The organism is Thauera sp. 63 (genome assembly GCF_000310165.2).
Taxonomy (GTDB): Bacteria; Pseudomonadota; Gammaproteobacteria; order Burkholderiales; family Rhodocyclaceae; genus Thauera; species Thauera humireducens.
In genome coordinates, this window is sequence record NZ_AMXC01000001.1 from 337,092 (window position 1) to 431,762 (window position 94,671).

Sequence of the window (94,671 nt, forward strand, 5' to 3'; positions counted from 1 at the left end):
CTTCCGCTGGCAGGAGGACGACGGCAGCCGCGACACCGCCCGCGACCAATGGCGCACCCAGGGCGGCGCCTGCCTTGCGCCGCTGCTGCCGGGTTGCGCCATCGATCTCGTGCTGCCCGAGAGTTACTTCGCCGCCAGCCGCGCGGCGGACAAGGACAGCCGCCCCTACTCGATCCGCGCCTCGGTGGCCTTCCTCGGCACCGCGCTCGAAACGCCGGCCGCCAACCTTCGCGCAGTCATTGCCCCCTTCTGGGACCGCCAGCTCGAGGAGTACCGCGTCGGCATCACGGTGCGCGGCAGCGACCAGGTCGTGCATGGCGTGGTCTGGCCACTGCTTGGCGCAGAGGACGACAGCACCGACTGCGCCGCACAGATCGAAGCCGTGCTGCGCGAGTGTGGCGTGAATGACGTCGTGCACCTCGATCACCAGTTCCCGCTCGAGTATTGCGACGACTGCGGCGCCCCGATGTACCCGTCGCCCGAGGGCGAGGTCGTGCACGCAGAGATGCCCGAGGATCGCGCGGAACAAATGCCGCGCCATCTGCACTAAGCGCTTACTCAGGCAGGCATACGACGATGACTCGCAAGATCGAAAAACCGGACACCGAATGGCGTGCCCAACTCAGCGACATGCAGTACCACGTCACGCGCGAGAAGGGCACCGAGCGCGCCTTCACCGGCGAATACTGGAACGTCTGGGACAAGGGGGCCTACAACTGTGTCTGCTGCGGCGCCCCGCTATTCCGCTCAGAGCACAAGTTCGACGCCGGTTGCGGCTGGCCCAGCTTCTGGACGGCCGCTGAACCCGACAACGTCGAGTCCGCCATCGACCGCAGCCATTTCATGGTACGCACCGAAGTGCTTTGCCAGCAGTGCGGCGCCCACCTCGGCCACGTCTTCGAAGACGGGCCGCAGCCCACCGGTCTGCGCTATTGCATCAACTCGGCATCGATCAAGCTGGAAAAGGATCCAGACTGACGCCCCTTGGCTGACCGGCGCACGCTGGCGCGAGCTCGCAAGCCAGGAACAAAAAAACCGCGCAAGCCCAAATGGGCTGCGCGGTTTTTTCGTGGTGTCGACCGAGCGCGCTTAGACGCGTTCCCACACCGTCGTGATGCCCTGGCCACCACCGATACACATCGTTGCCAGGCCGTAGCGGCCATTCACGCGGATCAGCTCATGCAGCAGCTTGGTGATGATCACCGAGCCGGTCGCACCCACCGGATGACCCAAGGCGATGGCGCCACCGTTCGGGTTGACCTTGCTCGTATCCAGTTCCAGCCCGCGATTGACCGCGATCGACTGGGCCGCAAAGGCTTCGTTCGACTCGATCACGTCCATCTGGTCGAGCTTCAGGCCAGCGCGCTGCAGCGCGAGCTTGGTCGACGGAATCGGGCCTTCGCCCATCACATCGTTCGGCACGCCGGCAATGGCATAGGACACCAGGCGGGCGATCGGCTTCTGGCCGGCAGCGGCAGCCTTGGCGGCGTCGGCCAGCACCAGGAAGGCGGCGGCGTCATTGATGCCCGAGGCGTTGCCGGCGGTTACCGAACCATCCTTCTTGAACGCCGGCTTCATCTTGCCCAGCGCTTCCATCGTGGTCATGCGCGGATGCTCATCGGTGTCGAACACCACGGTGCCTTTGCGCGTCTCGAAGGTGATCGGGACGATCTGGTCCTTGAAGCGCCCTTCGGCGATTGCGGCCGCAGCACGCTTTTGCGACTCCAGCGCAAAGGCATCCTGCTCTTCACGCGAGATGCCCCACTTGGAGCACAGGTTCTCCGCAGTGATGCCCATGTGACCCACGCCGAACGGGTCGGTCAGCACGGCCACCATGGCATCGATCGCCTTGGTGTCACCCATGCGCGCACCGCTACGCAGCGCCGGCAGCAGATACGCGCCGCGCGACATCACTTCGACGCCACCGCCGATCGCATAGTCCGCATCGCCCAGCATGATCGCCTGCGAGGCGCTGACGATGGCCTGCTGCGCCGAACCGCACAGCCGATTGACCGCAAACGCCACCGAGTCCATCGACATGCCAGCGTTCACCGTCGCCACGCGGGCCACATAGGCGTAGCGCGAGTCGGTCGGAATGCAGTTACCCACCGCAGCGAACGAAACCGCCTTCGGGTCCACACCCGCACGGGCAAACGCTTCCTTGGCGACGACGGCGCCAAGCTCCGACGGCTCCATGTCCTTCAGCGAACCACCAAAACCGCCGACAGCGGAACGAACAGCACTCAGAACAACGACTTCACGGTTTGCCATGCGAACTCCCTCCTAGGAAATCGAAATCTTACCCGCCCACCCAGCCGGCTAGGCCAAGCAGGGCAAGCATGAACAAACACACCAGCAGCGCCCGCCACACCAGGCCTACCGTGCTTTGCATGTGGTCAGCGTCGGCTTCGTCGCCCTGCCCCAGTTCAGGTCGGTCGACGATCTCACCGGACTCATGGATGGGCATGCCAAGTCTGACGCCCAGCGCTCCCCCGCCACTTGAAAGCAGTATAGCCGACGATCTGTCGGGCCACAGCACGGCCTGCGTGCGCCAACAGTAGATTGCATCCTCGAAGTTACCAACGATCGAGAACGAGGCCGCGGTGAGTCGCACCGGCAACCAGTCGATCACCTCGAACGCCCTGCGCGCGAAGCGGCCAAACTCGCCGAACTCGGGGTCGGTACGCCGCCCCCAGTCCTCGGCGAAGAAACGCGCCAGTCGATACATCACAGCGCCGCTCGGGCCCGGCAGAATCACGAACCAGAAAGCCACGCCGAACACGTTGCGGTGCGCTGCCACCAGCGCCTGTTCGATTGTCAGGCGCGCCACCTCGCTCGAACTCGCATCCCGATAGCTGCCTCCCCGCCACTCTCCGAGCAGGGTCCGCGCCCGGTCGAGTTCCCCCATCCGCAAGGCCAGGTGGATGTCGGTGAAGAAATGACTCTCCTGACGAAAGCCCATCGTCAGATAAAGCGCCGCCACGTTGAACGCAAACGCGAGCGCCGGATGTACTTCCCAAAGAAGGTAATGAAGCAGCGCCGTACCGCCCGTCCCGATTATGACGACCAGAGCCCATGCCATTCGTCCATGTTGCGCCTGTCCGTCATTAAAGCGACGCACCAAGGCGCCCGACAAGGTCGCGAGCGGGTCGAGCACAACGTGTTTGACCGGTAACGGGCGCACCTGCTCGAGCAGCAGGGCAATGATCAGCGAGAAGAGCGTCATGCAGCAACCGGGGAACGAGGAAGGGACTCGGAATCTGTTTCATCCAAGATACCACAACTGCCAATGACAGCTCGTGCGCACGACGGGCGCCAACACCCGTGAACAAGGCGTTTCAGATCGCCCCTTGAGGTCTCTGTATCAACGCTCCGGCTCCCTCAGCAGACGGTACAAGGACATGAGGATCCCAGCAGTCGCACCCCAGATGAAGTAGTCCTTGTAAGGCATGGCGTGGAACTGTCTTTCTCGCCCCTCGTGCACCAGACTATGGCGTTGATGGTTGGCCGGGTCGAGAAAATGTCCCAACGGCACCTCGAAGGCCTCCGCCACCTCGAACGCATCCAGTTGGAGTTCGAACGGCGGATGCACAAGCCCGACCACAGGCGTCACGCGAAATCCCGTGCCGGTGTAATAGTCAGGCAAGGCGCCAAGCAACTCGACGTGGCGACGGTCGAGACCGATTTCTTCCTCGGTCTCACGAAGTGCGGTGTCAACAGGCGTCGAATCCTGCGCCTCGACACGGCCACCCGGGAAGCTGATCTGGCCCGGATGGTGGTGGAGATGGTCGGTACGGCGGGTGAGGAGAATCGCGGGATCAGCGCGGCCCATCACAAGGGGCACAAGCACCGCTGCCGGTTTATGGTGGCTGCCATCAAGCATCTCGGGCCAATCGCCGTTCCGGGGGCGATCTCCAGGCAGTGCAAGGAGTGAACGCAACTGCTCAAGTTGCTTAGCCATTGTTACGGCCATGTTCCTTGATCCTCGTCTCTCAAGCTCGCACCTTCAGTCAATAGCGTCGCTCCAGTACGAGACGGCTGCCGTCCCGGGTCATCTGCATGCGGTTCAAGAAACTCATGCCCAGAAGAACGAAAGGCATCTCGCTTTCGTGGACCGCAGCATCGACGCCCGAGAGTTCGATGCCTCCGACACGAATCGAGTTCAGTTTGACGATCCAGATGGGTGCAATGCCATTCGCGGTATTGCTCTGGCCGCGTAGCCCCTTCTTGTAGTCGATTCCGGCGCGCTGCGCATCGGCGGCACTCAACGACACAGAGGTTGCGCCCGTATCGACCAGGAAGCGCATCGACGCGCCATTGACCGTGCCCGGCACGACGAAGTGACCGCGGCTGTCACCTTCGATGACGATGCGCACGCGTTCATCCGGTGAACTCTTGCTGACTACCCGCTGCCCCAGCGCAAGGGTCTGCCGCTTTCCGTCAATCTCAACAACAGCGGAGTCTCCCCTGACCGAGATCAATCGCACGCCATCCGGCGTCAACTGCCCCACCCTCAAGGTATGTAAGCGGTCATCACCGGTCACGATCACCGCGCGATCACCGAACACACCCGACAGACCGACATCGCTCGCCAAGACACTTCCGCTGCAGAGGACTGCGCCGGCAGCCAGCGGGCCGCCGATCCGTTGCATCAAGTGGGGCAACTCAAGCCTCACTGAATCACCTCCCGCCAGACGGCCCGCTTGCTCTGAAACGCTGCCCCACCACCAGGGAACTCCTCGGTGGGCACGATTTCTGGCGTGGGATTGTCGGCCTTCACCACCGAAACCTTCGGCTTGCCATCGATATAGACGATGTTGATACCGACGATCGGTGCACTGAAGCGCGTCGACACCCGCGTCCAGGTCGGCACGGGGCCTCCGGTTCTGTAATCGAGGAAGTTGAGCCAACTGTATCCGCCAGGCTCGCAAGCGGTCGTCGTCGGCACTGTAGTCGGCACGATCAACACTCCACTGACGAGTTCGGAGGCGACGTTCTGACGCTCCCCATCGTCTGGGAGGTCCACATACCACCCGCGCGCACTGGACGGTACCGGGTTGCTCGTACCGATACGCGTTGCCGCCTCCGTTTCGGTAAAGCTCTGCTGTACCAGCGAAGTTCGCGGATTGACCAAGGTCGTCGTCTCGTCGTCATCCTTGATCCCATACAGCGACTGGACCTGCGTATCACTCAGGTCCGTCACCTCGAGGTACTTGCCGGTACCGATGAAGATCATCCGCTTGCCATTCAGCCTGCCCAACTCCGGCCGCGTGGTGATCGGCTGAGGCTCGGTTGCCGCTGAATCGGAAAACAGCGTCGCAAACTTGAGGGGGTTCACACCCGTTTCCTCACCGCTATTGAGATCAAAGCGCCAAACGTTACCAAGCAGGTCTCCGCCGTAGGTATAGCCTGCCGTGTTGTTTCGACTCAGGTCGTCGACCCAGACCGCAATACGCGACAGCCCGCTCGGATTGGTCGAACTCCCGACACCGGTGCCAATCTTGCGCACGACAGCGCCCGTCCAGGCATCGAGCACGTACAGGAAGCCCTCTCCCGCGTTCGTGCCACCGGCATTGTTGTAGCCCGAAGTCAGGGCCACGACCCATTGCCCGCCTTCCAGTTTGGTCACGACGGGATTGCCGAAGCTGTAGCCCAGGTCGTCATCGTCCTCAACGGTGAACTCCCAAAGGAGCGCCGGAGAGTCCGGGTTGGTCACGTCGAGTGCGAAATAGCCCCGACCTCCGCCGTTAAGACCACCGATCAGCACCGTCTTCCACACGGCCGATGCGGCATCGGTGCAATTCGCCGTGCAGATATCGGATACGACCGGCGCACCGTTCACATAGTAGCGATGCAGGGTGCCGTAATTCTGGTCCGCAAGCAGCGACAGGTACGGAATCACCATGCTCGGGACATACGCCCAGCGCTCGGTGAGATCCGCAGAGTTGAACGCGTGCAACATGCCGTCGTTCGATCCGACATAAATCGTGCCGCCACGTGACGCATTCGCGGTCTTGAACGCCTCATAGCCCGGGTCGGTGTAGCTGAACTTCGGCCTGCCAACGTAATTCGGCGTTGATTCGACAAGATCACCCAGCACCGCGTCGCGCCTACGGAAGACCTGGTTGTCGACTGCGTTATCCGGCCGCATTTCGAAGCCATATTGGCCTCGCAGGTAATTGACGAGGTTAGCCCCGGTGGCCTGCGCCTGCTGGGCCTCAGTCAGGTCTCCCCACTGACTCAGGGTCGACGCGTCGAAGTAGCTCTGCTGGGTCGCGGTGAGGTTGTCGTAGGTGAAACTCACCAGACCACCACTGCCACTCGTGTAGATGGTTCGCGTGTCCGTAGAGGCAGCCACCTTCCCCGCCATCGTTCCCGTGCATGGAGCGATGCCTTCAGATCCAGAAACGTTCTCGACGCAATGGAGCGGAGCAAGACCAACCGCACCGGTGTCCAGATCGATTTCCCGTGCCTCGAGGTTCCCGGTCCACTTGACGGTCGTGTAACTCGCGACGTAAGCGAAGTTGTCACCCGCCACCGGTGACAGCGTACTGGTCGCGGCTGCGGCGCCCGCACCGACCCGAACACGCATTTCGGACAGCGCACTACGCAGGCCATTGGAAAGCTCTGTCGGGTTCCCGGCGCTGAAGTAAGTCCCCCGACCACTGACCGCGGCATGCCACAGATCATCCACAGCGCGCGGGCTATCAGCCGCGGGCACCGGCCAGTTCGCTTGCGGCGTGCCGAGACCGTTCAGGATGTTCCAGTAGTCGCCGGTCGTCGCGGTCTTGTAGTCGCTTCGGTAGCGCAACTCTCCGTCCACCCCCAGGCCGAGGGTGAAGGTGGTCATGTGCTGCTTCGGATTATTGTCGTCGCCACTGGTGAACACATTGTTTTTGCACAGATCCTCACCCGCAATCGAACCCGTACAATTGCCTAGATCCTCGGTGCGAAGGTCAGTCTCGTAGTAGTACTTCGAAATGTCCGCAAGACTGTTCGAACTCGCAGTGGGCCCCTCGTAGTATGGACGCTCGGTCGTGCCACCATCCTGATTGCCGACGGACGATCCTGCAACATTGCGAATGTCCGTGCTACCAGTGTCTCCGTTCCAATAACCGTCCGTCGTCACCAGCGAAAAGTTCTGCTGGCACGAATACTGGACCGGATCATCGGAACCCAAGCCCGCATAGATCCTACCGACGTTGGCCAGAGCCGAACGTAACGGCGTACCGCCGTCGGGATAGGCATCGAACAGGCGGTCATACCAGGTGTCCTTATGTGCGTCCGTACCCGCGGAGAAGTTATCGATCTGGAGGTAGTTGGAAGTTCGGTTGTTCAACGTGTAGAAACCGACACGATACGTGCTGTCGATCGTTACGAAGGCCCGGCTGACGGAAGTTTTCATGGACTGCATCCGCGTGCGGTACCAAGCGAACCAATTCGCAAAATTGCGAAGTTCCTCCTCGTAGGTGCAATTCGGCGCAGCGGCGCAATCGGTCCGTCGGCTGCGGTCGACTACAGTCGTGCCGTCGACGACGATATTGCCGTAAGTGGCACCTGAGACAATGTCGATCCGGGTGAACGCGCCAGGCACGAATACAGGCGGACTCGCAGGCGCTCCACCGGCGAACGTAGCCGAAGAGAGCGACGCCCCCGAGATGGTGTAGAGCAAAGACTGACCGTTGTATGAGCCGTCCGGGGCGGTAACCGTGACGTCATTGCTGGACCGAGTTCCGCTGAAGCCGCTCGAAATCCGATCTGCAATTGCTTGTGCCAAGCCTCTATTTCGGGTCCCGGAATTACTGTTCGAGTTGCAATACGTGAAGGAATCCGACAGGAGCTCAGCACCACTGCTCACACGAATACTCGTAACCGCGACAACGTTCGACCGACCGTCGCACGTTGCGTTGACGCCCGTTGCGCTACTACGCCCAACCCCGCTTACGGAGAATGTAGCCGTGCTCGCCGAAGCCCCGGTTGCGCCCGCTGTGACGATCGTCGGGTAGCGCGGATAGTTGTAAGTCGAACTCTGTGTCGCCCGGCAATCAGTACGATCTGAATTGCGACACCAGCGAAGCTTCGCCGGGACAGGATGTGTGGCCGACGGGCCGGTCGCCGCAACGCAATTGGTCAGGTCGTTGTCCGTGCAGTACTCGCCGGGAACCATCACGTAGTAGAAGGGGCCCGCTGTGCGCGTTTCCGTCGTAGGCGCATCCACTGTCCCGACCGCAAACGTGCGTGTGCCGCTCGCCGTCGTCGCGCGCATCGTCGTGTAGGACTTGCCGTCTACAACGCCCGGCAGCAGGTAATCACCGTTGCGAAGGCAATCCGTGTAAGTCGAATCGGTGCACCATTCGACGTCGGGATAATTGCTCACGAGGTTGAGGGTCGAACTCGTCTGCACGCCATAGCCGTCGAGGGGCACATTGCTCGTACCGCTGTAGCTCGTTCGCTCGGTTGCATCATGATTGAAGGGCGGCGAGTATGTGACAGTCGGGTCGTAGTAGATCTTGTTGAAGTCTGCCGAGTAAAAAGGTGGCATTCCCCGCAGGTCAGTCGCCGACGAGGATGGCAGGCACGTGCTGGTCCGTGTCGAGGAACTGAGGTTGGTCCCGCCGGCCGTCCGACAACAACGCAAGGATGTGCCGGTGCCACTGCCCTTGCAGTAGTTCGAGTCAACCACAAGGTCGGGCATGTAATCCCAGTTCATACTGCCGGAGTTGTCGAGCACGAACATCAGATTGGGACGCACGTTGGTCGTGGTCGCATTCGCCAACGGCGAGGTCGCCAGATCGACGATCTCCGCACGTACCGCGTGCGGCACCAGCAATGTCGCCGCCAGAACGAGGCCTGATGCGGCCGAGCGCATGAACTTGTGCAGAGCGGTGGCTTTCATGATGTGCTCTCAATAAACGAATGCTTGAACGTAGCTGACGGTATTGCGCGGCCCGTCGACACGGGCGGTGATGCGGTAGATCGGACTCAGCGGCGGTTCGCTCGGAGGCGGGTCGTCCATGACGCGCATCGAACTCGTGTCGGATTCGCCTTCGACGATCAGGCAGTTGTTGACGTCGGGTTCGCCCGCTTCGGAGCACAGGCGCTGAATGACATAACGGATGCGGTTGCCGGACAGATCACGCCCGCCATCGATCCCCGTTCCTGTTGCCACGGCGACCGTAACGCCGCCGTTCCAGGTGGCATCGTTCAGGGGATCGAAATCGTCCGAAGTCGCGTAATAGGCATCGTCGGCGTCATCGTTGTTGAAGTGCTCGATCCCTGGTGCCACCTCGATCTGGTTCAGCCATGCGATTGCCGACTCGACCCCATTGTCAGCCGTCAGCGTCGCCGCCTGTTTCAGGGAGACGTTGCCCGCGACAATGATGTTCGTATCCACCGAGCGCACTAGCGCGAGCGCGGCTAATGCCAGCGTAACCAGGGCGATCAGGGTGATCAGCAGCACAACCCCACGCTGTCTGGCTCGACGCCCAAACCGCGTGTGCACTGGAAACTCTGCCAGGCGCATTCTCATCACATTGCCTCCCGCGCCCACACTACATTGCGAAGCGGAATGATGGTCTCGAAGACCCGATACCGGTAACGATCCCAATCTGCAGTGCCCGACAGATCGATCACGGGCGCCGGGGACCCGGCTTCGTTCTTCCAGGCGCATACGCCAATTGCCGGATCCGTCAGATCTGCGGGCTGGACGCACGCCTGAGACACGACTTCCGCATCACGCAACGGATTGCGGGCCACGATTGCCACACGTACAGCCTTGATCCGTTTCCGCCGGTCGATATCCGTTGCACCCTCGTTGCTCAGGTTCGCCCATTCATCGTTCGAGTCAACCCATTGCGTGATCTGTGTATCAACAGGCGTAGCCGTGATGCCGTACTGCACTTGCATATTCACGATTCCCGAAGCAACCTCCTCGCCGTCCCGTTCGAGGCGATCGCCGTCCACCTCAAATGTCACTTCGCGGTATTGCCCCATGCACGACACAAAGGCGTTCGCCGTCGGCAAACTGCCCAGCGACACCCCCGGCGTCACGGGATTTTCGAGATTGATCTTCGGAGGCACGGCCGGGGGCGCGCCCGCATCCAGGCTATCGACGCTCACGACGAAGCAGGTGTCGCCACCATTCGAAACCACCGCGGTGTCACCGACCCGGCATCCCAGATTGCTGTCGACCGAGAGCTGATTCCCGGAGATCGACGTAATGCGCGTGGCAACACCGCCCGACATTGAGCCGCCATACCGGACGGTGAGTCTGTCACCGCCAGCGGAGACCTCGTTCGCTACCTCCACAGGCGCCATGCTGAAGACGCCTAAGGCAATGCTGGCATTCTCCGCAGTCGTGCACTCTAGCGGCCCGACCCGCCTGTCAAACGCGGAAATGCCGAACCCCGCGAGTTGCGTCTCCCGCAATACCGACTGCAAGGCGAGCGCCCCGTTGGTCTGCGCATCGGCCGTCCCGGTCGTCATCCGCTTCTGGCCTTCGAAGCTGCCGAACACCTGCATGATCACAAGCAAGGCGAGCAAGGCCACGACCATGCCGACCATGATCTCGACCAGCGTGAAACCCGAGGATCGATTCAGCGCAGCAGAACTCCGGTCGCTCACGATTCATCCCCTTCCATCACGCGTGCATCGATGGTCACGTTGTTCTCACGGCTTCCCGAGCAAACGTTGTTCCCGTCGTCATCCAAGCATTCAGCCTCACATCCATCTGGAACATCGTCCGAATCCTGAATCTGTGCCCGGTGTCGACATTCAGACACTCCCCAAGTGACAGTAACCCTCAACATTCCACCCTCTGGGGCAGAAACGGTGGAGAAACCGGAAGGCAGAAGACTTTGATCGATGGCCTGAACGGTTTCTTCAGCGATCAGACCCGCTCGCTCGGTTTCCGATGGGTTCGCCCAGATCCGACCAATCTTCTGCTGCGCGATATAGGTCGCAATGCTGCGGAACTGAGCCTCGGTGGTATTCGTCACCATATTGGCTTGGATACCAACCAGGCCAAGCACTGCGATCGAAAAGATCAGCAGGGCAATCAGCGCCTCGAGCAGGGCCATGCCCCACTGTTCCGCCTTGGCAATGTGCCTGCCCTGCGGCAGCGCACGCATCATCTTTACTGTGCTCATGGTGGGCAAGACCTCAGATCGTCCGCGGGAAGCGTGTCTTCGCACATGCGGATGCTGCCGCTCGTACTGACGATCACGCGCAACTGCCGACTTTCGTCTTCAGCGAGTGCCGTCGTGTCGATCAGGAACTCCGCGGCATTTCCGGGCGCCCTGCCCGAAGGATCGAACACGATGGGCACTGCACCAACCTCGACATCAACCGTCACTGCATCCGACGAACCCTCGTCCGCCGAACGGCTCTGAATCGTGGTTGCACCATCGGGATCCGGGCACGAGCCGGCGGGGGTGGGCTGAAGACAAACGGTCCAGGACGAGCCATCACGAAGGTCGAACTGAACCCGCCGGTTACGCTGGATGGCCTCCACCCGGGCGACCTGCAGACCGTTCTGGATGGACTCTGCCGCAGTGCGGACCTTTCCGTTCTGGATCCAGACGCGGAAGTTGGGCACTGCGATGCCGAACAGAATTGTCAGGATCGCGATGCCGACCATCAACTCGATCAGGGTGACGCCTTTGGCGCCTTGGCGTTGGCTTAGCATCCTCCCCCCGGCCCGGTCACCCAGCAGCCTGCGTTGATCGTCCAGTCCGCAGGTACGCTGGTCGTGACCTTGTCATTGTCCTGATTGATGGTGAATGCGAAGTTCGCAGTACCTTGGGCTGCGATACCAGTCGCCGTGACCGTGTAACCCTCCGCCCAGTCGTCACCATCAGCATCGACCACGGCGCATACATAACCGAAATACCGCTTCTCACCGAAGGCGTTGATATCCACACCACACTCGTCGGCTGCGTTGTTATAGCGCCGATTGTCCTGAAAATAGCGCTCCATCCGCACCCGTGCATCGGAAAGCTCCGCACGCGCCTCGGCAAGCTTGCTCTTGAGGATGTACTGGTTGTATTGAGGCACCGCCACCGCCGCGAGAATACCGATGACGGCAACCACGATCATCAGTTCGATCAGGCTGAAACCTTGAGCTCTCTTCATGTCCCGGTCCTTTAATGGTGACTGGACTGTATTCTTTTTCGACTCGCTTCCGTACGCCTCGGAGACGAACGGAATGACGACCGGGACCAGCGGCGTAAGAAGACTCACAGCAAAGACAGTCGCCCCCTCAAGCCCACGTATCCACCACCCCACCCGCCGTACTTCCGACCGCCGGTGCAGGTGCAGCCACCGCAGGAATAGTCTGAAGCAACTGCAGCGCACTCTCGGCCTGCAGGTCCATCGCCATCTTCAGCACCCTGACCGACGCTTCGGCCTGGACCTTAGTTGCGGCATTGGCGCTGGCCGCCGCAGCAATAGCGCTTACATCCATGATCGACTCCTGTAATCCTTCATTTCCACTTTCATCTTACGCCCGCCAGAACAGTACGCCGGAGGGCATTGCTGTGGATGACCGCAGGTCGTGACCCACATCACGCCCCAGTATGGGTAGGGTTATACAAAAGAATAAAATCAACGTAAAAAGAGATCGTCACCTGAAGTTCTCTTTTTATGAAAAATGAATTTTTCGCCTTCATGGGCACGAGTTACCCCTCGAGCCTTGAACGCGATTTCGAGCGGATCCTGATCAAGATCGAGGCATTGTGGGACACCCCCCAGATCCACGACTACTTCAGCGACCTGCTCATCGACAAGCGCGGGGGCCGCAAAGGCTTTCCGCCTGACGTGCTGGCGGACATCATCCGCCTGCGGGACGCGCGCGAGCTGGAGACCTTCAAGGCGGCGGAGAGCAAGGAGCACGCAATGCATGATCTGACCGCGCGCGGTATCGCCTTCCTGCCCAAGAACTTCTTTCACTTCCTGGAAGAAGGCGACCAGCAGGTCATCGATCTGTTCGTTCGTTCCAACTTCAACGTGAACCTTACCGCCGAGGACGGCACGCCTCCGCTGATTACGGCGCTGAAACGCGGCCTGACCATCATCTCGCAGATTCTGTTGAGCGCAGGGGCCGACCCGAACGCGAGGGATCGACTCGGACTCACCCCGTTGCTTGTAGCGTGCGGAAAACCGACGAGCGGCTACCGCAATACGGTCGACCTGCTGCTGAAGAAAGGGGCTCACATCAACGTGCGTGACCCGCTGGGTAACACGCCGCTACTCCTCTCGATCACCGGCGGCACGCCCGACATCGCTTTCGCACTGATCGAACAGGGCGCGGACGTGTTTGCCAGCCGACGCGACGGCGCGACCGCGCTGTCGCTGGCGCAGAAACTCGGCGACGAGCGCCTGCTGCGACTGATCGAGTTCAAAATGAAACAGGCCTCGTCGGCCGGACGAAGCCTGTCTGGAGAATGCGCTGCAGCCTGACGGTTACGAGGCAGTCAATCCCGGAAGTTGCCGTACTGCAGTGGAAAGTCGGTGATCTGCTTCTTCACCAGCGCAATCGCCTCCTGCAGGACATCACGCTTGGCGCCGGACACGCGCACGGCGTCGCCCTGGATGGCAGCCTGCACCTTCATCTTGCTGTCCTTCAACAGCTTGACGATCTTCTTCGCCAGATCCTGATCGACGCCGACGCGCACCTTCACTTCCTGCTTGACCTTGTTGCCGGAGATCTTCTGCACGTCGCCGTAGTCGAGGCAGCGGACGTCGACGTTCTTCTTGGTCATCTCCGGCAGCAGGATGGTCTTGATCTGGTCGAGCTGGAAATCGCTGTCACCGTAGAGGGTGAGCAGTTTCTCGGCGTGTTCGATCTTGGCGCTGGTACCCTTGAAGTCGTGGCGGCCATCGATCTTGCGGTTCGCCTGCTCCACCGCGTTGCGCAGCGAAGGCTGGTCGACCTCGGACATGATGTCGAATGACGGCATCGCTCCCCTCCTCCCGCGTGCTCAGCCGAAGTGGCAGATGTAGTGATACGGCTCGCCCGACACCTCGATGTCGAAGCTCGAGTTGCCCGGCACGTCGAAGGATTCGCCGGCCCCGTAGGTCTTCCATTCCGCCTCACCCTTGAGGCGGACGCGGCAGCTGCCTGCCACGCCTTCCATGACTTCGGGCGCGCCGGTATTGAAGGTCAGCGCAGCCGGCAGGATCACCCCGACCGACTTGCCCGTGCCGTCGGCGAAACGGACGCTGTGGCTGACGCACTTGCCGTCGAAATAGACGTTGGCCTTGGTGGTGACGGCCACGCCGTCGAGCTTTTCGGTGATGCTCATCAAACGATCCTTTTCTATTCGATTCCAAGCAGCCTCTGGATGAAGCCCTTGGCGACGAAGCCGATGAAGCCCAGGCCGAGGCCGATGAACATCCACATCGCGCCGTACTTGCCCGCCTTGGACTCCTTGGCGAGGTTGCCGATGATGAACAACATGTAGAGGATCAGGGCCGTGAAGCAGACCTTGAGTGAAATGTCCTCGAACTCGGCCATCGTCAGGCCGAAGATCAGTATCTCGTTGTCCATCACCGTTTCCAAAGAGCTTTGCGACTTGAGCCGCTTACTTAGTCGCGCTTCGCCTTGGCGTTGGCCGCGATGCGCATGCGCAGGGCGTTGAGGCGGATGAAGCCGTGCGCGTCCTTCTGGTTGTAGGCGCCCTGGTCGTCCTCGAAGGTGGCGATCGTCGGATCGAACAGCGAATCGGTCTTCGAGTCGCGCCCGGTGACGATGACGTTGCCCTTGTAGAGCTTGAGGCGCACCCAGCCATTGACGCTCTGCTGGGTGTTGTCGATCAGCGCCTGGATGGCCTGGCGCTCGGGGCTCCACCAGTAGCCGTTGTAGATCATGCTGGCGTAGCGCGGCATGAGGTCGTCCTTGAGGTGGGCGACTTCGCGGTCAAGCGTGATCGATTCAATGGCACGGTGGGCACGCAGCAGGATGGTGCCGCCCGGGGTCTCGTAGCAACCGCGGCTCTTCATGCCGACGTAGCGGTTCTCGACCAGATCAAGGCGACCGATGCCGTGCTTGCCACCCAGCTCGTTGAGCTTGGCGAGCAGTTCGTGCGCCTTCATGCGAGTGCCGTTGATGGCGACCAGATCGCCCTTCTCGAACTCCAGATCGACGTACTCGGCGGCGTCCGGCGCCGCTTCGGGCGACACCGTCCAGCGCCACATCGACTCCTCGGCCTCGGCGGCGGGGTTCTCGAGGTGGCGACCCTCGAAGGAGATGTGCAGCAGATTGGCGTCCATCGAATAGGGCGAGCCGCCCTGCTTGTGCTTCATCTCGATGGGGATGCCGTGCTTCTCGGCGTAGGCCAGCAGCTTCTCGCGCGACAGCAGGTCCCACTCGCGCCACGGAGCGATGACCTTCACGCCGGGCATCAGCGCGTAGTAGCCGAGCTCGAAGCGGACCTGGTCGTTGCCCTTGCCGGTAGCGCCGTGCGACACGGCGTCAGCGCCAGTGGCGCGCGCGATGTCGATCTGGCGCTTGGCGATCAGCGGACGCGCAATCGAGGTGCCGAGCAGGTACTCGCCCTCGTAGATGGTGTTGGCGCGGAACATCGGGAAGACGAAGTCGCGCACGAACTCCTCGCGCAGGTCGTCGATGAAGATGTTCTCGGGCTTGATACCGAACTTGAGCGCCTTGGTGCGCGCGGGCTCGAGCTCTTCGCCCTGCCCGAGGTCGGCGGTGAAGGTGACCACTTCGCACTGGTAAGTGTCCTGCAGCCACTTCAGGATGACCGAAGTGTCCAGCCCGCCGGAGTAGGCGAGCACTACTTTCTTGACGTCGCTCATGCTGTTTTCCTGTTTTCTGCTGTGTTGCCGGCGCGCACGCCCGTGCGCACCGTAATTGTCGCCGGACCGGATCAGACCTTGATCTGCCCGAGCATCAGGTATTCCATCAGGGCCTTCTGCGCGTGGAGACGATTCTCGGCCTCGTCCCACACCACCGACTGCGGTCCATCCATGACTTCGGCGGTCACTTCCTCGCCGCGGTGCGCAGGCAGGCAGTGCATGAAGACAGCGTCCTTGTTGGCCACCGACATCATCTCGGCATCCACGCACCAGTCGGCGAAAGCCTTCATGCGCGCCTCGTTCTCGGCCTCGAAACCCATCGAGGTCCACACGTCCGTGGTCACCAGGTCGGCGCCGCGGCAGGCATCCATCGGGTCGGCGAACTGCTCGAAGTGGCCGGTGCCGTAGAGCCCTGCGCGCTCGGGTTCGACCTCGTAGCCCGGCGGGGTCGATACGTGGACGTTGAAGTCCAGCACTTCGGCCGCCTGCAGCCAGGTGTTGCACATGTTGTTGCTGTCGCCGACCCAGGCCACCGTCTTGCCCTGGATCGAGCCACGATGCTCGATGAAGGTGAAGATGTCGGCCAGGATCTGGCACGGATGGTATTCGTTGGTCAGGCCGTTGATGACCGGCACACGCGAATTGGCGGCAAAGCGCTCGACGATGTCCTGCTCGAAGGTGCGGATCATCACCAGGTCGCTCATGCGCGAGATCACCTGCCCCGCATCCTCCACCGGCTCGCCGCGCCCGAGCTGCGAGTCGCGGGTGTTGAGGTAGATGGCCGAGCCGCCCAACTGGTGCATGCCTGCCTCGAACGACAGGCGGGTTCGGGTGCTCGCCTTTTCGAAGATCATCACCAGCGTGCGGTCGAACAGCGGGTGGTAGGGCTCGTAGCGCTTGAACTTGTCCTTGATCCACTTCGCGCGCTCGAACACATAGTCGTACTCCTCGCGCGTGAAGTCCTTGAACTGCAGGTAATGCTTGATGGAAGTCATAGGCAGATCCTTAGCCGTTCGCGAGGAAGTCGCGCACCATGGGCGCCAGCATGCCCACCAGGGTCCGTGCCTCCTCCGCGGTGAAGGTCAGTGCCGGCAGCAGGCGGATGACGCGGTCGGCCGTGACGCTGAGCAGCAGCCCCTGCTCGGCGGCACGTGCCATCAGCCCGCCGCAGGGACGATCGAGCTCGATGCCGATCATCAGGCCGCGCCCACGGATATCGACCACACCGGCAACGCCGGCGAGCGCCTCGGCCATGCCCTTGCGGATCTGGTCGCCGATTGCCAGCGCGTTGTCCATCAGCTTTTCGTCGACGATGGCGTCGAAGGTCGCAAGACCGGCGGCGCAAGCCAGCGGGTTGCCGCCGAAAGTGGAGCCGTGATTGCCCGGCCCGAACAGCCCTGCGGCCTTGCCGGACGTCACGCAGGCGCCGATCGGCACGCCCGAGGCCAGCCCCTTGGCCAGCGTCATCACATCGGGCTTGGTACCGGCGTGTTGCCAGCCGTACCACTTGCCGGTACGCCCCATGCCGCACTGCACCTCGTCACACATCATCAGCCAGCCCTTGTCGTCGCACAGGGCCCGCAGCTCGCGCTGGAAGGTCTCGTCGGCCACATTGACCCCGCCCTCGCCCTGGATCATCTCCAGCATCACCGCGACGACCGAGTGGTCGTGCTCGGCAATCTTGCGGATGGCGTCGATATCCTTGTACGGCACACGGATGAAGCCCTGCACCAGCGGTTCGAAGCCGGCCTGTGCCTTGCGGTTGCCGGTGGCCGACAGCGTCGCCATGGTGCGGCCGTGGAAGGCGCTCTCCATGACGATGATGTGCGGCAACTCGATGCCCTTCTTGTGCCCGTACATGCGCGCGAGCTTGATCGCGGCCTCATTGGCTTCGCAGCCCGAGTTGCAGAAGAACACCTCGTCCATGCCGGAGGTCTCGGCGATGCGGTCGGAGAGCTGTTCCTGCAGCGGAATGCGGTAAAGGTTCGAGGTGTGAATGAGCTTGCCGGCCTGATCGGCAATCGCCTTGACCAGCCGCGGATGGTTGTGGCCGAGGGTATTGACGGCAATACCGGACAGGGCGTCGAGATAGCGCTTGCCGGTCTCGTCGTACATCCAGACACCTTCGCCATGCGTGAACGCGATGGGCAGCCGGGCGTAGGTGTTCATGACATGGGACATGCTGTACCTCGATCGAAACGACGCTGTAAACGTGCACGGCGGCCGTCGCCGCCGTGCTCAAATGAGTGGGGATCTTAAGCCAAAATCGCCGGTCCTGTACAGGCGACCGACCCGCAACCGAGCGGCACTGAGGTCTTATACATGACCTTCAGCAGACCCGATTTCTGCTAGAATGCGCCCCGCTTTGGGCGCCGCCCGCTGGCCTGCGCGCACTGAGCACCTCCTCGGCAGCCAGGGCGCAAGAAATGACTCAGAAGATCGAAAATTTCATCATCGTCGGCATCACCAATGACGGGAAGAAATTCCGCCCAAGCGACTGGGCCGATCGCCTTTGCGGCATCATGTCTGCCTTCGGCGCCGACCATCGCATGATGTATTCGCCCTATGTGCGCCCCGGCTGCACGCTCAAGGGCGACAAGACCGTCCTGGTCGACGCCCGGCTCTACGACATCGAGCCGATGGCCTACAAGTTCATGATCAACTTCGCGAAGGACAACGACCTCCAGATCGACTGGATGGGTGACGCGCCGCTCTGACGCAGCCACCTCGACTCAGCCAACCCAGCAAGACACAGCACCGGCGCAGGCAGAAAAAAAGCGACCCGCAGGTCGCTTTTTCTTCGAGCGCAGCCTTGGCTGCGGCAAGGATCACGCAAGATCAGACAGCCATCGCCTTGACGGCGGCCGACAGGCGGCTCTTGTGACGGGCAGCCTTGTTCTTGTGGATGATCTTCTTGTCGGCGATGCTGTCGATGGTGCTCATCGAGGTGCGAAAGACCGACTGAGCCGCCGCCTTGTCGCCACCCACGATGGCCTTGCGCACGGCCTTGATCGCGGTACGCAGGCGGGAACGAAGGCTGGCGTTGTGGGCGCGAGACTTGACTGCCTGGCGGGCGCGCTTGCGAGCTTGTGCCGAGTTGGCCATAGATGTGATTCCGTTATTGAATGGTTCTGGAAAGCCCGCGATTCTAACGACGCCGCGCAGCGAACGCAAGCACGATTTGCGACCCGGCGATAGTGTCTCGACTTACAGTGACCGTAGTGCCCGGCTATCATGCGAGCCTTGCCGCCAACGGCCCACCTCATCCTTCCCGTACAACGCATGAACCTGCTGCGCGCCCTCGCCACCGTGAGCGGCATGACCCTGCTGTCCCGCATCCTCGGCTTCGTGCGCGACTTCGTCATCGCCCGCGCCTTCGGCGCCGGCATGGCGACCGACGCCTTCTTCGTTGCCTTCCGCCTGCCGAACCTGCTGCGCCGCATGTTCGCCGAAGGCGCATTTTCCCAGGCTTTCGTCCCGATCCTGGCCGAGTACAAGAACAAGCAGGGGCCGGACGCCACCCACACCCTGATCAACCGCGTCGCCACCCTGCTCGGGCTCGTCGTCGCCGTCGTGGCGGCCCTCGGTGCGCTCGCCGCGCCGCTGATCATCTATGTCTCGGCGCCCGGCTTCTCGGGCGACCCCGGCAAGTTCGAACTCACCGTCGAACTCACGCGCATCACCTTCCCCTACATCTTCTTCATGTCCCTTGTCGCACTGGCGGGCGGAGTACTCAACACCTGGAGCCGCTTCGCGATTCCAGCCTTCACGCCAGTGCTGCTGAACCTGGCCTTCATCGGCATGGCGCTGTTCGCCGTGCCCTACTTCGATCCGCCGGCGCTGGCGCTGGCCTGGGCGGTCTTCCTCGGCGGCCTGCTGCAGCTGCTGCTCCAGGTCCGCCCGCTGTGGAAGATCGGCATGCTGCCGCGTTTCGACCTCAACCTGTCGGACCCGGGCGTGCGCCGCGTGATGAAGCTGATGGCGCCGGCCGTCCTTGGCGTGTCAGTCAGCCAGATCTCGCTACTGATCAACACGATCTTCGCGTCCTTCCTCGAGAGCGGCAGCGTGTCCTGGCTTTACTACGCCGACCGGCTGATGGAGTTCCCCGCTGGCCTGCTCGGCGTCGCGCTCGGCACGATCCTGCTGCCCAGCCTGTCGAAGCTCCATGCCGACGACAAGGCACAGGAGTTTTCCTCGCTGCTCGACTGGGGCCTGCGCCTGACGCTGATGCTGACGCTGCCCGCGGCACTCGGCCTTGCGCTGCTGGCCGTGCCCCTGGTGGCGACGCTGTTCAACTACGGCGCCTTCGGTGCCGACGACGTCATGCACACGCGCAGTGCGCTGATCGCCTACAGCGTCGGCCTCACGGGCCTGATCCTGGTGAAAGTGCTGGCGCCCGGCTTCTATGCCCGCCAGGACATCCGCACGCCGGTGAAGATCGCCCTCATCACACTCGCCGCGACGCAGCTGATGAACCTCGCCTTCGTGGTGCCGCTGCGCCACGCAGGACTGGCGCTGGCGATCGGCCTGGCCTCGTGTCTCAACGCGGCACTGCTGTATCGCGGTCTGCGCCGGCGCGAGGTGTATGTGCCGCGAGCCGGCTGGATTGCGTTTGCGCTGAAGCTGCTGGCAGCGCTCGTGGTCATGGGCTGCGTGCTGTGGTTCGGCGCCGGGCCGGACCGGCTGTGGGTCGAGATCGGCGGGCTCGAACGCGGCCTGCGCCTCGCCGCCGTGGTCGGTGGCGGCGCGCTCGCCTACTTCGCCACGCTGTTCGCGCTGGGTTTCCGTCTGCGCGATTTCCGCCGTCGGGGCGCCTGAGCGGCACGCACCCGGACCCCGCATCCCCACCATGAAGCTCTACTACGCCGACCACTTCGTCTTGCCGCTGCCCGAAGGCCACCGCTTTCCGATGGAAAAGTACGCCCGCCTGCGCAGTCGCCTGCTCGCCAGCGGCGCATTCGCCGAAGCGGATTTCTGCGTACCCGATGCGGCGAGCGACGACGCCATCCTGCGCGCGCATGACCCCGCCTATCTGCAGCGGGTCGCCCGCGGCACGCTCGACGCCGCCGAAGTTCGGCGCATCGGCTTTCCATGGTCGCCCGCCATGGTGGAGCGCTCGCGCCGCTCGGCCGGCGCCACCCTCGCAGCCTGTCGCAGTGCCCTCGCACGCGACGGCGGCACGGCCTGCGCAGTGAACCTGGCCGGCGGCACGCATCACGCCCATCGCGATTTCGGCTCCGGATTCTGCGTCTTCAACGATGCGGCGATCGCCGCGCTGGCCATGCGCGCCGAAGGCCGCGTGCGGCGGGTGGCCATCGTCGATTGCGACGTGCATCAGGGCGACGGCACCGCGGCCATCCTCGCCGACGATCCCGAAGTCTTCACCTGCAGCCTGCACGGCGCCAAGAACTTCCCCTTCCGCAAGCAGACGAGCGACCTCGACATCGAGCTGCCCGACGAGACCGGCGACACGGCCTATCTGGCGGCACTGGACGAAGCCCTGCAGAGCGTCTTCGAGCGCGCGCAGCCCGAGCTGGTGATCTATCTCGCCGGTGCCGACCCGTATGCCGGCGACCGCCTCGGACGCCTCGCGCTCAGCATCGACGGCCTGCGCCTACGCGACGAGCGCGTTCTTGCCGCCTGTCGCGACGCCGGCGTGCCGGTCGCGATCGCCATGGCGGGCGGCTATGCGGAGCCGATCAACGACACCGTGACGATCCACGTCAACACCGTCACGACGGCAGCCCGTCTGCTGCGCGACGGCGCCTGAACCGATGGCAGCCGCGCTGACGCTGATCGGCGTCGACTTCACTTCCGCGCCGCGTCCGGCCAAGCCGATCACCGCCGCGTTCGGGAGGCTCGAAGGAGACGCCGTCGTCCTCGAGCGGGTGGAGAAGCTGGTTGACTGGCCCGCCTTCGAGTCCCTGCTGATGCGTTCCGGTCCATGGCTGGGCGCCTTCGACTTTCCCTTCGGCCTGCCCCGCGAGGCAGTCGTCGACCTGGGCTGGCCGACGACCTGGCCCGAGCTGGTCCGATACTGCGCCCACCTGGGAAAGACGGCCTTCCGTGCCGCGCTGGACGCTTATCGTGAAACGCGCCCGATCGGCAAGCGCTACGCCCACCGCGCCACCGACCTGCCGGCGCGCTCGCACAGCCCGCTGAAGCTGGTCAACCCGCCGGTGGGGCTGATGTTCCTGGAAGGCGTGCCGCGCCTGCTGGCCGCGGGACTGTCCGTACCCGGCGTGCATGCGGCGGACGCGCATCGACTCGCGGTGGAGGCCTACCCCGGCCTGCTCGCACGCAGCATCACAGCCGAATCGTACAAGAGCGACGACAAGCACAAGCAGACGCCCGAACGGCGCACCGCCCGCATGCGGATCGTGGACGCAATTGGCGCCGGCCACGGCACCGCAGGCATTGCGCTGCACGCCACACAGGCACAGCAGACCGCATTGATCGAGGACGCCAGCGGCGACAGCCTGGACGCGGTCCTCGCGCTGCTGCAGGCCGCCGCATGCGCCCGCGCAGGCGCACCGCACTACGGATTGCCGCCAGACGTCGATCCCCTAGAAGGCTGGATCGCCGGTGCCTGACCCTTCCGCCGCCCGCCACTGACTGTGCCGGGCGACGGAACGCACGTCACAGCTTCTTCACGAACTCCGACTTCAGCTTCATCGCGCCGATGCCGTCGATCTTGCAGTCGATGTCGTGATCACCCTCCACCAGGCGGATGTTCTTGACCTTGGTGCCGACCTTGACCACCAGCGACGAGCCCTTGACCTTCAGGTCCTTGATCACGGTGACGCTGTCGCCGTCCTGCAGCACGTTGCCGTTGGCGTCCTTGAACACCTTCTGCGCCTCGCCCGCGTCCTCGACACCGGCCTGCGGCCATTCGTGGGCGCATTCGGGACAGACGTAGCTGGCGCCATCCTCGTAGGTATATTCCGAACCGCATGCGGGACATTTGGGCAGACTGCTCATCCTGTTTCCTTGTCGTTATGTGATGCGCCCGGGCATGTCGCCAGAAAATTCGCGGCGTGCGCCGTCCCAGGCCTGATAATTGCGCGCATGACCGACATTATCCCCCCTGACGGCCCCAGCGCCGAACACGCCGTCCCCCCAGCCACCACGCCCGCTGCCTCGGCCCGGGGCTTCGACGCCCTGTCCTTGCCGCCCACCATGCTGGCCAACCTCCAGCAACTGGGCTATCTGTCGATGACGCCGATCCAGGCCGCAGCCCTGCCGCCGGCGCTGGATGGCCACGACCTCATCGCCCAGGCCAAGACCGGCAGCGGCAAGACGGTTGCCTTCGCCCTGCCCTTGCTCAACCGGCTCGATCCGCAACGGCTGGACGTGCAGGCCCTCGTGCTGTGCCCGACGCGCGAACTGGCCGACCAGGTCACACAGGAGATCCGCCGCCTAGCCCGCTTCGCCGACAACATCAAGGTGCTGTCGCTATGCGGCGGCACGCCCATGCGCCCGCAGCGCGAAAGCCTGGCGCACGGCGCGCATATCGCAGTCGGCACGCCGGGCCGCATCATGGACCATCTGGAGCGTGGCAGCCTGAAGCTCGAGGCGCTGAGCACCCTGGTGCTCGACGAGGCCGACCGCATGCTGGACATGGGCTTCCACGACGACATCGCGTGGATCGCCAGCCACTGCCCGGTTCGCCGCCAGACGCTCTTGTTCTCGGCCACCTTCCCCGCAGGCATCGCGGCGCTGGCACAGCGCTACCAGCGCGAACCGCTGCAGGTGAAGCTCGCCGAGCAGCACGCACCGGACAAGATCCGCCAGTACTTCTTCGAGATCGAACACGCCGCACGCCCGCAGGCCGTCGCCACCCTGTTGCGTCATTACCGGCCCGCCAGCACGCTGGCCTTCTGCAACACGCGCCAGCAATGCCGTGCACTGGTCGAACTGCTGCGCGGCGAGGGCTTCCATGCGCTGGCGCTGCATGGCGAGATGGACCAACGCGAGCGCGACCAGGTGTTGATCCAGTTCGCCAACCGCAGCTGCTCGGTGCTGGTCGCCACGGATGTCGCCGCGCGCGGGCTGGACATCGCACAGATCGAGGCGGTGATCAACGTCGATGTCACGCCCGACCCCGAGGTTCACGTCCATCGCATCGGGCGCACCGGGCGGGGTGACGAGGCCGGACTCGCGCTCAACCTGTGCAGCAACGCAGATCGACGCCGCGTGGCGACGATCGCCGAGGCCATGGGCTTCACGCCCGAATGGCAGGCGCTTGACGACCTGGAGATCCAGGACTCGTCGCCGCTGCAGCCGCCGATGGCCACGCTGCTGATCCTGGGCGGACGCAAGGACAAGATCCGCCCCGGCGACGTGCTGGGCGCCCTTTCGGGCGAGGCAGGCCTGACTCGAGAGCAGGTGGGCAAGATCACCGTCACCGACCAGAACACCTACGCGGCCGTTGCACGGGAGATCGCCGGCGACGCCGCCCGCCGGCTGGCTGCGGGCAAGCTCAAGGGGCGGACGGTGAAGGTCCGCGTGCTCGAAGGATGAACGGGGCCCCTTGCCCTACTCGATCGTGACCCTGATCGCCGGCGCCGGCAGGCCGCGACGCTTGCGCTCGGCCTGGATCAGTTCGGCGATGTCGGTGTTGCGGTTCTGCAGCGCCCAGGCGTCGGCCGACAGGCCTGCGTCGTTGAGCACGTTGAGCTCGGTGCGCGGGTTCGCCAGCAGGCGACGCACGAAACCGATGTGGCCGTTGCGCGCGGCCAGCATCAGGGGCGTCGCCTGGTTCGGCGCAGGCGCATTGACGTCTGCTCCGGCCGCAACCAGATCGTCGAGCAAGGCCTCACGCCCCTCGAACGCGGCGTAGTGCAGCGGGGCCCAGCCTTCCTGATTGAGGGCTGCTCCCGCCTTGATGAGGAAACGTGCGGTGTCCTCATGGCCGCGCAGCACCGCCAGCATCAGCGCCGAGTCGCCCGCGGCATTGCGGTAGTTGATCTTCGCGCGATACTGCAGCAAGGCCTGCACTGCGTCCGTGCGCCCGTCTCGCGCGGCCAGGATGAGCAAGGTGTTGCCGTTGGAATCGACGGTGTCAGGGTCGACGCCACGCTGCAGCAGGCTGGACAGCGCCCTCGCGTCGCCCGAGGTGGCCGCGCTCAGCGCATCGTCGTAGGCGCCGGCCAGCGCCGCACTCGACAGCAGGCTGCAGGCCGCGAGCGCGCCTGCAGCGAACAGGTTGCGCGCACGGACGCGCGGCGAACGGACTTCAGGCAGGTCTTTGTGCATGGCTGAACAGGCGGAAAAAGTTGTCGGTGGTCGCCGCTGCGATGGTTTCCAGCGGCTCGTCGCGCAGGCGGGCAAGTTCCTCGGCCACATGCACCACCCAGCCCGGCTCATTGGTCTTGCCGCGGTGGGGTACGGGTGCGAGGTAGGGTGAATCGGTCTCGATCAGCAGGCGGTCGAGCGGCACGCGCTTTGCGACCTCCTTCAGGTCCTTCGCGTTGCGGAAGGTCACGATGCCTGAGAACGAAATGTAGAAGCCGAGTTCCAGCGCACCGGCCGCCACGTCCCAGCTCTCGGTGAAGCAGTGCATGACGCCGCCGGCCTCGCCCGCTTTCTCCTCGCACATCAAGCACAAGGTGTCGTCAGCCGCACTGCGCGTGTGGATGATCAGCGGCTTGCCGGTCTCGCGTGCCGCGCGGATGTGGGTGCGAAAGCGCGCGCGCTGCCACTCGGGGGCATCCTTCTGCCAGTAGTAGTCGAGCCCGGTCTCGCCGATCGCCACCACCTTCGGGTGATCGGCGAGCGCCACGAGGCGCGCCACGTCGGGCTCGTCGCAGTCGGCGTTGTCGGGGTGGACGCCAACCGAGGCCCACAGCTGCGGATGGCGTTCGGCCAGGCCCAGCACGCGCGGAAAGTCCTCGAGCTTGACGCTGATGCACAGCGCCGTGCCCACGTCGTTGGCGGCCATCGTGGCCAGCACCTCATCCTCGCGCGCGGCAAGATCGGGGAAATCGAGATGGCAGTGGGAATCTACGTACATCGGAGGTCTTCTGGAATGCCCCGTCGGCGCGATCGGTGGTCGCGACCGGGCGAAGCTTAAAGTGTATGCGTCGGACGGTTGGAACCAAGGTGGCCCGCGAGGATCTGCTCGATCCGCCCACGCAGGCCCTTGCCTGCCTCGTCGTCCGAGAACTGCACGCCCACCCCCGGCGTCTTGCCGCCCTGCGCGCCCGGCGGAGTGACCCAGACCACGCGACCCGCCACCGGATGGCGGGTCGGATCGTCCATCAGTTGCAGCAGCATGAACACCTCGTCGCCGAGGTTATAGGTCTTGGGCGTGGGAACGAACAAGCCACCGTTGTTCAGGAACGGCATGTAGGCCGCATACAGTGCCGACTTGGAATTGATGTTCAGCGACAGCACGCCGGGGCGCGCCATCTGGGGCTTGGCTTGGGTACTCATCCTCGGACTCCGGCAATGGCGCGCGCATAGCGCAACAGCATGTCTTCCAGCACCAGGCGCAGGTTCAATGGATGCCGGGACACCTTGCGGATCTGCGTGATTTCATTGTAACAGCCACTCACTGCGGCGACGCTGAGGCGGCTCGCGAGCGACGACAGCAGACCTTCATGGTCGGGGAAGAAGCGCACGCCTCCGCCCAGCCTCAGGGTCGCCAGGTCACCGACCCAGCGCTGCATCCAGTCGGCGAGTTGCGGAAGGCCGAAGCCCGCCGCCAGCGCCTCCTTGGACTTCAACCAGGCTTCCCACTGACTCGCCAGGCGCAACGCATCCTTGGGCTGCAGGGCACCGATATCGCGCACGAAGCGCTCGAGCAGCGCAGCGCTACCGTTCTGCGCCATGCGTTCCGCCGCCAATGGCATGCCACCTGCAATCGCGAGCAGCGCCCGGGTGCCGGGCTCGGCGCCTGCCTTCCAGTGCGCCAGTGACTGTGCGTCCGGCCGCGAGAACGGCCACTGCTGGCAGCGACTGCGGATGGTCGGCAGCAGGCGCCGCGGCGCCGATGAGACGAGCAGAAAGACACAGCCCGCGGGCGGCTCTTCGAGCAGCTTCAGCAGGGCGTTGGCGGTGAACACGTTCATCGCCTCGGCCGGATCGAGCACCACCACGCGACGCGCGCCATGATGCCCGGTCACGCTCAGGGCCGATTGCAGCTCGCGGATCTGCTCGATCACGATCTGCTCGGACTTGGCCTTGCCGCCCTCCTTGCCTGCCCCCTCGCCGCCTTCGGCGTCACCGCCCTCGACCACCGCGTCAGCAGCCGGCACGACGTAGTGCAGATCGGGGTGGTTCCCCGAAAGACGCCACTGACAGGGTTCACACTGGCCGCAGGCGTGGCCGTCCGCACGGGGCGTGTCGCACAACAGGCGCGCAGCGAGCGCCTCGGCCAGTTCGCGCTTGCCCAGGCCGGGCGGCCCGACGAACAGCAGCGCATGCGGCAGGCGTTCGCCGAGTTCGACGAGCCGCGTCCAGGCAGGCTGCATCCAGGGATGGATCATGCCGACAGGGCCTCGGCCACGATGCGCTCGATCTCGGAGCGGATCACCTCGGGCGGCCGGTTGGCATCGATCACCCGGATACGCTGCGGCGCCTGGCGGGCCCGTTCCAGATAGGCGCCACGCACCCGCTCGAAGAAATCGCGCTGCTCGCGCTCGAAACGGTCGGGATCGACGCCGGTGGACGCGACGCGGCCCGCGGCGATGTCGGGCGGCAGATCGAACAGCAAGGTCAGATCGGGCTGCAGGCCGGGATGGACCCAGGCCTCGAGTGCATCGAACTTCGCGCGCGCGAGCCCGCGCCCCCCGACCTGATAGGCGAAGGTGGCGTCGGAGAAGCGGTCGCACACCACCCAGCGTCCTGCAGCCAGGGCGGGTTCGATACGTGCCGCCAGATGCTCGCGACGCGCCGCGAACATCAGCATCGCCTCGGTCTCGAGATGCATCGGCTCGTGCAGCAGCAGTTCGCGCAGACGCTCGCCCAAGGGCGTGCCGCCCGGTTCGCGGGACTGATCGACATCGATCCCGCGCGCGCGCAGCAACGCCACGACGGCCGCGATCTGGCTGCTTTTGCCCGCACCGTCAATGCCTTCGAAAGTGATGAAACGGCCGCGTGACCGGGTCTTGCCTGCCGCGGCCCCATGAGTCGGCATCAGGCTGTCGCTCAAGGCTTGCTCCCGTTGCGGATGTAGCGGTTGACCGCCTGGTTGTGTTCGTTGAGCGTGCGCGAGAACTGGCTGCTGCCATCGCCGCGCGCGACAAAATACAGGTACTCGCTCTGCTGCGGCTTGACCGCTGCGCGCAGGGCCTCGGGCCCCGGCATCGCAATCGGCGTCGGCGGCAAGCCGCCACGCGTATAGGTGTTCCAGGGGTGGTCGGTGTCGAGGTGCTTGCGCCGCAGGCGACCATCGAAATCGGCGCCGAGACCGTAGATGACGGTCGGATCCGTCTGCAGCGGCATGCCGATGCGCAACCGGTTGGCAAACACGGAGGCGACCAGCCCGCGATCCTCGGCACGCCCGGTCTCCTTCTCGACGATCGAGGCAAGGATCAGCGCCTGATAGGGCGACTGCAGCGGCAGCGCCGGATCACGTTGCGCCCACGCCTGCGCCAGCCGCGATTGCATGGCGTGGTAGGCCCGGCGCAGCACGCCGGAGGCTTGCGAGCGCTTGTCGAACAGGTAGGTATCGGGAAAGAACAAGCCCTCGGGATGCGGTTCGGCGGCGCCGATCCGCGCGAGGATCTCGGCGTCGCTCAACCCGACCGTATCGGGCTCGATCTCGGGATGGCTCTCGAGCGCGCGGCGCACCTGCACAAAGGTCCAGCCTTCCACCAGCAGCACCTCGGCCTGCGACACGTCGCCGTCGGACAGCTTGAGCACGATCTGCCACGGCGTGACGCCGCGGTGCACCTCGTAGCTACCGGCCTTGATCGAGGTGGCCCGCCCGGTGATGCGCGCCAGCCCGCTCAGCAGCCCGGGATTCACATCGACGCCGGCAGCGGCGATGACGTTGGCTGCCTGGCGCATGCCCAGCCCGCGCGATACGGTGAAGTCGACCACCTCGTCCTTCAGTTGCAGCGGTCGATGGGCGAGCACATACAGCGCGCCTGCCGCGAGGACGGCCAGGGCGAGCAGCAACAGGACGATGCGAAGCAGGAGACGTTTCATCGAAGGCCGGCGAAAACCATGGCGGCCGCGTGGGCGACCGCCGCATGGCGGGGCGCCTATAATACTGCAACACGCGACCGCCCCATCCCGCCATCCTCAACGCATGTGAGGGTGGCGCCGGACACCCGAGGGGGCGGGCGCGCTCACCCTGTATTCCCTTCCCCACCCCACTGGACCGCATATTCCAACCATGACCGTCTGGACCGATCACCTCGCACACCTTGGCGCCACCCTGGCCGACAACGCACTGAGTTTCGCAGCCCCTGCCGACGAGGCGCGCGCGACGACCGACGCCACGATCGCCGTGCCCTTGCTGCATCTGGGCACGATCCGCTCGGTCGGTCCGGATTCGGCCGAGTTCCTGCACAACCTGGTCTCGAACGACGTCAAGAAACTCCCCGCCGACGGCGCCGCCTGGAACAGCTTCAACTCCCCCAAGGGCCGCATGATCGCCAGCTTCCTGATGTGGTCGGAAGCGGAAGGACACGCGATGATGGTGTCAGCCGACATCCTGCCTGCCTTCCTCAAGAAGTTCTCGATGTATGTCTTGCGCAGCAAGGTGAAGCTGTCAGACGCGAGCAGCGGCATCGCCCTGATCGGGGTCAGCGGGGCGAACGCTGCCGCGGCGCTGGGCGCCGCCGGCCTCGCCGTGCCGGCCGAGGCGATGAAGCAGACGGGCGGCGGAGACGCGCCGCGCTGTATCCGGCTCAACGACAGCAGTTTCGTCGTGGCGGTCGATATCGCAGCGGCACCGGCCCTGTTCGATGCGCTGCAGGCCGGTGGCGCAAGCCGCGCCGGCACGGCAGCCTGGCAGCTGGCCATGATCCGTGCCGGCTTGCCGCTCATCACCGCGCCCACGCAGGAAGAGTTCGTCGCGCAGATGCTCAACTACGAGCTGATCGGCGGCGTGAGCTTTCACAAGGGCTGCTACCCCGGGCAGGAGATCGTCGCCCGCACGCAGTACCTCGGCAAGCTGAAGAAGCGCATGTACCGCGTGGCGATTCCCGCGGGCAGCGCCGCGCAGCCGGGCACCGACCTGTACGCACCGGACTTCGGCGAGCAGTCGGCAGGCAAGCTGGTCAACGTCGCACCGGCTGCGGATGGCGGCTTCGAAGCGCTGGCGGTGCTGCAGACCAGCAGCGCCGAGGCCGGCGAAATTCACCTCGGCAGCGCCGACGGTCCCCGCCTCGCCCTGCTCGACCTGCCCTACGCACTGGGCTGATCAGCCCTTTCCCGACGGAGACCACACACGATGCGACAGGGCATGCTCACGCACGTCTATATCTATTACCGGGTTCGCCCGGAGCAGGATGTGGAGATCGCCCGCGCCAGTGTCGCGGCCATGCAGGCCGCCGTGGCCCGTCGCACGGGTGTGCAGGGCCGGCTGATGCAACGGGCGGACGACGCGACGACCTGGATGGAGGTCTACGAGGACGTCGGCGATCGCGCAGCCTTCATGGTCGTGCTCGAGGCGGAAGCTGTCGCGCACCGGCTTGCGGACCTGGTCGCCGAAGGCGCGGCCCGGCACGTCGAGCATTTCGTCGAGCCGCGCTGAACGATGTGCCTGATCGTCCTCGCCTGGCAGGCACATGAAACGTACCCGCTGATCGTCGCCGCGAACCGCGACGAGTTCCTGAATCGACCGGCAGCGCCCGCGCACTGGTGGACCGACGCCGGCGACATCCTTGCCGGGCGCGACCTCGAGGCCGGCGGCACCTGGATGGGGCTGAACCGCCACGGACGCTTCGCCGCGCTGACCAACTATCGCGACCCGAGCCGCCATGTTGCCGGCGCCCCCTCGCGCGGCGCGCTGGTACGCATGGCCCTGGAGCACGACGCCGGTGCCGAGGCCACCCTGCAGCACCTGGCCCGCGACAGTGCAGCCTACGCCGCCTTCAACCTGCTGGTGGGCGACGGGCGCTCGCTCGGTGTCCTCGAGAGCACCACCGGCCGCGTGCGCATGCTCGAACCCGGCATCTACGGGCTGTCGAACTACCTGCTCGACACCCCCTGGCCCAAGCTGAAGAAGACGCGCGAAGGTCTGCACGCCTTGCTGCCGCGCTTGCCCGACGACGACGCGGTGCTGGCGCTGCTGCGCGACGGCACGCCCGCGCCCGATCCCCACCTGCCCGACACCGGCGTCAGCCTCGAATGGGAACGCTGGCTATCCCCCGCCTTCATCCGTGCCCCCGGTTACGGCACGCGCTGTTCGAGCCTGGTCATGACCGACCGCCACGGCCAGACCCGCCTGCACGAGTGGACCTGGGACGGTCACGGCGAACTGCGCAGCGAAGTCACCCACCACTTCAAGGCCTCGCCCCCGGTCTGAGTCCGCGCCTGGTCAGGACTCGATGCGCGCTCCGCCGACACGACGTCCCATCATGCGGTCGAGACGGCCGAGCACGCGCTGCGCGATGTCCGTCACGTCGAAGCTGTGCAACGCCGACAGCGCCGCGCTGCGTCCCAGCACCTGGCCGCGCGAGGGCGGAAACGACGGCCCGGATACCGCGAAGCTGATGCGGTTGTCGCCGTCTTCGGCACCGATCGCCAGCACGCGCCCGTCGAACGCCTCACGCAGCCGTGCGGCATATACCGCGTAGCGGCTGTCACCCGCCCAGTGATTGACCACCAGCACACCACCGGGCGTCAGCGCACGACAGCAGTCGGCGTAGAAGTCGGCGCTGCCCAGGCGCGGCGGCAAGCCGGCGGCGACGAAGCCATCGACCAGCAGCACGTCCGGCGCGTCCTCAGAGTCACGCACGTAGTCCGCGCCGTCTGCGCACACCACACGAAAGCGGTCGTCGTCCGGCGGAATGCCGAAGCGATCGCGCAGCGCGATCACCGCCGGGTTGATCTCGACCGCGGTGAATCGCGTCTCCGGCAGCGTGCGCAGGCAGTACTTGGCCAGCGAGCCACCGCCGAGCCCCACCATGACGATGTGGCGCGGGTGCGGGTTGAACAGCAGGAAGCCCATCATCGCCCGGGTGTAGTCGAGCGCCAGCGCGTCGGGCTCGACGACCGACATCACACTCTGCACGGTCAGGCCGTCGAACTGCAGCGAACGCAGCGGGCCCAGTTCGGCGACGAAGGGCTCGTCGCACCCCGGCGTGTCCGTCATGCGCCGCCGCCTGCCGGCCGCGCGCACGACCGCCGCATGGTCTGGTGCGGAATCCCCGCCTCCATGAAGACCTCGCCTTCTTCGACGAAGCCGTGTCGGCGATAGAAGGCCAGCGCCTGCACCTGGGCGTTGAGCACGACCTGTGGCAGGCCACGGCGGACAGCCTCGGTCGCCAGCGCCTCGAGCACGCGGCCGCCGACGCCACGCCCGCGCCAGGCCGCGGCCACCGCCATGCGGCCGATATGCCCATCCGGCAGCAGACGCCCCGTGGCGACGACCTCGCCCCCTGCGCCGCTTGCCACCACATGGCGGCTGAGCGGATCGAACTCGTCCAGCTCGATCTCCGCCGGCACGCCCTGCTCCACCACGAACACCTGCATGCGCAGCGGCATCACTCGCGGCTGCGCCACCGTCCAGTCGACGATCTCGATGCGGACGCCCTCTGCCATCGTCATTCGCGGATCTCCACTTTCGTTCCGGCCGGCACGAGATCGAACAGCTCGATGATCTCCCGGTTGCGCATGCGCACGCAGCCATGCGACAGCGGCACGCCCATCGGCTGGTCGTCGCCCGTGCCGTGGATGTAGATGTAGCGCCGCATCGAATCGACGCGCCCCAGCCGGTTGCGCCCCGGCTCCTCGCCACACAGCCACAGGATGCGGCTCAGGATCCAGTCGCGCCCCGGGTGCGCAGCGGCGAACTCGGGCGTCCAGCACTCCCCGGTCGGCCGGCGGCCGCGGAACACGGCGCCGCAGGGCGCCCCCGCGCCGATGCGCGCGCGGATGCGGTGGCGGCCGCGCGGCGTGCGCTGGCTACCGCTTTCCTCACCCGGTCCGTTGAGTGCGGTCGACACCGCGTAGCGCCGGATGCAGGCGCCGTCATCGCCAAACAATTCGAGGCACTGGCGGCCAAGGTCGATGCAGATGCGCATTCAGGCCACCAGGGTCTTGCTGCGGCGCGCAGCGAAGAAGCTCGACAGCATGCGCCCGCACTCGTCGGCCAGCACACCGCCTTCGATTTCCGCATGGTGATTCAGCCGCGTCTCGGCAAAGAGGTCGAGCACGCTGCCGGCGACGCCGGTCTTGGGGTCGCGCGCGCCGTAGACGACCCGGGCGATGCGCGCGTGCATGATGGCCCCGGAGCACATCGCGCAGGGCTCGAGCGTCACGTACAGCTCGCAACCGGGCAGCCGGTAGTTGCCCAGGCGCGCGCCGGCATCGCGCAAGGCCATGATCTCGGCGTGGGCGGTCGGGTCGTGGCGGCCGATCGGCTGGTTGAAGCCGCGGCCGACGATCTCGCCGTTGAGCACCACGATGGCGCCGACCGGCACCTCGTCGCAGGCGCCGGCCTGGAGCGCCTGCTCCATTGCGGCGCGCATGAAATCTTCGTCGTTCATCATCACACTCGTTTCCAGTCGGCAGAATTCTAGCCGACCCGGTCGCAGCCCGCGCCGTCGCAGCGGCGCGGGCCGGCGAGGACTGCGCTAGAATCCCGCCACCTGCCCCCGCCTCCAGGGGGTCGTTTCGTTTACGGACCCTAGTGCATGACTGCCGACCTCAATCTCCTCCGCCCCTACGGCCCCCTGGTGCGCCGCATCGAAGCCGAAGCCACGGTCATCGGCGACCAGATCCTGAAGATCGACCACTTCCTCAACCACCGCATCGAGCCGAGCTTCATCACCGAGATGGGACAGGAGCTCGCCAAGCGTCTCGCGGGCTTCGAGCCGACCGTGGTCCTCACCGCCGAGGCGAGCGGCATCGCCCCCGGGCTGGTGGTGGCGCAGGCGCTGAACGTGCCGCTGGTCTATGCGAAGAAGTACGCGCCGCAGGTCGAATCGCCCGCCATCGCGCGCGTGATCCCGTCGCCGACCAAGGGGGGCGAGACCAAGCTGGTGCTGTCGCAGCGCTACGTGATGCCCACCGACCGCGTCGTGATCGTGGACGACTTCCTGTCGAACGGTCGCACCGCCGTCGCGCTGATCGAGATGGCACGGGAGGCCGGTGCCGAGGTGCTGTGCGCGAGCTTCATCGTCGAGAAGCGTTTCAAGCAGGGCCATGCCTCCATCGAGGCGCTCGGCGTGCCGGTATGCACCTTGGCCCAGGTCGAGGCGCTGGAAAACGGGCACGCCGTCCTGACCCAGCCGCAGGACTGAGTCGGACCAGCCATCGGCCACGATCCGCCGCCTCCCGTGGCGGATCCCTTAAACTGCGCACAACACGCATCGGGGTAGCGAAGCAATGAGAGAGTTCGACGTTCAGATCGGCGCCTTCAGTGCCGAAATCGAGGAAGAGCTGAAATCCGGCAACCTCAGCTTTCCCACCGTCTTCGATCTGTCGCTGCGCATCAAGCAGATGGCCGACGATCCGAACGCCTCGACCGAAGACATGGCGAAGCTCGTGCGCGCCGAGCCGGTACTGAGCGCCAAGGTGCTGAAGATGGCCAACAGCCTGCTGCTCAACCCCTACCAGCGCGAGATCTCCAACGTCTCAACGGCGGTGTCGCGCATCGGCTCGTCGGCGCTGCGCTGCCTGGCCTACGCGGTGGCGGCCGATCAGCTCGCCCGCGACCAGCGCTCGCGCCAGATGCAGCTGGTGGCCTCGGGCCTGTGGATGCACTCGATTGACGTCGCATCGTGGGCCTATGCCTTTGCTCGTCACCTTGGGCGCGGCAACCCCGATACCGCGCTGCTGGCCGGGCTGATGACCCACCTGGGCCAGTTCTACCTGATGGCCATGGCCGCCCGGCACCCGGCCATCGAGAGCGACGTGCGCCTGTTCGCCCAGTTTGTCCTCAAATGGGAAACGGCGGTGCGTCAGGCCGTGCTCGAAGCCTTCGAACTGCCCGAGCAGATCATCGACGCCGTCAACGTCGATCTCGCCACGCCGATCACCTGGCCGCCACGCTCGCTGGGCGACGTGCTGTTCCTCGCCATCCAGGCGGCCGAGACGCCCAACCCGTTCGCGGACATCCTCGGACTCGGCCGCCGTCCCGAACTGCTCGATGCGAGTCTCGGCAACGACGGACGAGCCGAGTTCGACGCGCTGCTCGCCGCCGCACGCGAAACCCGCCAGCAGATGCTCGCCGTCGTCACCAGCGCCTGAGCATTTCCTCAGCCTTCAGCGTTCAAGGCGCGCGCCAGCGTCCGCGCGGCTGTGGCGATGGTCTGTGCCGCCTGCGGAAACTGCTTCCCCAGCGTCAGGAAGCCGTGGACGACCCCATCCACCTGCAGATACTCGGTGTCGACGCCTTCGCGCCGCAGGCGCTCCGCGAATGCCAGGCAATCATCGACCAGCGGATCGTATTCGGCCGTCACCATCAGCACCGGCGGGAGCCCCTGCAAGGACTCCGCCCGCATCGGCGATGCGCGCCAGTCCTCGCTGTTGCCAGCGGGCAGATAGCGCTCGAAGAACCACTGCAGCGTGCCGCTATCCAGAAAGAAGCCGTCGGCAAAACGCTGGCGTGAAGGCCGCGCACTGACGATCTCGGTACAGGGATAGACCAGCAGCAGGAAACGGGGCGCGACCGCCGCACCGCGCCGCGCCAGCGCGGTGACGATAGACAGGTTGCCGCCGGCGCTGTCGCCGCCCAGCGCGATCCGGGCCGGATCGACGCCCAGCAGCTCGGCGTGCTCCACGGCCCACTGGAACGCGAACGCCGCATCGTCCAGCGCGGCCGGGAACGGATGCTCGGGCGCCAGGCGGTAGTCGACCGACAGCACCGCACACCCGGAGAGGTTGGACAGTTCGCGACACAGCACGTCGTAGCTCGCGACGTCGCCCACGCACCAGCCTCCGCCGTGCAGGAAGATCAGCAGCGGCAGCACGTGGTGCGGCTGGCTCGACAGCGGCCGGTAAAGCCGCGCCAGCAGCGCCGATCCATCGGGCCGCGCCATCGGCACCTCGGTGGTGGAAGCGACCGCGGGCGCCTCGGGCCGGAAGGCGAACTGCAACTTCTGGAACGAGTGGCGGGCCTGCGCCGGGGAAAGTTCGTGGAACTTCGGCGCGCCGACGCGGTACGCCATCGCAAGGAGGGACTGGGCCTCGGGGCTCAAGGGCATGTCGGTTGTCGTGGCCGCGGTATGTCGCGGCGATCGATTCGTGGGTGGAGCGCGATTCTAGCGCGTCAGCTCAGCAATCACCTGCATGAGGCATTCATCACACTTTAGATGATTTGTCCTGGACAAAACACCGCATTTAATGCTCAAGTTGGACGCCCTGATGTCGATATGGACATTACAGGTCCGGCACCAGACTCCGGCGTCGTACCCCCGCCACAAGAATGAGTCGCTCGACGTCCGACGGCGATCGAAGTGACTCCCCCACTGCGCTGAGGAGTTTTCATGAAAGACATGAGTTTGCGCGCCCTGCTGACGCTGGGCTTCGGCACGATCCTGGCCTTGCTGCTGTTCGTAGGCGGCTACGCCATCGTCAGCGAGCGGTCGATGACCGCGGACATCGACGACCTGGCCAACCGACGCCTGCCGGCGACGGTCGGCTACGGCATGCTCAACATCGAGCGCATGCGAATCCGCAGCCAGACCCTCGAGGTGCTGAACCTTCGCTTCCCGGCCGAGCAGACCACGGCGGTGCTCAACGACGTCGCCAAGGCGCGTGCGGCGTCGTGGGAGGCCGTCGAGCAACGCCTCGGGGAGGTCGACAAGCTTCCGCGGGTCTCGGCCGAGGCGCAGCGTCAGCACGACGTGATGCTTGCGCAGTACAAGGAATGGCGGCAGCACTACGTCGGACTGGATGCCACCATCGCCGGCATGGCCGAGGCGTCGAAGGCCGAGGACTTCAACCGCTTCGCCGAGCTGCATGCACAGTACGGTCGCCAGTACGAAGCGATGCTGCCGGTTTCGCGCACGCTCGGTGCCACGCTGGATGAGATCAACGCCGCCCAGGTGGCGCGTGCGAACAGCGACGCGGCCCGCGCGGCCGCTGATGGCGCGCGCGCCCTGGCGATCACGGTGGTGCTGATGGCGGCGGGGCTCGTGCTCGGTGCCGTCACGGGCTTCATGATCTATCGCGCGGTGATGAACCAGGTCGGTGGCGAGCCGGCCTACGCGAACAAGCTGCTGCGCCAGGTCGCGAGTGGTGATCTTTCGGTCGACATCGCGCTGCGGGCAAGCGACCGCTCGAGCATGCTGTTCGCGCTGCGCGAGATGGTGAATCAGCTCAAGGGCCTCGTCGGCATCATCAGCGACAACGCCAATCACATTGCTGCGGCCAGCGAGCAGCTCTCGGCCGCCTCCGACAGCATCGCGTCGGCGAGCGACGAACAATCCCAGTCCGCGACGTCGATGGCCGCATCGGTCGAGGAGATGACCGTCAGCATCAACCACGTGTCGAACTCCGCGACCGACGCTGACCGCATGGCGAAGCAGTCCGGCGAAGCCGCACGGAGCGGCTCGGATGCCATCCGCAACGTGGTGGCCGACATCAACCGCATCGCCCGCGAGGTCGCCGAGGCAACCGAGAGCATCGAGGAGTTGGGCGTGCATTCCCGGGAGATCTCGTCGGTGGTGACGATCATCCGCGAGCTGGCGGACCAGACCAACCTGCTGGCGCTCAATGCCGCGATTGAGGCGGCGCGCGCCGGCGATCAGGGCCGCGGCTTCGCCGTCGTGGCCGACGAGGTGCGCAAGCTCGCCGAGCGCACCTCCAGCTCGACCGACCAGATCGCCCGCATCGTCAGCGAGATTCATTCCGGGACGGAACGTGCAGTCCAGACCATGCGTCGTCAGAGCGAGAACGTACGCAGCAGCGTGGAGTTGTCGGACCGCGCAGGCAAGGCCATCGAAGACATCAACACCGGCTCGCGCGAAGTCGTTTCGGCCGTCGAGGAAATCTCGCAGGCCCTGGTCGAACAATCGACGGCCAGCACCGAGATCGCATGCAATGTCGAGCAGATCGCGACGATGAGCGAGAACAACAGCGGTGCGGTGCGGGAGGCCGCCGGCGCAGCGCGCGACCTTTCGGCCCGCGCTGCGGAACTGCAGGCTGCGGTGGGACGATTCAGGCTGTAAGCGGTCCATCGCCCGCCTTCGGGCACCGAACGGCCTTCTGATAGTAAAGTGCAGTGTTGCAACTGCGGAGGGCCAAGCATGACGACCAGCGAACGCGAAACCACCACGCACGCGCGGAAGCGCGACACCAGCACCCATTCCGACACGCCGTCGGGCGCCCGGACGACGAACCGGCGCGCCCGCGCCGTGCAACGTGGCGACACCGCACCCGAACTCACCCCGGAGGGCATCGAGCGCTTCGAACTCGAGCAGGCGACCGCCGCCGCACGCGGCTCCAAGCTCGTCGCCCTCACCGAGATCCTGCAGCACGAAGCCGCGACGCCCGGCGCCGCGGTGAAGGCGCTCGAGGCCATCCTCGCCGGCGCATCGCCGGACGACATCCATGCCCTGCGCCGCGCCCTGATGAAAGCCGAGGCCAACATCGAGGGCGACACCGCCAACCCCGACGAGGAGCTCGCTCCCGACTGGCGCAGCGGTGGCTACCCCTACCGCAACCTGATGTCGCGCAAGGCCTACGAGAAGCAGAAGTATCGACTGCAGGTCGAATTGCTGAAGCTGCAGGCCTGGGTCAAGGAAACCGGCCAGCGCGTGGTCATCCTCTTCGAGGGCCGCGATGCCGCCGGCAAGGGCGGCACGATCAAGCGCTTCATGGAACACCTGAACCCCCGGGGCGCGCACGTGGTGGCGCTGGAGAAGCCCTCGGAAATCGAGCGCGGCCAGTGGTACTTCCAGCGCTACATCCAGCACCTGCCCACGGCCGGCGAAATCGTGCTGTTCGACCGCTCCTGGTACAACCGCGCCGGCGTCGAGCGCGTGATGGGCTTCTGTTCGCCCGACGAATACAACGAGTTCATCCGCCAGGTGCCCGAGTTCGAGCGCAACCTGGTGCGCAGCGGCATCCACCTGATCAAGTTCTGGTTTTCGGTCAGCCGCGAGGAGCAGCGCCGCCGCTTCAAGGAACGCGAGACCCATCCGCTCAAGCAATGGAAGCTGTCGCCGATCGACCTTGCCTCGCTCGACAAGTGGGACGACTACACCAAGGCCAAGGAGGCGATGTTCTTCTACACGGACACCGCGGATTCACCTTGGACGGTGGTGAAGTCCGATTGCAAGAAGCGCGCGCGCCTCAACGCCTTGCGCTACGTGCTGCACAAGATGCCGTACGCCAACAAGGACATCGACCGCATCGGTCCGCTCGACCCGCTGCTGGTCGGTCGTGCCAACGTGGTGTATGAGCGCGGCGAGAAGGACGCCATCGCGCTGTTGTGAGTCCCGAGCGCGCGGCGCGGCGAACCTCGCGTGCGCCGCGCGGTCAATGGAGCACGCTTGAAGGAGTCCCGATCATATCCGTTCGCTGCACTCGAACCCTCGTCTCGTCCCTGCTGCTCGGTGCCAGCCTGCTCCTGACCACGGCCGGCGCCTCTGCACAGCAGGCACTGTTCGACCATCAGCTTCGCCGCCTGCACTCGGGCGAGACGGTGGACCTCGCCCAACGCTTTGCCGGGCAACCGGTGCTGGTGGTCAATACCGCAAGCCACTGTGGCTTCACCAACCAGTTCAAGGAACTCGAGGCGATCCACCAGCGCTACAAGGACAGGGGGCTGAAGGTCGTCGGCTTCTCGTCCGACGATTTCGACCAGGAGGCAGACAGCGAGGCCAAGGCTGCCGAGGTCTGCTTCGTGAACTTCGGCGTCAGTTTCGACATGTTCGCCACGATTCCGGTGCGTGGCGCAGGCGCCCACCCGTTGTTCCGCGAACTTGCCCGCCAGGCCGAGGAGCCGCGCTGGAACTTCCACAAATACGTGATCGACCGCGACGGCAAGGTGGTCGCCAGCTTCCCGAGCAGGACCAGGCCCGACGCACCCGATGTGATCAGGGCGATCGAGAAGGTGCTCTAGACACCGCCCGGACCGCCCCGATGAATCGATGAGGCAACGGGTGCGCCTCAGCCACCCGAGCAACCGCAGCCGTGGCCGCCGCCGCAACTACCGGCTGCTGCCGCTGCGCCAACCGCCGGCGCGGCCTCTGCCGACGCGCCAAGCTGGATGCGGAAGTCGATCACGATGTTGCCGGGCTCGCGCGCGACATAGTTGATCCCCACCTGATTGCCATAGCGCTGCTGGATCTGGCCCAGCAGGGGCAGCGGGTCATGATCGTTCACGAATCGCATCGTCTCGCCGTCCTCGAGCGACTCGAGGGCGCCGAAGATGGCGGCGTGGCGGAAGCGCTTGGCGACGCCGCGAGCGTCGAAGGGGTGAACAGCGTTGTCGAACATCGGGTTTCCATCCTGAAAGTCGTTTGCCGGACAAAGTTGGAGCTTGCGGCCGGTTTCGCAGTAGGCCGAAGCGTACGGTCCGTTGCAGCCCAAAACCTTGAGCGAGAACAAGAAACGCCGGACGTCGGGCATCGACCTCAGGAACGCCCGCGCGAGAGCGGCCTGCCGAAGCCCTCTCGAAGCAAGGCTGCGTCCGCACCAAGCGCGGCGCAACCTGCTAAAGTCCGCCGAGACCGACTCATGTCCGACCGGAGGCCCTTGATGATCGCCCGACTCGCCCGACACTTTCCGCTGGCCCTGCTGATCAGCGCCTCGCTGACGCTCGGTGGCTGTGGCTATAACGACTTCCAGCGCCTCGACGAACAGACCAAGTCGGCCTGGGCAGAAGTGCTGAACCAGTACCAGCGCCGCGCCGACCTCATCCCCAACCTCGTCGAGACGGTGAAGGGCGAGGCCAACTTCGAACAGGAAACGCTGAGTCGCGTCATCGAAGCCCGTTCGCGCGCCACCGCCATCCAGGTGACACCCGAAATGCTCAACGACCCGCAGGCGATGGAGCGCTTCCAGCAAGCGCAGGGGCAACTCGGCAGCGCGCTCTCGCGGCTGCTCGCAGTCTCGGAGAACTATCCCAACCTCAAGGCCAACCAGGGCTTCCAGGATCTCCGCATTCAGCTCGAGGGCACCGAGAACCGCGTCACCGTGGCACGCAACAAGTACATCGAGGCCGTGCAGCAGTACAACGTCCTGGCGCGCAGTTTCCCGACCAATCTGACCGCCATGATCTTCAGCTACTCGCCCAAGGCCGGCTTCACGGTGACGAACGAAGCCGAAATCTCGTCACCGCCGAAGGTCGATTTCGGCGCTCAGGGCGCACGCTGACGGCTTCGGCAGATGATGCGCACGGTGCTGCCCTACCCGTCTTCGGCCTGCAGAGAAGAGTGGGAGGGCAACGCGTGGCTCGCCCACCTGGCGCGCGGGCTCGTCGTGGTCTTGCTCAGCGCGATCTTCTCGTCGACCGTCCTGGCGCAGGCGGTGCAACCGGTGCCGGCGTTGACGGCACGGGTGATCGACAACAGCGGCACCCTGAACGCTCAACAGATCGGCGAACTCGACAGTCGCCTCGCTGCATTCGAGCGGGAGCGCGGCAGCCAGATCGTGGTCTTGCTGGTCCGGACCACGGCGCCGGAGGACATCGCTGCCTACGCCTACCGCGTGGCTGACAGCTGGAAGATCGGGCGCAAGAACGTGGGCGACGGCGTTCTGGTCGTGGTCGCCAAGGACGACCGCACTGTCCGCATCGAGGTCGCCCGCACGCTCGAAGGTGCCATACCCGACCTCGCGGCCTATCGCATCATCGACGCGCTGATCACCCCCGCATTCCGCCAAGGCGATTTCGCTGGCGGCCTGATGGCCGGCGTCGATGGCCTGATGCGCCTGATCCGCGGCGAGGACCTGCCGCTGCCAGCCGCGCGGACCACTGCCACCGAGGCCCTGGACCTGCAGGATCTCGGTGCCTTCCTGTTCGTTGCGATCCCCTTCGCGGCCTCATTCCTGACAGGCTTGTTCGGGCGCAAGCTCGGCTCGGCGCTGACGGGCGGCGCCACGGGATTCATCGTCAAGCTGCTCACCGGCAGTCTGCTGCTGGGGATCGGCGCGGGCATCGCTGCACTGCTCTTCGTGCTGGCGCTCGGCATTGGCGGTGGCGGCGGCGGACGCGGTGGCCCGGGCGGCTTCCACCGTGGTGGCGGGCCGGTCATCTGGGGCGGGGGCCGCTCCGGCGGCTTTGGTTCCGGCGGCGGATTCCGCTCGGGTGGCGGCGGCAGCTTTGGCGGCGGCGGCGCATCGGGGAGGTGGTGAATGGGTAAGCTCATGCGGCTGCTGCGGCACCTGTGGCTTGACGCCCACGATGCCGAGAAGGCCCTCGGCAAAACTGGGTTCGACCGCCTGGAGCAACGCATCGCCGCCAGCGAGCGCGAGCACGATGGCCAGATCTGCCTCTGCATCGAGGCAAGCCTGCCGCTGCGTTATCTATGGCGTAACCTGCTGCGCAACGAACCGATCGAATCGGTGATCGCTGACCGAGCCCTCACCATGTTCGGCAAGCAGCGCGTCTGGGACACCGAACACAACAACGGCGTGCTGATCTACATGCTGCTGGCTGAGCATGAGATCGACATCCTCGCCGACCGCGCACTCGCGAAACGGGTGCCGGCCGAGACCTGGCGTCGAACGATCGACGCCGCCCTCGCCCACTTCCGCCGGGGAGGGGTCGAAGACGGACTGAATACGGCGATCGACGACGTTCATGCCCTCCTCGTCCGGCACTTCCCACGCGCTCTCGCAGATGATGAAGACATGCTCCACAAGGGGCTTCCAGATCGCCCCGTCATCGGCTGAGTGCTCGCAAGCGGCCGCCGCCGCAGCCCAGAATGGGTATTCAAATTGTTGCTGCATCGCAACAACCCTTCGCCTTTCCCCCCTCGGATCCAAGGTTTGCGCACGACCTCCGGACGGCTGTGCTATTGTCGATAGCGAGGTCGCTTCGGCAAGGATCATGCCGAATGTTCAGAGCTTCAACCGCGGCGCAAGCCCGGGACCTCACGGATTCCAGACAATTCAGATCGCGAGCGGAGGGTGTGTATGGCTACCAAGCAGGACCAATTCAACGAACTTCAGAAGAAGAATCTCGAGGCTGCCATGCGACTCGCCCAGCTCTCGATCGAGAACTCGCAGCGCATCATGGAAATCCAGGTCTCCACCGCCAAGAGCCTGTTCGAGGAAGGCGTGCAGAACGCCAAGGCGCTGTCGTCGGCCAAGGACCCGAAGGACATGATGGACCTGCGTGCTCACTACGCCCAGGCCACGACCGAGAAGATGCTGGCCTGCGCCCGTGAGATCGCCGAGATCACGACGACCACCCAGGCTGCCTTCGGCAAGCTGGTCGGCGAGCAACTCACCAGCGGCAGCCACGACATGTTCGACGCCATGCAGAAGATGTTCAAGGGCATGCCGATCGCCGACCAGAACGCACTGGGCGCGATGCAGACTGCCATGGACACCACGCGTGCCGCGTTCGAGCAGATGACGCGTGCCTCGACCGAGGCCTTCCAGGCGCTCGCGCAGCAGCCGAAAGGCCGCAAGTAAGCCTTCGGGCCAGGTATGCAAAACGGCGCCACGCGGCGCCGTTTTTTTTGATCTCCCTCTATCCGGCAAGACGGCGTGTCATCATCCGCACGCCAGCCGCCGCAGGGCTCCCCGCCCGATCCGCTAGTCCCGATCCTGCCAGCGGGCGGCGGCCGAATCGTCACTCTCGCGCGCATCGACCCAGCGTGCCCCCCCGGGCGTTTCCTCGCATTTCCAGAACGGCGCGCGGGTCTTCAGGTAGTCCATGATGAACTCGCAGGCGGCGAAGGCTTCGCCCCGATGCGGGCTGGCGACGCCGACGAAGACGATGCGATCCGCCGGCTCCAGCCGCCCGAAGCGATGAATCACCCGCACGCCCTGCAGCGACCAGCGCTGACGGGCCTGCTCCACGATTTCCTCCAGCGCCTTCTCGGTCATGCCCGGGTAGTGCTCGAGCGTCATCGCCGAGACACCGCTGCCGTCATTGAGATCGCGCACGAGCCCGACGAAACTGGCGATCGCGCCCACGTCGCGCCGCCCCTCGCTCAGTGCGGCAATCTCGCCGCCCACATCGAAGTCGGCCTGCTGCACGCTGACGCTGGCAACGAAAGGAAGCGCTTGCGTCACGGCTCAGCCCCCCGTCACCGGCGGAAAGAAGGCGACTTCGTCCCCGCTCGCCACGGTCGCATCGGCGCCGACCATGCGCTGGTTGACCGCCGCGCGCACGTTGCGCCCTTCCCCCAGGGCCTGCCAGTTCTCACCGCGCGCGGCAAGGTGGGCACGCAGGCCGCCGACGGTCGCCACACCGGCGGGCAAGGCAAGCTCCTCGGCAGGCCTGCCCAGCGCTTCGCGCAGGCTGGCGAAATACAGCACTTTCACAGTCATCTTCTCGGTCCTCTCGCGATCTCGCGCTCAATGCAGCAGGTCGCCATAGGGCAGGAAGCGAACCTGTTCGCCCCACGCCACCGGCGTACCGGCCGGAATGTCGACCAGCCCGTTGGCCCAGACGGTGGAGTTGAGCGCTGCCGACCCCTGGTTGGCAAACAGCTCCACGCCGCCCTGGGCATTCATGCGCGCACGCAGGAACTCACGCCGGCGGTCGGGCCGGGGCCAGTCGAAATCGGCGCGCAGCATCAGCGACTGCGGCGCCACCTCGCGTACGCCCTGCGTCGCCAGCAGGAAGGGCCGCACCATCAGCAGAAAGGTGACGAAGCTCGACACCGGGTTGCCGGGCAGGCCGATGAAGGCCGCGCCGTGCACGCGGCCATAGGCCAGCGGCTTGCCGGGTTTCATTGCGATCTTCCACATGTCGAGGCTGCCTTCGGCCTCGACCGCCGGCTTGACGTGGTCCTCCTCCCCGACCGAAACGCCGCCGCTGGTGAGGATCAGGTCATGGCCTTCGGCGGCGCGGCGCAGCACATCGCGGGTCTGGTCGAGGCGGTCGGGCACGATGCCGAAGTCCTCGACCTCGCAGCCCAGCCCCACGAGCAGCGCGCGCAGCATGAAGCGGTTGGAGTTGTAGATGCCGCCGGGCGGCAAGGGCTCGCCCGGCATCACGAGCTCGCTTCCGGTGGAAAACACCGCCACCTTCAGGCGTCGATACACAGGCAGCTGCGCGGCGCCCACCGAGGCCGCCAGTGCCACGGCCTGCGGTGTGAGGCGCAGCCCGGCGGGCAGGACCTGCTCACCCTCGGCGATGTCCTCGCCCATCCGCCGCACGGCCTCGCCCGGCATGGGCACCGTATTGATCACCACATGCTCGCCGTCGTGCTCGCACAGCTCCTGCATCACCACGGTGTCGGCGCCCGGGGGTAGCGGCGCGCCGGTGAAGATGCGCGCCGCCGTGCCCGGCTGCAGTGCATGGCCAACGCTGCCGGCCGGAATGCGCTGGCTGACCGGCAGGCGAGTGCCAACGGCTGGCACGTCGGCCGCGCGCAGCGCGTAACCGTCCATGGCCGAGTTGTCCATCGGCGGCTGGTTGATCGTCGAGTTCAGCGCGACGGCAAGCACCCGGCCAGCGGCCACCATGGTGTCGACGTTCTCGATCTCGCGGACCGGACGGACGAAGCCGAGCAGCTTCTCGTAAGCCTCGTCGAAGGAAAGCATGTTGCCGTTCATTGGACATCCAGATAGTCGAGGATGAAGCCGGCGATGACGGCCGGCTCGTTGAGCGGGAGGCAGGGCAACGGACAGTCGAGCTCGGCGTCGCTCGCCACCGCCACCACGTGCGGATTCTCGGGCCACAGCGGCGATTTGCCGTGCGCTGGCCGATGGATCTCGATCTTGGGCACGGCCGCGGCCTTGTAGCCTTCGATCAGCACGAGGTCGCAGGGTTCGAGCAGACGCAGCTGTTCATCCAGCGTCGGCTCGGGAGCCCCGCGCAATTCGTGCATCAGCACCCAGCGGTCGTTGGAGAGCATCAGCACCTGGGTCGCGCCGGCTTCGCGATGGCGCCAGGAGTCCTTGCCCGGCTTGTCGAGATCGAAGCCGTGATGCGCATGCTTGATGACGGAGACGCGCAAGCCGCGCGCCGTGAACTCGGGTATCAGGCGTTCGACCAGGGTGGTCTTTCCCGAGCCGGACCAGCCGGCGAAACCGAAGACTTTCATCGAGAGTACAGACCCGCTGCCACGTGTGACAAAGCCGAAGGATACAACAGAGCCCCCGTCGACGCAGGCTGTCGGGCCGTGGACCGCCCCTCTCGCGCGCTCAGTCGGGCTGCGGCGCGATCGACAGCCGGTCGCGGCCACCACGCTTGGCCTGGTACAGCGCAGCGTCCGCGCGCGCGAAGAGCGCGTCCGTCATTTCGCCGGGCGCCAGCGTGGCGAGTCCCAAGGACAGGGTCACCTTGCCGACCTCACTGTCCCGATAGGCTGCGACGCGCGCACGAATGCGCTCGGCGAGATCGATCGCCGTGGCCTGCCGGCAGGCATCGAGCACGATCACGAACTCCTCGCCGCCCCAACGGATGACCGCGTCGTGGCCCCGAACCGACTGTCTCAGGATGCGGGAGATCTCGACCAAGATGCGGTCGCCGGCGGGATGGCCGAACCGGTCGTTGACCTGCTTGAAATGATCGACGTCGCACACGACCACGCTCAGCTGGCCGCCGTCGGTGCGCGCGTTGGCCGCCGCTTCCTCGAGCAGTTGCTCGCCGCGATGGCGGTTGTAGAGGCCGGTGAGCATGTCGCGGGTGGCCGCGTCGCGCAGGGTCTGCTCCATGTCGACCCGCTTCGAGATGTCCTTGCTCACGCTGACGTAATGCGTGACCCGTCCCTTCTCATCGCAGATCGGGGAGATGCTCTGTTCCGCGTGATAAAGCGATCCGTCGCGGCGCCGGTTGATGAAGGTCGCGCGGAAATCCCGCCCGCAGGCGAGCGAACGGCGCAAGGAGGCGTAGAAGGCCTCGTCATGCATGCCCGACTTGAACAGGGCCGGCGTGCGGCCGCGGACCTCCGCCGCCGAGTAGCCGTTGAGCTCGGTGAAGGCCGTGTTGGCAAAGATGATCCGCGCCTGCGCATCCGTTAGCAATACGGGGTCGCTGGTGGCGTCCAGCGCGCGGGCGAGAAGGTGATTCTCCCGCTCGGTGCGCACATGCTCGGAGATGTCCTGCTGCACCGAGATGAAATGCGTCAGCACGCCTTCGTCGTCGCGGACGGGCGAGATGTTCCATCGAACGATGTAGCTCGAGCCGTCCTTGCGATAGTTGGTCGCGGTGCCCTCGAAGAAGCGCGCCTCCCGCAGGCAGGTACGAAGGTCTTCGATCACTTCTGCATCCGTGTCGGGGCCCTGCAGCATGCTCAAGGTGCGCCCGCGCAATTCCTCCAGCGTGTAGCCCGTCATCGCGCAGAATGCCGGATTGGCGATCTGCACGCGGCAGCCGCCGGCAAGATCCGCATCGGTGATGACGATCGCGTTCCACGACTGCATGACGGCCGCCTGGAACAATTGCAGTTGTGAAGTGCTCATTGGCAATCGCGACAGGATTGAAAGGCCGCAAGCTTAACAGCCCGGGAGGGGCCCTGAGCACGCACGGACACACCCTGCGGGAGCCCGGACGTGTCGCAAACCTTGCGACGGATGGGGATGGACGCTCGTGTTACTCATATTCCATAAAATGCAACCGTATTTGCATTCGCAATCGCGTGATCTAGATTGGTAGCACTGACGGCCCCATTTGGGCAGTCGAGCAGCAGCACCGCGCATGAGGTCCTGTTTCTCCCGCTCGACCTGCAGGACTGGCACCCCATGCTGATTCCCGTACGACCCGCCAGGCAAGCATCCGTTGCCACCGGCGGGATCGATCGGGGTATTTCGAGGCCGGCCCCGCCAGCGCGCCCGATTCCCTGACGCATACGGCTCTGCCCGGCCCTGCCCAGCCGAGGAGTAGCGTCCATGCCGTCAGTCCTGAGTTACCCCGGGGTCTACATCGAGGAGATTCCGAGTGGCGTACGCACGATCACCGGTGTCGCCACGTCGATTACCGCCTTCATCGGTCGCGCCCTGCGCGGAGAGGTCGACCGCGCCATCCGTGTACAGAGTTTCGCCGAGTACAGCCGCCTGTTCGGCGGGCTGTCGCGCTCGAGCACGATGTCCTACGCGGTCAGTCACTTCTTCCAGCACGGTGGCCGTGATGCCCTGATCGTACGCGTGTTCAATGGCGATGCCGACACCGACACCGCGACGATCACGCTGGCGACCACCTCCGGCAACCTGGTACTCGAGGCCGCGAGCCCCGGCACCTGGGGCAATCGCCTGCGGGCGCGGGTCGACCATTTGACCCGAGACACGTCGGACACGCTGCTGTTCAACCTGACGGTGGAGGAACTCGACCGCGCCGGCGGCACCACCGTGGTCGCCTCGGAACCGTTCCGCAACGTCTCCGTCAGCCCGGGCAGCGCGCGCTTCGTGGATACGGTGCTGAAGGCGCAGTCCGCCCTCGTCAGGGTAAGGACATCCGCCCCGGCCGACGAGAGTCCGGTCGATGGCACGGCGAACGCCACGACCACCGCCACCGACGGCGGCGCCATCACCGACACCCAGATCGCCGGAGACCGCGACGCACGCACCGGGCTGTACGCGCTCGAGGCGGCGGACCTCTTCAACCTGCTGTGCATTCCGCCGCCCTCGTTCGTCGCCGACCTGGTGGCCGCGACCTGGGCGACTGCCGCCGCCTACTGCCAGGAACGGCGCGCGATGCTGATCATCGATGCGCCAGCCGCATGGACTGCGAACGCGAGCACCGCCATCGCGACCGCCGAAACCGGCGTCAACGGCCTGCGCGCTACGATCGGCAACGACGATGCGATCAACGCCGCAGCCTACTTCCCGCGCCTGCGCATGCCCGACCCGCTCAGCGAGAACCGCCTCGCCGACTTCGCCCCCTGCGGTGCGGTCGCCGGCATCATCGCCCGCACCGACGGCCAGCGCGGCGTGTGGAAGGCGCCGGCCGGCCTCGCGGCCTCGTTCTCCGGGGTGCAGGGCTTCACCTACACCATGACCGACGCGCAGAACGGCGTGCTCAACCCGGTCGGACTCAACTGCCTGCGCAGTTTCCCGGTCACCGGCCACCTGCTGTGGGGCGCACGCACGCTGGCCGGCGCCGATGCACTGGCGTCGGAATGGAAGTACCTGCCGGTCCGGCGGCTGGCGCTGTACATCGAGGAAAGCCTGTTCCGCGGCACGCAGTGGGTCGTGTTCGAGCCGAACGATTCGCCGCTGTGGGCACAGATCCGGCTCAACATCGGCGCCTTCATGCAGGACCTGTTCCGCCAGGGCGCCTTCCAGGGCAGCAGCCCGCGCGACGCCTATTTCGTCAAGTGCGACGCCGAAACCACCACCCAGAACGACATCGACCGCGGCGTCGTGAACATCCTGGTCGGCTTCGCGCCGCTCAAGCCGGCCGAGTTCGTCGTCATCAAGATCCAGCAGATGGCCGGACAGATCGAAGCCTAAGGAGAGACCGTCATGGCACAGTTCAGCGTCAACGCGCAGCGCTTCGATCCCTACAAGAACTTCAAATTCCGCGTCAAGTGGGATGGTCGCTACGTCGCCGGCATCAGCAAGGTGGGCGCCCTCAAGCGCAGCACCGAACTGGTCGAACACCGCGAGGGCGGCGACCCTTCGAGCTCGCGCAAGTCGCCGGGCCGCACCCGCTTCGATGCGATCACCCTCGAACGCGGCGTCACCCACGACCGCGAGTTCGAGCAGTGGGCGAACAAGGTGTGGAACTTCGGTTCTGGCCTCGGTGCGGAAGTCTCGCTCAAGGACTTCCGCAAGGACCTGATCATCGAGGTCTACAACGAGGCCGGCCAGCTGGCGATCGCCTACAAGGTGTATCGCTGCTGGGTCTCGGAGTACCAGGCCCTGCCCGATCTCGATGCCAACGCCAACGCGGTCGCGATCCAGACGATCAAGCTCGAGAACGAGGGCTGGGAGCGCGACTACGAGGTCGGCGAACCGACCGAGCCCAGCTTCAACGAACCGGCCTGAGCATCACCATGCCCGCCCTGAGCGCCGCACAACTGCTGTCGGTCTGGGAGCATGGCGCTCAGCGTCATCCGCTGGACCGCGCACTGCTGCTGTTCGCGGTGGCCGAGCCGGGTCTGGCGCCCGACGCGCTTGCCGATGCGCCGCTGGGCGTCTGCAATGCCGCGCTGATGCGGCTGCGGCGCGACTGTTTCGGCGCTGCGATCCCGGCCTGGAGCGACTGTCCAGCGTGCGGGGAACGCATGAGCTTCGAGCTCGACCTTGCGCAACTGCCGGCCATGACGCCGGTTCCCGATGTGGTCGAGGTCGAGGGGCATCGCTTCCGCTGCCCCGGAGCGCGTCAGCTGGCCGCGCTGGCCGACTGCCCGGACGCTGACGAAGCCGCGCGCCAGTTGCTCCTCGGCTGTGTCGCCGGGGACGCGCGACTGCCAGCGGACAACGCGATGATCGACCAGCTGCTGGTGCATGCGGAGCATGCCATCGAAGCAGCCGATCCCTGGGCCGATCTGGCGGTGGACTACCGGTGTCCCGCCTGCGGGCATGCGGGCGAGGCCGCCTTCGACATCGCCAGCTACCTGTGGGAGGAGATCGAAGCCCATGCCGGCAGGCTGCTCGACGAGGTTCATCTGCTGGCGAGCAGCTACGGCTGGCGCGAGGACGAGATCCTCGCCCTCGGTGACGTGCGACGGACCGCCTATCTCGCACGGGTGACGCCATGAGCGGATCGGGCGGAGGACTCTTCAGCCGGCTGGCAAGACGGGCCAGCGGGACGCGCGAACCACGCCTGCATGCGCCCGCACACCTGCCCTTTCATGCGCCGCCGTCGCTGGCGACGCCAGAGGAAACGCGTGACGCTTCTTCTGGAGCGCGTGCGGTTTCGGACGGCGCCGAAACAGCCGGACGCGTACGGATGGCCGGCGCGACGACGATCGCCGCACCGCAAGCCTTGTTTGCCCACGCTGGCGCAAACACGGGCCGGCGGGAATCCGTCGCCGCATCCGAGCGCGATGCGGCCGGCACCCTTGCAGCGTCGGCCATCGACCTCGCGCAGGGCCTTCCCGCCCCCTTGCTGGGCCCCATCGCGCGTGAGCCCGTCCGTTCAACAGAGCCTGCAGACGCCCCAGCGCAGTCACCCGGTGCTCGGTCGCCAGGCCGCGAGTCGAGCGGGCAAGCGACTGCCCGGCCTGCCGCACCCTTGCCGGAGGTCTCGGACCCGGCGTCGCGGCCTGCTTCAGCCGTCGCGCCTGGCGCCGGGACGTGGTCGCGCATCGCGCCTGCGCCACCGAAACCGGCGCGTGGCGGCGGAATGCGCGTGCCAGGCGCGTCGTCTGCATTCGATGCTCGCCCGCAACCCGGTCAGGCTGGTCCGGCGGCCACTGACGAAATCCACATCCACATCGGCCGCATCGAGGTGACGGCGGTGCAGGAAGCCGCCACCCCCAGGGCCCGCGAGCGCGCCGCCACGGCGCCGATGTCGCTCCAGGACTACCTCGATCGCCGCAACCGGGGTGGCGCATGAGCACCGCGCTCGCCATCGCCGGGGTCACCGCCGTGCTGCGCGACCGGCTCAACGACGGACTGGTCAACCACAACGTGGCGGGACTGATCGGCAACACGGTCACGGTCAGCGTACGCGCACCGGATCGCGTCGTGCCGGCCGACGGTGCCGAGTCGAGCCAGCTCAACCTGTTCCTGTATCGCGTCGCACCCAACGCTGCCTGGCGCAACGCCGGCCTCCCGGCCCACGATCCGGACGGACGCCATCGGGTCGGCAACCCGCCGCTGGCGCTCGACCTCAACTACCTGCTTTCTGCCTACAGTGGCGGCGACCTCCACGCGGAGATCCTGCTGGGCTACGCGATGCAGTTGCTGCACGAGTTCCCGGTCCTCACGCGCGAGATGATCCGTGCCGCGCTGACGCCCTCGCCTGACGTCGGCGTACTGCTGCCGCCGGCGCTGCGGGCACTGTCCGACTGCGGCCTCACCGACCAGCTCGAGATGTTGCGCATCACGCCGCTGACGATCGACACCGAGGAGGTGTCGCGCCTGTGGTCGGCGACACAGTCGAGTTTTCGGCCCAGCGCCGCCTACCAGGTCTCGGTGGTGCTGATCGAAGCGACCCGGTCTACGCGCGCGCCCCTGCCGGTGCTGACACGCGGCGAGCGCGACCCGGTTTCCGGGCGCGAACGCGGCGTGGTGGTGACCCCGGATCTCGTCCCGCCACTGCCCGCACTCGAGGCGGTGCTGCCCGCTGCCGGCCAGCCCGCGGCACGACTGGGCGAAGCCGTCACCCTGCAGGGCCACCACCTGGATGGCAGCGCACGCGAAGTGCTGCTCGCCAGCGAACGCTTCGCCGTGGCGGAGACCTTGCCGGCAAGTGGCGCCAGTGAATCCGGGCGCATGGTGTTCAGCATCCCCGCATCGCGCGCGGCCGATTTCCCGGTCGGTGTCTATGAAGCACGCGCGCGGCTCGTGCGCGCGGGCGAGCCGCGCCCGCGTGACAGCAATCGCCTCGGCTTCACCCTCGCCCCGGACATCACCAACCTGCCGCAAACCGTGGCACGCAACCCGGCGGGCGATGCCACCGTCACCATCACCTTCACGCCCGAGCTGCGCGCCGGGCAGCGCGCCACGCTCATTGTCGGCCAGCGCGAACTCGCCCCTCAGGCCTACACCGCGCCGACCGCCACCCTCGACTTCGTCATCGACAACGCCGAGACCGGCGCGCATCTCGTCCGGCTTCGCGTCGATGGCATCGACAGCCCGATCATCGACCACAGTGTCGTGCCACCCCGCTTCCTCGACCTTCGGCTGACGATCACATGAACGCGCCGCTCGACCTCGACTGGAGCACCGCCAACCAGCGACTGTTGGTACTCGAGTTCGCCCGCCTGCATGCCTTGCTGGGCGACGAGCCAGCCCGCGCCGACGAGCTCGATCGCCTGCAGGTCGAAGCCGACGCCCTTCGCGCCCGGCAGCCCGCGCCGCCGGCCATCGACGTGCTGGCGCAGCGCTTCGGCCTCAGCCCCTTCGAGCGCGACGTCGTCCTGCTGTGCGCCGGGTGCGAGATGGACGGCCTGCTCGCCGCACGCTGCGCCGAGGCCCAGGGGCAGACCGCCCCCTGGCCCAGCTTCGGCCTGGCATTGGCGGCACTGCCGGAGCCGCACTGGAGCGCGCTGGCGCCCCAGGGTCCGCTACGGACATGGCAACTGCTCTCGGTCGACGACGGCGCCGGACTGACGGGCGGCCGGCTGCGCATTACGGAGAACGTGCTGCACTTCCTCGCCGGCCTCGGTGCCCTCGACGCCCGCCTGGCCCCGCTGCTCGAACCGGTGTCCCCGCCAGCGCTGATGTGCCCTGAGCACGCCCTTCTGGTCGAACGCCTGCTCGCCTTGCAGGACGAGCGCGGTCGGCTGCCCGGCCCGATCGTCTTCCATGGCGACGACCCCGACGGCCAGCAGGACGTTGCCGTGGCGCTCGCCGAGCGCCTCGGCCTGAGCCTGTTCCGCCTGCGCGCAACAGACCTGCCGGCGAGCGCCACGGATCAGGACGCGCTCGCCCGCCTGTGGCAGCGCGATGCCATGCTGCTCGGCAGTGCGCTGTTGCTCACGCACGCGGAGGGCGCCCCTGCGGCGACGGTCGAGCGCTTCGTTGGCCGCAACAAGGGGTTCGGTCGCCTGATCTGCATTGCTGGACGCGCACCCGTGTTCGCGGACGCCGAAGCCTTCGCCGTCAACCACCCGGACGCACCGGCCCAATGCCGGCTATGGCGGCAGGCGCTCGCCGCGTACCGCCCCACCCTCAGCCCGACCCCCGCCTTCGATGCACTGGCCAGCCACTACCGGCTGAGCGCACGCCGCATCGCGGCACTTGCCGAACGGTCCGCGGCGATGCCCGACGATGTGCTGGCCACCCGGCTGCGCGGCGCATGCCGCAGCCAGGCGAGCGCCATGGGCTCGCTCGCGCAGGCCATCGAGCCGTGCGCGAGCTGGAACGACCTCATCCTGCCGGACGCCCAGCATCACGCCCTGCGGCAGATCGAGACGCACGTGCGCCATCGGCTCACGGTCCATCACGACTGGGGCTTTGCTGGCCGCGGCGCGCGCGGGCTGGGCATCGCCACGCTGTTCTGGGGCGATTCGGGCACCGGCAAGACAATGGCGGCCGAGGTGCTGGCCAACAGCCTGCAACTCGCGCTGTTCCGCATCGACCTGTCGGCGGTGGTCAGCAAATACATCGGCGAGACGGAGAAGAACCTGCGCCAGGTTTTCGATGCCGCCGAGGAGTCGGGCGCCATCCTGCTGTTCGACGAGGCCGATGCGCTGTTCGGCAAGCGCAGCGAGGTCAAGGACAGCCACGATCGCTACGCCAACATCGAGGTCAGCTACCTGCTGCAACGCATGGAGGCCTATCGCGGCCTCGCCATCCTGACGACCAACCACAAGACGGCGCTCGACCATGCCTTCGCCCGCCGCCTGCGTTTCGTCGTGCATTTTCCCTTCCCCGACGAGCGCCAGCGCGAAGCCCTGTGGCGCAGCGTGTTTCCATCGGCCACGCCGCTCGACGCGCTGGACTACGCGAAACTCGCCCGTCTCGCGGTGCCGGGCGGATCGATCCGCAACATCGCCCTCGCCGCCGCCTTCCTCGCCGCCGAGGCTGGCACCGCCGTGGGCATGGCGCACCTGCTGCATGCGGCCCATGCCGAAGCCGCCAAGCGCGACAAGCCGGTATCCGAAGCCGAGACGCGGGGGTGGCTATGAGCCGGCTCGTGCTCCACATCGACCGCCTGGTCCTGCACGGCATCGACCCGAAGGACGCCGAGGCACTGGTCAGTGCACTGCAAGCGGAACTGCAGCGCCAGCTCGGCACGAACGGCGAAGCCGACGCCCTTGCCGCACTGCGCGGGATCGTCGGCCGCAGCCGCATCAAGGCCCCACCGCTGCGGGTCGCCCGCGGCGCCCCGCCCGAAACACTCGGCCGCGCGCTCGCCGGCCCGATTCTGCGCGGAGTGAAATCATGAAGCACCACGCCCCCGCCCAAGCTATGCAGGACAACACGGCCGCCGCCCCTTTGCCCGCCCCCCTGCTCGAGCGCGCCGCCAGCGAGTCGGCCGAATCGATGCCGCACGCACTGCAGCATCGCATGCAGGCGCGCTTCGGCCACGACTTCGGCCACGTCCGCATCCATGCCGGCCCCGCCTCGGCCGCTGCCGCCGAGGCCCTCGGCGCACGCGCCTACACACTGGGCCGTGACGTGCATCTGGGGCGGGAGGTCCCGGCGCTGCCATCGGACGAACGCCAGCAACTGCTGGCACACGAGGCGATCCATACGGTGCAGCAGGGCGCCAGCGAGGTCCGCCCAAGCGCTGCCCTGGGCGTCAGCCGTCCCGACGACGCCGCCGAGCGCGAGGCGCATGCGCTGGCAGCGCACCTCGGCCACCCGCCCTCGCCTTCGCTGGCGCTGCGCGACCGTGTGCTGAGGCCGTCCCCCGCGCGCATCCAGCGCGCCGTGGCACCGCACATTCAGCGCGACCTCAAGGGCAAGCACTCGGTCAGGGACGGCCACTTCGACGTCAACCTCAAGACCGAATCCCACCCCGGCGCCAAGAACGGCATGAGCGGCACGATCAAGTTCACCGCCAGCGACAAGGCGCCGGACTCGAAGAACATCCGCCTGCTGCAGGTGGTTCGCGACCAGAACCTGGAAACCGGCAAGGAATATCAATGGACCGGCGACGAGGCGGACCGCAACAAGATGATGACGAAGGCCACGAAAGGCAGTGGATTCCGGTCTGGCTTCTTCGTCGACCACTCCGCTGCACTGGCGAACCCGAGGACATCGAAGGCGGATCCGGCCGTCTCGCCCTACTACCGCGATTACTGGCCGAACGCAGCCAGTAGCCAGGACGGCAGCAAGCAAGGCAAGACCGTCAAGGAAGCCTCCTTGTGGGACTACCCCGGCTCCTCAGGCAAACGCCGCTTCACGTTCGAGACGGCTGCCAAGGGGGCCGATACCGGCTACATCTTCGCGACGCTGCAGTGGGGCTTCACGATCAGCGATCCCGCCAAGGGCAAGGTCACCAACGAACATGCGAAGGCCTATCGCGGGCCGTCCCGCACCTTCGTCCGCGCCGTGTCGGCCTTCAACGAGTTCTACAAGAATCCGGGCGCATCGACCGCCCCCACCAAGTAGAGGGGGCGCTGATGAACGCGAGCACCCACCACGACAGCACAGGCCCTCGCCCAGGAGCGGTGCGCGTTGCCGAGCTACTGAAGCGCATCGACGCCGCCACGGACGAACTGCACGTCGACCGCACACCCGCCGCAAACGAGCTCGTCACCATCGGCCGCCCCGCCCTGCCCGGGCTGCTGAACCTGATGGCCTCATCCAACGGAGAGACCCGCCTGCACGCCCAGCGCGCTTTCGAGGGCATCCTGATGGCGGAGATGGGCTTCGTGCCGGGACGCGGCTTTTCCACCCCCGATGGTGAGGACCGCTTCCGCGCCTTATGGACCGGTCAGGGGAGCTACGACTGGGACGCGGACGAGGACGCACGCGAGCGCAGCCTCGCAGCCTGGCGGGCGTGGCTCGACATGGACAACCGCAGCGCTTCGCCATGAACGCACCCACGCCCCTCTCGCTACCCACGGCGCTTGCCGAGCTGGGCACCCAGCTCGAGCGCGGCAGTCTCTTCACCCACACCGCGCTGGGCGAGAACGCCGCGCGCCTGGCCGAGCTGCAGGCCATCGTGCATGGCCTGGCCGACACCCTGCTCGCACGCGGGCTCATCGATGCTGACGAACTCGCCGCGGCGATGCAGCGCGCGAACGACGAACTGCACGCGCGTGGCGAGCAGCTCGGCCCCGGCACGCGCATCCGTGTCGACGCGGACGACGCTGCACCGGCCCCCGAGGTCAGTGTCGACTGCGAAAGCCGCCTGCCGATCTGTCAGGCCGTGTGCTGCCGCCTGAACTTCGCACTGAGCGTGCCGGAGATCGAAGCCGGTCAGGTGCGCTGGGACCTCGGCCAACCCTACTTCATCCGCAAGCGCGAGGATGGCCACTGTGTCCACCACGATGCCGACACCCGGGCCTGCGACGTCTATGCCCATCGCCCCGGCGTCTGCCGGCGCTACAGCTGCGCGCACGACGAACGCATCTGGAGCGACTTCGAAGGCCGGGTATTGAACACGGACTGGATCGCCGCCCATCTGGACACCGCCACCCGCCCCCGCGCCGAAGCGGTACGCATGCACTTCATTCCGCGCCCCCCGACCGAAGCGGACGGCGCCGGCGACAACGAGGACGCCGCACCATGACCCTGTCCACATCCCCCCGCGTGGTCAAGGCCGGGCTGGTGCTGGTCGATCCGAAGTCGACCCAGGTCCGGCGCGTGATCGCGCTGCAATACAACCCGGAAAAGCTCACCCGAAGCCTGCAGATGCAAGGCATGGGCGAGCCGGTCGACCGCGCCGAGGCGCTGCGCCTGCGTGGTCCGGCGGTCGAGACCTTCCGCATCGAGGCCGAGATCGACGCGGCCGACCAGCTCGAGTTTCCCGATCGTCACGCCACCACCGTCGAGGCCGGCATCGCGCCGCAACTGGCGGTGCTCGAAGGGCTCGTCAATCCGGCCGCCGGCGATCTGCTCGCCTCGCGCGCGCTGGCTGCCGCCGGCACGCTCGAGATCGCGCCGATGGAGTCGGCGCTGGTGCTGTTCGTGTGGGGCGCCAACCGCATCGTGCCGGTGCGCGTCACCGATTTCTCCATCGTCGAGGAAGCCTTCGACCCCTCGCTCAACCCGATCAATGCCACCGTGACCCTCGGCCTGCGCAGCCTGTCGGTGGACGATCTCGGCTTCGATCACAAGGGCGGCGGGCTGTTCATGGCCTACCTGCAGTCGCGCGAGCGACTGGCGGGCAAGGCCGCCACCTTCGGCTTCGATGCCCTCGGGATAGGAGGACTGCCATGAGCGATCCGCTGAAAGCCTTCATGCAGGCCAACGCGCTGACCTCGCCCGCGTTCGCCCCCGACAGCCGCTACCACGGCCTCGACACCGCGCACTGGACGGGCGCGGACGGCGAGTCCGTCACCTATGTGCGCCGCCGCTTCATTCCGCCGCCCGAGCATTTCGCCACGCTGCAACATCACACCGTGGCCGTCGGCGACCGGGCGGACAACCTCGCCGCCCGCTACCTCGGCGACGCCGAGCAGTACTGGCGCCTGTGCGACGGCAACGGCGCGATGCGCCCGGACGAGCTCACCACCACGCTCGGCCGCCGCATCCGCATCACCCTGCCCACAGGCATACCGGGAGGCACGGATGTCTAGCGCCCTGCACCTGAGCCTGCTGATGGGCCCGATCGTTCCCGTGCCGGTCCCTGCGGCGCTGATCGACGCGTTCGACGAAGCGACGGTCACGCATGCCGCCGGCTCGGTGAGCGGCTTCCAGCTGCGCTTTCGCGTCCACAGCAAGTCCGCGCTGAACACAATCTTCCTCGTCGCCGTGGGTCAGAACACCAGCCTGGGCACGCCCCCGCTGCGGGTGGTGCTGATCGTGACGCTGAACGGTCGGCCGCAGCCGCTGTTCGACGGCGTCGTCACCCATGTCGAGGTCCAGTCCGGCCAGGACGGCCAGCCGGGCAGCATCACCGTGACCGGCGAGGATCTCACCAAGGTCATGGACCTGATCGACTTCAGCGGCCTGCCCTACCCGGCGATGCCGATCGAGGCACGGGTGGCGCTGATCTGTGCCAAGTACGCCGCGTTCGGCATCATCCCGCTGCCGATCCCGGCCCTGTTCCCCGACGTGCCGATCCCGATCGAACGCATCCCCGCGCAGCAGGGCACCGACCTCGCCTACCTGCGCGAACTCGCCGACGAGATCGGCCACGTGTTCTACATCGAGCCGGGCGAGGTGCCGATGACCAACGTGGCCTACTTCGGCCCGGAGATCAAGGTCGGTCCGCCCCAGCCCGCGCTCAACGTCGACATGGACGCCCACACCAACGTCGAGTCGCTGAACTTCAGCTTCGATCCGACCAAGGGCGTGCTCCCGGTCGTCTTCATCCAGAACGCCGCCACGCGGGCGCCGATCCCCATCCCGATCCCGAACCTGAATCCGCTGCAGCCTCCCCTCGGCCTGCTGCCGGCGCCCCTGGCGCGCCTGAAGATGATGAAGCAGACGGCCAAGATGAACCCGATGCAGGCCATCTCGGCCGGTCTGGCGGAGGCCAAGAACTCGCAGGACGCGGTGAGCGGACGCGGCGCACTCGACGTGCTGCGCTATGGCCGCATGCTGAAGGCGCGCCGGCTGGTGGGGGTGCGTGGCGCGGGCATCGCCTACGACGGGCTGTACTACGTGAGCAGCGTCACCAGCACGATCCGCCGCGGCCAGTTCCGTCAGAACTTCGAGCTGACGCGCAACGGGCTGATCTCCATCACGCCGAGGGTGCCGACATGAGCGAACGCTATTACGGCAAGTACCGGGGCATGGTGCTCAACAACATCGACCCGATGCAGCAGGGCCGGCTGCAGGTCCAGGTGCCGGATGTCGCCGGGCTGGCGCCGGCGTCGTGGGCCATGCCCTGTGTGCCGATCGCCGGGCTGCAGAACGGCATGGTCGCCCTGCCGGTGATCGGTTCCGGCGTATGGATCGAGTTCGAGCAGGGCAACCCGGAATTTCCGATCTGGGTCGGCTGCTTCTGGGGCAGCGCCGCCGAGATCCCTGCGCTGGCGCTGGCGACGCCGCCGGGCCTGCCGGCGATCACCTTCCAGACGCCGCTGCAGAACGGCCTGACCATCTCCGACCTCCCCGGCCCCACTGGCGGGATCATGCTCAAGAGCGCCACCGGGGCGACGCTGATCGTCAACGACACCGGCATCTACATCCAGAACGGCAAGGGCGCCTCGATCACGCTGCTGGGGCCCAGCGTGACGATCAACAACGGCGCATTGATGGTGACCTGAGATGAGACAGCCCCCACGCTCACGCTCTTCGCGGCCCCCCATGGGGGCGCAGGCCTCCCTTGCGGCGGCCCGGCGGGAGACCTGACATGCCCGGCCCTCTCCTCCACGCCGGCGCCAGCGTGCTGTGCGCCCACGGCGGCACCGCTTCCCCGACCCAGCCCAACCCGCGGGTGCTGGTCGGGGGCATGCCGACGGTGACGATCAGCGCGCCCTACGTAGTGGCCGGCTGCCCGTTCAACGTCTCCGGCGGCCCCTCGCCCTGCGTCAGCGCGCAGTGGGTGGTCGCGGCGCTGCGCGTCACCTCCGGCGGCCAGCCGCTGGTCCTGATGGACAGCCAGGCCCTGTGCGCCCCCAACGGCACGCCGCTGCTGCCGGTTTCGGCGCAGACACGCGTGATCGGGAGCTGATCATGGACACCCGCCTGCACTTTCCCTACCAGTTCGACGGCCGCGGCACCACGCGCACCGATGGTGCCGATGCCTGGATACGCGGCCTGATCGAGCAAGTGCTGTTCACCGCACCGGGGGAACGCGTGATGCGCCCGGACTTCGGCTGCGGGCTGCGCGAACTCGTGTTCGCCCCCAACAGCCCGGAACTGGCGGCCACCACGCAGTTCCTGGTACACGGCGCCCTGCAGCAGTGGCTTGGCGATCTCATCACCGTCGAGGCGGTCACGGTCGACGCGGTCGATGCGCGGCTCGCGGTGACGGTGCAGTACGTGGTGCGCCGTGACGAAAGCCGCCAGTCGGCGACCTTCCAGCGCGGAGGCGAGGCATGAGCGCGATCTACACCTGCTGCGAGGACAATCGCCGCACGGCGGTCGCCCTGCACCCCACGCTGAACGGCATCGATCACCTCGAAGTGCTCGACCTCGACGCACCGGCCGGCAGCCCGCGCCAGCGCACGCTGATGATCCGGCTGCTGAAACCGGTGCCGGCCGGCCTCACGCGCGACAACCTGCGCATCGACGGCGGCGAACGTATCCGCGAGGTCGGCATCGAATGGGTCGCCGCGGCGGACGCCCCGCCGCCTGCCGCCAACGCCGCCGAGCAGGCCTTCTTCACCGCGCTCGACGCAGCCGAGCACGTGCTGCTGGTGCGTACCGACAGCGAGGGCGACCACAGCCTCTACCGGCTCGCACTGGTCCTCGGTGTTGCCAGCGAGCACCCCCTGCCGGGTTTCGACCCGCGCCTGTCGAGCATCGACTTCCGCTTCAAGGTCGAATGCCCGAGCGACTTCGACTGCGCGCCGCAGCACGATTGCCCGCAGGGCGCGCCGCCCGCGCCGGACCTCAACTACCTGGCACGCGACTACGCCAGCCTGCGGCGGCTGCTCATCGACCGCCTGAGCCGCACGGTCCCCGGCTGGCGCGACCGCAGTCCGGCCGACCTGGCCACCACGCTCGCCGAACTCATCGCCTACGTCGGCGACCTGCAGCACTACCAGCTCGACGCCATCGCCACCGAAGCCTACCTGGGCACCGCGCGCCGCCGCACCAGCCTGCGCCGCCACGCGCTGCTGGTCGACTATCCACTGCACGAAGGCTGCAACGCCAGAAGCTGGCTGCATCTGGACGTGGCAGGCGGCCCGTTCGCACTGCCAGCCGGCATCCGCTTCTACACCCGGGTGCCGGGCATACCGCCTCGCATCGACGCGGATTCGCCCGAGGAACGCAACGCGCTGCAAGCCGGACCGCTGGTGTTCGAGCCGATCCACGCACCGACCCTGCGCGAGACACACAACCGCTTCGAGCTCTACACCTGGGGCGATGCCCGCTGCTGCCTGCCGGCTGGCGCCACAGGGGCAACCCTGCGCGGCCACCATCCCGAGCTTGCTGCGGGTGAGGTGCTGATCTTCCAGGAAATCTGCGGTCCGCTGACCGGTCTGGCCGAGGACGCCGACCCCGCCCGCCGCCACGCCGTGCGCCTGACGGCGGTGATGGCGTTCGCGGGTAGCGACCCGCTCACCGATCCGCTCGACGGCAGCGAAATCACCGAGATCCGCTGGCACGCCGACGACGCGCTACCCTTCTCGCTCTGCCTTTCCAGCGAAACCGACGCCGCCCACGGCAGCCGGCAGATCGACGGGGTCAGCATCGCGCTCGGCAACAACCTGCTGGTCGACCACGGCCGCAGCGTCGTCGGCGAGCACCTCGGCCGCGTGCCGGCACCGCGGCTGCACTATCCGCCGCGCCGGGGCGATGCCTGCCAGCGGTCAGAACCCGAACCCCTGCCACCGCGCTTCCGCCCGCAGCTTGCGGAGGGGCCGGTCACGCACCAGGGCACGGTGCTACGCGTCTTGCCGCACGACGGCGGCAGCCGCCACGAGCGGGTCACGTTCGACCCCGATGCGCCCGCTGCAGCGGCACTGCGTTGGCGGGCGGCCGATGCACTGCCCGCGATCGAGCTCGCTGACGACAGCGGTCGGCCGTGGACGGCAAGGCGCGATCTGCTGGCCAGCCACGCATCCGATACCCACTTCGTCCTCGAGACCGAGGACGATGGCAGCGCCCGCCTGCGTTTCGGCGACGATGTCCACGGTCGCCGGCCCGACAGCGGGATGGCCTTCACCGCACGCTACCGCATCGGCAACGGCCCGCAGGGCAACGTCGGCGCCGACAGCATCGCCCATGCGGTATCCAGTGAGGGACGCATCCGGTCGGTCACCAACCCGCTGCCCGCGCGCGGCGGCCTCGCACCGGAGACCGCCGCTGCGCTGCGCCGCGGCGCGCCGCAGGCCTTCCGCACCCAGCAGCGTGCCGTCACCCCGGCCGACTACGCGGAAGTCACCGAACGCCTCGACGATGTGCAGCGCGCCACGGCCACGCTGCGCTGGACCGGCAGCTGGCATACGGTGTTCATTGCCGTCGATCGCCGCGCTGGCCGCGCGGTCGATGCCGGCTTCGCCGCCGACGTGCGCGCCCACCTCGAGCGCTTCCGCATGGCGGGCCACGACCTGCGCATCGACGAGCCAATCCCCGTGTCGCTCGAACTCGACCTGCTCGTCTGCGTGAATCGCGCCCACTTCCGCAGCGACGTGCGGCGCGGCCTGCTGCAGGCGCTCGGTAGCCGCAGCCTGCCCGATGGCCGCCGTGGCCTCTTCCATCCGGACAACTTCAGCTTCGGGCAGACCGTCTTCCTCGGCCCGATCCAGGCCGCCGCACGCAGCGTGGCGGGCGTGGATTCGGTGCAGGTCACGCGCTTCCAGCGTCAGGGCCAGGCCGACCCGCGGCCGCTCGCTGACGGCTTCATGGCGCTGGGCCGGCTCGAGATCGCACGGCTGGCCAACGACCCCAACTTCCCGGAGCACGGCGTGCTGCGGCTCGACCTGCACGGAGGCAAATGATGAGCACCGAGCGCTCCCGTCTGCCCGGCTGTGACTGCTGCAGCGGCACGGGCACCGACACGCCGCAACGCATCGCGAACCCGCCGGGCCAGCCGAGCATCAGTTACCGCGCCGGGCGCCACGGCGACTTCCTCGCCTCGATCCAGGCCCGGCTGTCGAGCGCCGACTACCCCGCGCTGGCCGGCCTCGGCACGCGCGAGTCGAGCGACTTCACGCTCGCGCTGGCCGATGCGCTGGCCAGCTCGCTCGACGTGCTGTCGTTCTACACCGAGCGCATCGCCCAGGAGCACTACCTGCGCACCGCCACCGAGCGCCTGTCGGTGGGCGCACTGGCGCGACTCATCGGCTATCGCCTCGCGCCCGGCGTCGCCGCCGGCACGCATCTCGCCTTCACCCTGCAGGACACGCCGGGTGCGGCCCCCACACCCACAACGACCACCACGATTCCGGCCGGCACCCGGGTGCAGAGCGTGCCCGGCCAGGGCGAGACTGCGCAGACCTTCGAGACCATCGCCGAGATCAGCGCCCGCGCAGCGTGGAACGCAATGCCCGCGCGCACCACCGAAGCATGGCAACCGCGGCGCGGCGATACCGAGTTGTGGCTCGAAGGCGTCGCCAGCGGGCTGTCGCCGGGCGACGCGATCCTCATCGTCGGCCTGGAGCGTCAGCGCGACTCGGGCAGCGAGCGCTGGGACGTGCGCGTCCTGTCGGCGGTCGAGCCCGACATTGCCGGCGGCCGCACCCGCCTGCAGTGGACGCATCCGCTCGGCAGCGCCTTCCCGGCGATGACCCCGGCCAGCCTCGGCGCGGAAGTCCATGCACTGCGCCAGCGCACCGCGCTCTTCGGCCACAACGCGCCCGACGCCAACCTGTTCGGCAATGCCGATTCCAACATCGCGCAGCTGATCGACACCAGCAGCGCGCACTGGAACTGGAAGAACTTCGCGCTCGACCCGGCCGCCCTCGACCTCGACACCGACAACCCGAAAATCGTCGGCGGCAGCTGGATCGCGCTGGTTTCGAACGAGGTGGGACGCGGCAGCGCCGACCTGCCGGGCTACACCGAGCTCTACCGCGCCCGCGCGGTCGCGCATCGCAGCCGCAACGCCTTCGGTATCTCGGGCAAGGTCACCCGCATCACCCCGGACACCACCGAGAATCTGACCGCCAGCCGCTTCCCGCTGCGCCGTACGCTGGTGCTGGCACAGAGCGAGCGCCTCGCGACCCACGCCCGTCCGCTGCGCCATCCGGTGCAGGACGAGCTGCTCCCTCTGGGCGTGCGCGCCGAGGGATTGCAGCCTGGCCAGGCCATCGCGGTATCGGGCACGCGTCAGCGCATCGCCATCGCCGCTGGCGCTACCAGCCTGGTGCTGGCGACCGACGACGGCGCCACCGTGCCGCTGGCCGGTGGCGACGAGCTGTTCATGCTGGCACCCGCGGCACGCCTCATCGGTGGCAACGCCGTCGCACTCGATGGCGAAGCCTTCCTCGCCCAACTGGGACGTGCCGGCACACGCCTGCGTCTGCGCCTGCTCGACCGCGACGGTCGCGCGGGGACGCTGGAAGCCAACGCCAGCGAACTGGCGCTTGCGCCCGCACGCAGGGACGACGCTCGGGTGGCCGAAATCGCGTGGATCGCGAACACCGCCACCGCGGTCACGCACGGCCGCGACGACACCACGCTGACACTGGCGGCACCGCTGAAGCACGTCTTCGCGCGCGCCTCGCTGCGCGTCAATGCCAACGTCGCCCCTGCCACGCATGGCGAAACCATCGAGGCCATCCTCGGCGACGGCGACGCGGGCCGCCCCAACCAGCGCTTCCACCTGGCGCAGGCCCCGCTGACCTACGTCATCGCCAGCACGCCGAGCGGACGGCGGTCGACGCTGGCCCTGCGGGTCGACGACGTCCTGTGGACCGAACGTGCCAGTCTCGACGCCGCGCCGGGGGGCGCCCGCGCCTTCGAGACCTGGGAAGACGACGAAGGGCACACGCACATCCAGTTCGGCGACGGCATCGAGGGCGCGCGCCTGCCGACCGGCACGGCCAATGTGCGCGTGCGCTACCGCAAGGGCATCGGCGCTAGCGGCAACGTCGGCGCGGGCACGCTCACCACCCTGCTGAGCCGCCCGCTGGGCGTCGGCGAAGCCAGCAACCCGGACGCGGCCAGCGGTGGCGAAGACCCGGAGACGATCGGCCACGCGCGCGACAGCGCACCGCTGACGGTACTGACGCTCGATCGCGCGGTGTCGATCACCGACTACGCCAACTTCGCCCGCGCCTTCGCCGGCATCGACAAGGCGCATGCGCTGTGGATTCCTGCAGGTCCGGCGCGCGGCGTCTTCGTGACGATTGCCGGCATCGGCGGCGCGCGGGTCGAGGCCACCAGCGACACCTACCGTCACCTCTTCGACGCGCTGCGCACCTGGGGCGACCCGCTCGTCCCGCTTCGCCTCGAGAACTTCATCGACGCCCGCTTCCGGTGCCGCGTGCGGGTGCGCGCCCTCGGCGGCTTCGAACCCGCGGCGGTGGTGGCCGCAGTGCGCGTTGCCCTTCTGGCGCGCTTCGCCTTCGCCGCGCGCGCCTTCGGGCAGACGGTGTCGCTCGACGAGATCGCGGCAGCGGCGCAGGGCGTGCGCGGCGTCGAGGCGGCCCACGTGGCGCGGCTCCACCGCAGCGGCCAGCCGCCCGCCCAACACCCACGTCTGTTCGCCGCGCTGCCCCAGCCCTCGCTGACGGCGGTGCCGGCCCCGGCCGAACTGCTGACGCTGGCGACGGACGGCCTCGAGGTGGAGGTGCTGCCATGAGCTTCGACGCCCGCAGCCTGTTCGAACTGCTCCCCGCGATCCATCGCATCCGCGACGCCGAGCTGGCGCAGCAGATGGGCGACAGCCTGCTGACCGTGGCCGAACGCACGGAACGCGATGCGCTGGCGGCACTCGCCGCGCCCAGCGCGGACGAGCAGCAACGCCTCGCCGCCCTGAACGGGAAGGCCGCGCGCGGACCGCTCGAATCGCTGATCGCCGTGTTCGCGGAGCAGATCGGCGCGATGGACGAGAACCTCGCCCAGCTCTACGACGACCTGTTCATCGAGACCTGCGCCGACTGGGTCGTGCCCTACATCGGCGACCTGATCGGCTACGAGAGCCTGCACAGCGTGGCACCGAAAGTGGCCAGCCCGCGCGCCGAGGTGGCGCACACGATCGCATTGCGCCGGCGCAAGGGCACGGCACTGGTCCTCGAGCAGCTTGCGCGCGACGTCACCGGCTGGGACGCGCGCGCGGTCGAGTACTTCCAGCGCCTTGCCGCCACCCAGTACATGAACCACCCGCGCCCGCACGCGCTGCAGTCGCCAGACCTGCGCCGCGGGCGCGCGCTGGCGTGGCTCGGCACGCCCTTCGACACCAGCATGCGCACGGTCGAGGTGCGCCGCATCGAGCACGGCGGCGGGCGCTACAACATCCCCAATGTCGGCCTGCACCTGTGGCGCATCCAGGCCTTCCCGCACAGCGCCAGCCCCGCGGCCCATGCGGGCGTGCGCTGCTACCGTGCCAGCCCGCTGAACCACGACCTGCCGCTCTACAACCGCCCCCTGGCCGAGGATGACATCAGCCACCTCGCCGGCCCGGACAACGTGCCGTGGCCCCTGTCGCGCCGTCGCCTGGCGGCCGAACTCGGTCGTCACTACGGCAGCCGCCCCGGCGCCGGCGAAGCGGTCGACAACCGGGCACCGGCGCTGCAGCTGTGGGTGGACGGGACCGCCATCGAGCGCGACCGCATCCGCATCTGCAACCTGAGCGACGATGGCGCCGGCTGGGCCCACACGCCACCGCCCGACGGCGTGTATTCGATCGATCCGCAACTCGGCCGCATCGCCCTGCCCGGCGATGCTCCCGACCCCGCCGACGTCCGCCTCGACTGGCGCGAAGGCTTCAGCGCCGAACTCGGTGGCGGCGAGTACGAGCGCGGCGACAGCCTGCCGATACCGCCGGGCGGCGTTCCCGTCGCCCGCGTGCCGGCCGAACACGCCACGCTGGCCGCCGCGCTGGCCGCGATCGACGGCAACGGGGTCGTCGAGATCGCCGACAACCGCCGCTACGCCGAAACGCTGGCGATCGACGTGGTGGCCGACGGCAGCGTCGAGATCCGCGCCGCCAACGGCTTCCGCCCGGTGCTGGTGGTGGACGGGCTGTCGATCCGCGGCGGCGACAACGCCGCCTGCACCCTCAACGGTCTGCTCGTCACCGGCGCGCCGCTGGTAGTGCCGGACGCGGGCGGCAATGCGCTCGCACGGCTCACGCTGCTGCACTGCACGCTGGTTCCGGGCATCGCCCTGGCGCCGGATGCCACGCCCCTGCAACCCGACACCGCCAGCCTGCGCCTGGAACTCGCCGGGCTCGAGACCACCCTCGTCCGCTGCATCGTCGGCGGCATCCGTGCCCATCCGCGCGCACGCTTCGCCGCCAGCGACAGCGTGATCGATGCCACCGGTCGCGCGCGCACCGCCTTCGCCGGGCTGGATGACGCCTCGCCCGGCGCCGAACTCTCGCTCGCGGCCTGCAGCGTGATCGGCAAGCTGCACACCGCCGAGGTCGGCCTCATCGCCAACAGCATCCTGTTCGCGGCACTCGGCAGCGGGGACACCTGGCCCGCGCCGGTGCGGGCCGCACGCAAGCAGGCCGGCTGCATCCGCTTCAGCTGGTTGCCACTGGATGCCATCGTGCCGCAACGCTACCGCTGCCAGCCGGCCTCGGCCGCGGACCAGCGCATCTCGCCACAGTTCGTATCGCGTCGCTATGGCACGCCGGCCTACGCCCAGCTTGCCGTCCGTACCCCCGCCGAGATCCGCCGCGGCGCCGACGACGAGGGCGAGATGGGGGCGCTGCACCACCTGTACGCCGCGCAGCGCGAGACCAACCTGCGCATCCGGCTGGCCGAATACCTGCGGGTCGGGCTGTTCGCCGGCCTGTTCCATGAATCCTGACGGAGTCCGATCATGAGTTTCGATCTGAGCCGCATCCGCTTCGACGCCCGCCGCGACTTCCTGGGCGTCATCATGCAGCAGGGCCGCGTCCAGCTCGATGCGGACTGGAACGAATGGGTCGCCCAGCTTGGCCGCCGCCTGCAGGCCGGCACGCTCGATACCTTCGGCGGCTCGGTCGTGCCGCGCACCACGCCCGACGGTTTCCTGATCCAGGCGACGGGCGGCGGTTTCACCATCGGGCGCGGCCGCATCTACGTCGACGGCCTGCTGGCCGAGAACCACGGCGCCGGCGACGCGGGCTGGGACGACCGCCTGGCGGAGCCCACCGGCAGCACGGCGGTGGACTATGCCGCCCAGCCCTACTACCCCGATCCGCCGGCCCTGCCTGCGGAGGGCCGCCATCTGGTGTATGTGGACGTGTGGCAGCGCGACCTGACCGCGGTGCAGGCGCCGGACCTGATCGAGCAGGCGGTGGGTGTCGACACCACCGGCCGTCGGCAGACGGTCTGGCAGGTGAAGCTGCTGCCCGACATCGGCAATGCCGGCTGCAGCAGCGCGGACGAGGACGTACCGGGCTGGGCCGCGATCACCGCGCCCTCGCCCGCACGCCTGAGTACCACCACCGGTACGCCGGACTTCACCCCCAACCCCTGCGAGGTGCCGCCCGCGGCGGGCTATCTCGGACTGGAGAACCAGCTCTATCGTGTCGAAGTGCATACCGGTGGCGCACTCGGCACGGCGACCTTCAAGTGGTCGCGCGACAACGCAACGGTGGCCTCGCGCGTCACCCACATCAACGCCGCCCGCACCCGCATCACGGTGGAGAGCGTCGGCCGCGACGATGTGCTGCGCTTCAACGATGGCGACTGGGTGGAGATCACCGACGACTGGCGCGAGCTGAAGAACCTGCCGGGCGAAATGCGGCGCCTGCGCGTGCCGGGTGGCGTGGATGACACGGCGCGCACGCTGGAATTCGACACCCCGCTGCCGGCGGGTATGTTCCCGACCGATGCGCAGCACGCCACCCAGGCACAGCGCAACACGCGCGTCCGGCGCTGGGACCAGGCCGGCGCGGTTCGGCGTGAGGACGGCGCGGTGTTCCAGGACCTGGACAACGCCGCGAGCGACGGCACGATCCGCATCCCGGCCGCCGGCACGCGCTTGTTCCTCGAACACGGCGTGCTGGTGGAATTCAGCCTGGCCGCCGGCGGTGGGCATTTCCGCAGCGGCGACCACTGGGTGTTCGCCGCCCGTACCGTGGACGCCAGCATCGAGCGCCTCGACCACGCGCCCCCGCTGGGCATCCACCATCACTATGCGCGCCTGGCGGTCGTCACCTTCCCGTCCGGCGAGGATGACTGCCGTACCCTGTGGCCGCCCCTGCAAGAGGGCGAAGGCTGCGACTGCAGCGTGTGCGTCAGCGCCGAAGGCCACAACAGCGGCGTGGCCACCATCCAGCAGGCCATCGACAGCATCAAGGACCACGGCGGCACGGTCTGCCTGGGCATCGGCGAGTTCCGCATCGCTGCGCCGCTGACGATCTCCGGCGCGCGATCGCTGCGCATCCGCGGCCAGGGCTGGGCGACGCTGCTGACCGGCGCGGCGCCGGGCAGCCTCTTCGACCTCAGCGCGAGCACCGGCGTGGCGCTGGAGAATCTCAGCGCGCTGGGCTCGGGCGGGAATTCGGGCACGACCGCGGTGATCGCCGCGCACAATGTCGTCGATCTGCGCATCGAACATGTGAATGTGCTCGGTGTCGCGGTGGGCGACGGCACCAGTGTCGGCATCGGCCTGTCCGGCTTCGCGCTGGCGACCGCCATTCGCGATTGCGCCGTCGTCGCCGAGCGCGGCATCGCCACGCTGGCGCGCGAGCGGCAGAGCCAGCTGTTGAGCGCCGAGCTGCGCATCACCGACAACATCCTGCTGTGCGGCCAGCGCGCCATCAGTTTTGACGCCACCACGCTGCACTACGGCACGACCCGCCTCGACCACAACCTGATGCTGCTCTGCACCGACGCCAGCGTCGTCGCGACCGGCGGCGTGCTGCCCGGCTCGTCCGTCAGCGTGGCCGACAATGTGATGTACACAATGGGCGACGGCGTGCGTGCCGGCATCGACGGGCTCGCGCTGGAACGCAACGAGATCACCGGCCTGGGCGCCCGCAACCGCAACGGCATCGTGCTGCAGGAAGGGCTGGACCCGGTGGCCCTCGACCGTGTGCGCATCGTCGCCAACCGCCTGAGCCTGATGCGTGGCAACGGCATCGCAATCCGCCACCGCGTGGAGGACGCCCTGATCGCCGACAACCTCATCGACGCCACGGGCCAGGCGGGCCTGCTGATGGAGGAAGGCGGCGCAGCCGGCTACCTGATGCTGCGCGGCAATCAGTTCCGCCGCCTGGGCCTGCTGCTGGAGGACGCCGAGCGCGGCTTCGCCGGCGTGCAGCTGGTGGACATCACCCGCGGCGACGTGCTCGACAACCTGATCGCCGACGTAGCCCGCGAGGCGGCCAACAGCCCGGGCGTGGATGGCCTGCGCGCGCTGGCGATCGGCGAGCTGCGCATCGCCGGCAACCGCCTGCACGGCATCGGCCCCGACCGCATCGGCGGGCCGGTCGCCGCGATCCGGCTGCTGCCGCCCTTCGACCGCGTTGCGATCGACGACAACACGCTCGACCGCGTCTCCGGTCCGGAGCAGAAGCCGGTCATGGCGCAATGGTGGGCGCTGCTGGTCGCCATCGACCCCCGCGGTGCGGCCGGGGAACTGGCCACGGCGACGCGCCACTACGGCATCTCGTACCTGGCCACCGCGGCGGAAAGCGCCTACCTGCTGACAGCGAGCCGCGTACGGGCGATCGCACTCACCCCGTCGAACCTGTCGATTCGCGGCAACCGCATGCGCGGCCAGCAGAGCGCCGTCCCCCTGGTGCAGTGCCTGCAGATGGCCTACTGCCTGTTTGCCGACAACCACTGCGAGGCGCAGGGCGAAGGGGGTCGCGGACCGGTCATCGGCCAGATCGGCGGACGCAGCCTGAACGCGAGCAACAACCACCTGCGCGGCCCCGGGGACACCGACACCCTGCACCTGCTGCCCGAACGCAAGCAGGCGATCGTCATCGGCAACACCAGCAGCGGCAACATCCGCGTTCCGTCCGGCGCGCCGCTGCCGGCCGACATCAGCCTGACCAACATCATCGGCATCTGAGGGAGACCTTCATGGCCATCGCAAGCTTCCGCGGCGAGAAGAGTGTCGCCGACCTCGCCGACAAGCTCTACACCAGGCTGACCCCGCGCCAGCGCGAACTGGCCGTCGACGCGATCCTGAAGGCCAACCCGCAACTGGCCGAGATCGACAAGGTGCCGCAAGGCGCGCTGCTGAACCTGCCTGTGCTGCCCGAACTGCGCGCGAAGGCCACGCGCAAGCTCGAAAGCCCCGACGACCAGATCGTCTCCCAGTTGCGCGAAGCCCTGGACGCACACGGCAAGCGCCTGGCGGAGCGCAACCGACAGGCATTGACCGCGCTCGAGGACACCCGGCGTCATCTCGAGGACAAAGCGCTGGCCGAAGCCATCCACAAGAACCCTGCGCTACCCGAGGTCGTCGAGGGCATCGTCAAGGCCGGCGAAGTGCGTAACAAGGAACTCACGGACCGGCAGAAGCGCTTCGAACTCGCGGTGGCGCAGATCCTGAAGGATCTCGACAGCCTCTGAGTCGGACGAGACACACCAGCGGCGGACTGTCAGGCGCCGACGTCGCAGCCCCAGAGGCGGCGGTAAACGCCGTCCGGATCATGCTCCTGCGCCTGCTTGTCCGGATTGAAACGCCGCCCGCCGCGCGGATCGGTGCCGCGCCCGGCGATGTACAACCAGTTGCCCTGGTTGCTGCAGACGTCGTAATCGACCAGTTGCGCCTCGAACCAGGCCGCGCCGGCGCGCCAGTCGCAACCGAGGTCGTGCACCAGATAGCTGGCGACAAGCTGGCGCAGGCGGTTGGACAGGTAGCCGGTGGCCGCCAGCTCGCGCATGCCGGCGTCGACCAGCGGCTGCCCGGTCTCGCCACGGCGCCAGCGTGCGAAGGCCGCGGCATCGTGGGCGGGCGGCACGGCGCGTTCGGCAAGGCCGCGCGCGCGGTACAGGCGCCGCCCGTGCTGCAGGTGCAGGAAACGGAAATAGTCCCGCCACAGCAGCTCGAACCACAGCCAGTAGCTGCCTTCGCTGGCGCCGCGTCGTGCCTCGAATGCGCGCAGCGCGGCATATACGCTGCGCGGCGACAAGACGCCCTGTGCCAGCCAGGGCGAAAACTTGCTGGAGAAGTCGGTGCCAATCAGGCCGTTGCGCGTGGCCTTGTAGCGATGGGCGAGATCGCCGGCGAAATAGCCTTGCAGATGGGCCTGCGCGGCGGGCTCTCCGCCCTCGAAGGCCGGAGTCCAGTAGGGGAACGAGGCCTGCGCCGCCTGCGCGGCCGACCGGCCCGAGCACCCCGACGGCGCAGGCCGGTGCGCACCCGGAGCTGCTGCACCCTTTCCGACTTCCTCGCCCCCCGACGGCAGCGGCGGCAGGACGACGGGCGCGGGCAAGGGGTCGGCCGGCACGCAGCCTGCCGCCTCGACGGCCTGACGGAAGGCGGTGAACACCGGCGGCAGCCGCGACGGATCGAAGGGCAGCGCCGCGGGATCGAGCAGGCTGGACTGCCACACGGTCCGCACCCGCAGCCCCGCCGCGCGCAGGGCATCGACGGCGGCCTGCTCCTCGGGCGCGGGGATGTCCTCGCACACGATGGTGTCGGCGCCAATCTGCCGCACCAGTTCGACCAGCACCTCTGCCGGCGCCCCGGCGCACTGCCGCAGGCGACTGCCGCGGGCACGCAGGGCCTCGTCGAGCGCGGCCAGAGCGGTTGCCTGGAACGCCCCTCGATGCGGTCCGCGGCGAACGAAACCCCAGGGCGTCGCCTGGTCGTCCCCCGGGTCGTGGACGAACACCGGCAGCAGGCGATCGGCCTGTGCGCAGGCTTCGCGCAGCGCGAGGTTGTCGGCCAGACGCAGATCGTTTCGGAACCAGAGGATCACCGTGCGCAGAGCCACTTCAGCCCACCTCCTCGGCGTGCGCTGCCGTGCGACGCTCGCGACGGCAGCGCTCGGAGCAGTAACGCACCGCGTCCCAGTCCTTCTCCCAGCGCTTGCGCCAGGCGAAGGGGCGTCCGCAGCAGGCGCAGCGCTTGGTGGGCAGGTCGGATTTCTTGCGCATGCGCACGGTGGCTCCCTCAGAACTCGAATTGCAGTTGCCCGGCGGAGCCGGACGGCCTGCGGCCCCGCGCCGCCGGTCGCTTGCGCGAACCGTGACGCTCGACGATCGCGGCTTTGGCCGCACGCACCTCGGGCCGGGCGCGCAGCGCATGCAGGCGGGACTTGGCCGCGCGGGTGGCGGACTCGAGTTCGACCGGCGGCGCCGGGATGTCCTCGCCGACGCGCACGCCGCAGCGCGCCTGCAGGTCCGGTGGCATGCGCCAGGGTTCGAACAGCCAGGTATCGGGCACGCGGCGCAGGGCTGGCAGCCAGCGCCGCACGAAGCGGCCTTGGGCGTCGTGGTCGCGTGCCTGCTTGATCGGGTTATAGACGCGCGTGGTGTTGATGCCGGTCGTGCCCGACTGCATCTGCAGCTGGCTCCAGTGGATGCCCGGCTCGTAATCGAGGAACTGCCGTGCCAGCCACAGGCCCACCGGCCGCCAGTGCAGCCAAAGCGGGTAGGCGGCGACCGACACCAGCATCGCGCGCATGCGGAAGTTGATCCAGCCCGTCTCGCGCAGCATCGCCACGCAGGCATCGACCAGCGGCCAGCCCGTGCGACCCGCGACCAGCGCCTCGAAATGCGCCGGGTTCCAGTCGTGCTCGCGCAGGCCGTCGTAGCCGCGATGCAGGTTCTCGAACTCCAGCGCCGGTTCGCTCTCGAGCTTCTGGATGAAGTGGCAATGCCAGTAAAGGCGGCTGACGAAAGCCGACAGGCCGGCGCGGCGGCGGTCGCCCTCGGGCACACAGGCGATGCGTTCGCGCGTGGCCTGCACCACCTCGCGCAGGCTGAGCTGGCCCCAGGCGAGATACGGCGACAGGCGCGAGCAGGCGGTCGGCGCCGACAGTGGCGACGAGATGCCGCCCCGGTACTGGCCGCTGCGGACATCGAGAAAGTCATGGAGACAGGCCAGTGCCGCCTCGCGCCCGCCGCGCTGACGCAGCGCCGGCTCTACTGCCGACAGCCCGAGCGAGGCGGCAGCCGGCGCGCGCTCGGCCGGCCACGGCAAGGGAACGAAGATGGGCGCGGGCTGCGGCACCTGCGGTGCGCCGACATGTGCCTCCCACGCCGGCTGCCAGCGGTCGCGGTCCGCGAGCTGGCGCACGACGCCGAACTGCGGGAACTCGTGCCAGCGCACACCGTGTTCGCGACACCAGCGCGCCACGGCGCGATCGCGGGCGTAGCTGGCGCCGTTGCCGGTTTCCTCGTGGGAATACAGCGTGGAGAACGGCGCCAGTGCGTGCAGCCGGTCCAGCACCGCCGGCATGTCACCGACGACGAGGTGCAGCCGCCCGCCGAGGCGGCGCAGTTCGGCATGCAGCTCGCGCGCACCCTCGAGCATGAAGTGGTAGTGCTGGGTTGCCGCATCCGGCTGTGCCCACAGCGAGGGCTCGACCACGCACAGGCACAGCACCGGCCCCCTGCGGGCGGCCGCGGCGAGTGCCGCGTGATCGACGACGCGGAAGTCCCGCTTGAACCAGACGACGCCGTAGTCCACGCACCACCTCCCCGGCAGCTGCCGCCCCAGCGCGAGCCTAGCGCGCCAGCGCCTCGAAGCTGCCCACCATCTCGCGCCCGAGCGCGCGGCCGCTGAGCCATGCGCCCTCGACCCGGCCGCCGTTCAGCCAGTCGCCACACAGGCCAAGTGCCTCATCGGGACACCACAGGCAGCCGCCGTCGACCGCTGATTCGGTGATCGCGTAGCGCCATCGGTGTGCCGACCACGCTTGCGGCGGTTTGCCGCCCAAAGCCACGAATGCGTCGATCAGTGCCTGCGCGACCCTTTCGGCTTCCGCTTCCAGATGCGATTCGCTCCAGGCCGCGCTGGCGTGCAGGAGCCAGGTTTCCTGTCCTTCCCGTCCGGGCTTGCCGCTGTTGCGGGCCATCCAGCGCAAGGGGCCGTCATTGACGAAGGCAGCGTCGAAAGGCAGGTCGAGCGCCTCGTCGAAGCGCAGCATCACGGACCAGCAGCCTTCCATCTTTGCGCGCGACGCCGCCGTCGCCAGCCTGGACGACGCTGGCGCGAGCAGCGGCGCGGCTTGCGGGGCGGGCACCGCGAGAACCACGCCATCGAATCGCGCCTCGAGTTCGCCCTGCTCGGCACAGACTGCGCGCCAGCCATCGGCATCGCGCCTCAGGCCGGTGATCGTCATGCCGGTCTGCACCCGCAGATTCCCGGCAAGCAAGCGGGCCGGCGCGGTCATGCCCGGCACGCCGACGAAGCGTTCCGTGCGCTCTCCCGCCTCGCGGACACCGTGGGCGTCGATGACCACGATCCGCGGCGACCACAGGGCCGCCACGCCAGCCTGCTGCCACCGTGCCACCTCGGCGCGGAATCCCGGGTCGCGCGCAGTGAAGTACTGCGCCCCGTGATCGCAGGTCCAGCCGTCGCCCCGCCGGGTGCTCATACGCCCGCCGACGCCACGGCTTTTGTCCACGACATCAGCGGAGAAACCGGCTTGGCGCAGCGTCTGGGCGGCAGACAGCCCGGCAAGGCCGGCGCCAATCACGAGGCAACGGGGGTTCGGGTTCATGAATGCGGATGTCGGGGCATGTGGAGCGAAGGAGGCGGCCCCCGCGCGAGCCACGGGGCAGCGCTAGAATACACCATGTTTGTCATGGACAAACAGGCGCGCCGCACCTAGCATTCGGGGAGGAACGATTCTCTCGCCTTTCCTTCATCATTCACGCCCTTGCACACATGAACTCGCCGTCCCCCGACCCCCTCCGTCGCGCCGCAGCCTGGCTGGGCTACGGCGGCCTGATCCCCTTCATCGTCCTCGCCCCGGCGAGCCTGCTCGATCATCACCACGGCTGGACGTGGAGCGATGCGCTGTATGGCTACGGAGCGATCATCCTGAGCTTCGTCGGTGCGCTGCACTGGGGTTTCGCGATGAGCGCACCGGGGCTGGAAGAGGTCCGGCGCGTGCGCTGCCTCGTGTGGAGCGTCGTGCCTGCCCTGTTCGCCTGGCCCGCATTGCTGCTCGCCCCCGCAGGGGCCGCCGCACTGCTGGTGTTCGGCTTCGTGGCGCACTATCTGCTGGATCGCCGGCTCGCCCGGCGCATGGCCTTTCCGGCGTGGTATCTGCCCTTGCGGCTGAGGCTGACGACGGTCGCCTGCCTCAGCCTGATCCTCGGCGCCTTCGTGCCGCTGGGCTGAGCCTGGAAGCTCAGTCGCCGCGCCGCGGCGGCGGCAGGGTCTGCAGGAAGGCCACGGCATCGTCCTCGGCGCGGGTGCGCCGCATCGGCGGCAGACTTCGCCACACGACCTTGCCGTAAGATTTTTCGATCATGCGCGGGTCACAGATGCACAGCACGCCGCGGTCGCGCTCGGTGCGGATCAGCCGACCGGCGCCCTGCTTCATGTTGATGACGGTGCGCGGCAACTGGTGGTGGATGAAGGGGCTGAGCCCCTGCTTCTGCATGTGCTCGACGCGCGCGGCCAGCACCGGGTCGTCGGGCGGGGCAAAGGGAAGCTTGTCGATGACGACGAGCGACAGCGCATCGCCGGGCACGTCCACCCCTTCCCAGAAACTCTGGCTGGCGACCAGCACCGCGTTGCCCAGGCGACGGAAGCGTTCGAGCAGCTCGGTGCGCGAGCCTTCGCCCTGCAGCAGCACCGGCAGCGCGTCGCCGCTCTGCTGCAGGCCGTCGACGATCAGCTCGTGGATGCGACGCATCGCCCGCAGCGAGGTGCACAGCACGAAGGCGCGGCCCCGGGCGGCGCGGATCAGCGGCAGCGCCACCTTGGCGACGCGCTCGGTGTAATCGGGCGCATTCGGGTCGGGCATGCCGGCCGGCGCATACAGCAGCGCCTGCTCGGCATAGTCGAAGGGGCTGCCCCACACGGCCGTCATCGGCGGCGGATCCATCCACGCCAGGCCGAGCTCACGGCAGTAGTGGCCGAAGTCTGCCTTGCCCACCGCCAGCGTCGCCGAGGTGAACACCCAAGCGCGCGGGTGGCCGTCGAGTTGGCGCTTGAACACGTCCGAGACATGCAGCGGCGTGGCGTTGAGCGCCAGCGACTGGGTGAAGACCTCGACCCAGCGGATGAGGTCGGTTTCGGCGGGATTGCGCCAGCGCGCGAGGCGCTCGGCCATCTCTTCGGTGCGGCGCAGGCAGTTGGCGAGTCCTTCGGAGCGCTCGGCCTGGGTGTCCAGCACGGCGTGGAATTCGCCCAGCGTCTTTTCCAGGGCCTCGACCTGCGCGTCGAAGTTCTCGCGCTCGGAGGCCTGCGCGGCCGACAGGCGCGCGCTCTCGGTGCCGAACACCAGGCGCAGGTCGCGCGCGGCCTTCTCCAGGTTGCGCGTCTGGTCGATCATCGGTACGCAGTCGCGCGCCGCCGATACCGTTTCGGAGCGGGTGTCGCGCGCCAGTTCCAGCACCTGCGCGGTGGATACGCTGTCGCCGAAGAACAGGCTCGCGGTCTCGGGCAGCTGGTGGGCCTCGTCGAAGATCACCGCGTTGCACGCCGGCAGCAGCTCGCCCATGCCCTCGTCGCGCAGCATCACGTCGGCGAAGAAAAGGTGATGGTTGACCACCACCACGTCCGCCTCCATCGCGTTGCGCCGCGCCTGCATGACGAAGCACTCCTCCTTGAACGGGCAGTCCTGGCCGAGGCAGTTGTCGCGCGTCGAGGTGGCGGCGATCCAGGCCATCGAGTCCTCCCGCACGTCGGTGCATTCGGCCTTGTCGCCAGTCTGCGTCACCTGCGCGAAGCGCGTGATGGCGCGCAGGTCGGCGGCGTCCTGCGCGGTGAGGAAGCGGCCGTCGCGCGCGTTGCGCTCGAGGTGGTAATGGCAGACGTAGTTGGCGCGGCCCTTCAGCAGCGCGATCGACACCGGCACCTTCAGCGCGGCGCGCACGGTGGGCAGGTCGCGGTTGAAGAGCTGATCCTGCAAGGTCTTGGTGCCGGTGGAAATGATGACCTTGCCCCCCGCCAGCAGCGCCGGCACCAGGTAGGCGAAGGTCTTGCCGGTACCCGTGCCCGCCTCGGCCACCAGGATACGGTTGGCCTTGATCGCCTCGGCGATCTTCTGCGCCATCTCGATCTGCTGCGGACGCGCGCGGAAACCGGGGATGGCGACGGCGAGCGGGCCGTCGGCGGCGAAGATCGGGGTGGGGTCGGACATCGGGCCGCGGCAGTTCGGTGATCGGGTCGGGGAAGGCGACGATTGTACGTGCTCGGGACGCTGCCCGCACCTGCGCAGATCTCGTCCCGGGCTGCCCTCCTGCCCCATGCGCTGTAACCCGGGCGAAACATGACAGCTTCGAAAAAGCGTCACATTGCTGTCGTAAAAAGCGGTCTTACCCTAACCGCCGGCCCAGCATGTCCCTCCGCCGCCTCATTCACCCGCCCGGTATTGCCCTTGCACCGGCCTCGCTTGTGGCGGGCATGGCGTGGACCGTCGCCATCGCGGCACTCGCCACCGCAGCGCTGCTCGCCCCGCGGCTGTTCGCCCAGCCCCCCGGCCCCACGCAGCCCGCAGCGGTGGAGGACAAGGGCGACGTACGCACGCTGGTTGCGGCCCTTGCACGGCAGCAGTTGTTCGCGAACCAGTCGGACGGCACTGCGGCGCGCGCCGACGAACGCCGCGCGCTCGCGGGCATCGTCCTCGTCGGCGTTGCCACCGGATTCGCCGGCGGCACAGCCTTTGCCGTGTTCGAGCGCGACGGCCGGAGCGTGGCGCACCGCGCCGGGGAGACCGTGGCCGGGGACTGGCAACTCCTGCGCATCCTGTCCGACAGGGTCGAACTGGGTGCCGGGGAGCAACGCCTCGACCTGCCCCTGCACCGCAGCGCACGCATGCCAACACCTCCGAGGTCCGATGCCCCTGACACCCTCCAAGAAGACTGATCGATGCCGCCACGTCCGTGCCTACCCCCCCGTGCAAGCGCCCAACGCGGAGCACACCTCGCCGCCTCACCCGTTCGCCATCGTTCCCGTTGGCTGCCCGCGGTAGTGCTGGCCGGAGCGCTGCTCACCCTCGGTGCGGCGCACGCGAACGTGGAACCCGAACGCGTCGAACTCAATTTCGCCAACGCGGAGATCACCTCGGTCATCAAGGCCGTGGGCCAGATCACGGGGCGTAACTTCATCATCGATCCACGCGTCGAAGGCAGCCTGAACATCGTCACCAACACGCCGGTACCCCGCGCGCTGACCTACGACATCCTGTTGTCGGCGCTGCGCCTGCAGGGCTATACGGTCGTCGAATCCGGCGGCGTCGCCCGCGTCGTGCCCGAAGCCGATGCCAAGCTGCACGGTGTGCCGGTCGCGACCGGGAGCACCGCGCCCCGCGGGACCGGCCTCGTGACGCAGGTATTCACGCTGCAGCACGAGTCTGCATCCGGCCTGGTCGCAGCGATCCGCCCCCTCGTCAGCCCGAACAACACCGTATCGGCACTGCCTTCGAGCAATGCGCTGGTCGTCACCGACTACGCCGACAACCTCGCGCGCATCGCACAGATCATCAGCTCGATCGACGTGCCGCAGGGCGACGTGCTGGTCATCCCATTGCAGCACGCCGCGGCGCGCGACCTGGCCGAAACCGTGATGCGCCTGCTGGGCAACGGCACGCGTGGCGCCGCCGACCCGCTGCTGGAGGTGACGGTCGTGCCCGACACCCACAGCAACAGCCTGCTGGTGCGCGCCGGCAGCCCGTCCCGGCTGGCGGCCGTGCGCCAGATCGTCGCCTCGATCGACCGTCCGGGCGCTGGGGGTAACATCCGCGTGGTCTACCTGCGCAACGCCGAGGCCACTCTCGTGGCCGAGACCCTGCGCGCCATCCTCGCCACCGAGGCCAGCAACACGCCCCCTGCAGGCAACGCCCTTGCCGGCATGCCCCTGACCGCGCCCACGCCTGGCACGGTCCCTCCGCCCACTTCTTCCCGCTCGGGCGAAGGCGGCGGAGAGGCCCCGAGCGCCGCGCCGGCGCCGTTCGCGAATGCACAACCGGCCAACGCCCTGTCCGCCGGCAGCCTGATCCAGGCCGACGCGGCCAGCAACGCGTTGATCATCACCGCGCCGGATGCCATCTACAACAACCTGCGCAACGTCATTGAGCAGCTCGACCGCCGCCGGGCACAGGTCTACGTCGAGGCGCTGGTCGCCGAGATCACCGCTGAGCGCGCGGCTGAATGGGGCCTGCAGTGGGCCGCGGCGAGCAATCGCGGCTCGACCTCTGTCATCGGCCTGACCGGGTTCGGCAGCGGCAGCAACAACCTGCAGACGCTGGTCACCAACGCTGCAGCGGGCAAACCGAGCCTGCCGGGCAATGGCATCAACATCGGCCTTGGCACCGGCTCGGTGACCCTGCCCGGCATCGGCACCGTGCCCAGCCTGGCGGTCCTGGCGCGATTCCTCGAGAGCGACAGCAAGATCAACATCCTGTCCACGCCCAACCTCGTCACCCTCGACAACGAGGAGGCCAAGATCGTCATCGGTCGCAACCTGCCTTTCGTCACCGGCCAGTTCACCAATACGGGCGGCAGCGGCGGCGCGGTCAATCCCTTCCAGACCATCGAGCGCCGCGACGTCGGCCTGACGCTGCGAGTGCGGCCGCAGGTGTCCGAGGGCGGCGTGGTGAAGCTCGCGATCTACCACGAGGCCTCGAGCGTGGTCGGCGGCGTCGACAGCGCCAATGGCCCGATCACCAACAAGCGCTCGATCGAATCCACCGTGCTGGTCGACGACGGCGCCATCATCGCGCTCGGCGGCCTGATCGAGGACAGCTACAGCGCCGACGAGGAGAAGGTGCCCCTGCTCGGCGACATTCCGGTGGCTGGCAACCTGTTCAAGTACAACGGCCGCAAACGCACCAAGACGAATCTGGTGATCTTCCTGCGCCCGGTCGTGCTGCGCGACGCCGACAGCTATGCGGGCCTGACCGCCTCGCGCTACGACTACGTGATCGGACAGCAGCAACGCATGGCCGGCACGCTGCTGCGCGGCGAGCCGACACCGGCTGAGTTGCCTGCCTTCGGCACCTCGCCGCCGGCGGTGCCGCTCACGCGCGAGCTCCCCGCGGAATGGCTGGCCGGCACGCCCGTCGACAACCAGCCCCCCGCGCCGCTCGAGGAGCGCGGCTGGCAATGAGCGCTGACATCGCGCCCACGATCCCGTATGCCTTCGCGCGCCGGCACGGCGTCCTGCTCACACGCGTCGCAGAGGACGAGGCCGAACTGGTCCTGCGCAGCGACGCGAACCTGACGGCACTGGCCGAAGTACGCCGGGTCGTGGCGCGTCCGCTGCGACTGAGCCGGGTCGACGCAGAGCGCTTCGACACCCGACTCGCCGAGCACTACGGCGGCCACGACGGCAGCACTGCCGAGCTCGTCGCCGACATCGGCCAGGCGCTTGACCTGGGCGCCTTGATGAGCGAGCTGCCCGCGGTGGAGGACCTGCTCGCGGCGCAGGACGAAGCGCCCATCATCCGCATGATCAACGCGCTGCTGACGCAGGCGGTGCGCGACGGTGCCTCGGACGTCCACATCGAGCCCTACGAACGCGACTCGGTGGTCCGCTTCCGGCGCGACGGGGTGCTGCATGACGCCGCACGGCCTCATCGCGGACTGCACGCGGCGATGGTGTCGCGCATCAAGATCATGGCCAGCCTCGACATCTCGGAAAAGCGCCTGCCGCAGGACGGCCGCATCGGCCTGCGCCTGGCCGGTCGACAGGTGGATGTGCGCGTATCGACGCTGCCCACCGCGCATGGCGAACGCCTGGTGCTGCGCCTGCTCGACAAGGGTGCGGCACGCCTCGGGCTCGAGTCGCTGGGCATGGCCGAAGACACCCGCGCACGCTTCGACGCCTTGCTGCGCCAGCCCCATGGCATTGTGCTGGTGACCGGACCCACCGGCTCGGGCAAGAGCACCACACTGTACGCCGCGCTGCAGGGCATGGACGCCCGGCGACTGAACATCGTTACCGTCGAGGATCCGGTCGAGTTCGACCTGCCGGGTATCGGCCAGACCCAGGTCAATCCGCGCATCGACCTCGATTTCGCGCGCGCGCTGCGCGCGATTCTGCGCCAGGACCCGGACGTGATCATGATCGGCGAGATCCGCGATCTCGAGACCGCTCAGATCGCGGTGCAGGCCAGCCTGACGGGCCACCTCGTGCTGGCGACGTTGCACACCAACGACGCCGCATCGGCCGTGACGCGGCTCGTGGACATGGGCATCGAGCCCTTCCTGCTCGCGTCCAGCCTGCGCGGCGTGCTGGCGCAGCGCCTGCTTCGGCGCCTGTGCCCCACCTGCCGCCGCCCACACGCCATCGGCGACGAAGAACGCGCGCTGTTCGGCCCCCGCGTGCCAGACCACGCCTGGGCCGCCGGCGAGTGCCCCGCCTGCGCCCACACCGGCTATGCCGGCCGCACCGGCATCCACGAGCTGATCACGGTCGATGCCACGCTGACGGCACTGATCCACGACCGCGCCGACGAGGGCGTGCTGCGGGCCGCTGCACGCGCAGCCGGCGCCCGCGGCCTGCGCGACGACGGCCTGCGCCTGCTCGCCGACGGTAGCACTTCGCCCGAGGAGCTGTTGCGGGTGACGCGCGAATGAGCGCCTTCCACTACCGCGCGCTAGACCTGCAAGGTCGCGAGACCCGCGGCGTGATCGAAGCCGACAGCAGCCGCGGCGCACGCGCCGTGTTACGTGACCGCGGGCTGTTTCCGCTCGACGTCGGCGCCGTCAGGGCGCATCGCGACGGACGCACCCAGCGGCGCATTGCCGAAGGCGCACTGGCCCTACTGACGCGGCAGTGGGCCACCCTGCTCGCCTCCGGGCTGACAGTGGAACAGTCGCTGACGGCGCTCATCGACCAGGCCGAGAGCGAACAGGTCGGCCGCCTGCTTGCCGGCGTGCGCGCCGAGGTGATGTCCGGCATGGCGCTCAGCGCCGCGCTCGAGGCCTTCGCCGTACAGTTTCCGCCCATCTACCGCGCCTCGGTGGCTGCGGGCGAGAAGTCCGGGCGCCTGGCCGACGTGCTGGAGCAACTCGCCGGCTACCTCGAGCGGCGCGGCAGCCTGCGCCAGAAGACGCTGCAGGCCTTGCTGTACCCCGCCATCGTCGCGCTGGTCGCACTGCTGGTGGTCACGGGGCTGATGACCTACGTCGTGCCGCAGGTCGTCACCGTCTTCCAGCAGGGCAGCCAGGCCCTGCCACCGCTGACCCTCGGCCTGATCGCGATCAGCGATCTGCTGCGCAACTGGGGCTGGCTGCTGCCGCCGATGCTGCTGGCGCTTCTGCTGGCAGCACGGGCCGCACTGCGCCAGCCCGCACTGCGACGGCGCTGGCATGCGCGGCTGCTGGCCCTGCCGCTGCTCGGACGCCACATGCGCAGTCTGGAGGCGGCTCGACTGGCGAGCACGCTCGCCATCCTGTGCGGCAGCGGGGTGGCACTGCTGCAGGCGCTGGACGCAGGCCGCAAGGTGTTGAACCTGATGCCGCTGCAGGACGCGGTTGCAGGCGCCGCGGCGCAGGTGCGCGAAGGCCATTCGCTGGCGCGCGCGCTTGGCGTGGCCCGCCAGTTTCCGCCCCTGCTGCTGCACATGATCGCCAACGGCGAAGCCACCGGCCGCCTCGGCGAGATGCTGGACCGGGCTGCCCGCCTGCAGCAGCAGGACGTCGAGAACCGCATCACCGCCCTCACCAGCCTGCTCGAACCCGCGCTGCTGCTGCTGATGGGTGGCCTGGTGCTGCTGATCGTGCTCGCAGTGATGCAGCCGATCATCGAACTGAACACCCTGATGAACTGAGAAAAGACATGACCTGCCCGATTTACACCCCCTTTTCCAGCCGGCGCTGTCCAGACGCCGCACACCGCCCCGCACGCAGCAACCGCGGCTTCACGCTGATCGAGCTGATGGTGGTGATCGTGATCCTGGGCGTACTGGCCGCGCTGGTGGTGCCACGCGTGCTCAGCCGCCCCGACGAGGCCCGTGCCGTCGCCGCGAGGCAGGACATCGCCACGCTGATGCAGTCGCTGAAGCTTTACCGCCTGGACAACCGTCGCTACCCCACCGCCGAACAGGGCCTGCAGGCACTGGTGACGCCGCCCGGCGTCGGCCCGCGGGCGGAAAACTGGAAGGCCTACCTCGAGCGCCTGCCCAATGATCCCTGGGGTGCGCCTTACCAGTACCTGAACCCCGGCGTGAATGGCGAGATCGACGTCTTCAGCTTCGGCGCCGATGGCAAGCCGGGGGGCGAAGGTGCCGACGCCGACATCGGCTCGTGGAAGCTCTGAGCCCGATCCGCGGGACCAAGACGCCTCGCGGCTTCACGCTGATCGAGGTGATGGTCGTGCTGAGCCTGCTGGCGATGCTGGCACAAGGACTGTCGATGAGCCTTGACGCACTGCAATCGCGCGATCGCGACCGTCCAGTCGACGTGCTGCGCATGCGTCTGGCCTTCGCCGCCGAACGCGCCTGGGTACGGGGCCAACCGGTAGCGTTCGAGCGCACACCGGACGGCTACCGCTTCCTCGCACGCGACACCACAGGAGGCGGCTGGCAGCCAGTGGCCGACAGCAGCGTGCTGGCCGAGCGCCGATTGCCCGACACGCTGCGCTGGTCGGCACTCGAAGTCGAGGGACGCGCCGCTAACTACCAGGCCCTGCTCGTATTCGGTCCTGCGCAAACGGCGTTCCGGCTCGAGCTCACCGATGGCTCGGGCTGGCACGCGGCACTCGGTGGCCGCGACGGGCGGGTGGAACGGCTGACCGGGGGGACGGGACCATGACTGCGGCAACACGCGGGTTCAGCCTGCTCGAGAACCTGATCGCACTCGCGATCGTCGCCGTCGCGCTGAGCGCGGCGGTGCGTGCTGGCACGCAGGCGATCGACACCGGCGAAGCGCTGGCGCAGCGCACGCTGGCGCGCTGGGTGGCGCAGAACCGGCTCGTCGAGTTGCGCGTCCAGCCCGCCCCGCCCGCGCCTGGCCATAGCAGCGGCGAGGCCGTTCAGGGCCGCTACCGATTCCTTTGGGAGCAGACCGTCGCGCAGACCGCGCAGCCGGCGTGGCGTGCCGTGGACATCGTCGTCCGTGACGACGACGGACGCCCGCGTGCGCGCCTCGGCGGCCACGTGCTGGTACAACGCTGACGCCGCCGATGCGCCGCCCCGTTCCTGCGCGAATATGCCGCCACGCGACAGAAGGCCTGACGCTCGTCGAGCTGCTGGTCGCGATCGCCGTGTTCGCCATCCTGGGCACCCTGAGCTTTCGCGCGATCGACCGGATGAGCAGTCTCGAACTGCAGCTCGCAGCTCAACATGCGCGCTGGCGCGATCTGGAATACGCCACCCACCGAATCGAGACCGACCTCCTCCGCCTCGCCCTGTTGCCGCCCGGCATGGCCGCCCTGCGCGTACAGGAACAGCGTGGTGGGCAGAACCTGCAGATGCTGATCGACGACGGCGAGCCACCGCAACGGCTGACCGTCGGCCTGCGCCACGACGGAGGGCGCCTGCTGCGATCGCGCCAGGGCACCGCCCCTGCTACCGACGAGGTGCTGCTGGAAAACATCGATCACCTGGCATGGCGTTTCATGCATGGCGGCCGCTGGCTAGCGGCCTGGCCCCCGGGCGACGGCGACCCGTCCCAACGGCCCGATGCGGTCGAGATCCGCCTCGAGGTAAGCGGCATCGGCACACTCATCCGCCTCGTGGCGCTGCGCTGAACGCCTCCACATCGCCCATTGCCTTCTCCATCTCCCGTCACTTCCTCACCACTCACCAAAGATGCGTACCTCGCCTCCAACACGACAGACGCTCTGCGTGCTGATCGACGAGCACTGGCCCCACGAACCGGCTGCGCCCTGGGTGCTTGCCGACGATGCAGGCGTGATCCACGCGCAAGGCACCGGTCCGTTGGCGGAGTGGCCGCAGGACGTGCCGCTCGTCGTCATCCTAGGCGCGAGCCAGAGTAGCTGGCATCGCGTCACGCTACCCCTCGGGGGCGCGGCGTTCGACCCGCGGGTCATCGCCTATGCGCTGGAGGATGCCCTGCTCGAAGCACCACAGGCCCAGCACATCACGGTCGTCGATCGGCAAAACGAGGCGACCGGCACCCAGGCCGAGCTGATCGTGACCGCACAGGCGCGCCTGCGCACGGTAATCGGCGAACTGCATGCGGCGGGGCGGCACCCACGCCAGGTGCTGAGCGAGCTGCAGGGCATCGCCCCAACTGGTCCAGCGGGCGAATCCGACCTCCAGCTCCGCCTGCGCCCCGGAGCGGCCCTGCTGCGCCACGCTGGCGGTATGCCCATCGTGCTGCGCGACGATCTCGCCGACCTGAGCGCCTTCCTCGGAGACATGATCGGTGACCTGCTGCCCGCGACATCCAAGCCGGCGCGTGTCGAACTGCGGGCCGACCCCGCCTGCCGTTCGCTCGCTGCAGGGCTCGCGGACGCGCTCGGCGCGCACGCTACGGTAACGCACCGTCCTTACGCGTGGTGGAGTTCCGCCATCCCGGGTCATCCCGGCGAGCGCACAGCTCGCCAGGTGCCGGCGGCCAACCTGCTGCATGGCGATTTCGCCACGGGCGCCGATGGCGCCCGGCGCGCCGGACGCCTGCGCCGCCCGCTGGCGGTCGCAGCCGGTGCGCTGATCGTGCTCGCCGCTGTCACCGTGGCGGACATCCTGCGCATGCGCGCCGCGGTAGCGGTGCTGGAGGAGGACATCGAGAACCGGTTCTCCACCGCCCTGCCCGGCACCCCGATGGTCATGCCGGAGTCGCAGCTGAACCGACAGCTCGACCACCTGCGCCAGCGAAGCGGCGCCGTCACCCGCGACGGCCTGCTGTTCCGTCTCGATCAGTTCGCCGCCGTCCGCGCAGAAGCGCCAGCGGCGTCCATCGTGGCGCTGGACTACCGCGAAGGCACGCTGTCGCTCGCACTTGCCGACGCAGACGCCCGGGAGATCGATCGCCTGCGCACGCTGCTCGCACCCGACGTCGAGATTGCAACTGCTCTTGAAGAAGGACAATGAGCATGAAGCTCGCACGTCAATTCCTGTCTCCCCTTCGCCCGGCCATTGACCGCTTGCAGGTCCGCTGGCTGGACTTCTCGCCGCGCGAACGGCGTCTCGTCATGCTGGCACTTGCAGCGCTGGCGGCACTCGGGCTGATCAGCCTCGGCGAGGCGCTGGCGCGCGAGCATACACGTCTCCGCGACGCCCTGCCCCGCGCACAGGCACGCCAGCACGTCGTTGCAAACGCAGCGACCGAGGTCACCCAGCTGATATCCCGCCCCGCTCCGGCCGAGGCTGCCGACACCGAATCCGCTGCAATCGCGGCCCTCTCCGAACTCGCTGCCGCGCGGGGACTGAATCTGGCGCTCGAGAGGGAGGCGGACGGCGAACACCCTGAGCAGGTCCGCTTCGAAGGTCTTGGAGAAGCCCAGGCTGCACTCGAATGGCTGGCCGAAGCGCAGGCGCTACATGGCGTCGAGCCCCTCGACCTCACCCTGCGGACACACGACGGGCCGGATACGGTGCGAGGACGACTCCGGCTCAGGGGCAGCTGACGCCACGTCCACCGCGGTTTTGCCGATTTATGGCAGCTGCGCCAAATCTGATTTCGGTAAATATTGACGCAATACCGCTTTCATTCATGCGCAATCTGGCCTTACGAGAATACACGCTCCCTGCCATCCCCCTCAACGGAGCATGTAGATGAGCCATTTCGACCAGGACGACCTGCCGAGCAACCTGTCCGACAACGAACATTTCCAGCAGATCGTCGACCGCACCGTGTCGCGCCGCGGCTTCCTCAAATCCGGCTTGGGCCTTGGTGCCGCCGCCTTCCTGGCCGCACCGCTTGTTGCCCAGGCTGGCAAGCATGCCCACCAGCACATGGATCATGGCCGCGGTCACGGTCCGAAAAAAGGTCCGCGCATCGGCTTCACCCCGATTGGCACCTCGAGCGCCGATACCATCGGCGTCCCCGAGGGCTATCAGGCGCAGATCTTCGCGCGCTGGGGTGACCCGCTGTTCGCCGACTCGCCGGCCTGGCGCCCGGACGGCACCAACACCGGCGCTGATCAGGCCCGCCAGATCGGTGACAACCACGACGGCATGCACTTCTTCCCGCTGAACGGCAAGTCGGCCAAGGAAGGCCTGCTGGTCATGAACCACGAGTACACCAACTACGAGTACCTGTTCGGTGCCGAGTTCATGACCCCGTGGACCGCCGACAAGGTCCTCAAGGCACAAAACGCCCACGGCGCCTCGGTGCTGCACGTGCGCCAGCACAAGGGCAAGTGGGACATCGTCCGCAACTCGAAGTACAACCGCCGCATCACCGGCAACACGCCGATGCAGATCAGCGGGCCGGCGGCCGGTCACAGCCTCATGCGCACCAAGGCCGACCCCAGCGGCAAGCGCGTGCTCGGCACGCTGAACAACTGTGCAAACGGCTTCACGCCCTGGGGCACCTACCTCACCTGTGAAGAGAACTTCAACGGCTACTTCGGCACCACCAGCGCCGCTGACAGCCGCGACGACGTGATGCGCCGCTACGGCATCAGCGCCCGCGGCACCGGATATCGCTGGGAAGAGTTCGACGAGCGCTTCGACTACGTTAAGGAACCGAACGAGTCGAACCGTTTCGGCTGGATCGTCGAAATCGACCCGTTCGATCCGTCCTCGATGCCGGTCAAGCGCACCGCACTTGGCCGATTCAAGCACGAAAACTGTGCCTACGCCTTCACCGCTGACCGCCGCGTCGTGGTGTACATGGGTGATGATCAGGTCAACGACTACATCTACAAGTTCGTGTCGGATGGCCGCTTCGTGCCGGGCAAGGACGCAGCGAACCGCCGCCTGCTCGACAACGGCAAGCTCTACGTCGCGAAGTTCAGCGATGGCGCTGCCAGCGGTGACTTCATGGGCGATGGTCAGTGGATCCTGCTCGACAAGCAGGCGAACCCGGTGCTGGCTGCCGACGGCCGCTTCGCCGATCAAGCCGAAGTGCTGATCAAGACCCGTCTGGCTGCGGATGCGGTCGGTGCGACCAAGATGGACCGTCCGGAGTGGATTACCGTCCATCCTGGCACCAACGAGGTCTACTGCACGCTGACCAACAACAGCAGCCGTACCGTCACCGACGATGCCAACCCGCGTGCGCAGAACCGCTACGGCCAGATCATCCGTTGGCGCGAGGCGGGCAACGATGCCGCCGCGACCAGCTTCGAATGGGACCTGTTCGTTGTCGCCGGCAACCCGATCGCCTATCCGGACCGCAGCGACCTGGGTTCGGGCTCGGCTGCCATCACCGCCGACAACACCTTCAACAGCCCGGACGGCATTGGTTTCGACGCTGACGGCCGCCTGTGGATCCAGACCGACGGCAACTACAGCAACACCGGCGTCTACGCCGGCCAGGGCAACAACCAGATGCTGTGTGCCGACCCGGTCTCGGGTGAGATCAAGCGCTTCCTGGTGGGCCCGTCGGGTTGCGAGATCACCGGCCTGACCTTCACCCCGGACGGCAAGACGATGTTCATCAACGTCCAGCACCCCGGCGAGGCCAGCGGCCACCCGAACTCCCCGACGCCGACGGCCGGCATGTCGATGGATCAGTACATCTCGCAGAACCCGCTGGCCTTCAGCCAGTGGCCGGAAGCGAGCGGTGGCCGTCCGCGCTCGGCGACCGTCGTCGTGACCAAGAAGGACGGCGGCATCATCGGTACCTGATGCCGCCCCTGCGCAGGCCACCCCGCAAGGGGTGGCGCCTCGAACGACCGCGAGGCGTGGCGATCATCGTCGCGCTACTCGCGGTCGCTGTCGTTTCGGCCCTGGCAGCCACGATGCTGGCGCGGCTCGACACACGCATCGAGCTCGCATCGGATCGCGACGACTTCGTCCAGGCGCGCCAATTGGCACTGAGTGCGCTCGACCTCGCCCGCCAGATGCTCGAAGCCGACACCCGGAACAGCCGCATCGACTGGCTCGGCGAGCCCTGGGCACACGTGCAGCAGCCCGCGCTGCACGCCGACGGCCGCATCCAGTTGATGATCACCGACGCATCGGCTGACGCAGCGCTGAACGGCATGATCGGACAGGCTGCGGGTGGCGATGGCGGCGGCAGCACTCAGGCCGCACGGTATCCGTCAGTGCCCGTCCCGACCCCGCTACGCGTGCCGGTGAACATCAACACCGCCCCGGCGACCATCCTGCCGGCAATCCTCCCCGGCGCGACGCCCGCACAGGCACGGGCCATCGCCGAGCAGCTGAGGAGTGAACCGGCCCTGACACTGAGGGCCCTGGCGGAGCGCTTGCCCGAAGGCGTCGAACTCCCGAACCCCGAACAGGTTGGCGTCGCCAGCGACACCTTCCTTGCCGAGGCGGTCGTGCAGTATCGCGTGGCGACGGTCACCTTGCAGGCGCTGCTCGTACGCGAAAGCGACAGCGTCCGCGTCCTCGCACTGCGCCAGCATTGAGCGTCGATCACTCCACCCGGTGCGCCTCGGCCAGGTAGTCGCGCGTACGCATCTCGATCAGCCGGCTGACGGTGCGCACGAACTCGTGGGCGTTCTGTCCCTCGGTATACAACTCGTAAGCCGGCACCTCGGCGCTGACGATGAGCTTGACGCGGTGGTCGTAGAGCACGTCGATCAGCCAGGTGAAGCGCCGCGCCTCGGCGGCGTTGCCGGGCAGCATCTTCGGTACGTTCGACAGCACCAGCGTGTGGTGCTCGCGTGCGATCTCGAGGTAGTCGTTCTGCGAACGTGCGCCGCGACACAGCGTCTCGAAGTCGAACCAGATCACGCCTGCCGCCTTGCGGATCACCGGCAGCCTGCGCTCCAGCACCTCGATCTCGCCCGCTTCTCCGGCCCCGCCCGCGAGGCGGACGAAGTCATCCTCGAGCTTGCGCTCGGCCGCGGCGTCGTGCGGCACCAGGTAGATCTCCAGCGCTTCCAGCGTGCGCAGGCGGTAGTCGGTGCCGTCGTCGACCTCAATGACGTCGAAGCTCTTCTTGATGAACTCGATCGTCGGCAGGAAATTCACCCGCATCAGGCCGTTCGGGTAGAGCCCATCCGGCGGGTAGTTCGTGGTCATGACGAAGATCACGCCGCGCGCGAACAGCGCTTCGAGCAGGCGACCGAGGATCATCGCGTCGGCGATGTCCGAGACGTGGAACTCGTCGAAACAGAGCAGGCGGGTCTCCGCGGCGATGCGGTCGGCCACCTTCTGCAGCGGATCGGGTTCGTGGTTGTGGTTCTTGAGGTCGTTCTGCACTTCCTGCATGAAGGCGTGGAAATGCACCCGGCGCTTGCGCTTGTAGGGCACCGAGTTGAAGAAGCAGTCCATCAGGAAGCTCTTGCCACGCCCGACGCCGCCCCAGAAGTACACGCTGCGCGGCATGGCGGGACGCGCGAACATCTTGCGCAACTTGCTGCGACGCGCGGCCTTGAAGCCGATGAGTTCGGTGTAGAGGCGTTGCAGGCGGCTGGCCGCTGCGCGCTGCGCCGGATCGGCGGTGAAGCCGCGGGCCTTGAGCTCGGCCTCGTAGGCATCAAGCATGCCGTGCTCGGCCACGTTGAGGATGCGATGGGGCATGGTGCGAAACGACTCGTCGAGAAACAGAAGGGTTGACGGAAAAACGGGGTGAGTCGAGAGGGGTTGCCCCCTCCTCCTCACCCCGTGCGGGTCAGGCGCCGTTCAGAAGTGCAGCGGACGCTTGTCGCAGGCCAGCGCAGCTTCGTGCACCACTTCCGACAGGGTCGGGTGGGCATGGCAGATGCGCGCCAGATCTTCGGAGCAACCGGCAAACTCCATCGCCACCACCGCTTCGGAAATCAGCTCCGAAGCATTGGCGCCGATGATGTGCACGCCGAGGATGCGGTCAGTGTTGGCGTCGGCCAGCATCTTCACGAAGCCGGTCGGGTCGCCCATGCCCAGTGCGCGGCCGTTGGCCAGGAAGGGGATCTTGCCGACCTTGTAGGCCACGCCGGCGGCCTTGAGCTGCTGCTCGGTCTTGCCGACCCAGGCGATCTCGGGGCTGGTGTAGATGACCCAGGGGATGGTGTCGAAGTTGCAGTGGCCGGCCTGGCCCGCCATCAGCTCGGCGACCATCACGCCCTCTTCCATCGCCTTGTGTGCCAGCATCGGGCCGCGCACCACGTCGCCCACCGCCCACACGCCGGGCAGGTTGGTGCGGCAGTGGTCATCGACCTCGATCATGCCGCGTTCGGTGATCTTGAGGCCGACCGCTTCAGGGTTCAGACCCTGGGTGTTGGGCACGCGGCCGACGGACACGATCAGGCGGTCGGCTTCCAGCTTCTGGTCCGCGCCGTCCTTGTCCTTGTAGGCGATCGTCACGCCCTTCTTGCCGATCTTGACCTCGCCGATCTGCACGCCGAGCTTGATCGCCAGGCCCTGCTTGGTGAAGACCTTCAGCGCTTCCTTCGCCACGTCCTGATCGGCAGCGGCGAGGAAGTCAGGCATCGCTTCGAGCACGGTCACCTCCGCACCCACGCGGCGCCACACGGAGCCCATCTCCAGGCCGATGACGCCGGCGCCGATCACGGCGAGCTTCTTCGGCACCGCGTCGATGTCCAGCGCGCCGACGTTGTCGCACACGATCTTGTTGTCGACGGGGATGCCCGGCAGGTGGCGCGGCGACGAACCGGTGGCCACGATGACCTGCTTGGCGACGACGAGCTCGTCGCCGACCTTGACGTGCCAGCCGGCGTCGCCCTTGCCCGCGAAGGAACCGTGGCCATTCAGCAGCGTGACCTTGTTCTTCTTGAACAGGCCCTTGATACCACCGGTGAGCTGGTCGACGATGCTGCTCTTGCGCGCGACCATCTTCGTGACGTCGATCTTCGGCGTGCCCACGCTGATGCCCTGGCTCTCGAAGCTGTGGCCAGCTTCCTCGAACAGGTGCGAGGTGTGCAGCAGCGCCTTGGACGGGATGCAGCCGACGTTCAGGCAGGTGCCGCCGAGGCGCGGCTCACCCTTGGGGTCGGCATAGGGATTGGATTCGCAGCAGGCGGTCTTGAAGCCGAGCTGCGCAGCGCGGATGGCCGCGACATAGCCGCCGGGACCGCCGCCGATGACGAGGACGTCGAATTCTTTGGACATTCATCTCTCCCAACAGGAAACGGGGCGCAGCCCCGTCGCGCAGGCCGCAGCCCTGCAACGGAACGCGCCCCGGCACGGATCGTTTAGACGTCGAGGATCAGGCGGGCCGGATCTTCCAGCGCTTCCTTCATCGTCACCAGACCCAGCACGGCCTCGCGACCATCGATGATGCGGTGGTCGTAGGACATCGCCAGGTAGTTGATCGGGCGGATGACGATCTGGCCGTTCTCGACCACCGGACGATCCTTGGTGGCGTGGATGCCCAGGATGGCCGACTGCGGCGGGTTGATGATCGGGGTCGACATCATCGAGCCGAACACGCCACCGTTGGAGATCGAGAACGTGCCACCCGACAGGTCCTCCAGCGACAGCTTGCCGTCCTTGGCCTTCTGGCCGAACTCGGCGATCTTGAGCTCGATCTCGGCGATCGACATGGATTCGGCGTTGCGCAGGATCGGCACCACCAGACCACGCGGCGAGCCAACCGCGATGCCGATATCGATGTAGCCGTGGTAGACGATGTCGCTACCGTCGACCGAGGCGTTCAGGATCGGGAACTTCTTCAGCGCGGCCACGGCGGCCTTGACGAAGAAGCCCATGAAGCCCAGGCGGACACCGTGCGCCTTCTCGAACTTGTCGCCGTACTGCTTGCGCAGGGCCATCACCGGCGCCATGTTCACTTCGTTGAACGTGGTCAGGATGGCGTTCTCGTTCTTCGACTGGATCAGGCGCTCGGCGATGCGGGCGCGCAGACGGGTCATCGGCACGCGCTCTTCGGCACGATCGCCGACGGCCGCGATCACGGCCGGCGCGGCAGCGGCAGCCTTGGGCTGGGCAGCGACGGCGTCTTCCTTGGTGACACGACCGCCACGGCCCGAGCCGGCGACGTCGGCGGCGGCAATGCCCTTCTCGTCGAGGATCTTGCGTGCGGCGGGGCTGGCGGCGCCGGCGGCCGAAGCGGCCGGCGGCGGGGTCACGGCCTGCACCGGCGCGGCCAC

Annotated in this window: 98 protein-coding genes (1 of these 98 cut by a window edge); 54 read left to right on the forward strand and 44 right to left on the reverse strand. The window is 67.4% G+C overall.

What is annotated here, in order from left to right:
* Positions 1-550, forward strand: the 3' end of a protein-coding gene (locus tag C664_RS01635) for a DUF2863 family protein (RefSeq protein ID WP_004251911.1). 620 nt of this gene lie to the left of the window's left edge; the window shows 550 of its 1,170 coding nt (coding positions 621-1,170); its start codon lies off the left edge, out of view; it ends in the stop codon at positions 548-550.
* Positions 551-576: 26 nt separating this feature from the next.
* Positions 577-978 (forward strand): peptide-methionine (R)-S-oxide reductase MsrB, encoded by a 402-nt coding sequence (msrB, locus tag C664_RS01640; protein WP_004251912.1) that lies wholly within the window; start codon positions 577-579, stop codon positions 976-978.
* 111 nt (positions 979-1,089) lie between these two features.
* On the opposite strand, the gene C664_RS01645 is transcribed toward msrB, so the two are convergent.
* From C664_RS01645 to C664_RS01695, 11 genes are all read right to left on the reverse strand, one after another.
* Positions 1,090-2,271 (reverse strand): acetyl-CoA C-acyltransferase family protein, encoded by a 1,182-nt coding sequence (locus C664_RS01645; protein ID WP_004251913.1) that lies wholly within the window; start codon positions 2,269-2,271, stop codon positions 1,090-1,092.
* Between the two features lie 28 nt (positions 2,272-2,299).
* Positions 2,300-3,226, reverse strand: coding sequence for a CobD/CbiB family protein (locus tag C664_RS01650; protein WP_004251920.1), 927 nt, complete (start codon positions 3,224-3,226; stop codon positions 2,300-2,302).
* Positions 3,227-3,364: 138 nt separating this feature from the next.
* The gene (locus tag C664_RS20195; RefSeq protein WP_232435053.1) at positions 3,365-3,883 is read right to left on the reverse strand and encodes a CoA pyrophosphatase; all 519 of its coding nucleotides are present in this window, start codon (positions 3,881-3,883) and stop codon (positions 3,365-3,367) included.
* A 127-nt stretch (positions 3,884-4,010) separates the two neighbouring features.
* Entirely contained in the window at positions 4,011-4,652 is a 642-nt protein-coding gene (locus C664_RS20200; protein ID WP_038010642.1) for a retropepsin-like aspartic protease family protein, read from the reverse strand.
* 20 nt (positions 4,653-4,672) lie between these two features.
* Positions 4,673-8,896 (reverse strand): pilus assembly protein, encoded by a 4,224-nt coding sequence (locus C664_RS01665; protein WP_004251953.1) that lies wholly within the window; start codon positions 8,894-8,896, stop codon positions 4,673-4,675.
* A 9-nt stretch (positions 8,897-8,905) separates the two neighbouring features.
* Positions 8,906-9,460, reverse strand: a complete 555-nt coding sequence (locus C664_RS01670) for a pilus assembly PilX family protein (protein WP_004251954.1) — start codon at positions 9,458-9,460, stop codon at positions 8,906-8,908.
* Between the two features lie 68 nt (positions 9,461-9,528).
* Positions 9,529-10,623, reverse strand: a complete 1,095-nt coding sequence (locus C664_RS01675; protein ID WP_004251956.1) for a PilW family protein — start codon at positions 10,621-10,623, stop codon at positions 9,529-9,531.
* On the reverse strand, positions 10,620-11,147 hold the full coding sequence (gene pilV, locus C664_RS01680) for a type IV pilus modification protein PilV (protein WP_004251958.1): 528 nt from the start codon (positions 11,145-11,147) through the stop codon (positions 10,620-10,622). The genes C664_RS01675 and pilV overlap by 4 nt, the downstream gene beginning before the upstream one ends.
* On the reverse strand, positions 11,144-11,686 hold the full coding sequence (locus tag C664_RS01685; RefSeq protein ID WP_004251961.1) for a GspH/FimT family pseudopilin: 543 nt from the start codon (positions 11,684-11,686) through the stop codon (positions 11,144-11,146). The genes pilV and C664_RS01685 overlap by 4 nt, the downstream gene beginning before the upstream one ends.
* Positions 11,680-12,132: a type IV pilin protein gene (locus tag C664_RS01690; RefSeq protein ID WP_004251964.1), complete on the reverse strand. Its 453-nt coding sequence runs from the start codon at positions 12,130-12,132 to the stop codon at positions 11,680-11,682. The genes C664_RS01685 and C664_RS01690 overlap by 7 nt, the downstream gene beginning before the upstream one ends.
* A gap of 127 nt (positions 12,133-12,259) precedes the next feature.
* The gene (locus C664_RS01695) at positions 12,260-12,463 is read right to left on the reverse strand and encodes a YjfB family protein (RefSeq protein WP_004251968.1); all 204 of its coding nucleotides are present in this window, start codon (positions 12,461-12,463) and stop codon (positions 12,260-12,262) included.
* Positions 12,464-12,642: 179 nt separating this feature from the next.
* Between C664_RS01695 and C664_RS01700 the strand changes: the two genes are divergently transcribed.
* Positions 12,643-13,458, forward strand: a complete 816-nt coding sequence (locus C664_RS01700) for an ankyrin repeat domain-containing protein (RefSeq protein ID WP_004251969.1) — start codon at positions 12,643-12,645, stop codon at positions 13,456-13,458.
* 14 nt (positions 13,459-13,472) lie between these two features.
* Here C664_RS01700 and C664_RS01705 read toward each other — a convergent pair whose 3' ends face one another.
* The 6 genes from C664_RS01705 to C664_RS01730 form a co-directional block, all read right to left on the reverse strand.
* Positions 13,473-13,958, reverse strand: coding sequence for a YajQ family cyclic di-GMP-binding protein (locus C664_RS01705; protein ID WP_004251971.1), 486 nt, complete (start codon positions 13,956-13,958; stop codon positions 13,473-13,475).
* Between the two features lie 21 nt (positions 13,959-13,979).
* The gene (ppnP, locus tag C664_RS01710; RefSeq protein WP_004251974.1) at positions 13,980-14,303 is read right to left on the reverse strand and encodes a pyrimidine/purine nucleoside phosphorylase; all 324 of its coding nucleotides are present in this window, start codon (positions 14,301-14,303) and stop codon (positions 13,980-13,982) included.
* Between the two features lie 14 nt (positions 14,304-14,317).
* A complete protein-coding gene (locus C664_RS01715) occupies positions 14,318-14,548 on the reverse strand; it encodes a DUF2788 domain-containing protein (protein WP_004251977.1) in 231 nt (76 codons plus the stop codon).
* Positions 14,549-14,586: 38 nt separating this feature from the next.
* Positions 14,587-15,816, reverse strand: a complete 1,230-nt coding sequence (locus C664_RS01720) for an argininosuccinate synthase (RefSeq protein ID WP_004251980.1) — start codon at positions 15,814-15,816, stop codon at positions 14,587-14,589.
* A 71-nt stretch (positions 15,817-15,887) separates the two neighbouring features.
* Complete coding sequence (gene argF / locus C664_RS01725; protein WP_004251984.1) at positions 15,888-16,811, reverse strand: ornithine carbamoyltransferase; 924 nt, start codon at positions 16,809-16,811, stop codon at positions 15,888-15,890.
* Positions 16,812-16,821: 10 nt separating this feature from the next.
* On the reverse strand, positions 16,822-17,997 hold the full coding sequence (locus tag C664_RS01730) for an aspartate aminotransferase family protein (protein ID WP_038010513.1): 1,176 nt from the start codon (positions 17,995-17,997) through the stop codon (positions 16,822-16,824).
* A 245-nt stretch (positions 17,998-18,242) separates the two neighbouring features.
* On the opposite strand from C664_RS01730, the gene C664_RS01735 reads away from it, so the two are divergent.
* Complete coding sequence (locus tag C664_RS01735; RefSeq protein ID WP_004251989.1) at positions 18,243-18,533, forward strand: DUF3579 domain-containing protein; 291 nt, start codon at positions 18,243-18,245, stop codon at positions 18,531-18,533.
* 121 nt (positions 18,534-18,654) lie between these two features.
* Here the strand turns inward: C664_RS01735 and rpsT are convergent, their stop codons facing one another.
* On the reverse strand, positions 18,655-18,921 hold the full coding sequence (gene rpsT / locus C664_RS01740) for a 30S ribosomal protein S20 (RefSeq protein WP_004251992.1): 267 nt from the start codon (positions 18,919-18,921) through the stop codon (positions 18,655-18,657).
* Between the two features lie 177 nt (positions 18,922-19,098).
* Here rpsT and murJ point away from each other — a divergent pair, with 177 nt between their 5' ends.
* From murJ to C664_RS01755, 3 genes are read left to right on the forward strand one after another with little or no spacing between them, the layout of a single operon-like run.
* The gene (murJ, locus tag C664_RS01745) at positions 19,099-20,634 is read left to right on the forward strand and encodes a murein biosynthesis integral membrane protein MurJ (protein ID WP_004251993.1); all 1,536 of its coding nucleotides are present in this window, start codon (positions 19,099-19,101) and stop codon (positions 20,632-20,634) included.
* Between the two features lie 31 nt (positions 20,635-20,665).
* Complete coding sequence (locus C664_RS01750; RefSeq protein WP_004251996.1) at positions 20,666-21,586, forward strand: histone deacetylase family protein; 921 nt, start codon at positions 20,666-20,668, stop codon at positions 21,584-21,586.
* A gap of 4 nt (positions 21,587-21,590) precedes the next feature.
* Complete coding sequence (locus C664_RS01755; protein ID WP_004251997.1) at positions 21,591-22,409, forward strand: hypothetical protein; 819 nt, start codon at positions 21,591-21,593, stop codon at positions 22,407-22,409.
* 46 nt (positions 22,410-22,455) lie between these two features.
* Here the strand turns inward: C664_RS01755 and C664_RS01760 are convergent, their stop codons facing one another.
* Positions 22,456-22,797: a zinc ribbon domain-containing protein YjdM gene (locus C664_RS01760; protein ID WP_004252000.1), complete on the reverse strand. Its 342-nt coding sequence runs from the start codon at positions 22,795-22,797 to the stop codon at positions 22,456-22,458.
* An 87-nt stretch (positions 22,798-22,884) separates the two neighbouring features.
* Between C664_RS01760 and dbpA the strand changes: the two genes are divergently transcribed.
* Complete coding sequence (dbpA, locus tag C664_RS01765) at positions 22,885-24,339, forward strand: ATP-dependent RNA helicase DbpA (protein WP_004252002.1); 1,455 nt, start codon at positions 22,885-22,887, stop codon at positions 24,337-24,339.
* A gap of 15 nt (positions 24,340-24,354) precedes the next feature.
* Here the strand turns inward: dbpA and C664_RS01770 are convergent, their stop codons facing one another.
* The 6 genes from C664_RS01770 to mltG are packed head-to-tail and all read right to left on the reverse strand — an operon-like array spanning position 24,355 to position 28,974.
* Entirely contained in the window at positions 24,355-25,074 is a 720-nt protein-coding gene (locus C664_RS01770; protein ID WP_004252004.1) for an ankyrin repeat domain-containing protein, read from the reverse strand.
* Positions 25,055-25,831 (reverse strand): TatD family hydrolase, encoded by a 777-nt coding sequence (locus C664_RS01775; RefSeq protein ID WP_004252009.1) that lies wholly within the window; start codon positions 25,829-25,831, stop codon positions 25,055-25,057. The genes C664_RS01770 and C664_RS01775 overlap by 20 nt, the downstream gene beginning before the upstream one ends.
* 56 nt (positions 25,832-25,887) lie before the next feature.
* Complete coding sequence (locus C664_RS01780) at positions 25,888-26,253, reverse strand: PilZ domain-containing protein (RefSeq protein WP_004252011.1); 366 nt, start codon at positions 26,251-26,253, stop codon at positions 25,888-25,890.
* Positions 26,250-27,308 (reverse strand): DNA polymerase III subunit delta', encoded by a 1,059-nt coding sequence (gene holB / locus C664_RS01785; RefSeq protein WP_004252014.1) that lies wholly within the window; start codon positions 27,306-27,308, stop codon positions 26,250-26,252. The genes C664_RS01780 and holB overlap by 4 nt, the downstream gene beginning before the upstream one ends.
* Positions 27,305-27,958 carry a dTMP kinase gene (tmk, locus tag C664_RS01790; protein ID WP_038010650.1) on the reverse strand — a complete coding sequence of 218 codons (654 nt, stop codon included), beginning with the start codon at positions 27,956-27,958 and terminating at the stop codon, positions 27,305-27,307. The genes holB and tmk overlap by 4 nt, the downstream gene beginning before the upstream one ends.
* A gap of 11 nt (positions 27,959-27,969) precedes the next feature.
* Positions 27,970-28,974, reverse strand: coding sequence for an endolytic transglycosylase MltG (gene mltG / locus C664_RS01795; protein ID WP_004252019.1), 1,005 nt, complete (start codon positions 28,972-28,974; stop codon positions 27,970-27,972).
* A 190-nt stretch (positions 28,975-29,164) separates the two neighbouring features.
* Between mltG and ygfZ the strand changes: the two genes are divergently transcribed.
* From ygfZ to C664_RS01810, 3 genes are read left to right on the forward strand one after another with little or no spacing between them, the layout of a single operon-like run.
* Positions 29,165-30,196 carry a CAF17-like 4Fe-4S cluster assembly/insertion protein YgfZ gene (ygfZ, locus tag C664_RS01800; RefSeq protein WP_004252021.1) on the forward strand — a complete coding sequence of 344 codons (1,032 nt, stop codon included), beginning with the start codon at positions 29,165-29,167 and terminating at the stop codon, positions 30,194-30,196.
* 42 nt (positions 30,197-30,238) lie between these two features.
* On the forward strand, positions 30,239-30,529 hold the full coding sequence (locus tag C664_RS01805) for a DUF4936 family protein (protein WP_038010652.1): 291 nt from the start codon (positions 30,239-30,241) through the stop codon (positions 30,527-30,529).
* 3 nt (positions 30,530-30,532) lie between these two features.
* A complete protein-coding gene (locus tag C664_RS01810) occupies positions 30,533-31,303 on the forward strand; it encodes an NRDE family protein (RefSeq protein ID WP_004252027.1) in 771 nt (256 codons plus the stop codon).
* Positions 31,304-31,315: 12 nt separating this feature from the next.
* Here C664_RS01810 and C664_RS01815 read toward each other — a convergent pair whose 3' ends face one another.
* From C664_RS01815 to tadA, 4 genes are read right to left on the reverse strand one after another with little or no spacing between them, the layout of a single operon-like run.
* Complete coding sequence (locus C664_RS01815) at positions 31,316-32,092, reverse strand: hypothetical protein (protein ID WP_004252030.1); 777 nt, start codon at positions 32,090-32,092, stop codon at positions 31,316-31,318.
* Positions 32,089-32,547 (reverse strand): GNAT family N-acetyltransferase, encoded by a 459-nt coding sequence (locus C664_RS01820; RefSeq protein WP_004252033.1) that lies wholly within the window; start codon positions 32,545-32,547, stop codon positions 32,089-32,091. The genes C664_RS01815 and C664_RS01820 overlap by 4 nt, the downstream gene beginning before the upstream one ends.
* A complete protein-coding gene (locus C664_RS01825) occupies positions 32,544-33,023 on the reverse strand; it encodes a L,D-transpeptidase (protein WP_004252036.1) in 480 nt (159 codons plus the stop codon). The genes C664_RS01820 and C664_RS01825 overlap by 4 nt, the downstream gene beginning before the upstream one ends.
* Positions 33,024-33,488: a tRNA adenosine(34) deaminase TadA gene (gene tadA / locus C664_RS01830; RefSeq protein ID WP_038010654.1), complete on the reverse strand. Its 465-nt coding sequence runs from the start codon at positions 33,486-33,488 to the stop codon at positions 33,024-33,026. It abuts the gene before it with no gap.
* Between the two features lie 147 nt (positions 33,489-33,635).
* Between tadA and xpt the strand changes: the two genes are divergently transcribed.
* Positions 33,636-34,244, forward strand: a complete 609-nt coding sequence (xpt, locus tag C664_RS01835) for a xanthine phosphoribosyltransferase (protein ID WP_004252040.1) — start codon at positions 33,636-33,638, stop codon at positions 34,242-34,244.
* Positions 34,245-34,329: 85 nt separating this feature from the next.
* Positions 34,330-35,193, forward strand: a complete 864-nt coding sequence (locus C664_RS01840) for an HDOD domain-containing protein (protein ID WP_004252043.1) — start codon at positions 34,330-34,332, stop codon at positions 35,191-35,193.
* Between the two features lie 8 nt (positions 35,194-35,201).
* On the opposite strand, the gene C664_RS01845 is transcribed toward C664_RS01840, so the two are convergent.
* Positions 35,202-36,149, reverse strand: a complete 948-nt coding sequence (locus C664_RS01845; protein ID WP_004252046.1) for an alpha/beta hydrolase — start codon at positions 36,147-36,149, stop codon at positions 35,202-35,204.
* 282 nt (positions 36,150-36,431) lie between these two features.
* On the opposite strand from C664_RS01845, the gene C664_RS01850 reads away from it, so the two are divergent.
* The 3 genes from C664_RS01850 (at position 36,432) to C664_RS01860 (ending at position 40,015) form a co-directional block, all read left to right on the forward strand.
* A complete protein-coding gene (locus C664_RS01850) occupies positions 36,432-38,117 on the forward strand; it encodes a methyl-accepting chemotaxis protein (RefSeq protein ID WP_051019095.1) in 1,686 nt (561 codons plus the stop codon).
* Between the two features lie 78 nt (positions 38,118-38,195).
* Positions 38,196-39,386: a polyphosphate kinase 2 gene (gene ppk2, locus C664_RS01855; RefSeq protein ID WP_004252050.1), complete on the forward strand. Its 1,191-nt coding sequence runs from the start codon at positions 38,196-38,198 to the stop codon at positions 39,384-39,386.
* On the forward strand, positions 39,383-40,015 hold the full coding sequence (locus C664_RS01860) for a glutathione peroxidase (RefSeq protein WP_004252053.1): 633 nt from the start codon (positions 39,383-39,385) through the stop codon (positions 40,013-40,015). The genes ppk2 and C664_RS01860 overlap by 4 nt, the downstream gene beginning before the upstream one ends.
* Before the next feature lie 47 nt (positions 40,016-40,062).
* On the opposite strand, the gene C664_RS01865 is transcribed toward C664_RS01860, so the two are convergent.
* Positions 40,063-40,392, reverse strand: a complete 330-nt coding sequence (locus C664_RS01865) for a DUF2249 domain-containing protein (RefSeq protein ID WP_038010664.1) — start codon at positions 40,390-40,392, stop codon at positions 40,063-40,065.
* Between the two features lie 261 nt (positions 40,393-40,653).
* Here C664_RS01865 and C664_RS01870 point away from each other — a divergent pair, with 261 nt between their 5' ends.
* The 4 genes from C664_RS01870 to C664_RS01885 all read left to right on the forward strand — a co-directional run bounded on the left by C664_RS01870 (position 40,654) and on the right by C664_RS01885 (position 43,536).
* Positions 40,654-41,271, forward strand: coding sequence for a LemA family protein (locus tag C664_RS01870; protein ID WP_004252056.1), 618 nt, complete (start codon positions 40,654-40,656; stop codon positions 41,269-41,271).
* Between the two features lie 12 nt (positions 41,272-41,283).
* A complete protein-coding gene (locus C664_RS01875) occupies positions 41,284-42,249 on the forward strand; it encodes a TPM domain-containing protein (RefSeq protein ID WP_004252058.1) in 966 nt (321 codons plus the stop codon).
* Positions 42,250-42,789, forward strand: coding sequence for a TPM domain-containing protein (locus C664_RS01880; protein WP_004252060.1), 540 nt, complete (start codon positions 42,250-42,252; stop codon positions 42,787-42,789). It abuts the gene before it with no gap.
* A gap of 243 nt (positions 42,790-43,032) precedes the next feature.
* Positions 43,033-43,536: a phasin family protein gene (locus tag C664_RS01885; protein ID WP_004252063.1), complete on the forward strand. Its 504-nt coding sequence runs from the start codon at positions 43,033-43,035 to the stop codon at positions 43,534-43,536.
* 123 nt (positions 43,537-43,659) lie between these two features.
* Here C664_RS01885 and moaE read toward each other — a convergent pair whose 3' ends face one another.
* From moaE to C664_RS01910, 5 genes are all read right to left on the reverse strand, one after another.
* On the reverse strand, positions 43,660-44,142 hold the full coding sequence (gene moaE / locus C664_RS01890) for a molybdopterin synthase catalytic subunit MoaE (protein WP_004252066.1): 483 nt from the start codon (positions 44,140-44,142) through the stop codon (positions 43,660-43,662).
* A gap of 3 nt (positions 44,143-44,145) precedes the next feature.
* The gene (gene moaD / locus C664_RS01895) at positions 44,146-44,400 is read right to left on the reverse strand and encodes a molybdopterin converting factor subunit 1 (protein WP_004252068.1); all 255 of its coding nucleotides are present in this window, start codon (positions 44,398-44,400) and stop codon (positions 44,146-44,148) included.
* Positions 44,401-44,427: 27 nt separating this feature from the next.
* Complete coding sequence (locus C664_RS01900) at positions 44,428-45,633, reverse strand: molybdopterin molybdotransferase MoeA (protein ID WP_004252072.1); 1,206 nt, start codon at positions 45,631-45,633, stop codon at positions 44,428-44,430.
* Positions 45,630-46,124: a molybdopterin-guanine dinucleotide biosynthesis protein B gene (gene mobB / locus C664_RS01905; protein WP_004252084.1), complete on the reverse strand. Its 495-nt coding sequence runs from the start codon at positions 46,122-46,124 to the stop codon at positions 45,630-45,632. Before mobB ends, C664_RS01900 begins: the two co-directional genes overlap by 4 nt.
* Before the next feature lie 100 nt (positions 46,125-46,224).
* Positions 46,225-47,484: a sensor domain-containing diguanylate cyclase gene (locus tag C664_RS01910; protein WP_038010517.1), complete on the reverse strand. Its 1,260-nt coding sequence runs from the start codon at positions 47,482-47,484 to the stop codon at positions 46,225-46,227.
* A 426-nt stretch (positions 47,485-47,910) separates the two neighbouring features.
* Between C664_RS01910 and C664_RS01915 the strand changes: the two genes are divergently transcribed.
* From C664_RS01915 to C664_RS02015, 21 genes are all read left to right on the forward strand, one after another.
* On the forward strand, positions 47,911-49,470 hold the full coding sequence (locus C664_RS01915; RefSeq protein ID WP_004252093.1) for a phage tail sheath family protein: 1,560 nt from the start codon (positions 47,911-47,913) through the stop codon (positions 49,468-49,470).
* Positions 49,471-49,482: 12 nt separating this feature from the next.
* Entirely contained in the window at positions 49,483-50,007 is a 525-nt protein-coding gene (locus C664_RS01920; RefSeq protein ID WP_004252095.1) for a phage tail protein, read from the forward strand.
* Positions 50,008-50,015: 8 nt separating this feature from the next.
* Positions 50,016-50,723, forward strand: coding sequence for a hypothetical protein (locus C664_RS01925; RefSeq protein ID WP_004252097.1), 708 nt, complete (start codon positions 50,016-50,018; stop codon positions 50,721-50,723).
* 587 nt (positions 50,724-51,310) lie between these two features.
* Positions 51,311-51,523, forward strand: coding sequence for a hypothetical protein (locus C664_RS01930; protein WP_004252100.1), 213 nt, complete (start codon positions 51,311-51,313; stop codon positions 51,521-51,523).
* A complete protein-coding gene (locus C664_RS01935) occupies positions 51,520-52,830 on the forward strand; it encodes a DUF4255 domain-containing protein (protein WP_004252102.1) in 1,311 nt (436 codons plus the stop codon). The genes C664_RS01930 and C664_RS01935 overlap by 4 nt, the downstream gene beginning before the upstream one ends.
* Entirely contained in the window at positions 52,827-54,764 is a 1,938-nt protein-coding gene (locus C664_RS01940; RefSeq protein ID WP_004252104.1) for an ATP-binding protein, read from the forward strand. The genes C664_RS01935 and C664_RS01940 overlap by 4 nt, the downstream gene beginning before the upstream one ends.
* 8 nt (positions 54,765-54,772) lie before the next feature.
* Complete coding sequence (locus tag C664_RS20770; protein ID WP_198291457.1) at positions 54,773-55,024, forward strand: hypothetical protein; 252 nt, start codon at positions 54,773-54,775, stop codon at positions 55,022-55,024.
* Entirely contained in the window at positions 55,021-56,196 is a 1,176-nt protein-coding gene (locus C664_RS01950; protein ID WP_004252111.1) for an eCIS core domain-containing protein, read from the forward strand. Before C664_RS20770 ends, C664_RS01950 begins: the two co-directional genes overlap by 4 nt.
* 11 nt (positions 56,197-56,207) lie before the next feature.
* Positions 56,208-56,624 carry a hypothetical protein gene (locus C664_RS01955; protein ID WP_054963714.1) on the forward strand — a complete coding sequence of 139 codons (417 nt, stop codon included), beginning with the start codon at positions 56,208-56,210 and terminating at the stop codon, positions 56,622-56,624.
* Positions 56,621-57,322, forward strand: a complete 702-nt coding sequence (locus C664_RS01960) for a YkgJ family cysteine cluster protein (RefSeq protein ID WP_004252115.1) — start codon at positions 56,621-56,623, stop codon at positions 57,320-57,322. The genes C664_RS01955 and C664_RS01960 overlap by 4 nt, the downstream gene beginning before the upstream one ends.
* Positions 57,319-57,972, forward strand: coding sequence for a hypothetical protein (locus C664_RS01965; RefSeq protein WP_004252117.1), 654 nt, complete (start codon positions 57,319-57,321; stop codon positions 57,970-57,972). The genes C664_RS01960 and C664_RS01965 overlap by 4 nt, the downstream gene beginning before the upstream one ends.
* On the forward strand, positions 57,969-58,331 hold the full coding sequence (locus C664_RS01970; protein ID WP_004252120.1) for a hypothetical protein: 363 nt from the start codon (positions 57,969-57,971) through the stop codon (positions 58,329-58,331). The genes C664_RS01965 and C664_RS01970 overlap by 4 nt, the downstream gene beginning before the upstream one ends.
* Positions 58,324-59,463 carry a hypothetical protein gene (locus C664_RS01975; protein WP_038010520.1) on the forward strand — a complete coding sequence of 380 codons (1,140 nt, stop codon included), beginning with the start codon at positions 58,324-58,326 and terminating at the stop codon, positions 59,461-59,463. Before C664_RS01970 ends, C664_RS01975 begins: the two co-directional genes overlap by 8 nt.
* Positions 59,460-59,969 carry a phage baseplate assembly protein V gene (locus C664_RS01980; RefSeq protein ID WP_004252127.1) on the forward strand — a complete coding sequence of 170 codons (510 nt, stop codon included), beginning with the start codon at positions 59,460-59,462 and terminating at the stop codon, positions 59,967-59,969. Before C664_RS01975 ends, C664_RS01980 begins: the two co-directional genes overlap by 4 nt.
* Before the next feature lie 86 nt (positions 59,970-60,055).
* Complete coding sequence (locus tag C664_RS01985) at positions 60,056-60,376, forward strand: hypothetical protein (RefSeq protein WP_004252129.1); 321 nt, start codon at positions 60,056-60,058, stop codon at positions 60,374-60,376.
* Positions 60,377-60,378: 2 nt separating this feature from the next.
* Positions 60,379-60,747, forward strand: a complete 369-nt coding sequence (locus C664_RS01990) for a GPW/gp25 family protein (RefSeq protein ID WP_004252131.1) — start codon at positions 60,379-60,381, stop codon at positions 60,745-60,747.
* Positions 60,744-63,314: a putative baseplate assembly protein gene (locus tag C664_RS01995; RefSeq protein WP_004252134.1), complete on the forward strand. Its 2,571-nt coding sequence runs from the start codon at positions 60,744-60,746 to the stop codon at positions 63,312-63,314. Before C664_RS01990 ends, C664_RS01995 begins: the two co-directional genes overlap by 4 nt.
* Positions 63,311-66,121, forward strand: a complete 2,811-nt coding sequence (locus C664_RS02000; RefSeq protein WP_198291458.1) for a hypothetical protein — start codon at positions 63,311-63,313, stop codon at positions 66,119-66,121. The genes C664_RS01995 and C664_RS02000 overlap by 4 nt, the downstream gene beginning before the upstream one ends.
* Positions 66,118-68,298, forward strand: a complete 2,181-nt coding sequence (locus C664_RS02005; protein ID WP_004252140.1) for a hypothetical protein — start codon at positions 66,118-66,120, stop codon at positions 68,296-68,298. The genes C664_RS02000 and C664_RS02005 overlap by 4 nt, the downstream gene beginning before the upstream one ends.
* Positions 68,299-68,310: 12 nt before the next feature.
* On the forward strand, positions 68,311-71,502 hold the full coding sequence (locus C664_RS02010) for a DUF6519 domain-containing protein (RefSeq protein ID WP_004252143.1): 3,192 nt from the start codon (positions 68,311-68,313) through the stop codon (positions 71,500-71,502).
* An 11-nt stretch (positions 71,503-71,513) separates the two neighbouring features.
* Positions 71,514-72,008 (forward strand): hypothetical protein, encoded by a 495-nt coding sequence (locus tag C664_RS02015; RefSeq protein WP_004252145.1) that lies wholly within the window; start codon positions 71,514-71,516, stop codon positions 72,006-72,008.
* A 29-nt stretch (positions 72,009-72,037) separates the two neighbouring features.
* On the opposite strand, the gene C664_RS02020 is transcribed toward C664_RS02015, so the two are convergent.
* The 4 genes from C664_RS02020 to C664_RS02030 are packed head-to-tail and all read right to left on the reverse strand — an operon-like array spanning position 72,038 to position 76,114.
* Positions 72,038-73,378, reverse strand: a complete 1,341-nt coding sequence (locus C664_RS02020) for a DASH family cryptochrome (RefSeq protein WP_004252149.1) — start codon at positions 73,376-73,378, stop codon at positions 72,038-72,040.
* 1 nt (position 73,379) lies between these two features.
* Positions 73,380-73,541 carry a DUF2256 domain-containing protein gene (locus C664_RS20205; protein ID WP_004252151.1) on the reverse strand — a complete coding sequence of 54 codons (162 nt, stop codon included), beginning with the start codon at positions 73,539-73,541 and terminating at the stop codon, positions 73,380-73,382.
* A 16-nt stretch (positions 73,542-73,557) separates the two neighbouring features.
* On the reverse strand, positions 73,558-75,078 hold the full coding sequence (locus C664_RS02025) for a cryptochrome/deoxyribodipyrimidine photo-lyase family protein (RefSeq protein WP_004252153.1): 1,521 nt from the start codon (positions 75,076-75,078) through the stop codon (positions 73,558-73,560).
* 37 nt (positions 75,079-75,115) lie between these two features.
* Entirely contained in the window at positions 75,116-76,114 is a 999-nt protein-coding gene (locus C664_RS02030; RefSeq protein ID WP_004252156.1) for an NAD(P)/FAD-dependent oxidoreductase, read from the reverse strand.
* Positions 76,115-76,281: 167 nt separating this feature from the next.
* On the opposite strand from C664_RS02030, the gene C664_RS02035 reads away from it, so the two are divergent.
* Positions 76,282-76,740, forward strand: a complete 459-nt coding sequence (locus C664_RS02035) for a DUF3429 domain-containing protein (protein ID WP_004252158.1) — start codon at positions 76,282-76,284, stop codon at positions 76,738-76,740.
* A gap of 10 nt (positions 76,741-76,750) precedes the next feature.
* Here C664_RS02035 and C664_RS02040 read toward each other — a convergent pair whose 3' ends face one another.
* On the reverse strand, positions 76,751-78,712 hold the full coding sequence (locus tag C664_RS02040) for an ATP-dependent DNA helicase (protein ID WP_004252161.1): 1,962 nt from the start codon (positions 78,710-78,712) through the stop codon (positions 76,751-76,753).
* Positions 78,713-78,909: 197 nt separating this feature from the next.
* Between C664_RS02040 and C664_RS02045 the strand changes: the two genes are divergently transcribed.
* From C664_RS02045 to C664_RS02100, 12 genes are all read left to right on the forward strand, one after another.
* Positions 78,910-79,437 carry a type II secretion system protein N gene (locus C664_RS02045; protein WP_083483036.1) on the forward strand — a complete coding sequence of 176 codons (528 nt, stop codon included), beginning with the start codon at positions 78,910-78,912 and terminating at the stop codon, positions 79,435-79,437.
* 3 nt (positions 79,438-79,440) lie between these two features.
* A complete protein-coding gene (gene gspD / locus C664_RS02050) occupies positions 79,441-81,678 on the forward strand; it encodes a type II secretion system secretin GspD (protein WP_157353859.1) in 2,238 nt (745 codons plus the stop codon).
* Positions 81,675-83,150: a type II secretion system ATPase GspE gene (gspE, locus tag C664_RS02055; RefSeq protein WP_004252173.1), complete on the forward strand. Its 1,476-nt coding sequence runs from the start codon at positions 81,675-81,677 to the stop codon at positions 83,148-83,150. The genes gspD and gspE overlap by 4 nt, the downstream gene beginning before the upstream one ends.
* Positions 83,147-84,346, forward strand: coding sequence for a type II secretion system inner membrane protein GspF (gspF, locus tag C664_RS02060; RefSeq protein ID WP_004252177.1), 1,200 nt, complete (start codon positions 83,147-83,149; stop codon positions 84,344-84,346). Before gspE ends, gspF begins: the two co-directional genes overlap by 4 nt.
* An 8-nt stretch (positions 84,347-84,354) precedes the next feature.
* The gene (gene gspG, locus C664_RS02065) at positions 84,355-84,834 is read left to right on the forward strand and encodes a type II secretion system major pseudopilin GspG (RefSeq protein ID WP_004252182.1); all 480 of its coding nucleotides are present in this window, start codon (positions 84,355-84,357) and stop codon (positions 84,832-84,834) included.
* Positions 84,822-85,328 carry a GspH/FimT family pseudopilin gene (locus tag C664_RS02070; RefSeq protein WP_004252185.1) on the forward strand — a complete coding sequence of 169 codons (507 nt, stop codon included), beginning with the start codon at positions 84,822-84,824 and terminating at the stop codon, positions 85,326-85,328. Before gspG ends, C664_RS02070 begins: the two co-directional genes overlap by 13 nt.
* Positions 85,325-85,690: a type II secretion system minor pseudopilin GspI gene (gspI, locus tag C664_RS02075; protein WP_004252188.1), complete on the forward strand. Its 366-nt coding sequence runs from the start codon at positions 85,325-85,327 to the stop codon at positions 85,688-85,690. Before C664_RS02070 ends, gspI begins: the two co-directional genes overlap by 4 nt.
* A gap of 8 nt (positions 85,691-85,698) precedes the next feature.
* Positions 85,699-86,265 carry a type II secretion system protein GspJ gene (locus C664_RS02080; protein WP_004252189.1) on the forward strand — a complete coding sequence of 189 codons (567 nt, stop codon included), beginning with the start codon at positions 85,699-85,701 and terminating at the stop codon, positions 86,263-86,265.
* A gap of 61 nt (positions 86,266-86,326) precedes the next feature.
* Entirely contained in the window at positions 86,327-87,574 is a 1,248-nt protein-coding gene (gene gspL, locus C664_RS02085) for a type II secretion system protein GspL (protein WP_083483037.1), read from the forward strand.
* Positions 87,575-87,576: 2 nt separating this feature from the next.
* Positions 87,577-88,110 carry a type II secretion system protein GspM gene (gene gspM, locus C664_RS02090; RefSeq protein ID WP_004252194.1) on the forward strand — a complete coding sequence of 178 codons (534 nt, stop codon included), beginning with the start codon at positions 87,577-87,579 and terminating at the stop codon, positions 88,108-88,110.
* A gap of 148 nt (positions 88,111-88,258) precedes the next feature.
* Positions 88,259-90,280: a PhoX family protein gene (locus C664_RS02095; RefSeq protein ID WP_004252195.1), complete on the forward strand. Its 2,022-nt coding sequence runs from the start codon at positions 88,259-88,261 to the stop codon at positions 90,278-90,280.
* A gap of 56 nt (positions 90,281-90,336) precedes the next feature.
* Positions 90,337-91,026 carry a type II secretion system protein GspK gene (locus C664_RS02100; RefSeq protein ID WP_004252197.1) on the forward strand — a complete coding sequence of 230 codons (690 nt, stop codon included), beginning with the start codon at positions 90,337-90,339 and terminating at the stop codon, positions 91,024-91,026.
* A gap of 7 nt (positions 91,027-91,033) precedes the next feature.
* Here the strand turns inward: C664_RS02100 and zapE are convergent, their stop codons facing one another.
* From zapE to odhB, 3 genes are all read right to left on the reverse strand, one after another.
* Complete coding sequence (zapE, locus tag C664_RS02105) at positions 91,034-92,146, reverse strand: cell division protein ZapE (RefSeq protein WP_004252201.1); 1,113 nt, start codon at positions 92,144-92,146, stop codon at positions 91,034-91,036.
* 102 nt (positions 92,147-92,248) lie between these two features.
* Positions 92,249-93,673 (reverse strand): dihydrolipoyl dehydrogenase, encoded by a 1,425-nt coding sequence (gene lpdA, locus C664_RS02110; RefSeq protein ID WP_004252204.1) that lies wholly within the window; start codon positions 93,671-93,673, stop codon positions 92,249-92,251.
* Positions 93,674-93,756: 83 nt separating this feature from the next.
* Positions 93,757-94,671 (reverse strand): 2-oxoglutarate dehydrogenase complex dihydrolipoyllysine-residue succinyltransferase (gene odhB / locus C664_RS02115; RefSeq protein WP_038010523.1); only part of this gene is annotated, 915 nt, incomplete at its 5' end.

Coding starts and splice junctions, on each gene's coding strand:
- C664_RS01735 (WP_004251989.1), top strand. CDS start 18,243: ATGACTCAGAAGATCGAAAATTTCATCATCGTCGGCATCACCAATGAC.
- C664_RS01915 (WP_004252093.1), top strand. CDS start 47,911: ATGCCGTCAGTCCTGAGTTACCCCGGGGTCTACATCGAGGAGATTCCG.
- C664_RS01960 (WP_004252115.1), top strand. CDS start 56,621: ATGAACGCACCCACGCCCCTCTCGCTACCCACGGCGCTTGCCGAGCTG.
- moaD (WP_004252068.1), bottom strand. CDS start 44,400: ATGACTGTGAAAGTGCTGTATTTCGCCAGCCTGCGCGAAGCGCTGGGC.
- C664_RS01950 (WP_004252111.1), top strand. CDS start 55,021: ATGAAGCACCACGCCCCCGCCCAAGCTATGCAGGACAACACGGCCGCC.
- C664_RS02030 (WP_004252156.1), bottom strand. CDS start 76,114: ATGAACCCGAACCCCCGTTGCCTCGTGATTGGCGCCGGCCTTGCCGGG.
- gspI (WP_004252188.1), top strand. CDS start 85,325: ATGACTGCGGCAACACGCGGGTTCAGCCTGCTCGAGAACCTGATCGCA.
- rpsT (WP_004251992.1), bottom strand. CDS start 18,921: ATGGCCAACTCGGCACAAGCTCGCAAGCGCGCCCGCCAGGCAGTCAAG.
- C664_RS01775 (WP_004252009.1), bottom strand. CDS start 25,831: ATGTACGTAGATTCCCACTGCCATCTCGATTTCCCCGATCTTGCCGCG.
- dbpA (WP_004252002.1), top strand. CDS start 22,885: ATGACCGACATTATCCCCCCTGACGGCCCCAGCGCCGAACACGCCGTC.
- C664_RS01935 (WP_004252102.1), top strand. CDS start 51,520: ATGAGCACCGCGCTCGCCATCGCCGGGGTCACCGCCGTGCTGCGCGAC.
- murJ (WP_004251993.1), top strand. CDS start 19,099: ATGAACCTGCTGCGCGCCCTCGCCACCGTGAGCGGCATGACCCTGCTG.
- C664_RS01975 (WP_038010520.1), top strand. CDS start 58,324: ATGTCTAGCGCCCTGCACCTGAGCCTGCTGATGGGCCCGATCGTTCCC.
- C664_RS02095 (WP_004252195.1), top strand. CDS start 88,259: ATGAGCCATTTCGACCAGGACGACCTGCCGAGCAACCTGTCCGACAAC.
- gspL (WP_083483037.1), top strand. CDS start 86,327: ATGCGTACCTCGCCTCCAACACGACAGACGCTCTGCGTGCTGATCGAC.
- pilV (WP_004251958.1), bottom strand. CDS start 11,147: ATGAGCACAGTAAAGATGATGCGTGCGCTGCCGCAGGGCAGGCACATT.
- C664_RS01985 (WP_004252129.1), top strand. CDS start 60,056: ATGCCCGGCCCTCTCCTCCACGCCGGCGCCAGCGTGCTGTGCGCCCAC.
- C664_RS01840 (WP_004252043.1), top strand. CDS start 34,330: ATGAGAGAGTTCGACGTTCAGATCGGCGCCTTCAGTGCCGAAATCGAG.
- C664_RS01645 (WP_004251913.1), bottom strand. CDS start 2,271: ATGGCAAACCGTGAAGTCGTTGTTCTGAGTGCTGTTCGTTCCGCTGTC.
- gspM (WP_004252194.1), top strand. CDS start 87,577: ATGAAGCTCGCACGTCAATTCCTGTCTCCCCTTCGCCCGGCCATTGAC.
- C664_RS01650 (WP_004251920.1), bottom strand. CDS start 3,226: ATGACGCTCTTCTCGCTGATCATTGCCCTGCTGCTCGAGCAGGTGCGC.
- C664_RS01865 (WP_038010664.1), bottom strand. CDS start 40,392: ATGTTCGACAACGCTGTTCACCCCTTCGACGCTCGCGGCGTCGCCAAG.
- C664_RS01885 (WP_004252063.1), top strand. CDS start 43,033: ATGGCTACCAAGCAGGACCAATTCAACGAACTTCAGAAGAAGAATCTC.
- C664_RS01970 (WP_004252120.1), top strand. CDS start 57,969: ATGAGCGATCCGCTGAAAGCCTTCATGCAGGCCAACGCGCTGACCTCG.
- C664_RS01695 (WP_004251968.1), bottom strand. CDS start 12,463: ATGGATGTAAGCGCTATTGCTGCGGCGGCCAGCGCCAATGCCGCAACT.
- ppnP (WP_004251974.1), bottom strand. CDS start 14,303: ATGAGCATCACCGAAAAGCTCGACGGCGTGGCCGTCACCACCAAGGCC.
- lpdA (WP_004252204.1), bottom strand. CDS start 93,673: ATGTCCAAAGAATTCGACGTCCTCGTCATCGGCGGCGGTCCCGGCGGC.
- C664_RS02015 (WP_004252145.1), top strand. CDS start 71,514: ATGGCCATCGCAAGCTTCCGCGGCGAGAAGAGTGTCGCCGACCTCGCC.
- C664_RS01665 (WP_004251953.1), bottom strand. CDS start 8,896: ATGAAAGCCACCGCTCTGCACAAGTTCATGCGCTCGGCCGCATCAGGC.
- C664_RS01850 (WP_051019095.1), top strand. CDS start 36,432: ATGAAAGACATGAGTTTGCGCGCCCTGCTGACGCTGGGCTTCGGCACG.
- C664_RS02000 (WP_198291458.1), top strand. CDS start 63,311: ATGATGAGCACCGAGCGCTCCCGTCTGCCCGGCTGTGACTGCTGCAGC.
- tmk (WP_038010650.1), bottom strand. CDS start 27,958: ATGCCGACTCATGGGGCCGCGGCAGGCAAGACCCGGTCACGCGGCCGT.
- C664_RS01750 (WP_004251996.1), top strand. CDS start 20,666: ATGAAGCTCTACTACGCCGACCACTTCGTCTTGCCGCTGCCCGAAGGC.
- C664_RS01965 (WP_004252117.1), top strand. CDS start 57,319: ATGACCCTGTCCACATCCCCCCGCGTGGTCAAGGCCGGGCTGGTGCTG.
- C664_RS01900 (WP_004252072.1), bottom strand. CDS start 45,633: ATGAACGGCAACATGCTTTCCTTCGACGAGGCTTACGAGAAGCTGCTC.
- holB (WP_004252014.1), bottom strand. CDS start 27,308: ATGATCCATCCCTGGATGCAGCCTGCCTGGACGCGGCTCGTCGAACTC.
- C664_RS02040 (WP_004252161.1), bottom strand. CDS start 78,712: ATGTCCGACCCCACCCCGATCTTCGCCGCCGACGGCCCGCTCGCCGTC.
- C664_RS01820 (WP_004252033.1), bottom strand. CDS start 32,547: ATGACGATGGCAGAGGGCGTCCGCATCGAGATCGTCGACTGGACGGTG.
- xpt (WP_004252040.1), top strand. CDS start 33,636: ATGACTGCCGACCTCAATCTCCTCCGCCCCTACGGCCCCCTGGTGCGC.
- C664_RS02045 (WP_083483036.1), top strand. CDS start 78,910: ATGTCCCTCCGCCGCCTCATTCACCCGCCCGGTATTGCCCTTGCACCG.
- C664_RS01920 (WP_004252095.1), top strand. CDS start 49,483: ATGGCACAGTTCAGCGTCAACGCGCAGCGCTTCGATCCCTACAAGAAC.
- gspG (WP_004252182.1), top strand. CDS start 84,355: ATGACCTGCCCGATTTACACCCCCTTTTCCAGCCGGCGCTGTCCAGAC.
- gspD (WP_157353859.1), top strand. CDS start 79,441: ATGCCGCCACGTCCGTGCCTACCCCCCCGTGCAAGCGCCCAACGCGGA.
- msrB (WP_004251912.1), top strand. CDS start 577: ATGACTCGCAAGATCGAAAAACCGGACACCGAATGGCGTGCCCAACTC.
- C664_RS01685 (WP_004251961.1), bottom strand. CDS start 11,686: ATGCTAAGCCAACGCCAAGGCGCCAAAGGCGTCACCCTGATCGAGTTG.
- zapE (WP_004252201.1), bottom strand. CDS start 92,146: ATGCCCCATCGCATCCTCAACGTGGCCGAGCACGGCATGCTTGATGCC.
- C664_RS01930 (WP_004252100.1), top strand. CDS start 51,311: ATGCGCGTGCCAGGCGCGTCGTCTGCATTCGATGCTCGCCCGCAACCC.
- C664_RS01780 (WP_004252011.1), bottom strand. CDS start 26,253: ATGAGTACCCAAGCCAAGCCCCAGATGGCGCGCCCCGGCGTGCTGTCG.
- C664_RS01980 (WP_004252127.1), top strand. CDS start 59,460: ATGAGCGAACGCTATTACGGCAAGTACCGGGGCATGGTGCTCAACAAC.
- C664_RS01810 (WP_004252027.1), top strand. CDS start 30,533: ATGTGCCTGATCGTCCTCGCCTGGCAGGCACATGAAACGTACCCGCTG.
- C664_RS01720 (WP_004251980.1), bottom strand. CDS start 15,816: ATGAGCGACGTCAAGAAAGTAGTGCTCGCCTACTCCGGCGGGCTGGAC.
- argF (WP_004251984.1), bottom strand. CDS start 16,811: ATGACTTCCATCAAGCATTACCTGCAGTTCAAGGACTTCACGCGCGAG.
- C664_RS02080 (WP_004252189.1), top strand. CDS start 85,699: ATGCGCCGCCCCGTTCCTGCGCGAATATGCCGCCACGCGACAGAAGGC.
- C664_RS01990 (WP_004252131.1), top strand. CDS start 60,379: ATGGACACCCGCCTGCACTTTCCCTACCAGTTCGACGGCCGCGGCACC.
- C664_RS01955 (WP_054963714.1), top strand. CDS start 56,208: ATGAACGCGAGCACCCACCACGACAGCACAGGCCCTCGCCCAGGAGCG.
- C664_RS20200 (WP_038010642.1), bottom strand. CDS start 4,652: ATGCAACGGATCGGCGGCCCGCTGGCTGCCGGCGCAGTCCTCTGCAGC.
- ygfZ (WP_004252021.1), top strand. CDS start 29,165: ATGACCGTCTGGACCGATCACCTCGCACACCTTGGCGCCACCCTGGCC.
- C664_RS01995 (WP_004252134.1), top strand. CDS start 60,744: ATGAGCGCGATCTACACCTGCTGCGAGGACAATCGCCGCACGGCGGTC.
- C664_RS01870 (WP_004252056.1), top strand. CDS start 40,654: ATGATCGCCCGACTCGCCCGACACTTTCCGCTGGCCCTGCTGATCAGC.
- C664_RS01690 (WP_004251964.1), bottom strand. CDS start 12,132: ATGAAGAGAGCTCAAGGTTTCAGCCTGATCGAACTGATGATCGTGGTT.
- C664_RS01705 (WP_004251971.1), bottom strand. CDS start 13,958: ATGCCGTCATTCGACATCATGTCCGAGGTCGACCAGCCTTCGCTGCGC.
- mobB (WP_004252084.1), bottom strand. CDS start 46,124: ATGAAAGTCTTCGGTTTCGCCGGCTGGTCCGGCTCGGGAAAGACCACC.
- C664_RS02035 (WP_004252158.1), top strand. CDS start 76,282: ATGAACTCGCCGTCCCCCGACCCCCTCCGTCGCGCCGCAGCCTGGCTG.
- C664_RS01910 (WP_038010517.1), bottom strand. CDS start 47,484: ATGAGCACTTCACAACTGCAATTGTTCCAGGCGGCCGTCATGCAGTCG.
- C664_RS01805 (WP_038010652.1), top strand. CDS start 30,239: ATGCTCACGCACGTCTATATCTATTACCGGGTTCGCCCGGAGCAGGAT.
- mltG (WP_004252019.1), bottom strand. CDS start 28,974: ATGAAACGTCTCCTGCTTCGCATCGTCCTGTTGCTGCTCGCCCTGGCC.
- C664_RS01845 (WP_004252046.1), bottom strand. CDS start 36,149: ATGCCCTTGAGCCCCGAGGCCCAGTCCCTCCTTGCGATGGCGTACCGC.
- C664_RS01880 (WP_004252060.1), top strand. CDS start 42,250: ATGGGTAAGCTCATGCGGCTGCTGCGGCACCTGTGGCTTGACGCCCAC.
- gspE (WP_004252173.1), top strand. CDS start 81,675: ATGAGCGCTGACATCGCGCCCACGATCCCGTATGCCTTCGCGCGCCGG.
- C664_RS01925 (WP_004252097.1), top strand. CDS start 50,016: ATGCCCGCCCTGAGCGCCGCACAACTGCTGTCGGTCTGGGAGCATGGC.
- C664_RS01755 (WP_004251997.1), top strand. CDS start 21,591: ATGGCAGCCGCGCTGACGCTGATCGGCGTCGACTTCACTTCCGCGCCG.
- ppk2 (WP_004252050.1), top strand. CDS start 38,196: ATGACGACCAGCGAACGCGAAACCACCACGCACGCGCGGAAGCGCGAC.
- C664_RS01700 (WP_004251969.1), top strand. CDS start 12,643: ATGAAAAATGAATTTTTCGCCTTCATGGGCACGAGTTACCCCTCGAGC.
- C664_RS02010 (WP_004252143.1), top strand. CDS start 68,311: ATGAGTTTCGATCTGAGCCGCATCCGCTTCGACGCCCGCCGCGACTTC.
- tadA (WP_038010654.1), bottom strand. CDS start 33,488: ATGAACGACGAAGATTTCATGCGCGCCGCAATGGAGCAGGCGCTCCAG.
- C664_RS02005 (WP_004252140.1), top strand. CDS start 66,118: ATGAGCTTCGACGCCCGCAGCCTGTTCGAACTGCTCCCCGCGATCCAT.
- C664_RS01875 (WP_004252058.1), top strand. CDS start 41,284: ATGATGCGCACGGTGCTGCCCTACCCGTCTTCGGCCTGCAGAGAAGAG.
- C664_RS20205 (WP_004252151.1), bottom strand. CDS start 73,541: ATGCGCAAGAAATCCGACCTGCCCACCAAGCGCTGCGCCTGCTGCGGA.
- gspF (WP_004252177.1), top strand. CDS start 83,147: ATGAGCGCCTTCCACTACCGCGCGCTAGACCTGCAAGGTCGCGAGACC.
- C664_RS01940 (WP_004252104.1), top strand. CDS start 52,827: ATGAACGCGCCGCTCGACCTCGACTGGAGCACCGCCAACCAGCGACTG.
- C664_RS01815 (WP_004252030.1), bottom strand. CDS start 32,092: ATGACGGACACGCCGGGGTGCGACGAGCCCTTCGTCGCCGAACTGGGC.
- C664_RS20195 (WP_232435053.1), bottom strand. CDS start 3,883: ATGCTTGATGGCAGCCACCATAAACCGGCAGCGGTGCTTGTGCCCCTT.
- C664_RS01760 (WP_004252000.1), bottom strand. CDS start 22,797: ATGAGCAGTCTGCCCAAATGTCCCGCATGCGGTTCGGAATATACCTAC.
- C664_RS01825 (WP_004252036.1), bottom strand. CDS start 33,023: ATGCGCATCTGCATCGACCTTGGCCGCCAGTGCCTCGAATTGTTTGGC.
- C664_RS01730 (WP_038010513.1), bottom strand. CDS start 17,997: ATGTCCCATGTCATGAACACCTACGCCCGGCTGCCCATCGCGTTCACG.
- C664_RS01715 (WP_004251977.1), bottom strand. CDS start 14,548: ATGGACAACGAGATACTGATCTTCGGCCTGACGATGGCCGAGTTCGAG.
- C664_RS01770 (WP_004252004.1), bottom strand. CDS start 25,074: ATGCACAAAGACCTGCCTGAAGTCCGTTCGCCGCGCGTCCGTGCGCGC.